Source organism: Pseudomonas sp. NFR09, from assembly GCF_900111535.1.
GTDB lineage: Bacteria > Pseudomonadota > Gammaproteobacteria > Pseudomonadales > Pseudomonadaceae > Aquipseudomonas > Aquipseudomonas extremorientalis.
Map to the genome: position 1 here is coordinate 1 of NZ_FOIH01000012.1, position 115,343 is coordinate 115,343.

Genomic DNA, 115,343 nt, shown 5'->3' on the forward strand with positions numbered 1-115,343 from the left:
AGGAACTGAGCCTCCAGCAGGACATTGACGCCATCGTCAGCTGCCAGGCCGACCCCAGTTCCTGCGCGGCAAGCTCCAAAGAAGTCGCCAACACCCTGGCGGACCTGAATGCCATCCGCGACATCGCCGACTACGCCTCGCCCGATGCACGGGAGGCGGTACAGAGCCTGATCAACGGCAATTACGAATTTCAGGAAATGCTGGCGACCGCCACGACCGAGCACTCGGTGGGCGCGATGGTCGAGTCGCTCAAGTCGAAGTGGGCACTGAGCGACGCCCAGGCGCAGGACATTGCGGACAACCTGAAGATCGCGCTGGCGGTTGGGGTGGGGACTGCGGCGGGGGTGGTGGCTTATAGGCGGGCTGTGGCGGGTGGGGCAAAAGACACTGCATCTGGCTTGGTTTCTGGAGAAACAAGTGTTGTAGGTAACGGAAAAGCTGCTGCCAACGACGCGAGCTACGATGGTGCAAAAGGTGTACTTCGAATAGATCCAAATGGAAAATTTACTCAGTCAGAGATAAATTCTGCATATTATATGGCGGCCCAAGGTAAAAAAGTTGAGTTGCGCAGCCCTGTTGGTACACGAGCAGGAGGAAATACTTCAGATCTTCTAGTTGATGGTGTTCGCTATGATGTATATACGCCTACAACAGGTAACGCGGACCGAATAATTTCTGCGATAGCGAAGAAAAATACACAGACTGAGGGGGTTGTTCTAGATTTATCGAAAAGCTCCGTTACCAGAGAGCAATTAGGAGATGTACTGCGTAGAGTTAACGGTTCAGGTGCAAAAAATATTAATGATGTCGTTATTATAGGAAAATAAAATGCCATCAGTTCTCTGCAAGTGTGGTAATAAGTTAAATTTTGGTGGGATACCTAATTCAATTGAATGGTTGATGATTTCAGATGATGGATTTGAAAAATTCCAAGGCTCCGTTGATGCGGAGTCTATTTATCGAGAAATGAATAGTGCACTTAAGTGTTCTTGTTGTGGGCGATTATTAGTGTTTTGGAACGGCTTTGATGTTTCCCCGATTTCATATATGCCGGAATAGTCATTTATTGCAAGTTAAGTTGGTGCAAAAGTAGCGCCTGTCTGGGATAGCGCTATATCTAAAGCTGACGGAGACTTCGGGTATCTCCCGCTTGTCCGGCAAAACTATGTTAAAGATATTAGAGGGTATTAGAGGTTGTTTGCCGTGAGTAGAAAATCTAGAATTACGCCGGTATCAACGGGCTATGAAGCGTGCGCCGAGTGCTTCGTTAGGCTAATGATTTATCCTGGCGATATTCATCCAAGCGAAATTTCCAATATCATGCATGTTCAACCAACACAAATTACTGTTGTAGGCGAAAAAGTAAAAAATAGTCGTGGAGTCACGCGAGAGGTGAAGAACTCTAGCTGGTTTTTATCTAGCGCGGGAAATGTGCAGTCTAAAGATCTTCGCGACCACATTGATTGGTTAGTCCGTGAGATCCAACCGCATCGTGAGTCTTTGGGTTTCGTGCAGCAGATTGATGGGGTGAAAATCACCCTGAAGTGTGTGTGGTTTTCTCTGCTGGGGCACAGCGGTCCAGTACTTTGGCCTGAGCAGATGAAAGCTTTAGCAGACTTGGATTTGGAAGTTTCTTTTGATGTTTACTTTGTCGAATAAGAAAAAAGGTAAGGGGGCGGAATCCAATTAATTGAATATGGTAGAAATACGCTGCCGGACGGAACAGTAAGCGTTCGGTTATCTTCTACTAAACTGACTCCCCGGCCTACCAATTCGGATGGGATTCCATAATGAAGGTAAATACGCTTGGGCAATTTGGCGGTTTGAGTCGATACGAGTTATGGGGATAAATGGGGTCTGATCCTGAGGAGTCCATGTTGTTACCAAGCCAGATGGAACGTTTGTGACTATCTTGAAAGATGGGGTGACTCAGAATTCATCTGTGAAAAGTGCTTTGAAGGGGGGAGTAGGTAATGAGTCTTTCATATCTTATGAATACTTGGTTAGTGAGGGCGTTAGGAAGTAAGCTGCTTTCAGTAAATGCATTGCTTCATGTGTTCGAGTCTTATAGAGGCTCGATTCCTCAAGAGGTTTCTTTTCGATTTGAAGATTTGGAGAGTGGGAGGTTATATTGCGGAAGTGATGGTGTGTCGCTATGTTTTTCTGAAACGCCTATTGCTGAATGCGATTTGGGTGAGTACGGAAAATTGATTGATTTTTGTGTTTCTAGTGGAAGTTATTTTTTTGATGTTGTCGGGCTTAGATTGCTTTCGGTCTCGGCTATAAAGTCCTCGGTAGAGCGTAAAGTGATAGGCGTATTATTGTTGTTTGAATATGACTCGTTTCTATCAATTTTGAATTTAGGGGATGAGCTCTTTTTTTGTGATAGGGTGCCAGATGAAATAATTGCCAGCGAAGGGTTGACGTTTGTTTTGTTGGGCGGAAAAGGGGGGGTGGAAAACGGGGTCAGACCTTGAGGGATCCAGCTCGTTGGTTATCAAGGCTCTGGAGCTGGGTGCCCAATTTATGAGTTAAGTATTAATGGGCAGCCGCAGCGAATTGCTGTGACTGTTGGCGACAACGGTTTTGTCGTCGGTGCAAATCCAAGGGGCAGCGTTAAATGAAAAATCTAAAGTTGATGGCGGATTATCAGTGTCATCCGCTTTGGAATATGTCCCCCCGATGAGTATGGGGACATAGCTCCTTGCGGGCTTCCTATTTCTGAAGAGCTTCAGCTGCGTCTATCAAAGTGGGCCGCTATATACGATGAAACCCTGAATGCTGATTACCCGCCAAACTCTGGGTTCAAGAGTGAGGAGTTAGAGCGCGAATTCAAGCGAGAAGGAGAGCGATTAGCTGAATGCTTGAGAAATGAGCTCGGTCCGGATTTTTCTATTCTCTTTAAGCTTTAGTTGGGGCAAAAGGTATAAGAAGGTAAAATAGGTTGTTTGCCGGATCGCTACGCAGCGGAAAGCGGGCGGCAGCGATTATGACTTTGATCCAGTCTGCGCGCATGAACGGACATGAGCCGTATGCTTAAATGAAGGACGTTTTGACTCGTCTGCCCACGCAGCGGACAGGGGACGCCACCAACTTGTTACCACATCGTTGGGCGCCTGTTTAATCAAAAACCACTCAAGGAGAAAGCTGTGGACTTACGGATTGAGATAAATGAGACGCCTCAAGAGGTCGATTACCAAGCGATTTTGGCACCGCTGCGCGAATTCAACCAAGCACAAACGGGGCTCATCGGAACTGAAAAACTTGCGATCTTGATCAAGGATGACGCAGGGGCTACGCAAGGTGGGCTATACGCAAAAATTTCTGGGCAGTGGTTATTTGTTGAGCTGCTGGTAGTCCCTGAAGTAGCCCGAGGGCAAGGGTTGGGCGCAAAGTTGATGGACAAGGTGGAAGCGCTGGCGCGTGAGAAAGGCTGCCAAGGTATCTGGCTGGACACATTCTCTTTTCAGGCTCCGGACTTTTACCGCCGGCTCGGCTTCAGCATATTTGGAGAACTCAAAGATTACCCGGTCGCTGGATACAATCGGTTTTTTATGCAGAAAAGATTTGATCTCGACGAGCATAACGCTAGTCATACTCAGCCTTGAGGCAATGACAGCAAAAACCTAAGCAAGGTGTGTTACCCGCGATCGATCGTCGCCATTCCTTTCCAGAAAAACACGCAGGACGTGGTGCATGCCTTGACCCGCAGTACCCTGGAAGAAGCGGTGCAACGCCGTTTGTTGTAATACGTGGTCAAGTCAGTTCAACCCGAACGTCGATCAGCCGTGACCGGCGTTCAGCTTCCTATCGAGCCGTAGGAATTGCTCCCTGCAATATGTAGGTCATTTCGTTTTATGCTTTTCCAGCCCTCCCGGACACCTGCTGTTTCATGCCTGCGCTGTTTTATAGTTCACGGAGCAATCCACCACGGCAGGGAGCCGCCCACCTCATGCATACCCGAAAAAAATCCCCCCGGCGCCACACCCCACCACAACCCCCGACCCTTCATTCCGGCCAGCGCCTGCGCATGGTGCTCAACACCTACGGCATTCCGCCCACGGCCTTTGCCGAATGGATGCACGTCAGCCCGCAGTGCCTCAACAATTGGTTTTCACGGGGGCTGCCAGTGGATCGCGTGGAAAAGCTGGCGACAACCTTGAGCGTCAGCAAAGTGTGGCTTGAGACCGGCGAGCGCGGATGATGACAGTGGTGGGGCGGTCAAAGGGCCGCCTCTATTTCAAGGGTCCCACCACCTGCCGGTATTTTTCCACCCCCTGCGGTGTCTGCCGCACCAGGCTGATCTCCAGTCCCAACGGGTCTTCGCGGCGATTGCCGCTCAGTTGCCGCCAGCCTTTGTCCGCTTCCCATACGCGTACCTGCAGGTCACTGACGCCGGTCAGTACCACCACGCCGTCCTTTGCCGCCGGCAGGGGGTAGCGGTCCCGTGCGGGGGCGGCGGCGCGGTAGAGTGCGTCGCCCTTGAGCCACCAACGTACCCGTTGCAGGCCGTCGCCTGCCATTGGGGCGCTGCGGATCACGTCGAGGCGAAAGCCCTTGCTGTCGGAGCTGCGCACGGTCACGGCGGCCAATCCCTCCGTTTGTGTGGCTTCAGGGGGCGTCAGTTCGACGCTGGCACGCAGGCTGATATCCCGTTGCATCTGGTTCAGCGCGCGCAGCAACACTTCGGTCTGTTCGGTGCTTGCCTGCAAATGCTGATCGGCGCGGGTGACGCTGTCCAGCCCGCGCCAGGCGATCAGGCTGACCACCGCCATGAGCATGATCGCCACCATCACTTCGATCAGGGTGAAGCCTTGCTGTGCCGGCTTCATGGTTGGCTGACCACGCGCATCAACCCGGCGGCGTCGCGTTGCAGGCTGAGGCTGTGTTGGCCGTCGGACAGCACCATGCGCAGCGGTGGGTTGATCCATTCAGCGTTGAGCACCAGGGTTTGCCGGGGCTCGAGACTGATCTGCATCGGCGTGCTTTCCCACAGGCGTGGGCGCAACGGGTCGTCGTTTTCAAAGGTATCGAGGCCCTGGCCGTCGTCCCACTGGCGGTTGAAGCGAAACCCCTTGGCATCCGCGCGCCAGGTGATGGGGCGGCCGTCGGCGTGGGCTTCGGCCTGGGCGACTTGCAGCAGTTGGCTCAGGCGTTCGGCGTCTTTGCGCAACAGGTGCAGCGGATCGGGCTTGATGGTGAGGCTGATGGCGGCGCTGGCGATGCCGATGATCACCAGCACCACCATCAGCTCGATCAGGGTGAAGCCTTGCTGTTTCATCGCGGGCTACCTGGAGAACTGGGGAGTGTGTGAAATAAAAGCGTGCGAATTGACCTGTAGGCTGGTGCGACGGACAAACAGGAGGTCCTCCCCATGACATTTGCCCCTCGTTTCACCCTGGCCCACGGGGTGCAGGCCCTGGGTGTGCTGGCCGCGCTGGCGGGCGTGGCGGTATGGACGCCGCTGCTGCTGACCACGGCAGAATCCCACACGCCGCAAGCCACGCCCCAGGCACTCGCGGCACGCAGCGATAACCCGGCGCTGCAATGGTTTTCCAATGCGCCGACAGCGCTGCAAGTCAAAGTCACTGGCGTGTTGGCAGGTGCCCGTGGTGCGGTGGCGATCCTGAGTCTCAACGATGGCCCGCCGCGCAGCTTTCTAGTGGGTGAACGCCTCAGCCCCGGTGTGCGGCTGACGGCCATTGAAGGCGACGGGGTGGAGATCGAGCGCGGCGGCGAGAAGCAGCGTGTCAACCTCGACAAGTTGCCGGCGGGGCCTGCGTTGCCGCTGCTCACTCGGCCATGACCTGGGTGTCCAGCCGCGCCAGGGGCGGCGCTTCGCGGCTGGCGTCGAGCACTTGCAGGTTGACCTGGAACAGACGGCCGTCGGCGTTGATGGTTTGTTCGCAGCGCAGTTTCAGGCGGCCTTGATCGCAGGTGAAGGTCTGCTTGCCGCTGCGCAGGTGGCCTTCCAGGCGCAGTTCGGCGAGGCGACTCTGCGCCGCCAGCAACGCGATGGATTTGTCCCGCAGCAGGCCGTTGCTCTGGGTCATCAACCCGGCCACGCGCACGGCGGCGGCCATGGCCACGGCGATGATCGCCAGCGCCACCAGCACTTCGATCAGGGTGAAACCTTGCTCCTTGCGACGGCCGTACATGGCGCTCTCAAAGCCGGGAAACAGGCCCGCAGACTAGCGCCGGCAGTTGACCGATTGGCGACTGAAACTCCCGAGGAATTTCAATACGACTGACATGTGTTCTTGCAACACTGCGCCACGAATTGCACTCAAGCCAAGGAATGTCGAGATGGATATCGCGCGCCTAACGTCCCCATTGCCAGGCCCTCACAGGCAGCGTGGCTTCACCTTGATCGAGATCATGGTGGTGGTGGTCATCCTCGGGATCCTCGCCGCAATGGTGGTGCCCAAGGTGCTTGACCGGCCTGACCAGGCGCGGGCCACGGCGGCCAGGCAGGACATCGGCGGGTTGATGCAGGCGCTGAAACTCTATCGCCTCGACCACGGCACTTACCCGAGCATGAACCAGGGCCTCAAGGTGTTGGTGGAACGCCCGGCCGACGCCAAGAACAGCAACTGGCGCGCCTACCTGGATCGCCTGCCCAACGACCCCTGGGGCCACCCGTATCACTACCTCAACCCGGGCGCCAATGGTGAGGTGGATGTGTTCTCCCTCGGCGCCGACGGCCAACCGGATGGCGATGGCGTGAATGCCGATATCGGCTCCTGGCAACTCTAAGGCCCGCCATGAAACGGTATTCGCCCCCAGTGGCGAAGCAGCGCGGCATGGCGATTATCAGCGCCTTGCTGATCGCAGCGGTGGTGGCGGTATTGGCCGGCGCCATGCTCACGCGCCAGACCGTATTTACCCGCAGCCTCGAAGCCGAGCAGTTGCGCATCCAGGGCCAATGGTTGTTGCAGGGCGGCCTGGAGCGCAGCCGGCAGATGCTCTGGGACGCCCGCCAGAAGGACGTGCTGACCCGTCTCGACCAACCCTGGGCGCGTGCCCAAGGGGGGGCCTTCGAGGGGCGGATCGAGGACGAACAGGGCAAGTTCAACCTGCGCAACCTGGTCAACCGCCAGCAGGTGGACACCGAGCAATTGCAGAGTTTTGAACGGTTGTGCCGCCTGATCGGCGTCGACCCGGCGGTAAGTCAACGCATCAGTCGGCGGGTGATTGCCTCTTATGAGCCGCCCGCCAGATCCCCGATGCTGCGCAGCCTGGATGAGCTGAGCGGGATCGAAGGCCTCGACCCTTTGGTGTTGCAGCGCATGCAGGCCTATATCAGCGTGTTGCCCGGCCCGACCTGGGTCAACGGCAACACCGCCAGCGCCGAAGTACTCAGTGCGGTGGTGCCTCAGCTCAGCCTGTCCCAGGCCCATGGATTGGTGGCCGAGCGTGACAGCGGGCAGTGGTTTATCAACCGGGGTGATTTCGTCAACCGCCTGCACTTGCCGCAAGTGGCGGTGGATTCGGTGCAGGTGGGCATCACCAGCGAGTGGTTCCGCGTGCGGGGCCAGGCGCGGCGCGAGCAGCGGCGGGTCAGCCTCGACGCCTTGTTGCACCGCCCCGAAGACCGGCAGCCCCGGGTGATCTGGGCGCGGGTGGGCGTATGAAACGCTTGCGCATTGGCTTGCCGCCACTGGATCAATTGAGCGCGCAGAGCCAGGTCCGGTTTGCCTGGGTGGAGCGTGGCGTGGTCATTGAAGAGGGCGACGCCAGCCTGGCGCAGTTGGGCCAGTCACGCCAGGCAGCGGACTGTTTCCTGCATCCGCGGGACAGCCTGCTGACCAGCCTGGAACTGCCGCCATTGCCGGCGGCGAAGACCGCCGCCGCCGTGGCCTGTGCCGCACAAGCGTTGATCCTCGGCCCGGTTGAACAGATGCAGGTGGCCCACGGCCCGCGTGAAAGCGATGGCCGCGTGCAGGTGGCCTGGGTGCCCAAGGCCGGGCTGGAGCGGTTGGCGCAGTTGCCGCTCAAGCTGCGCGGCCTGTACCCGGCACCCTATGCGTTGCCGGTGGGCGCCGCTGCGTTGGATGACGGCTACCTGCTGACCCGTGACAGCCTGCAACAAGGCACGGTGCACCCGCTGGGTTTGCAGGCGCTGGACCTGCCATTGGTGGCAGCGGCGCAGCGTTGGAGTGGGCCGCTGCCCACATGGGGGTTGCAGGGTCGCCTCACACAGCCCTCGACCGGCGGATGGGGCAGGGCACTGGCCTGCGTGGCGCTGGCCATCGCCATCTGGACCCTGGGCCTCAACCTGTATGCCGCGCGCCAGGTGGAGCAAGGCCAGCGACTCAAGGCACTGATGAGCCAGCAGGTGCGCCAGGCGTTTCCGGCGTTGCCGGTGGTGCTCAACCCCTTGCAACAGGCCCGCCAGCAATTGGCCGCACGCCAGACCGGCGCGGCCGCCGACCCGGGCCAACGCTTCCCCGGCCTGCTGCAACTGGTGGGCAGCAACCTGCCGTTCATGGTCGGCAGTGTCGACAACCTGACGTTTGAACAGGGACGCTTGCGTGTCGAGCTGCTCGCCGACAGCCGTCACCCGACCGCCGAAGGTGAATGGCAGGCGGCGTTGGCCCAGGCCGGTTTCACCGCCAGCCGCGATGGCCAGGCCTGGACCATTGCTCCCGCGCAAGCCGCAGAAAAAGCCGGAGCTGGCGATGAATAAAGTCCAGCGACTGCGCAGCCAGGCCCGGGTGTTCTGGAGCGGCCTGGCCCTGCACGAAAAGCGCATGCTCGGCGGCGCCGGCCTGGTCCTGGCCAGCCTGTTGACCTGGCTGGTGCTGGTGCAACCCGCGTTGAAGAAGATCGATTACTGGCAGACCGAAACCCCCAAGCTGCGCGCTCAGGCCGCCGCCTTGCAAGTGTTGTTGCAGGACGTCGCCGCGCCCAGTCCGGGCGACGAAGCCGCGCTGCGCCAGGCCCTGGACAGTGCCGGTCTGCAGGGGCATTACCAGTTGCAGGCGCTCGAACCCACTGGGTGGCGCCTGACCTTGGACAACGCCCCGGCCGATGCGGTGGTGGGCTGGCTGCTGGGCAATGCCCGTTCGTTTTCCCTGGAGGTGTCCGAGGCGCATTTGCAGCGCGTGCTCGATACCGTCGACAACTCGGCCGGCACTGTGTCCGGGACCGTTCGCATGGATCAGGCGCTTGGCGCTAAGGAAGCTTCATGAAGTGGTCAGTCCCCCCTTTCCGTATGGTCGCGCCGTTGCTGGTGCTGGCCCTGAGTGCGTGCAGCAACCAGGACGCGTCCAAGCCGCTGCTGGTGGACAGCGAACTCGGCCAGCCCCTGGCGGACACCCGTCGCAGTGGCGAGACCGTTCTCGACCGCCAGAGCCAACCCGCCCCCAAAGCGCCGGTACAGCACCGCGTCACCAACAGTGCTCGCGGCCATGCCCCGGCAACCGTCAACGCCCGCAACCCGCTGGGTGACCAACCGGTGCAGCTCAACTTTGTCGACGCCGACATCCAGGCCGTGGTGCGCGCACTCTCCCGCGCCACCGGCCAACAATTCCTGGTCGACCCGCGTGTGAAGGGCAACCTCACCCTGGTCAGCGAAGGCCAGGTGCCGGCGCATCAGGCCTACGACATGCTGCTGGCGGCGTTGCGCATGCAGGGCTTCAGCGTGGTCGATGTGGGCGGCGTCGCCCAGGTGGTGCCCGAGGCCGATGCCAAGCTGCTCGGCGGGCCGATCTACAGCGCCGGCAGCAGTGGCATGCAGACCCGCACCTTCCGTCTGCAATACGAAAACGCCGTCAACCTGATCCCGGTGCTGCGCCCCATCGTGTCGCCGAACAACCCGATCAATGCCTACCCCGGCAACAACAGCATCGTCATCACCGACTACGCGGAAAACCTGGCGCGGGTGGCGCAGATCATCAACGGTATCGACACCCCCAGCGCCATCGACACCGATGTGGTGATGGTGCAGAACGGCATCGCCGTGGACATCGCCGCCATGGTCTCCGAGCTGCTGGACACCCAGGGCGCCGACCAGACCCAGAAAATCAACGTGGTCGGCGACCCGCGCTCCAACTCGATCATCATCCGCTCCGGCAGCCCGGAGCGCACGGAACTGGCGCGCAACCTCATCTATAAACTCGACAACGCCCAGAGCAACCCCAGCAATATGCACGTGGTGTACCTGCGCAACGCCCAGGCGGGCAAGTTGGCCCAGTCACTGCGCGGCTTGCTCACCGGCGAGAGCGATTCCGGCGTGAGCGACGATGCCCGGGGCAAGCTCAGCGCCATGGGCGGCAATGGCAAGAACACCGCCCAAGGCGCGAGCAATGCGCAAAACAGCAGCGGCACGCCCACCGGCAGCGGCGTGCAGTCGGGTTATGGCCAGGCCACCGGCTCGACCACCGGCACCAACGGCACCCCCAAGGACCAGGACACCGCGTTCAGTGCCGGCGGCGTGACGATCCAGGCCGACGCCACCACCAACACCCTGCTGATCTCCGCGCCGGACCCGTTGTACCGCAACCTGCGCGAAGTCATCGACATGCTCGACCAGCGCCGTGCCCAGGTGGTGATCGAAAGCCTAATCGTGGAAGTCGGCGAGGACGATGCCACCGAGTTTGGCGTGCAGTGGCAGGCCGGCAACCTGGGGGGCAAGGGTGGGTTTGGTGGCGTGAACCTCGGCGGTAGCGGCGTGAATGGTAAGCCCAATAGCCCCACCAGTATTGATGTGCTGCCCAAGGGGCTGAATGTGGGGGTGGTCAACGGCACGGTTGATATTCCCGGCATCGGCAAGGTGCTCGACCTCAAGGTGTTGGCCCGTGCGTTGAAGAGCAAGGGCGGCACCAACATATTGTCCACGCCCAACCTGCTGACCCTGGACAACGAAGCGGCGAGCATTTTCGTGGGCCAGACCATTCCGTTTGTCACCGGCAGTTATGTGACCGGCGGCGGGGGCACCAGCAACAACCCGTTCCAGACCGTGCAGCGTGAAGAGGTGGGGCTCAAGTTGAACGTGCGGCCGCAGATTTCCGAAGGCGGCACCGTGAAGCTGGATATCTACCAGGAGGTCAGCACCGTGGATGCGCGGGCGTCGGTGGAGGCGGGTACGGTGACCAACAAGCGCGCGATCGATACCAGTATTTTGCTGGATGACGGGCAAATCATGGTGCTCGGTGGGTTGCTGCAGGATGGGTATAGCCAGAGCAATGATGCGGTGCCGTGGTTATCGGATATTCCGGGGTTGGGGGCGTTGTTTCGCAATGAGAAGCGCAGTGTGAACAAGACTAACCTGATGGTGTTTTTGCGGCCCTACATTATTCGGGACAGTGGGGCGGGGCGCAGTATTACGTTGAATCGGTATGAGTTTATGCGCAGGGCGCAAGGGGGGTTGCAGCCGGAGCACAGTTGGGCGATGCCGGATGTGCAGGCGCCGCAGTTGCCTTCTGTGGACAAGGCGATTCCTGGTTCTGGGGGGAGACGGTGATTGAGTACATATCCGTTGCTGCGGTAACGGCGGCTTATGGTTCCGCTCTTACAGCGGGTCACTTTTGGAAGGACCCAAAAGTAACCAAAAGGTCCTCGCCCCACCACTCGGCACCTCGCCCAGGCTCGGTGTGCCGTAACGAAGGCTTGAATCCGTGGGCCGCCGCAATGGGCCATCCATGGCCCAGTGCGGCTAACCCGGCGTCCTGCCGGGTTACCCACGGATTCAAGCCTGCGTTCGGCCAGCGTGGTTTTACGGGGCGCCGAAGAGCAAGATCAAGAGCGACTCGCTTCGCATCGTGGATACGTTTTTTGTTTTGTGTTGCCGCCCTACTGTGGCGAGCGGGCTTGCCCCGCGTTGGGCTGCGAAGCAGCCCTGAAACCAGTGAGCGCGCCGCGTTTATCCTGGTTTCCCGCGTCATCGTTAACGACCATCGCGGGCAAGCCCGGCTCCTACAGGGGAACGCGTTTACTTCAACGATTCGGTCGGCTACTAGGCCGCCGCGTTTGCTTTTGATGTTAGGCGGCCCCCCAAATCACTGTCGGATTACGGGCACACCGAGCCTGAGCGAGGTGCCGAGTGTTGGGGCAAGAGCGTTTTGCTTACTTTTGCGCTCTTCAAAAGTGAGCCGCCGTAAGGGCGGAACCATAAGCCGCCGTTACCCAAAAAACGGATATGTACACCTAAAAACAGGTCCAACCCAATGAGCCTATTGCCCTACGCCTGGGCCAAATCCCAACGCATCCTCCTGCGCCCCACCGAAGCAGGCCACCTGCTGACGGTCTGCCCCTCAACCCCCGGCTGGTCCATCAGCGAAGTCCACCGCCAATTCGGCCAAACCCACCTCGAACAGGTCCGCGACGACGAACTCGACGGCCTGCTCACCAGCGCGTACGCCGACACCGGCAGCGCCGCCGCCGTCGTCGGCGCCGCCGAAAACGAGGTCGACCTCGACCGCCTGATGCAAGACATGCCCGAAATCACCGACCTGCTGGACACCCAGGACGGCGCCCCGGTAATCCGCATGATCAACGCCTTGCTCACCCAGGCTGCCCGCGACGAAGCCAGCGACATCCACATCGAACCCTACGAAACCCATTCCGTGGTGCGCTACCGTGTCGACGGCACCCTGCGTGACGTGGTCTCGCCACGCAAGGCATTGCATGGCGCGCTGGTCTCGCGGATCAAGATCATGGCCCAACTCGATATCGCCGAAAAACGCCTGCCCCAGGACGGCCGTATCGCCCTGCGCGTGGCCGGGCGGCCCATCGATATTCGCGTGTCCACGGTGCCCACCGGCCATGGCGAAAGGGTGGTCATGCGCCTGCTGGACAAACAGGCCGGGCGCCTGCAGTTGGAAACCCTGGGCATGGAGCCGCAGCTGCTGGCGCGCCTGGATACGCTGATCCGCCAGCCCCACGGCATCGTGCTGGTCACCGGGCCCACCGGCAGTGGCAAGACCACCAGCCTGTACGCCGCCCTGGCGCGGCTGGATGCGAGCACCAGCAATATCCTCACCGTGGAAGACCCGGTGGAATACGACCTGCCGGGTATCAGCCAGATCCAGGTCAACGCCAAGATCGACATGACCTTCGGCCTGGCCCTGCGTGCGATCCTGCGCCAGGACCCGGACATCATCATGATCGGCGAAATCCGTGACCTGGAGACCGCACAAATCGCCGTGCAGGCTTCGCTCACCGGTCACCTGGTGCTGGCGACCCTGCACACCAACGATGCGGTGTCGGCGGTCAACCGCCTGATCGATATGGGGGTGGAGCCGTTCCTGCTGGCGTCGTCCCTGTTGGGGGTGTTGGCCCAGCGCCTGGTACGGCGCCTGTGCCCGCACTGCAAGCAGGAAGACCCCGCCGCGCCCGGCACCTGGCGCCCGGTCGGCTGCGCGCAATGCAACCAGGTCGGCTACAGCGGACGTACCGGGATCCATGAGTTGTTCTGTGTCGACGATGCGGTACGCAGCCTGATTCATGAGGGCGCCAACGAGCAGGACCTGCGCCTGGCCGCGCGCCGCGCCGGGATGTTGAGCATGCGTGAAGACGGTGAACGCTGGGTGCGCAGCGGTGCCACCGCCCCCGAAGAAATCCTGCGTGTGACACGGGACGCCTGATGAATCGCTATCGCTATGAAGCCGCCGATAGCAGCGGCAAAGTCGAGGCCGGGCATGTGGAGGCCGACAGCCAGAGCGCAGCCTTTGCCAACCTGCGCAGTCGCGGTTTGACCGCGTTGCTGGTGCAGATCGAAGGCAATCAGCAGGCCGCGACGGGCAGCAGCCTGTTCAGCGCCAAACTGTCGGACAACGACCTGGCCTGGGCCACGCGGCAACTGGCGAGCCTGCTGGGTGCGAGCCTGCCGTTGGAAGCCGCGCTGAGTGCCACGGTGGAGCAGGCCGAGAAAAAGCATATCGCCCAGACTCTGGCCGCCGTGCGCGCCGATGTGCGGGGCGGCATGCGCCTGGCGGATGCGTTGGCGGCGCGACCTCGGGATTTTCCGTCGATCTACCGCGCGCTGATTGCGGCGGGGGAGGAGTCCGGTGACCTGGCCCAGGTGATGGAGCGTTTGGCCGACTACATCGAGGAGCGCAACAACCTGCGTGGCAAGATCCTCACCGCGTTTATCTACCCCGGTGTGGTGGGGCTGGTGTCCATCGGCATTGTGATTTTCTTGCTGAGCTACGTGGTGCCCCAGGTGGTCAGCGCGTTCTCCCAGGCCCGCCAGGACCTGCCAGGGCTGACCCTGGCGATGCTCAACGCAAGTGACTTCATCCGCGCCTGGGGCTGGCTGTGTCTTGCCGGGATCGTCGGTGGTTTCTGGAGCTGGCGCCTGTACCTGCGCAATTCCGTGGCGCGCTTGAATTGGCACAGTCGCGTACTGCGTTTGCCGCTGATCGGGCGCTTCGTGCTGGGCCTGAACACGGCACGATTCGCCTCGACCCTGGCGATTCTCGGCGGTGCCGGGGTGCCGCTGTTGCGCGCCCTGGAAGCGGCACGGCAGACCTTGTCCAATGATCGCCTGAGTCAATGCGTCAACGACGCCACCGCCAAGGTGCGCGAGGGCGTCAACCTGGCCCCGGCGCTGGCGGTGGAAAAGGTCTTCCCGCCGGTGCTGATCCACTTGATCGCCAGCGGCGAGAAAACCGGCTCGCTGCCGCCCATGCTGGAGCGCGCGGCGCAGACACTGTCGCGGGATATCGAACGGCGTGCCATGGGCATGACCGCGTTGCTGGAGCCGCTGATGATCGTGGTGATGGGGGCCGTGGTGCTGGTGATCGTCATGGCGGTGTTGCTGCCGATCATCGAGATCAACCAACTGGTCACCTGACCGCACCTGCTCCCGTCCAACCTCGGGTTCCTCGTTCCGTCACATTCCGACAGCCCATGCCGCCTCCAGCCATACGCGCTGAAACCTGACTGTCACCTGCGCCCAAAGCGCTCGGAATCATGACTGGAACACCCGAGAATCTTTTTAAAAATCAAGGTGTTCCTCCCGAGGTTTTTTCCTATAAACGTCATCGGAAACTGCGAATTTCTGTCCCATGGTTTTAACCCCTGGCCACCCCCCTGAACACGGCTCGGGACCGAAGCCATGGCGTCATGCAAGAGCCCTCTACCCCAAACGTACAAACACGACGAAAGGAGATTCTTCATGTTTAAGCGCAACGTTCTCGCGGTATCCATGACCCTCGCTGCACTGTGCTCGGCCCAGGCTGCAATGGCTGACATCAACGGCGGCGGCGCAACCCTGCCACAAGCGCTGTACCAGACGTCTGGCGTGTTGACCGCAGGTTTTGCCCCGTACATCGGTGTGGGCAGCGGCAATGGCAAGGCAGCTTTCCTGACCAACGACTACACCAAGTTGAAGGCTGGCGTTTCCAACCTGAACGTGCACTGGGCGGGCAGCGATTCCAAGCTGAGCGCTACTGAACTGTCGACGTATGCGTCGGCCAAGCAACCTGCCTGGGGCAAGCTGATCCAAGTGCCATCGGTGGGTACTTCGGTTGCCATCCCGTTCAACAAAAGCGGGACTGCGGCCGTTGACTTGAGCATCAACGAGCTGTGCGGTGTGTTCTCCGGCCGTATCGCCGACTGGAGCGGTATCACAGGTTCGGGTCGCAGTGGCGCCATCAAAGTGGTTTACCGCAGCGAAAGCAGTGGCACCACCGAACTGTTCACGCGCTTCCTGAATGCCAAGTGCGCTGAAACCGGCACCTTCAATGTCACCACCACCTTCGGCACCAGCTACACCGGTGGTTTGCCTGCCGGCGCGGTTTCCGCAACTGGCAGCCAAGGCGTGATGACCACCCTGGCCGGTACCGACGGCGGTATCACCTATATGAGCCCTGACTTCGCCGCCCCGACCCTGGCCGGTCTGGATGACGCAACTAAAGTCGCTCGCGTGGGCAAGGACGTGGTCAACGGTGTGGCGGTCCAGGGTGTATCGCCGAAAGCGAGCAACGTATCCGCTGCCATCAATGCCGTGCCGTTGCCTGCTGTCGCTGACCGTGGCAACCCTGACGCTTGGGTTCCCGTGTTCGGCAAAGCCAACACCGCGGGTGTGGTGCCTTACCCAACGTCGGGCTACCCGATCCTGGGCTTCACCAACGTGATCTTCAGCCAGTGCTACGCCGATGCCACCCAGACCACCCAAGTGCGTGACTTCTTCACCAAGCACTACGGTTCGTCTGCCAACAACGACGCAGCGATCGAAGCCAACGCGTTCGTGCCACTGCCAAACAACTGGAAAATCGCTATTCGCGGTAGCTTCTTGACCGCCACCAATGCCCTGAGCATCGGCAACACCAACGTCTGCAACGGCATCGGTCGTCCGCTGTAACCCACGCTTTCAAAGACCCGCAACACCTGATCAGCAACGGCCTGCGCCGTTGCTGATTTTTGCGTTTGTGCTGTTCACCGCCGCGCCGACAGCGTCATGTGAACTTTGCATGACAGAAGTTCAGTCGTGTCCCTCGCCAACCGCCTAATCCTCATACGTGAGCCTGTCCTGCTCTCTGCGTAATAACAAAGAAGGAAGATTCCCGATGGTCCGCTGCAAATCACCGGTCAACCTGAAAGCCCCCGAGACCGTCCTGCGTCTCAAGCCTTTGGCCCATGCCATTGCCTTATTGATGGTGGCGGGTAACGCCCAGGCAGCCACGGCGTTCAGTTCCGGCTGGTTTGCCGACAAGGGCGCGTCCCAGGCGGCCACGGCAGCGCGTACCGGTGCCGGCCAGGTGCCGGGGATTCCTTCATTGAACCAGCAGGCGCGGGTCAAGCAGCAGTTGGCGCGCTCCATCAGTACCTTGAACACCAGTGTCGCGGCCATTGCGGCCCAGCAGGCCGCGCAAGCGGCAGGGCGCCAGGCGGCGTTCGGTCAGGTCTCGGCGATTCCCGATGGCCTGGGCAAGGGCGGCCTGCAGGTCGACAACAGCCTGACCCAGGGTTGGACCCACGCCAAGAACCCGACCCAGAGCCAGTCCGGCGGCAAGACCACGGTGACCATCGAGCAGACCGCCGACAAGGCGATCCTCAACTGGGAGACGTTCAACGTCGGGCGCAACACCACCGTGGACTTCCAGCAGCATGCCAGTTGGGCGGTGCTCAACCGCGTCAACGATCCCAATGCGCGCCCCAGTGAGATCCAGGGCCAGATCAACGGCGCCGGTACGGTGATGATCATGAACCGCAACGGCGTGGTGTTCGGCGGCACCAGCCAGGTCAACGTGCGCAACCTGGTGGCGGCCGCCGCGAACATCACCGACGAGCAGTTCACCCAACGCGGCCTCTACGTCGATGCCAACGGCACCCAGCCGACCTTGACCGATGCGGCAGGCAAGGTTCAGGTGCAGCGCGGTGCGTTGATCCAGACCCACAATCCGGCCACCTCCACCGACGCCGGCGGCTATGCCTTGCTGCTCGGTACCGAAGTGGAAAACGCCGGCACCGTCATCACCGCCAAGGGCCAGACCACCCTGGCCGCCGGCGACAGTTTCTACATCCGCAAGGGTGTCGGCACCACGGGCAACGACCGCTCCACCACGCGTGGCAATGAGGTGGCGACCAGCCTCAACCCTGGCAGCAGCGCAGGTAAAGTCACCAACAGCGGCCTGATCATGGCCTCCACCGGCGATATCACCCTCACCGGCCACCAGGTGCAGCAAAACGGCGTGGCGCTGGCCAGCACCTCGGTGGACACTCGCGGCACAATTCATCTGCTCAACGCTGCCAGCGACAGCACCGGTAACGTGACCCTGGGCGAGGGCAGCACCACCGCGATCTTGCTGGACGCCAGTGGCAGCACCGCCTTCAACAGCCAGAAAGACAACGGGCTGGTCAAACTCGACGGAACACCCGTCAACCTGATCACCGGTCGGTTCAACCACCTCAGCGCCGTGGCTGACCGTACCGACCAATCACGCGTCGAGATCGTCAGCGGTGGCTCCGTGGACTTCCAGAAGGGTTCGATCACCCTGGCCACCGGCGGCCAGGTGGCGGTCAGCGCTACCGGGCGCAGCCTGGTGCGCGATGGCGCGATGATCGACGTCTCAGGCGCGGTCGGCGTCAAGGTGTCGATGGCATCCAACACAATCAAGATCAACGTGCAGGGTAACGAGCAGCGCGATGCTCCGGTGAACCGTGACGGCGGGCAACTGATCAACAACGATGTGTGGGTCGACCTGCGCGAGCTGGTGTTTGTACCGGCAGGCACCAACGGTTACGCGACGGATCGCTGGTACACCGCCGGCGGCTTGCTGGAAGTGGGCGGTTACCTCGGTACTCAAGGACATTCGGTCGGCGAATGGATGGCCCAGGGCGGCACGGTGACCTTTACCGGCAAGGATGTGGTCACTCAGACGGGCGCGCAGATCAACCTGTCCGGCGGCACCGTGGACGTGCAGGCCGGTTACATCCAGCAGACCTGGCTCAAGGGGCCCAATGGCCGCTTGTATGAATTGTCCAAGGCGCCCGGCGACATTCTCTATTCGGGGTTCTACAAGGGCTATGAAGACACCAGCGCGCGCTGGGGCCAGACCGAGTATTACTACAACCCGCTGATCGCGCCGCAACGCCGCTACGAGGCCGGCTACACCGTAGGCCGCGACGCCGGCAAACTGGTGGTCGGCACCACCAGTGCGGTGTTGGAAGGTCAGTTGATCAGTGATGTGTTCCAGGGCGATCGGCAGACCCAGGCGCCCAACATCAACCTCGACGGCTACCAGCAATCCAAGAAGGCCATGGCCCAGCGGGCGCAGTTGATCATCGGCCAGTACATTCCGATCTACAACAAGACCACCGGCACGCTGCGCTATGCCCTGAGCGGCACCGCCGACCAGGTGCTGATCGATAGCAATACCCGGAAAATCGCCGATGGCCTGGACCTCACCACGGCGCTGCCAGCCGATCGCCAGGGCCAGATGGTGCTCGACAGCGACCCGCTCAACGGTTACCAACTGGGCGCGATCAAGGTGGGCGCCAAGCAGCAGATCACGGTGAATGGTGCGCTCAAGGTGGCAGACGGCGGCGACATCACCTTGTTCGGGCCGGGGGTCGATATCAACGCCAATCTCACCGCCCGGGGGGGCAGTATCAACGCGGGCAACATCCTCACTCAGGTCAACCTCAACGCGGGCAACACCGTCGGCGATGTGATCCTCGCGGGCAGCGGACGGGTCGATGTGGCGACAGGCGTCAAGCTGGACGCCGCCGGACGCTGGAACAACCTGGCGCTGGACCCGAGCCTTGGTGAAGGCGTGGCCTATGTGAACGGCGGCAAGGTGTCGCTGCGCAGCACCGGCAACCTGAACCTGGCGTCAGGCAGCGTGGTGGAGGCGTCTTCCGGCGCCACGCTCGGCGTGGATGGCAAGCTCATCGGCGGCAAGGGCGGTGACGTGACCTTGGGGGCACTGGGCAGCCTGGGGCTGGAGGGCGAGATTCGCGGTTATGGTGTCAATGGCGGCGGCACCCTGGCGTTGCAGGCCCGCAAGGTACAGATCGGCAACAGCACCGGGGCGCCTGACGCCGGCACCGTGCAACTGGCGCAAGACTTCTTCAACAAGGGCTTCTCGGCCTATGACATCACCGGCAACGAGGGCCTGCTGGTCACTGATGGCACCCAGGTGGATGTCACCACGCCGGTGTATCGCCTTGGCGAGCAGACGTCCGCTGCGCCAACGGGAGGCGACCCTGCCACGGTATTGGAGCGCTGGACCCCTGCGCTGTATCAGCAAGACGCTGCCAAAGGCGTGCTGACCCAGCGCCGTGGCGCCAGCCTGAGCCTGACTGCCGGTCGGCAGGAATCCACGGCGGCCGAACTGGCTACCACGGCCCTGACAGTGGGCCGGGGCGCGGTGATCAACGTCGACCCGGGCCAGAGCATCAACCTGCGCAGCGTCGGCCAGTTGACGGTCAACGGCACGCTCAATGCCTGGGGCGGCAGCGTCAATCTGGGAGGCCTGACCGCTGTCGGTTCCGAGGTGGCCAATGCCGCCGGGCATAACCGCTCGATCTGGGTCGGCGACCACGCGGTGATCGATGTGGCAGCCCGTGCGATCAGTGCCGCGGACAATCGCGGGCGCCTCTACGGCCAGGTCGGCCAGGGTGGCAGGATCAGCCTCGGCGGCGAAATTGACCTGGCCACCGGCATTGCCAAGGCCAGCGACCTGTTTGTGGTGGTGCGCGACGGCGCGCGCCTGGACGCTTCCGGTGCCCAGGCGATGCTCGACATTCCGGGCCAGGGCCGGGTGCAGGTGGCCAGCAATGGCGGCAGCATCAGCGTTGCGTCCAACAATGGCCTGTATCTGGATGGCAGCTTGGTCGCCCGGGCCGGCGGTGCCGCGGCGGCGGGCGGCAGTTTATCGCTGGCACTGGAAACGCCTTACTACCTCAAGGCGGCGGTCACCGACCCGATGCTCAAGGTGCGTGAACTGGTGCTCAGCCAGTCCCATCAAGCCAGCCCCCTCCCGGACACCCTCGAGTACGGCCATGGCCGCCTCGGTGTGGACCAGGTCACCACCGGCGGCTTTGATAACCTGGCCTTGCTCAGCAACGGCGTGTTGAGCTTCGACGGTGATGTGTCGCTGAACATGGGGCAAAGCCTGCGCCTGTACAGCGGCGCCATGGGCCTTGCCGAAAACGCCGCCGCCAACGCTCGCATCAACCTGTCTGCGCCTTATCTGCTGCTGGCCGGCATCCTTGCGCCGCTGGACCCCAGCAAGGACCAGTACCTGCATCCGGTGCTGGCGTCCAACCTGTCGCAACGTGCCAGCCAGGCGCTGTTCCAGGCCAGTGGCAATCTGATCGACGTGCGCGGCAATGTGCTGTTCGGCAACCAGAGTGACCTGACGCTGAGCGATGCCAGCAAGCAGAGCATCGATCGCCGTGGCTTCGATGATGTGCAGTTGAGCAGCCAGGGTGACCTGCGCTTCCTGGCCGGTGCCGGGGCGGACGTGATCGCGCAGGGCATCAGTACTCAGTTGATGACCAAAGGCGATATGACGCTGCGCGCCGCGCAGTTGTACCCGGCGACGGACGTTGGCGCACGGGTGCTGGCCGGTTTTATCGATGCCTTCTCTGGCTTCAAGTACGACCCGACCCGTACCTTGACGATCGCGCGCACGGGGACTGCTGATGCCGCCATGCCGTACTCGGCGTTTGGCCGCTTGCAACTGGGCGGCCCGACGATCAAGCAGGGCGGGGTGGTGCGTGCGCCCCTGGGCCTGATCGAAATCGGCAACCTCGGGGCCAGCCGCGTCGAGTTGCTGCCCGGCAGCCTGACCTCGGTGAGTGGCAAGGGATTGGTGTTGCCCTACGGCGGCACGGTAGACGGCCAGGTCTACAAATACAACGGCAAGACTGTGACGTTCCTTGGGCAGGGGGCGTTGCCTAACGCGAACGGCAGCCTGAATGTCGGGATGGTCCTGGGTGGCGAATCGGTGGTGGTGCAGCCTGACGCTACCGTGGACCTTTCCGGTGGCGGCGAGCTGCTTGGGGCCGGGTTTATTTCCGGGCGCGGCGGATCTACCGATGCGCGCTACAACCCCCTGGTGCAATTCGGGGCAACCGGCGGTTTTGTGTTGCCGGGGCTGGGCACCAACCCGGTCTACGCGATTGTGCCGGGCGCGCAACCGGGCTATGCCCCGGTGGGGCCGGAGGGCGGGGCGACCGACCCGTTGATTGGCCAGCAGATCACGATCGGTGCCGGTGTGCCGGGGCTGACAGCGGGCACCTACACCTTGATGCCGTCCACTTATGCCCTGATGCCGGGGGCCTTCCGCCTGGAAATCAACGGCTTGGCGGGGCTCGGCAGCGAAGGCACGACCCAGTTGCTGCGCAACGGCTCATGGTCCACTGCGGGGCGCTTGTCCATCGCCAATACCGGCATCGGCAACAGTACGGCGAGCCAGGTGATCCTCACCGCCGCCGACACCCTGCGCCGATATTCCCAATACAACGAGACCCGTTATGCGCAATTCGCCGTGGCCGACGCGGCCCGCCTCGGGGTGCCGCGTGCGCTGTTGCCGGTGGATGCCAAGACCCTGCAACTGAACCTCAGCCCGGGGGCGGGTGCCAATGCCTTTTCGTTCAAGGGTATCGGTCGCTTCGAGGCCGCCGACGGCGGTTACGGTGGCACCGTGGCGTTGACCAATGGCAACAGGAGCACGGGCAAGGACATTGAGATCGTCGCGGCAGGCAAGGGCGCAACCCCGGGTTTCAGCGGCATCAGCGTCGAGGCCGAGAGCCTCAACGCGCTCGGCGCGGCGCGTCTGTTGATCGGTGGCCTGACCGTGGTGACCTACGGTCAGGGCGGCAACTACATCAACCTGGCCAACGGAGCCTTGAGCAACATCAACCTGCGCGAAGGCGCGAACCTGGCGGCGCCGGAAGTGTTGCTGGTGTCCTCTACCGGCAAGATAACCGTCGAACAGGGGGCCTCGATCAACACCATCGGTCGCGGCAAGGCCAGTTATGACGCACGTGACGGCTTTGTGTACAGCATGCCCAATATGCTGGCGGTGTCCAACGGCCTGCTCAACGTGGTCGCAGCAACGCCGATGGCGGGTGTGACTAGCGGCGGGATCGAGCTGGGGGCTTGCACTGGCACGCTGTGCAGCGGCCAGACCGCTTTGTATTCCGAAGGCACACTCGTTGCCTTGACCGACAGCACCCTGCAGATGGGGGCGGACGTGCGTTATGGCACCCGTCACCTGAACCTGGGCGTATCCAGCATCAACGTCGGCAGCCCCGGAGCCTTGGCCGCCGCCGCTGCCGGCAATCGCCTGCCGGCGGGCATGACCCTCACCCAGCAAGTCCTGGAGCGCCTGCTGCGGGGGGACACCCAATTTGGCGCGCCGGCCCTGGAAACCCTGCAACTGTCGGCACGCGACAGCTTCAACTTCTATGGCACCACGACCCTGGACACTTATGACTCGGCGACCGGCAAGTCGATGCTGAGCAACCTGATGCTGTCCACGCCGGCTATTTATGGTGCGGGCGGCGCCAACGATGTAGCCACCATCCATACCGCCAACCTGATCTGGCAGGGGGCCGCGACACCGCCCGTGGCGGCAGTGACTGACGGTGCCGGCAGCGGCAGCGGGCGCCTGGATATCCATGCCGAGCGCATCGAGTTCGGCTATGGGGATTTTGCCCAGCCAAGCACCACCCAGTCCTTTGACCGCCTGGCCCTGGGCTTTGCCAACGTCAACCTGAACGCCAGCCAGCGCATCACCGCCAACCATAAGGGCAGCCTCTCGGTGTATCAGCGTCAGGGCGCCTATGACGCGATCAAGGGCTTTGCCTACAACGGCGGCAACCTGAATATCCTCACACCGTTGATGAGCGGTGAAGCCGGCTCAGTCAACCGGATCACAGCCGGTGGCGCGATTAATGTGCGCGCCTCGGCGGGTCCGGTGGGCGAGGCGAAGGGCATTGGCGGCGAGTTGTCTTTGCAGGGCGACAGCATCCGCCTGGCCAGCGCGGTGGTATTGCCCAGCGGCAAGCTCACCCTGGGCGCCCGTGGCGACGTGGTGTTGACTGATGCGGCATTGATCGATGTGGCCGGCCGGGCCATTGCTTTCAACGACCTGACTAAATACAGCGCTGGCGGCGAGGTCCTGCTGGAAAGCCGTGCGGGCAACGTGCTGCAGGCGGTCGGTTCGACCATCGACCTGTCGGCGCAGCACAACCAGGCGGGCCGGCTGCGGGTGGTGGCCGTAGAGGGCGCGGCGGGCACCGTCGACCTGGCGGGCAGGATCGTCGCTGGCAGCAGCGGCGACTACGATGCCGGCGGTACGCGGGTGCCTTACCTGGCGGGCGCGGTGGAGATCCAGGCCCAGCGGCTGGGCACAAGCGGCACATTGAATGAACAGTTCGCCGCCCTCAATCAACGCCTCAATCAAGGCCAGGTGTATGGCTCGCGCAGCTTTCAGCTCAAGCAAGGCGATCTGATCATCGGCAGCGATGTGAAGGCCAACAGCGTCAACGTTTCGCTAGACAATGGCAGCCTGCGCGTTACCGGCCTGGTAGACGCCAGCGGCGAGCGCGTCGGCAGCATCAACCTGGCCGCCAGGAACGGCCTGGTCCTGGACGGTACGGCGGTGCTCGATGCCCATGGCACGCAAGTGCGCGTGGACAGTTATGGCAAGGTCATCGACGCGCCGAACCGCGCCACCGTTGTGCTCGGCTCCGGCCAGGGCCAGTTGACCCTGGCCGATGGCGTGCGCATCGACCTGCGCCATGGCACGGGGGCAGGGGCCGGTAATGACGGACGCAGTCTCGGCACCCTGGAGCTCAACGCGCCCCGTCTGGGCGGCAATGACATTGCCATCGATGCCAGTGGGCGCCTGACCATCACCGGCGCACGTTCCATCGCGCTCAATGGCATGGTCACCTACGACGATGCCCCGACCAGGACCGATGCCACCCCGAACGGACGTCCGTACCAGGCGATCGACCAAGCCTACCTCGACGGCAAGCACGCACTGAGCACGGCGTTCATCAATGCTGCGCTCGGCAATACCAACCTGCTGCAGAACAAACTGGCAGGCCTGAATAACGCCACCTACGGCGATGTTTTCCACCTGCGGCCTGGTGTGGAGATTATCAGCAAGACGCCCGACGGCGACCTGGTGGTACAGGGCGACCTGGATTTGTCCGGCTATCGCTACGCCAGCCTCAAGTCGACCCAACCTACCGAGGCCGGCAGCCTGACCCTGCGCGCCGGTGGCGACTTGAATATCTACGGCAGCATCAACGACGGCTTTGCGCCGCCGCCGCAAACCGATGATGACAATGGCTGGGTCCTGCGTGCAGGTATCGACTACACCGGCGGCACGGTGGTGGTGCCGGGCAGTGGTGTGACCCTGGCGGATGGCACCCTGTTTCCAGGCGGCGTGACGCTCAATTTCGATGTGCCGACGCAGCCGCTGTTCCTGCCTGCTGGCACGCGGTTGCCCGTCGCGGCAACGCTCAGCCAGTCCTTGGTGCTGCCTGCCGGGACGGTGTTGGCCGCCGACGTGCGGGACGCATCGGGCAATGTGCTGTTCGCCGCGGGCACGCTGCTGGTTCAGAGCCAGACCCTCGCCGCCGGCAGCACGCTGGACGCCGGCACCTTGTTGGGCAGTGCGGCCAACGTCAACGGGCTGATCTGGCCCAAGGGAGTGCCTTTGGCTACCAGCCTCAAGCTGGCAGGCAGTAAAGTCTTGCCCCGTGGCGCGCTGTTGCCGTCGGGTACCGATGTCAAGTTGCCGGACGGTGCGGCGTCGGTACAGCTGCGTGTCGCCGATGCCGGTCGCCAGGGCAAGAACTGGGCGATTGCGCCGATGCTGGAGGAAGGCTCGCAAGCGTGGTCGATTCGGCTGGTGGCCGGCGCGGACACCGGCGCGGCGGACAGTCGCCTGCTGCAACCGCACCCGGTCACCGGCAACCTTCGGTTGGCCGACAGTCACTATGGGATGTACGGGCAGGGTGCGCTGGTCTGGACCGAGCAGGGCTCTTTGGATGTCTATGGCGACAACAGCATGGTGGGCAAGCCCATCGATGTGAATGATGGCTACGCCTACCCCGGCATTTGTGACGATATGCCGGAATACTGCTCGTCCGAGGGCGATGCCTACACCTTGCTGGCGGGCGGCAGTACGCGTTTCAGTGTCATCCGCACCGGCGCTGCGGACTTGGATTTGCTGGCAGCCGGCAACCTGAGCATGGAGTCGTTGTACGGTGTCTACACCGCCGGCAGCTCCTCCACGGGCACCTCGGCTGGCGACCCGTATAACCTCAAGCGTGCCCTTGGCGGCAATGGCAAGGTCCTGGGTAACGTCGGCGGTAACGAAAAGTGGGTCAACGGTGGCCCCGACAGCCTGTACCGCGCCTGGTACCCGGACACGGGCGGCAATGTGCTGGTCAAAGTGGGGGGCGACCTGACAGGCAATATCACCAGCCCTGCGCAGAATGGCGTTGCGCGTCCTGTGCCTGTCGACCTGGGGCTGGATTCAGCCAATGTCGGCAATTGGCTGTGGCGACAGGGTAATAACCTGGAGGGTAGCCAGGCACAAGCGACCGCCTGGTGGATCAATTTCGGTTCTTACGTCGCTAACGTGCGTTCGGACCAGATGGTCGGTTTTACCGGGTTCGGCACCCTGGGTGGCGGCAACCTCACGGTTGATGTGGGGGGCAATGCGGGAATCATCAGTGCGCTGTCGTCAACCGCCCAGAACGTCAGCCCACGCAGCCAAGGCCTCGTTCTGGCGGTCGGCGGTACAGGGCGGGTCGCGGCCGATGGCAGTGTGCAACTGAGCGGTGGTGGCGACTTGAACCTGCGGGTGGGCGATGCGCTGAACCCCGCCAGTCAGGTCACCGTCGATCACCTCAATGGCTCGTTGGTGAACCTGCGCGGCCACGTACAGGTGACGGGCGGCAGTCTGGGCAGCCTGACCTTGCGTTATGGCAACCAGTCCAGGGACCAGAGCCCCAGCGAAGTGCGCGCCTACGACCCGCTGCGCTCCACCTCGGCCATGGCGGCCGGCGGCTTGAGCCTGCTGCCAGGGGATTCGACCTTCAGCCTGGCTACCCGGGGCGACCTGGTCCTCCAGGATGTCGCCGATCCAGGCCGCGTACCGCAGATGAATGCCTTGGCCTACGCAAAGGAAGGCGTCAACGGGGTAAGACAGAGCTGGTTCAGCCTGTGGACCGACCGTACGGCAGTCGATCTGTTCTCCTCCGGCGGTAACCTCACACCACTGACCCAGACGCTGGAAACCGATATGGCGGCGGTCTACCCCGCCACATTGCGTGCGGTCGCCGCCAGCGGCAGCCTGTACTACGGCCGTGCGTCGACGAGTAACCCGAATGTGCCGCAGCCATTGCAGGCGCTGGTGCTGGCACCGTCGGCCAACGGTCAACTGGAATTGCTGGCGGGCGATTCGATCTACGGCGGCGACTTGACCATCAGCCGTTCCAGCGCAAGTCCGCAAAGCCTGGCGACGATCCAGCGTCCGGCGTTCCTGGGCTTCATCAACAGCTTGCCGGTCGCAGGCAGCGGCAATCTTTCCAGTGATGGCAACATCGCACGCCTGGGGCTTCACCCGCTGTTCGCGTTTGGCCCTGACACCGCGAGCATGGCATGGGGCGGCGCCTTGGAACCGGCGCGTTTCTATGCGCTCAGCGGTGACCTGCTGGGGGTCAACAGTGGACGGGCGCTCAGTCTCTATGGGGCAAACGATCCACGCTTCGGTCAGACCTACTACGAAGGTGCAGGCCCGGTCTGGATGCTCGCCGGGCGCGATATCGTCAGCAGCGGCACCCGCTTGAATGGTGCCCTTGGCGGGGACGTGAGCACCGGTGAATACACGTTCACCGGTAACCTGTTCGTGCACACGGGGGCGACTGATATCTCCATTGCCAGCGCCGGGCGCGACATCCTCTACAGCAGTTTCAATGTCGCGGGCCCCGGGACCCTTGAGCTGACGGCCGGGCGCACTATCCAGATGGACGATCAGGTGGGCGTGAACAGTCTGGGCGCCGTGGCGGCCGGCGACAACCGAGCGGGTGCCAGCATCGTCCTGCAAGCCGGTATCGGGCCCAAGGGGCCGGACTACCGTCGGTTTGTCGAGGCTTACTTGAACCCCGCCAACCTGGCGCTGCCGGGTGAGTCGATCCAGGGCAGCAAGGTCGCCAAGACCTACGAGAGAGAATTGCTCGCCTGGCTGGTCGAGCGCTTCGGGTTTACCGCAGACGCCGAACAGGCCCACACTTACTACGCGGCGCTCCCCGCCGAGCAACAACGGGTGTTCGCCCGCGACGTGTACTTCGCCGAGCTCAAGGCCGCCGGCCGTGAGTACAACACCGCTGGCAGCGTGCGCCAGGGCAGCTACCTGCGTGGCCGCGCGGCGATTGCGGCGCTGTTCCCGGACAAGGACGTGGCCGGCAACCCAATCACCTACAAAGGCGACATCACGATGTTCGGTGGCGCGGGTGTGCACACCAACTTCGGGGGTTCCATCCAGATGCTCACGCCGGGCGGCAGCCAGACCTTCGGTATCGAAGGCGCGGCGCCACCGTCGACGGCGGGGGTGATCACCCAGGGCGCGGGGGATATCCAGCTGTATTCCCTGGGCAGCATCCTGCTGGGCCAGAGCCGCATCATGACCACCTTCGGCGGCTCGATCATGGGCTGGACCAGCGAAGGCGACATCAACGCCGGGCGCGGTTCCAAGACCACCGTGGTGTACACGCCGCCCAAGCGTGTGTATGACAACTGGGGCAACGTCGGCCTGTCGCCGTCGGTGCCGAGTACCGGTGCGGGGATCGCCACGCTCAACCCGATCCCGGAAGTGCCGGCGGGGGACATCGACCTGATCGCACCGCTGGGCACCATCGATGCCGGCGAGGCGGGCATTCGTGTGTCCGGCAACGTCAACATTGCCGCCTTGCGCGTGGTGAACGCGGCGAATATCCAGAGCCAGGGCAAGTCGTCCGGGGTGCCGGTGTCTGCTGCGGTCAACACCAACGCCATGACGTCGGCCAGCGCGGCCGGTGCGGCGGCGTCCCAGGCCGCGCAAGACGCGGCGCGCAGCCAGCAGGCGGCCGCCAAACAGGGCAGGCCGTCGATCATGACCGTGGAAGTGTTGAGCCTGGGCACCGAACCGTTGCCGCAGGAGCCTGCGCCGGCGCAGAAAACCTCCGGCTACAACCCCAACAGCCCGGTGCAGGTGCTGGGCGCCGGGCCGCTGAGCGAACAGGCGCGAGCGCGGCTGACGGATGAGGAGCGCAAGCAGATCAGTTTGTAAGGCTTTGGAAGGGACCTCTCGATGTACCGTTCGGGGCGATCAATGATCGCCCCTTTTTTTGCGCCGGTTACGGGTTGTCCTTGAGGGTCTTGAACGACTCGATGCGTTTGATCAGCCGCGTATTTTTCGCCGAGTCGGCATTGCCGAACAGGAACGAGAAGTCCGACGCCAGCCCGGATTTGCCGGCAATCGCCGCGTACTGGTGGCAGTCATTGCAGTTGTCTGTCTGCACGTAGGTTTCCATCGTGGTGTTGGCGACCACGACACTCTGGTCGCTGACAAACGGCCCATAGGACAGCGGCACCTTCACGTTCGGCCCAGGGCCTGGATCGTTGGGGGCGTTGGGTGTCTTGGACCACAGCACGTTCACCAGTTTGTAGTACTGGAACACCGACTGGCCCTGGGTCTGCTGGGCGAAGGTCTGCTGCACCGCCGTGTTCAGCGCCTGCATGTCCTGGGGCGTGGCGTTGAGCCGGGTGGCCTGCACCGGCTGGTCCAGGGGCGTGCAGTCGGGCGGCGTGTGGGTGGCGTCGCACTGCACGCGGGCGACGTTTGGCGCGCAGGCATCGCCGGTGCACTCGGGGTTGTTGAAGCTGTAGCCCTGGGGTGGGACGGCGCCGCCATCGGGCACGTTGTCGATCTGCTCGAAGGTGGTCCAGATGAAGTTCGGCTGGGTCTGGGTCTTGTTGATGATATGCAGCCCTACCAGGCCTATCACTTCCTGGGTGCATTGCAGCGTGTCCGGGCGTTGCAGCCAGGCCACGGTGGTCAGGTAGCGCCCGTACAGGTCGGGCTTGTTGGTGAGCACGCGCCAGGCCGCCTTGAGTTCCAGGGCACCCAGTTCCTCCTGGGGCAGCGCCTTGGCCGGCAGCTCGCGCACCGGCTTGCCGGCCGGCAGTGACAGGCCGGCGGGGTGTCGGTTGTCGCTGTTTTGCGCCACGATCAGCTGGTTGGCGGCGTCGTACAAACCGTTGTCGACGATGTAGTCGAACTCGGCCTTGCCCACCTTGCGCTCGAAAAACACCAGGTTGCCCGACTGGTCCGTGAGCCAGCCGCCGGACGCTTCCATGATCGAATCCGGCAGGGTCACCTGGGTGCCGCTGGACAGGTGGAAGCGGTGCTTGCGGTTGATCGCGCTTTCCGAGGTGGCGGTGATGAATTTACGCGCCCCCGTGGCAAACGCCTTGAGGTTGCCGGTGGCGGTGCAATGGGACGGCACCAGGGTTTCCACGCCCCAGCCGGACGGCTTGGCCGCGCCGGGCAGGAAGATTTCGCTGGCATCCTTGTAGCTGGCCCACACCGGGGCATTGCTCATCGGTTGGCCGGGGGGGGGCGGCACGCCGAACTGGGCCGCGCTGCTTTGGGTGTCCGGCTCACCGGCCAGGCTTGGGTTGGCCGGCCAGCCGGGATTGACCGGCCAGTTCATGGCGATGAACAACTGCCAGCCGAAACAATTGAGAAAAGCCTGCTCGGTTCCGAAATTGTTCACCGGCAGGAAGCCGCCGCTGGTGGGATCGAACACCAGCTGGCTGACGCAGCTCTGGGCGTCCGAGGCGGCATTGGCCGGTGTGGGGGCCAGCAGTGGGAGAAGGGTGCAGGTGATTGCGCAGGCAATACGCAAGCGTGCCCGGCGCAGCGGGCGAAGCCATCCGTTCATGATCGCATTCCTTGCTCAAGACTCAAGGGGCGGCCGCCCAGGCCAGGCATGGGCGGCCGGGAGGCACTCAGGCGCTGGGCACCAGGGCCAGGCCGCTTTCCCAGGGGTGCTCGGAGGCACTCGGGTTGGCCGCTTCGCTGGGGTTCAGCGCACGCACACTGACCAGCCCCGGCGCCGCGTTGCTGCTGACGGTGATGGTCATGATGTAGCCCTGGGTGCCGCCGCCGTCGGTCTGGCCGGGAATCGCCGAGGCATCCGGCAGGAACTGCGTGACCTGGGCCGTGATGCCCGGGTTGGAGAACTGCACCCGTGCATCCGCCGCCGTGGTGTTCGGGTCGGCGCCTTGTACCACCAATACGAACTGGCCTGAGCTGCCGGGGGCAAAGCTGGCCGGCAAGTCGCTGGGGGATTGGCCGTAGAACAGGTCAATCGGCAGCAACTGCACGGGCCAGGGTTGCGCATCGGTGGTGTTGGCCGCCACGCAGGCACACTCCTTGGGCTGGGCCGTGAGCGGCGCAGGGGTCACGCTGAGGGCCACGTTCAGTTCGTTGGCGATCACCCACACGTAGTCGATCGGCGTGCCGTTGATGGTGATCTCATTGATCGAGAACCCCGCGCTGGCCGGCACCTCGAAGACCGCCTGGAGAATCTGGTCGGAGTTGTTCGGGCCGGTGCCGGCGGTGCCACGGGTAACGCGCCAGTAGCTGCTGACATCCTGGCCTTGCGGGCCTTTCCAGGTGCTGAAGGACTTGGGTTGCTGCAGGTACAGGCCGATAGGGTTGGTCAACGAGATCAGGTTGTTGACCGCCGCCTGGTTCGCGGAGAACCCGATATGCGGGTCGGAGTTGCGGTAGTTCTGCCCGTATTGCGCGCAGCAGATCAGGCTCTGCTGGTTCTGGCTGCTGGTGAGTGGCCGCAGGATGGTGGCCGCCGCCGCCAGGTAGATCTCGGCACTCAGGGTATTGGGGCCGGAAGTCAGGTGCATCGCGCCGCCCGACACGCCCGGTATGCGCACGGTGCCGCTATTCCATTTGTTCACGGTGTCGTAGGCGGGCTGGCCGGTGGTGGGGTCGAGTACCGGTTCGCCGGCCTTGCCGGTCGGGCCGTCGGCGGTGTAGCGCAGGTACAGGTCTTCGAGTTTCACCTGCGGGTCGACATACGCCTGGTACAGGCCCAGCACGGCACCCGGGTCGATGTTCCACATGGTCAGGAAATACGCCGGGTTCTCGCTGGTGAACATGATGCTGCGCATGTTGCCGTCGGGGTCGCGGGTGATCGACCATTCGCAGTATTCGTCCAGCCAGCCCCGTGGGCCCGAGGGCGAAAAGTCGGCGTAGGGGCCGTTCCAGTTGATGGATTTGCACAGCACGCTGGGGATCTGCAATTGGGTGGCCTTGGGGTCCGGGTACAGCGAATAGAGGGTGTCGTTGAGGGTGATCTGGCCGTGGTCGGTCAGTTGCATCACCTGGTCCAGGGTCATGGCCTTGCCGCCCAGTTGCGGGACCACGGCAGCGCCCTCGTTATAGAAAAACGTCCACAGCCGATTGGGGAAGGGCTGCCAGGTGATGGTCTTTGGCGTCAGCGTGCCGTAGCCGCTCTCCAGCGGGTTGTAATAGCCCGAGCGCGGTGCATCGTTGAGGTTAGACCAGGGGTTGCCGATGATCGACATCTGGGTCCAGCCGGTGACGTTGTTGTTCCAGTCGGTTTCGAACGTCGGCAGCTGGTCCTCCAGGCCCAGCTTGTTGTAGTCCTTGGGCGCTTGTTCGGCGGGGGAGGTGAATTGGGTGAAGGGTGTGCTCATGTCGGTTCTCCAGCATCAGTGTTGGTGGAGCAGCAACCGGCGCCCGGAGCGGGGCCGGCAGAGGTTTGGCGCGGGTCGTCCCACACCAGTTCGGCGATAAAGCCAGGCAGCGGCGCGTATGCATCGGCCGTCAATACCTGGCCACTATCGGAGTGGGTCACGACCAGCGATAACTGCGCTGTGTCGGTCGGTTTGAGCTTGAGTACCCGGGCATTGCGCGCAGCGTTCAGCGCCCGCGACACGCCCTGGGTGACGCAGCGGCCCTTGTCGTCGACCAGGCCCATGCCGATGCGGCTGAAGCGCCCGACGTAATGCGGGTTATCGGCGCGGGCGTGTTGCGCGGTGGCGTCGGGCTGGTTGAGGAAGACGTCGATCAGGTAGGTGTCGTGGGTGCAGCGCACATGGTCGAACACCACCCACGGACCGCTGCCTGCCGCCTGCGGCTGACGGCAGCACACAGCCTTGGCCGCGCCGAACTGCGGGGCGACTGGCGTGCCATAGTCGTAGCCGATGTGCCGGCTGTCCTGGGCCATGTCGCCGAGGGTGGTGTAGCGCCAGGCATCGGCGCTGGTGAAGGTCACGTCATCGGCCTGATGCCCGGCGAAGGGTTGCAAAAGGCATTGGGTGGTGTACTGCGCCGCCGGGTTGGCGCGGATCCAGACCTCCAGCATGCGGTCGATGTTGGCGTGATAGGAGCAGAATACCGGGTCGAAGGCGGTGTAGGCGTTGTCGGCCATGTCGCCGCCGATCCAGCCGTGATAGTTGTCGTGGGGCTGCTCGTAGAGTCCGTCGAAATTCAGCGCACGGTTGGGGTAGAGGTTGTCCGGTTGCGGCGGGTCGAAGGCCGTGATGTTGGCCCACGGATAGCCTGGCACACCCTGGGGCTGGCTGAAGGTGGTGAACGCCAGCGCATCGACCACCTGCTGCTGGAAGATCCGGCTCATGCCATACAGCTGGGTGCGCTCGAATCGAAAGGCCTCGCCCTGGGTGTAGAACAGCGGATTGCGCTGCACGTACAGGCAGTCGACACCCTCGACCGGCGCGGTGGCGCAGACCTTGGAGCAGCCATCCTTGGCCGCCGCATAACGCAACGGGTTACGCCGCACCTCACCGGTATGCGGGTGCACGTAGGTTTCATCGAGGAACGCCTGGGGCAAGCCGGCCTGGGGGCTGCCGTCGACACTGGCGTCTGCGGCCATCCAGTCCCAGTAGGGGATCGCGCAGTCGATCAGCGCTTCCAGGTACAGCAGGTAAGCGCGGTGCCACAGGGCGAAGGCTTCCTGGTAATGCAGGCACCAGTTGGTGTGGATGTAGGCATAGCGCTGCCAGGGCGAGCCGCTGTCGGGGTCGCCGATGTGCATTACGTCATCCAGCTTGGCGCGGTACAGGTTCAGTGCTTCGGGGCTCAGGGAGCGGATGTCCTGGCGCACACGCTTGACCGGGTGTGGCAATGCCGGTGGCGGAATGCGCTCGGCCAGGTCAAACGGCGAGATGCTGTCCAGGCGCCAACCCTGGTTGACCCAAAGGCGGAAGGTTTCCAGGGCATCCATCGGCCAGAACTGTTGCTGATCGGTGGTCAGCGGCATGTTGCGCGAGGCCAGGTGCTGGTAGATGGTTTGCGACCAGGTCTTGACCGAGGCCGGGTCTTCCAGGAACACCTCGTAGGCGTTCATGCAACCGACCCAGGTGGCGGCGACGGCGGCGCGCTGGGCGGCGGGTATCCAGTAGGGGGCGCTGAACAGCGCCTTGATATCACCGGTCCATGTCGGTTTCGCGACTATCATAAGATCCCTCTCATGCCGCCTTCAGGCCAGGTGTTGGCCGGGCTGCTAAGCTGGAACGATGTTAACTAGCCACTGCGCAGGATTTGTGCAAATTGGCCCGTCTTTGCGACGTATTCATTGCATTTTTTCAAGGACGATTCGGAACCTATGACAGACGCCATGGATTTGAAGATCCTGGGCAAGTTGCAGAAGGATTGCGACCAGAGCCTGGAGTTGTTGAGCGACAGCGTGGGGCTGTCTTCCACCAGTTGTTATCGGCGGATTCGCCGCATGGAGAGCGTGGGGATCATCAAGGCCAAGGTAGCGGTGCTGGATGAACGCAAATTGGGTATTCAGGTGACGGCGTTTTTCCTGATCAAGCTGGACAGGGATAGCCAGGATATTGACCGCAAGATGCAGCACATCCTTTCGACTCATCCGGAGATTCAGGATTGTTACCTGATGACGGGGGAGTTTGATTTTGTGATGGTGGCGAAGTTTCGGGATGCTGCGGAGTACACCGAGTATATCTATCGGTTTCTGGAGACTTATCGAGATATTCCGATTCGGACTTATTCTTCTACGTTGGTGGTTAGGACGGTTAAGAAGTCTTATGAGTTGCCGTTGCAGGGGGTTGGGTTTTGTTCTCGGAGTTGAGTACATATCCGTTTCTTCGGTAACGGCTACTTATGGTTCCGCTCTTACAGCGGCTCACTTTTGGAAAGGCCGGAAGCCGGCCCAGCCCAAAGTAAGCAAAAGGCCTTCGCCCCAACACTCGGCACCTCGCCTAGGTTCGGCCAGCGTGTTTGACGGGGCGATCCCAGATCAAAAGCAAGAGCGCGGCGGCCTTGGAGCCGACCGGATTGTATGGCCGGTACTCGGTCAAAGTGTGGGAGGGGGCTTGCCCCCGATGGCAGTGGGTCAGTCACTGATGAGTTGGCTGACACACCGCCATCGGGGGCAAGCCCCCTCCCACAGGTTGATCTTCATGTATCAGTTGAAGGGTGGTTTGCTCTGGCTCTGGCTTTTGATCTGCTTTTGATTTTGATCTTAGGCGGCCCCCCAAATCACTGTCGGATTACGGGCACACCGAGCCTAGGCGAGGTGCCGAGTGTTGGGGCAAGAGCGTTTTGCTTACTTTTGACTGGGCCGGCATTCCGGCTTTTCAAAAGTGAGCCGCCGTAAGGGCGGAACCAATAGCCGCCGTTACCCAAATAACGGATATAAACACCACCAAGAATTGCCCCCCACCCAATCCCAAATGAAGCTTTCATGACAAAAGTTCGGTAGCCCATGGCCACTCCCGTCTCCTCTGTGTAACGCGCTTGAGCCCACCAGAAAGGTGAGCTTTTCAGCCGCAAGCAGGATGCCAGGAGTGGGGCGATGGGAACTATGGAACGTTACTCGAAAGTGGGCATGCAGGAGCTCGACCAGCGCCTGTCGAAGATCGTCGAGGCGGCGCGCAAGAAGCCGGTGTCGGTCTATCGCTACGGCGCACCCTGGGTCTGGATCGTCTCCCAGGATGACTGGCAGGGCGCCCGCAAGGAAGTCTCAAGCTACATCCCGGCAGGCCATTCCCTGGTGTTGCTGCGCCCGCAGATCGACGAAGTGCTCGACCAGCACCGTGACTGGCTCACCGCCGAACCCGCGATGTCGATCCCGGCGCAGACCGTGCTGCAGATCCTGCTGCTGCAGCTGCTGTATTCGGTGCCCAGCGAGCAGCAACTGCATGAACAGCTGAACTACAACCTGCTGTTCCGCTGGTTCGTCGGCCTGGACCTCAACCAGAAGGTCTGGAGCGTTCATGTCCTGACTCGCGACATCGCCACGCTGCTGAACAACCCGCGTGCGGTGCAACTCATCCAGAAAATCATCGGTGACGTGTTTTGTGGCGCCTTGCTGCACATGCCGGAGTTCTCGTTGAACTTCGCTCTGTTGCACACCTGGCTGGCACGCCACGGCAACACCGCGATCACCAGCAATTGAGCAGGCCGTACGCCGGGCATTCGGCGACGGTGCAAACAATCAGACAGTCAGGGGGCGGTGTGGAGCATCTGTTCAAATTAACGCTGGCGCTGTGTTGCGTGACGCTGGGGAGCCTGGCGCAACCGGTGTTGGCCGAGGAAGAGGCGGCGGCGCGCAGGGTCGACGTCAATGAGTACTTCGTGCGCGGCAATACCGTGCTCGATGCGGCGACGATCGAGGAGGCGGTGTACCCGTTCCTGGGGCCGCAAAAGACCCTGGACGATATCGAGGGTGCCCGCGATGCATTGCAGAAGATCTACCAGGCGCGTGGCTACCAGTCGGTGTTTGTCGAGCTGCCGGAGCAGAAGGTCGATGACGGCATCGTCTACCTGCAAGTAAGCGAAACCAAGGTTGGCCGCGTACGGGTGGTCGGCGCCAAGCACTATTCACCGGTGGAAATCCGCGAGCAGGTGCCGGCCCTGGAGGAGGGCGCGGTACCGGACTTTGCCACGGTGCAAACCCAGTTGGCCGGCCTCAATCGCAGTGCCGGGCGCCAGGTCACGCCGCTGGTGCGCGAAGGCCAGCGCCCGGGCACGATGGATGTGGACCTGCAGGTGGAAGACCAGAACCCCTGGCACGCCACCCTCGGCCTGAACAACGACTACAGCGCCGACACCGAGAAGCTGCGTTCGGTCGCCACGCTGGGTTACGACAACCTCTGGCAGCTGGGCCACAGCATTTCCCTGACCTACTTCACCGCGCCCCAGGACACCGACAACGCCAAGGTCTGGTCCGGCTCCTACAGCGCGCCGTTGAATGAGCGCTGGACCTTGCAGTTCTCGGGTTACCAGTCCGACAGCAACATCGCCACCATCGGCGGCAGCAACGTGTTGGGCAAGGGCCATTCCTACGGTGTGTCGGCCATCTACAACCTGCCGGCGGCGGGTAATTGGGCCCATTCGTTCTCGTTCGGCGTGGACTTCAAGGACTTCGACGAGCAGATGAAATTCGGCTCCAGCAGCGACCAGGTGCCGCTCAAGTACGCACCGTTCACCTTGGGTTACAACGGCTTTCGCTACACCGAACAATCCCAGTTGGGCCTGGGCCTGAACCTGGTGGTGGGCACCCGCGCGTTCTTTGGCTACGGCAGCGATGCCGAAGAGTTCGACTACAAGCGCTACAAGGCCAGCGCCAGTTTCGCCGTGCTCAAGGGCGACCTGAATTACACCTACACCTTTGCCAACGATTGGCAGTCGGCAACCAAGGGTGGCTTCCAGCTCGCGTCGGGGCCGCTGGTTTCCAACGAGCAGTATTCCGCCGGCGGCGCCACCTCGGTGCGCGGTTACCTGGCGGCTGAGCGCACCGGGGATGAGGGCTACTTGCTCTCCCAGGAGCTGCGCACGCCGTCCCTGGCCAGGTTCCTCGGCAGTTATGTGCAGGAGTGGCGCTTTTATGCGTTCGCCGAAGGCGCGCGCATGCGCCTGCACGACCCGCTGCCCGAGCAAGAAGACGAATACAGCCTGGCCAGTGTCGGCCTGGGCACCCGCGCCAGTTTGAGCAAATGGTTGTCCGGCAGCCTGGATTGGGGCTACCCGCTGCTCGATGGACCGAACACCCAGAAACAGGACTCGCGACTGCACTTCAGTGTGCAGGCGACTTTCTGACTTTTTCTTCCGGAGACTTCACCCATGCAACGCCTATTCCTGAGCCTGTTGATCTGCCTGGGCTTCGCGCTCCCGGCCACCGCCCATGCCTGGTGGCAGGACGACTGGCACTACCGCAAACAGATTTCGGTAGACGCCACCGCCCAAGGCGCCGCGATCAGCCAGGCCCTGGGTCGCACTGCACTGCTGGTGCGCCTGCACACCGGCAACTTCACGTTTGACGGGGTCAAGGACGACGGTTCTGACCTGCGTTTTGTGAGTGCCGACGACAAGACCGTGTTCAACCACCAGATCGAAAGCTTCGACCCACTGATGGGCATGGCGCTGATCTGGGTCGATGTGCCCAAGGTCGAAGGCGGCCAGCGCCAGGACTTGTGGATGTACTACGGCAACCAGAAGGCCCCGGCCACGGCCAATGGGCAACTGACCTTCGACCCGAACTACACCGCGCTCTACCACTTTGACGGGGCCAATGGCACACCGGCCCGGGACACCACGGCCTACGCCAACACCGCGTTGAACGCCACCGGCGCGAGCATCGACGGCGTGATCGGCCGCGCCTTGCAGTTGAGCGGCCAAGCGTTGATGTTGCCGGCCAGCCCCTCGTTACAGCAGGCGGCGGGCGGCGCGTTCACGTTCAGCGCCTGGTTGCGCCTGGACCAGGCCAGCGGCGAGCAAGCGGTGCTGGCCCGTCGCGACGGCCGCCATAGTCTGTTACTGGGCCTGAACCAGGGCATGCCGTTCGTGGACGTCGACGGCCAGCGCGCCGTCTCCACTCAACCGCTGAACCCTGGTCAGTGGCAGCACCTGGCGTTCACCGCCGAGGGCGATAAGGTCACGCTGTACGTGAATGGCCGCGAAACCGCGACTCTGGCAGTGGCTCTGCCGGCGTTCAATTCTCAGACCGCCATTGGCGCCGACCTGCCGGAAGCCGGCAGCACCCACCTGCCATTCGCCGGTGCCATCGATGAGCTGCGCCTGTCCAAGGTGGCACGCCCGGCTGTGCTGTTGCTGGCCGATGCCAGCGCCCAGGGCGCCGAGTCGAAGCTGGTGGCCTACGGGGTGGATGAAGAACAATCCGGCTTCGGTTTCGGCAGCCTGGGCTTTTTGCTCAACGCCGTACCGGTGGATGCCTGGGTGATCATCCTGGTGCTGGTGGCGATGATGTTCCAGTCGTGGGTCATCATGCTGCGCAAGAACCGCCAGGTCAGCCGTGTAAGCAGTGCCAACGAGGTCTTCCGCGAGCACTTCGCGCAGATCGGCACCCGCCTGGAGATGTATGCCGACGACGCCCTGTTGGGTGAGCGCCTGACTCATTCTTCGCTGTGGCGCCTGTACCTGGTGGCGGTCAAGGAGATCCGCACCCGCCGTGCCCAGGGCGCGGACACTTCGTCGGTGTCGGCCGCCACCATCGAAGCCATCCGTTGCTCCATGGACGGCGTGCGCACCCGCGAGAACCAGGCCCTGAGTTCCAAGTTGTCGACCCTGTCCAACGCCATCGCCGGCGGCCCGTACATCGGCCTGCTCGGCACGGTGCTGGGGATCATGGTGGTGTTCCTCGGCACGGCGATGGCCGGTGACGTGAACATCAACGCGATCGCCCCTGGCATGGCGGCGGCGTTGCTGGCGACGGCCATGGGCCTGTTCGTGGCGATCCCCGCGCTGTTTGGCTACAACCGCCTGATCACGCGCAACAAGGAAGTCAGTGCGGACATGCGCGTGTTCGTCGACGAGTTCATCACTCGCCTGGCGGAGATGCACGGCGAGAGCCAGCACAGTGAAGCCGCGCACCGCCGCGAACATCACGCATCGGTTCCGGCCTGAGGAGAATCGCCATGGCTTCCGTAAATGCCTCCCACGACGATGACGATGACGCGGCCGTCGACAGCATCAACATCACGCCGCTGGTGGACGTGCTCATGGTGGTGCTGGTGATGTTTATCCTCACCGCTACCGCCCAGGTGTCCGGTATTCAGATTCACCTGCCCAAGGCCAGCGCCTCGGTGTCGTTGTCGCAGGCCAAGACCAAGGCCATCTCCGTGAATGACGGCGGCCAGGTGTTCCTCGACGCCTATCCGGTGACTCTCGGCGAGTTGGAAGAGCGCCTGCGCATCGAGAAAGCGCTGAACCCGGACTTCCCGGTGATTGTGCGCGGCGATGCGATGGTGCAGTACCAGAAAGTCATCGAAGTGCTCGACCTGCTGCGCCGGCTGGAGCTGTCCCAGGTGGGGTTGGTCACCGGCAAACCGAGCCAGGGCTGAGTCATGACTGCACAGATCCCGATCGCGCCACCGCCTGTGAAAAACACGCCGCCGTTGCGCCCGTTGAAGTGGGGCGCCGGCCTGTTGCTGGGCGCCGTCGCCGCCTGGTTCTTGTGGCAATGGGCCAACGACATGAGCGGCGTGCGCCGTGAAGCGCCGAAGGTGCCGACGATTATCCCGTTGCCGCCGCCACCACCGCCGCCGCCGGAAAAACCCAAGGAGCCCGAGCCCCAGGTCGAAGAAAAAGTCCCGGAACCGGTGCCGAGCCCCGAGCCCGAAGAGGTCAAGCCGGTCGAGGAAGCGCCGCCTTCGCCTGACGAGGATTTGGCCAACCCGATGCAGATCGATGGCGACGCCCAGTCCGGCAATGACGGTTTCAACATCGGTGCCGGCAAGGGCGGCGGTATGGCCGGCAGCGGTGGCGGCGGGCTGGGGACCGGCACCTACAAGCAGTACCTGGCCGGCACTTATCAACGGCTGATGCGCGAGGATCCTGAGCTGCGCAAGAAGGCCTTCTCGATACAGATAGACCTGTGGCTGGGCGCCGATGGCCAGGTCACCAAGGCGCTGGTGGCCAAGTCCAGCGGGGATGCCGAGACCGATGCGCAGATGCTCGCCTTGATCCAGGCGCCGCGTGCCACACAGAAACCACCGGCGTCGCTGACGCTGCCCATGCGCCTGTCCCTCAAGGGCCGGCGCCCGGATTGATTGAATCCTTTTTTCAACGGTTTTTACAGGAGTTGCGTACACATGATTTCCCCCGTGAATCGACTGACCCTGGCGGTCGGCATGGTCATCGCGACCCTGGTCGGCCAGGCGGCTGCAGCGCCGGTTGCGCCCTCGGAAAACGTCACCATCAACCTGATCCGCCTGCTGGTGCAGCAGGGCGTGCTGAGCCAGGACACCGCCAACGGGCTGATCGCCCAGGCCGAAAAAGAAGCCCGGCAGGCGCGCCAGGCCAATGCCGCGCCGGTGGTGGCCGCAGCCCCCGGCGATGTGCGGGTGCAATACGTGCCGCAGGCGGTGAAGGATCAGATTCGTGACCAGGTCAAGGCCGAGGTCATGGCCACCGCCAAGCAGGAAAACTGGGCGCAGCCCAATACTTTCCCGGACTGGATCTCGCGCATCAGCTTTGACGGGGATATCCGCCTGCGGGATGAGTCGCGCTACTTCTCGGGCAACAACAGCAACGAGATCGTCGACTACGCCAAGCTCAATGAAAGTGGCCCGTACGACACCAACAAAGACACCAACACCAAGCTGCCACCGCTGCTCAACACCACCAAGGACCGCGAAAACCTGTTCCGCCTGCGCGCTCGCCTGGGCATGAAAGCGGTACTGTCGCCGGACTGGACCGCTGGCATTCGGGTGGGCACCGGCTCCGACAACAACCCGGTGTCCACCACCCAAACCCTGGGCGGTGGCTTTGGCAAGAAGGACATCTGGCTCGACCAGGGTTACCTGAGCTGGAAGGCCAGCCCGGACGTGACCCTTACCGCCGGGCGTTTCGCCAACCCGTTCTATTCCACCGACATGATGTATTCGGGCGACCTGAACTTCGACGGTGTCGCCGCCAACTTCAATCACGCGCTGAACAGTGAGTGGGGCCTGTTCGGCACCCTGGGCGCGTTCCCGGTGGAGTACACCTCCGACTCGGCCAGCAGCAACGGTTTCGACAAGGAAGACAGCGATACCAAATGGCTGTTTGGCGGGCAGATCGGCGCCAACTGGAAGATCAACCGCGAAAACAGCCTCAAGGGCGCGTTGGCGTACTACCACTTCGACGATATCGAAGGGAAGCGCTCCGGCGCTTGCCAGCCCTGGTCCGGCCAGCCGGCCTGTGACAGCGACGGTTCACGCCTGGCCTTCATGCAAAAGGGCAACAGCGTTTTCCTGCTACGCGACATCACCCCCAACCCGGCGACGCCCGGCCTGACCCCGCAGCCGCAGTTCGTGGGCCTGGCGTCCAAGTTCGACGTGCTCGACCTCAACCTGGCCTGGGATGCCGAGCTGCCGAGCGACTTCAAACTGCGCACCCAGGGCAATTACATCCACAACCTGGCCTACGACAAGGGCGAAATGCTCAAGCGCAGCGAAGGCCAGATCGTCAACAACATCAACAGCAACGGTCAGTTTGAAAGTGGCGGCAATGCGTTGATGGTTTCGTTCACCCTCGGCAGCGCGCTGGAAATGCGCAAGCGTGGCGACTGGAACGTACTGGCCGGCTACAAGTACATCCAGCCTGACGCCTTGCCCGACGGCTTCAACGATTCGTCGTTCCACCTGGGCGGCACCAACGCCAAGGGCTACTTCATTGGCGCCAACTACGGCATCGAAAAGAACATCTACGCCAGTGCGCGTTGGTTGAGTGCGTCCGAAGTGTATGGCGCGCCGTTCGAGGTGGATGTGATGCAACTGGAACTCAACACGCGCTTTTGATGCGCAGGGAGATGCCACATGAACACGCGAATCTGCGGGTTGTTACTGCTGCTGGTCGCTACCGGCGCTACGGCTGAAGGCATGGAGGAACGCCTGCGCACGCAACTGCGCAGCACCACCCAGCAATTGCAGGCCTTGCAAAGCGAACAGGCCCAGGCCAGCGCCGCGCGCCTTGCCGCTGAAAACCAGGCCAGGCAAGCCCAGGCGCAAATCAAGCAACTGACGGCCGAGTTGGACAAGGCTCGCGGCGTGGCCGAGCAATTGGCCGGCCAGCAACAGAGCCTGCACAGCCAGGCGCAGGCCCAGATGGCGGCCAGCAATGAGCAGATCGGCAAGTTCAAGAAAGCCTATGACGAACTGCTGGTGCTGGCCAAGGGCAAAGAGACTGAGCGTGCGCGCTTGCAGGCACAACTGAGCGAACGTGACACACAAGTGCAGCAATGTTCAGTCAAGAATCAACAGATGTACGGCGTGGCCCAGCAGTTGCTCGCGGCCTACGAAAAAATCGACGTGGCCGAGGTGATGAGTATCCGCCAGCCGTTCGCCAGCAGCGTCCGGGTCAAGTTCGAGGAACTGGCCCAGGGCTTCGGCGACGATTTGTACAAGAGCCGTTTCGATGCGCCCCAGGCAACTGCCAATCATTGATAGACAAGGAAGAGATCTCCATGAGCGAATTGATCACCAGCGTCACCCCCCAGAGCCTCACCGAGTTGCTGCAGGAAGCTGGCTACCGGGTCAACCAGACTGAGCAAAATGGCATCGTGCAATTGCTCAGCGCCAGCCAGGGCATCGGCTTTGCGGTGCGCTTCGGCAACCCGGCGGCGGAGCAGGGCGGTTATGTGGATTTCACCTACAGCTGCGCACTGCGTATCCAGGGCGAGCTGCCCGAAGGCCTGGCCCAGGTGTGGAACGCTTCGCGGCGCTTTGCGCGTTTGTCCGTGCAGGGCGAATTCCTGTTGATGGAAATGGACGTGGTGGTAGCCGGTGTCGGCGCTACCCACCTACGCAGCCAGCTGGAACTGTGGGACCGTCTGTTGCAGGAATTTATTGTCTACCTGCGTGAATACAGCCAGCAGGCGGCGCAGTTGCAGGCTGAAGCCGAGGCGCCGGTATTGTGAAAAAACCAACCCTGATGGTCGGCGCGGGTGCCCTGGCCTTGCTGGTGGTGGCGGTTGGCTTGAGCCTGCGGCCGGGCAGCGACCCGGTGGCGGCGCAGCAACCGGCGCCGGTGAGCAACCCGGCAGCGAGCGGGCCGGCAGTGGCGCGCCTGGGCAATCAGCAGATTGACCTCATGGAACTGAAAACCGTGCTGGCCAGCCTGCCTGTCGAGTCCCGCGAGCAATTGCGCGGCAATCGTGGCGCGTTGGAAACCTGGATCCGTTCACGCCTGGCGCAAAAGGCGGTGCTCGAACAGGCTGACGCCCAGGGCTGGCGCCAGCGCCCGGACGTGGAGCAGCAAACCCGCGCCGCCGCCGAGCAGATTGTGTTTCGCGACTACATGTTGTCGGTCAGCCAGGTGCCGGCCGATTACCCCAGCGCCGCCGAATTGCAGCAGGCCTACGACAGCGGTAAATCGCAGTGGGTGACGCCGGCGTTGTATCGCGTGAGCCAGATTTTCCTCGCGGTGAATGACCCGCAAGCCGTCGACAGTGTGCGCCGCCAGGCCCAGGAACTGAGCCGTCGCGCCCAGGCGGCGCCGAATGAGTTCGCCGCCCTGGCCACGCAGTTTTCCCAGGACACCGACTCTGCTGCACGCGGTGGCGACTCGGGCATGCAGCCGTTGCAGCAACTGGTGCCGGAAGTGCGCAGTGCGGTGTCGCGCCTCAAGGTCGGTGCCGTGTCGGACGTGGTGCAGAGTGCGGCGGGGTTCCATGTGCTCAAGCTCACGGGCCAGCAACCGGCGCGCACCGCGACCCTCGACGAGCTGCGTGAACGCCTGACCCAGGCCCTGCGTGCACAACGCCAGGAACAGATCGCCAAGGCTTACCTCGAAGGCATGCTCAATACCGCCACCCTGAGTATCGACGGCGCCGAGTTGAACAAAGTGCTGGAGTAGTACGCGTCAACCCGCATTGGATGCACAGACTGACAAGACAGGGAGTCTCCCATGGCATTTCTAGAACCGTCTGCCCCTCAGGGGCCGTCCGCTTATCGTGCGCCAGCCGAAGGCCGCAGCAGTTGGCTGGCCCTGGCCCATGAGATCGACCCGGAAGTGGCGCGCTATTTCCTGGTAAGTGCACGCTGCGGCTGTTTCATGCAGGCGGCGCGCAGTTTGAATATCAAGGCCACGCTGTTGCGCAAGCGTCTGGCGCAGTTGGAGGAACACCTGCGGCATTCGCTGTTCAGCTACCAGGGCAATGGTTTGGTGCTCAGTCGAGATGGCCAGCAGCTGCAGGCGCAGCTGATTGCCCTGGCCCATGAACGACGCCTGCCAGTGACGGAGCAGCCGCTGATTCGGCTGGCCGTGGCCGAGCCGATCCTGCATGACATCCTTGGGCGCGATCTGATCGCGTTGCTGCGCCGCAATGCCAGCGTGCGCCTGGAGATCATCTCCATCGACAGTCAGTTGTCGTTGCAGGCGGTAGAGGTGGATGTGGTGCTGTGGCTGTCGGACGCCGACGGGCCGGTGCCGGGTCCGAGCTTTGCCACTGAGCCACCCCGAGCCTTGGCGCGCTTGCAGTATCTGCCGCATATCGCCAAGCGTTATTCGCGGTTGACCACGCGGCCGGACAGTGTGGAGGACCTCGACGATTACATGCTGGTGCAATGGCAGCCGGATGCGCAGGTGGGGGCTTTGCAGGCGTGGAACCAGGTTGTACAGGAGCGCCTGGCGGCAGTGGTGCAGGTGCATGCGTATTCGCTGATGCTGGAGATGATCCGTTGTGGCGCGTGCATTGGGTTGCTGCCGCAGTACATGAGCAGCTTTGACCGGGGGCTGGTGGCGTTGCCGGGGTTATTGGCCGAGAGCATGCAGCGCCAGGTGTGGTTGGCGGTGAATGCGCAGGTGCGGGATGAGGAGGCGGTGCGGATGATTGTGGAACTGATCGTTGGCACCTTTGAAGGTCGGCGGGAGTGGTTTGATTGACGGATTTCTCTTAGATCACCGAATTCCCCTGTGGTGAGCGGGGCAAGCCCGCTCGCCACAAAAAACAGTTATTTCAGTGTTGCAGCACGCCGCGAAAGGTCGCGCTCAGGGCACGCAGTGTCTCCCGTGAGCGCACATCGGTGATGCGGCTGTAAAGCACCACTTCACTCACCGGCAAGGGTGGCAGGCCGTATTGCTCGCTCACATCTACCGCGCCAGACGGCGCCACGCGGCGGGCGAGGGCGGCGACGCCCAATCCGGCGCTGACGGCAGCACCGACGGCCATGACGCCGCCGCCCACGAAGACTTCGGTCCAGTCGATGCGCGCCGCGTCCAGTGCGCGGGTCGCCAGGTGACGAACACCGCAGGGTGCGGTCATGGTCGCCATGCGCAGGGGCGTGCCTGGGGTGTGTTGCCAAGTGGGGGCGGCGAACCAGCCGAAGCGTTCCACTGCCAGCACTTCACCGTCCCGGCGGTCGCCCTCATTGCGCACGATCACGGCGTCCAACTCATTGCGATCAAAAGCGGCAACCAGTTCGCGGGAGGAGGCGATGCGCACTTCGAGGATCACCAGCGGGTCGTAGGCGGCCAGGCGGCTGAGCCAGGCCGGCAGGTCGGGGCCGGCCACGTGGTCGCTGATGCCGATGACCAGGCGCCGGGGCGTGTGAGTCGCCATGTCGCCCAAGGCGCGTTCATGGGCATTGAGCAGGGCGCGGGCGGCGATGATGAACTGTTCGCCTTGGGGCGACAGCCGTACATGGCGAGGCGTGCGCTCGAGCAGGCGGTAGCCGAGGCGCTCTTCCAGGCGTTTGAGCTTGAGGCTGATGGCCGCCTGGGAAGTGTCGAGGGCTTCGGCGGCGCGGGTGAAACTGGCGAAATCGGCCACCAGCACGAAGGCCTGGACGGTATCGATATCCAGTGGTCTGAGGGCGTCAGTCATATTCGATCCTTATCGCACATATATCGGCTGATATCTTGTTGAAATCATCGCCGCTGCGCAAGCTGAACGCTCATCTTGCACAGGAGTTCTCGCATGTTTGCCAAACAGTATTCACACCGCTTGCCAGCTGACTACGACATGGGCGTGATTCACCGGCGCGCGGCGCAATTGGGGCCGTTGTGGGATGACGCCGAGGGGTTGCTGTTCAAGGCGTTTATCGCCCGCGAGCAGGGGGGCAAAGTGTATTCGTCGGTGTACCTGTGGGCCGACCCGTTGCAGGCCGCTGACTTTTTATTGGGCGAGCGCTTCCAGAAGGTGCTCGACAGCTTTGGTCGCCCGCATATCGAGAGCTGGTTGCCGCTGGATGTACAACGTGGCCCGGCGCAGGGCGCAGTGAGTTTGTACCGCGAGGAATGGCCGCTGGAGGCGGGCGCGGACAGGGCGGTGGCCTTGGCCGAGGGAAAACGGCGCAATCGACAGGTGGCCGACAGCGCAGAGACCTTTGCGGTGTTCCTGGCGCTGGATGTGCAAGCGTGGCGCCTGGTGCGGGTCACCTTGTCGGCCAAGGCGCTGGACGCGCAGCACCCAGGGACGGGTTACCAGGTGCTCTATCTGGCACAAGGCGTTGCGCGACTGGGCTAACTGCGCCAGTCTTGGTGGCCTCATTCCCTGGGCCCAAGCACGCTGCGATGCAAGCCACACGTCTGACACTCATTTGCCATGCCCTCACGCCCCTGCAGAAACAGGGGCGTTTCTGCGATGACGAGCCGGTGGCGATGGATTGGCAGGGCGCGGCCGGCTCCCTCGCCGGGCGTTACAGGAAAACGCCGCGTTTATTCTGCGCTCCCGAGCTGCGTACTCGACAGACGGCTGGCTTGTTCGGCAATGACGCTGTGATCGAAGACGCCCTGCGCGATGCTGATTTCGGCCAGTGGAAAGGCCAGGCCATCAACCAGCTCAGTAGTGATGAGTTGAATAACTGGCTCACCGACAGCACCTTCGCGCCCCAGGGTGGAGAGTCAGTCGATGAAGTCTGTACACGTGTAGCGCAGTGGCTGAAAACCCTCGAAACCCAACCCGGCCATATCGTCGCCATCACCCACCCCTTTGTGATCCGCGCCGCGTTGTTGCAGGTGATGCAGTTCCCGCTGTCGATGTTCTACCGTATCGACGTCGAACCGTTGTCCGCCACCGAGCTACGCTTCAACAACGTCTGGCGCCTGCGCCTGGAAACTCACGCCTGAGCGCCTGAACATGGCAAAATCCACGCCCCGCACTGAGAGCAACCCATGAAACGCATCCTGATCATCGGCATTGGCGCCGGCAACCCTGACTACATCACGATGCAGGCCGTGAAGGCGCTCAACCGCACCGACGTGTTTTTCCTGATGGACAAGGGCCAGAGCAAAGACAAGTTGATCGACCTGCGTCGCGAGATCTGCGAGACCTACATCACCGAGCCGGGCTATCGCTTCGTTGAGGCCGAGTGCCCGGAGCGCGTGCGCGGCGATATCGACTACACCACCGCCGTGCAGGACCTGAACCGCGACAAGCAGCAGACCTTCGAACGCATGATCAACGAAGAAATGGCTGACGGTGAAGTAGGTGCTTTCCTGGCCTGGGGCGACCCGGCGTTATACGACAGTACCATCCGCATTTTGCAGGCGATTCTGGCCAGTGGCCGTTGCGCCTTTGAGTTCGAGGTGATCCCCGGTATCACCAGCGTGCAGGCGCTGGCCGCACAGCATAAAGTGGCGCTGAACCGTATTGGCAAGTCGGTCGAGATCACCACCGGGCGCCGTCTGGCGGCGGGGCAGGCGAGTGATGCGGACACCCTGGTGGTGATGCTCGACGCGGAAGACTCTTACCGCACCGTGGCCGATCAAGGCCTGGACATCTACTGGGGCGCCTACCTGGGCACGCCGGATGAAATCCTTATCAGCGGCAAGGTCAGTGAAGTGGCAGAAGAAATCGAACGGGTGCGCAAGGCGGCGCGCCTGGAAAATGGCTGGATCATGGACACTTATCTGCTGCGCAAACCCTGAGGTCACGTCCCATGCTCAAACTGTTTGCCCTGGCGCTGACCCTGGTGGTCGGCGTCGCTCATGCCGACGATACGCTGCATACCGACTTGCCGTTGTCGTACCTGGAACAGACCCAGGGCGATGCGCGCAACCAGCCGCTGGTGATTTTCCTGCACGGTTTCGGCAGTGACGAAGAGGATTTGTTCGGCATCAAGGACGCGTTGCCGTCCACCTGGACTTACCTGTCGGCCCGCGCGCCGATGCCGGTGGACCCCCACGGCTATCGCTGGTTTACCAAGACGCCCGGTGACGGCGAATACGATGGCGAGACCGCCGACCTGCAACGTAGCGCCCGGCTGATCGAAGACTTTGTCGGCAAAGCCACCGCCAAATACCACACCCAGCCGGATCGGGTGTTCCTGGTGGGCTTCAGTCAGGGCGCGATCATGTCTTACGAGGTGGGGTTGCGTCGGCCGGAACTGCTGCGTGGGATTGCAGCGTTGAGTGGCAGCGTGTTGCCGGTGCTCAAGGCTGAGCTGAAGCCGGATGCGTCACTGGGCAAGCTGGCGATTTTCATTGGCCACGGCACTTTGGACCAGGCGCTGCCTTATGCGTCGGCCACTCGGGCGAATGAGGTGTTGACGGGGTTGGGATTGAAGCCGGAGTTCCACGGGTATCCGGGCATGCCGCATACCATCAGTGAAACGGAAGTGCAGGACCTGAAAGCCTGGCTGGAAAAGAGCCTGAATTAAACGTGGTCGAGCACTGTGAGAGGGGCTTGCTCCCTCCCACATGTGGATCGGGTTGTTTGGAAGATTGTTATTTCCCGCCGGTAATCTGCCTCACCAGCGCAGCATGCCCCTTCGCATCATCCGCCCGCGAAATCGCCTGGATCACCAGCAGGTGATTGCCCGAACCGCCCAGGAACGTCGAATTCAGCGTCTTGCCGCCGCCCTGGGTGGCGGTGCTGTCCACCTGTCGCAGGCCCAGACCCTTGAAGGTCAGCTTCTTCTCGCTCTGCTTCTTGAAGTCCGGCAGGGCGGCGCTCTGGTCCTTGACGAAGCCGGCCACGGCGCCGTCCAGGAATTTCGCGTCGTTATCCCCAATAGTTACCCCATCGTTGCGCACGGTTTCGGCGACGATCACCACGCTTTTCGTGGTCTGGTTGGCGTACATCGTGCCTTGGGTATCGGCAGTGCCGTCCTCCGCCTTGCCAGCCGGCAGGGTGTCGGCGGCGTAGGCTTTGGGCAGGTTGAAGGTGAACTTGCCGCCCAAGGTGGAGATAGTTTGGGTGGTCGGCTTGGACGCGGCAAACACGCTGCCGGCGGTCAGCGCGAGGGCCAGCAGGACGGCGGTCTTGGTGAAAGTGGCCATGAAGCGCTCCAGGGGATGAACGAAATTGCGGCGTATTCTGTCAGAAAAATCGCTATCTCGTTCATTGGCAGCCTCACAGCTTGTCGGACTCTTCCTCAAGTCGATCCATCTCAAACAGCCGCGCCAGTTCTGCCCGTGCCTCCTGGGCGGTCTGCATCACCTTGGCCGCGTCGTCGTACACCGCGTGTTGCGCGGCCAGCACTTGCAGGTCGTGGTTCTTGAAGCGGGTGATACGTGCATCGGCCTGGGCCTGGCTCAAGCCGAGGCCCACCAGGGTGCGGCGGCTCATTTCCAGGCTGGAATAGAAGGTTTCACGAACCGGCGAGGCGTCCAGGTCGACCAGGCGGTGCACGTGCTGGCGGTTACGTGCACGGGCGATGATCTGCATGTGCGGGTAGAGGTTGCGCACCAACTCGGCGGTCTTGATATTGATCTCAGGGTCGTCCATGGCGATCACGAAGAACTCCGCCTGGTCGACCTTGGCCGCGTGCAGGATCTCGGGGCGTTGCGGGTCGCCGTAGAATACCGGCATGCCGCCGAAGCTGCGGGTCAGCTCAATGGTTTCCACCGAGGTGTCCAGGGCGATGAACGAGATGTTCTGTGCCCGCAGGATCCGCGCCACGATCTGGCCCATACGGCCCATGCCGGCGATCACCACGCGTGGCGCATCGCTTTCGATGGTGCGATATTCCTCGGGCACTTCCACCGGCTTGGCCTTGGGCTTGAACAGCTTCGGGCACACCAGCAGCAACAGCGGCGTCACCGCCATGGACAGGGTGATGGTCAATACCAGCACGTCGTAGAGGTGCGGTTCGAACAGGCCCTGGTCGCGGCCGATCTTGAACACCACGAAGGCAAATTCACCCCCGGCCGCCAGCACCACGCCCAGACGCAGGGCGCTTTCGCGATTGAGGTCACCCACCATGCGGCCCACGGCATACAGCAGCGGCAATTTCAGGCCTATCAACAGCAGCGTCAGGCCAATCACCACCAGCGGCGAGCTGAGCAACAGGCTGAGGTTGGCGCCCATGCCCACGCTGATGAAGAACAGCCCCAGCAGCAGGCCCTTGAATGGCTCGATCTGCGATTCCAGTTCGTGGCGGTACTCCGAGTCCGCCAGCAGCAGGCCGGCGAGGAAGGCGCCGAGGGCCATGGACACGCCCACCAATTCCATCAACCACGCCGTACCAATCACCACCAGCAGCGCGGTGGCGGTGGATACTTCACGCAGGCCGGTCTTGGCCACGATGCGAAACACCGGTCGCAACAGGTAGCGTCCGCCGATGATCACCACGGCGATGCTGCCGAGGATCTGCAGTACGTGTTGCAGGCCCTGGGCCTCGGTGGTCGGGTGATCGCTGCCGGCCAGCAGCGGCACCATGGCGATCAGCGGGATCGCGGCGATGTCCTGGAACAGCAGGATGGCAAAGGCCAGGCGACCGTGGGGCTGGTTCAGCTCCTTGCGCTCGGCCAGGCTTTGCAGGCCGAAGGCAGTAGACGACAGCGCCAGGCCCAGGCCCAGCACGATAGCGCTGTTCCACGACTGGCCAAAAAGCCACAACGCCACCACGCCCATTACCAGGCCGGTGAGCAGCACCTGCGCCAGGCCGACGCCGAACACCGCCTTGCGCATCACCCACAGACGCTTGGGTGACAGTTCCAGGCCGATGATGAACAGCAGCAACACCACACCCAGCTCGGAGAACTGCGCGACGCTTTGCGGGTTGCCGATCAGGCCGAGCACCGAGGGGCCGATGATCACACCGGCGAACAGATAGCCCAGCACCGCGCCCAGTTGCAGGCGTTTGGCCAGGGGCACGGTCAGCACGGCGGCGAGCAGGAACACCACGGCTGCTTGTAACAGGTTGCCTTCATGGGGCATTGGGAACTCCAGGATCTTCAAAACCAATCAACAGGCGGGTATTAGAGCGCTTTTTACATTTGGATAATTGTGTTTTTGCGGCGCAGGAGGGGGAACACGCAGTATTTTTCAAGGAGGGTCGTTACCATGGCTAACAAATTCGCTGAACTTCAAGCGGGCATGGCGCCGCAAGACCGTGCCGAAGCCAAGCTTCTGTTCCAGCAACATCTTCGGGAAATGCCGCTGCATGAGCTGCGCAAAGCCCGGCAGTTGAGCCAGCAGAGCCTGGCGAAGGCGTTGAATATCAACCAGGCGGCCGTCTCCAAGATGGAGCGCCGCACAGACATGTACATCAGCACGTTGCGCGACTACATCCGTGCGATGGGGGGCGAGCTGGAAATCATCGCAACCTTCCCCGATGGCCAGGTCAAGATCGATAATTTCGCTTAATGAAAGCATTGCAAAAGCCCGGCACGAGCAGGGCTTTGTGTTATCTGGTTATTAATCGCCTTGCATGACCGCAACTTGCCCGACCGGTGCGAGGTTCACTGGCCGGCGATACAACCCTACTGCCAACCGGGCGCCTTTTCCCCCAGCGGTACGGCGATGAGCCTCGTCCTTTGTTACTATCGCCGTCCCTTGTCGCCAGGAGTCACTGCCCCATGCAGCACCAGTGGGATGAAATGCACCGCACCCGCAAGCCCACCTTTGTACTGTGCGGCGAGCCTCAGGGCGACGTGCTCAATCTCTATGTTCACGGTTATTCGGCGTTCTTCAATCGGCAACAACTGGGTGGCTTCAAGGAGCAGTTGGCGAGTATCGAAGGTTCGACCAACCTGATGCTGTTCTGGCCGGCCGGGCATTTCCTGGAAAATCTGTTTGCACCCTTCAAGGAGGTGATCGGCGCAGTGCTGGGCGGCGGCAGCCTGGGCGCGGCGACCGTCGGGGTGGGCAAGGCGATTGCCTATTTTCTCGATCACTACAAAAGCGTCGAGGCGCGGGTGGACGAAGTCGCCAAAAGCCTGTTGCCGGAACTGGCCAACTACCTGCACGGTGAATCCCTTGATGTACGGCGTATCAACCTGATCGGCCATTCCCTGGGTGCGCGGATCCTGGTCAAGAGCTTGCTCGCCAGCCCCGAAACCGCCCGTGAGCTGCCGTTGGACAACCTGTTGTTGATGGGCGGGGCGATCTGCACGTCGAGCCCGTGGGACGTGGTGTCGGCGCCGCTCAAGGGGCGAGTGATCAACTGCCACTCCAGCAAGGACTGGGCCTTGGCCATAAAGCCGGACACCGAACGCTGTATCGGCCGTTATGCAATCCCGGTGACACCGGCGCTCAAGGCCAAGGTCACCAACGTGCACCTGGCGACTTTCGATCACGCCGCCTATTGGCCGCAGTTGCAGACGGTGGTGCAGTACACCGACCTGCTGCATGAACGGCGCGGCATGATCCGCTCTGACCAGCGCAGTGCTGAAGTACGTTTTGCCGAGGAGGACATCGATTTGTTCCCGGCGCTGGTGCAGGCCCGGCCGGAAGAGTTGAAGTTCCTCGCCGAATTGATGGCGCAAAAGCGCAGTGCATCGATAGACGCCACGGTGCGCGAGCCGCTCAAGTTGGCTGTTGAGCTGCAACGCATGGGCGGCGACAGCTTCATGAACCTGGCCCGTGGGCATGGCGTGGGTTACCGCCAGATCGCCGAAGATGTGGCGCAGCGGCTGGGGATCAAGTTCGACGAGCCGCTCGATACTGTCGCGCTGGCCGACCTCGAAGCCCGGGTTGCCGAGAAGCTTATCGAACGGTACAAGGACAAACTCAGCAACGCGGACCGCCAGGTATTCGACGCAGAACTCAAGGCTGCCGCGCAAAAGGAGCAGGGCTTGTTCAGCCGTTTTGACGTAGGCCGTTCGGCTGCCACCGCGTTGAGCGGCACGGCGTTGGCCGGGCTCACCGGTTTTATCCTGCGCCGTGGCGCGGCCACGGCAATCCCGGTGGTGGGCCAGGCGTTGGCGGCGGCGATGCTGGTGGTGAGCGGCATGCGAGCATTTTCCGGCCCGGCGTATTCGATCACCACGTTGGCCGTGCTGGTGATCGGCGTGATTCGCCAGCGCATGGAGCGTGAAGCGCTGAACCAGGAGATGGACCTGGTGGTGCAGGTGGTGGAGGCATTCGACCTGCCACGGGACACGGTGATGCGCACGGTCGTGTCCGACTGATAAGCTGCATCCTTGTCTTGTATGTTTGCCTGGGATACCGCGTGAAATTCAGCCTGCCGAAAATTGCTACCGCCCCGTTCTGCCCGCCGGAAGTGGCCGGCTCCGTCGCCGTTGACCCCAAGGCCTCGTTCTTCAAGCGCATGCTGATGTTCGCCGGCCCTGGCTTGCTGGTCTCCATCGGCTATATGGACCCGGGCAATTGGGCCACGGCCATCGAGGCCGGTTCGCGCTACGGCTACAGCCTGTTGTTCGTGGTGTTGCTGGCCAGCCTGGCCGGGATGGCGGTGCAGTGCCTGTGCTCGCGGCTGGGAATCGCCACCGGCAAAGACCTGGCGCAGCTGTGCCGTGAGCGCTACAGCAAGGGTTCCGCTCGTACCCAATGGGTGCTGGCGGAAATCTCCATCATTGCCACCGACCTTGCCGAAGTGTTGGGCTGTGCCCTGGCATTCCACTTGCTGCTGGGGGTATCGCTGACCACCGGCATTGTGATCACCGCCTTTGACACGCTGTTGGTCCTGGCCCTGCAAAACCGGGGTTTCAGGCGCCTGGAAGCGATCATGCTGGCGCTGGTGGCGACCATCGGCGTGTGTTTCTTTATCGAACTGGTGCTGATCAAGCCGTACTGGCCGGACGTGTTCGGTGGTTTCGCCCCGTCACTCTCGGCCATCAGCGACGCGGCGCCGCTGTATCTGGCCATAGGTATCCTCGGGGCCACCGTAATGCCCCATAACCTCTACCTGCACAGCTCCATCGTGCAAACCCGCCTGATCGGCAAGGACCTCGCCAGCAAAGTGGATGCGGTCAAGCTGGCGCGTATCGACACCATCGGTTCATTGGCCCTGGCGCTGCTGGTCAACGCCGCGATCCTGATTCTCGCCGCCGCCGCTTTCCACAAGACCGGCCACACTGAAGTGGTCGAAATCCAGGACGCCTACCACCTGCTCGACCCGCTGGTGGGCGGTGCCTTTGCCAGCATCTTGTTCGGTATTGCGCTGTTGGCGTCCGGGCAAAGCTCTACCTTTACCGGCACCATCGCTGGGCAGGTGATCATGGAGGGCTACCTCAACCTGCGCATCCCCTGCTGGCAACGTCGTCTTATCACCCGTGGGTTGGCGCTGATTCCGGCGTTTGTGGGGGTATGGCTGATGGGCGACGATGCCATCGGCAAATTGCTGATCCTCAGCCAGGTGGTCCTCAGTCTGCAGTTGCCGTTCGCGCTGTATCCGTTGATCCGCATGACCGGCGATAAACAGCTGATGGGGCCATTCGTGAATCGGCTACCAACGCGGTTGCTGGCGTGGTTTCTGTTTGCGCTGATCAGTGGGGCGAATGCCTGGTTGATTGGGCAGTGGGTGTTTGGTTGAGGTGGTGCTGTCGTCGAGATGAGTTAGACCAGGATCGCCAAGGACGTGTATTGGGCGATGCCTGGATCGGCCGTCAATAGCCTCATGGGTTCGCTCATGGCTGTCGCTACGATGAGCCGATCAAAAGGGTCCTTGTGATGGTGTTCGAGATCCTTGACCGCGATGGCATGTTCCGAGGTGACGGGCAGCTCGACAAATCCGCTTTCCAGGCAGTACTCACGGATTTCATCCAGATCGACAGCGAGTTTCCCCAGGCCGACCTTGATTGCCATCTCCCAGAATGTCGCAGCGCTGATGTAGACCTCTGCGGCATTCTCAATCAGCTTCCTGGCTTTGCCGGATAGCCTGGGGTCTTCCGTCAGGGTCCAAAGCAGAATGTGGGTGTCCAACAGCACTCTCATGCAGGCTTGCCTTCGAAGGCATCCAGCAGATCGTCAGGCAAAGGTGCGTCGAAGTCTTCGGGAATGATGAACCTGCCTTTCATGGCACCGATTCTGCGACCCTTGGATTTCCCCATGGGCACAAGCTGTGCCATCGCACGTCCATGTTTGGCTATGGTGATGACCTTGCCCGCAGCGGCCTCATCCACCAGTTTTGACAGATTGTTTTTCGCTTCGCCCAAAGGAACCGTGATCATGTGGTTATCCCCATATTTTGGCCAAATATAGCCAAAACTGGGTGCGCTATCAAAGACGGCCAGACCGCTGGCGGACGCGGCACGCTCAGATCGCGATGGTTTGTGATACGTGACTTTCATGGCAGTTCTCTAAAGGAAGATATCGCAAAAGTCTGCCGTATAAGGCTTGGCCAGAAGAATACTGGCCCGGAAAAACAGAATGGAACTACTTCCTCCTGTAAGAAAATTCCTGATGTGGCGATGTTTCTCCCGAGCCTCTTTGCTCACCGATCCCAATACGGCACCCCCCCAAAACACTCCACAAAATAATCAATCACCGTCCGCACCTTCAGCGACAAGCGCCGGCTGCCCGGCCACAGTGCCGCAATCTGCTGCGGTTCCAGGGTTGTCGCCACTTCATAGTCGGTCAGCACCGCCTGCAACGTGCCTGCGCGCAAGCCTTCGCCGATCAACCAGGAGGGGAACACCACCAGCCCCAGCCCTTGCTCGGCGGCGTGGGTCAAGGTGTCGGCATGGTTGCCGGTGATCGGGCCCTTGACGCTGTAGGGCGTCCAGTCGCCCTGGCCCTTGCGAAAGAACCAGCGCTGCTGGCCGGTGATGCCTTTGTAGGCCAGGCATTGATGGTTGCTCAGCTCGTCGGGGTGCTGCGGGGTGCCATGCCGGGCCAGGTAGGCGGGGCTGGCGGCGATGCGAAAGCGTTGGGGCGCGAAGATGCGGGCCTGCATGCTGGAATCGTTGAGCACGCCGATGCGGAACAGCAGGTCGGTACCGTCCTGCAGTGGGTCGACGTAGGTGTCGGTCTGCTGGATGTCCAGTTGCAGCTTCGGATAGCGTCGGCACAATTCGCCCAGCCACGGTGACAGGTGACGCTGGCCAAATACCATGGGTGCATTGATGCGCACCAGGCCGCTGGGCTCGCTTTCCTGTTCCTGCAACGCCTGGCCGGCGGCTTCCAGTTGTTCGAGCATCAACCGCGCATGCCGCCCCAGCAGCCGACCGGCTTCGGTGGGGCTGACCGCGCGGGTGTGACGGTACAGCAACTGTTGGCCAAGGGCCTGTTCCATCAGCTGTATCTGCCGGGAGATAGAGGAGGGTGCCAGGCCTTCGCGGCGAGCCACTTCGGAGAAGCTGCCCAGGTCCAGAACGGCCACGAACAGGCGCAGCGCCTTGAAACTCAATTCATTCAAGCCTTGCATCATGTCTCCAGGCTGTGCGTTTTGCGCAAAGGTGTTGTCGATATGCTCCCATTTATCGCACAGCACGGCCACCGGATAATGCGCGCCTTGTTTCCTTTCTTGAGCGCGGGTGATGTATGCAAGCAAGTTCCATCGAGGGTGTGGCGCAAGCCAGGCCGAAAAAAAACATCTTGAGGTTGCTGTTGCTGCCGCTGGTGATCCTGGCCGGCATGGGCCTGTCGGTAGAAGCCGGGTTGCTCGGCCCGCTGGGTGTGCAGGTCGGCCACTTGTGGGCGACCCTGAGCATTTTCGGGGTGGGCTCGGCGATCCTGTATCTGCTGCTGTTGTTCAGTGGCCCGCAAAAGGGCCCGGCGCTCTCCGAACTGCCGCGCTGGCAGCTGATCGGCGGTTTCCTGGGACCGATCTACGTGGTCGTGCTGACCCTGGCCACGCCGCACATCGGTATTGCGATGACCATGATCGCGATTTTGTCCGGGCAGGTCGGCAAGAGCGTGCTGATCGACCATTTCGGCTGGTTCGGCTCGGCGCGCAAGCGGGTCAATGGCGAACGCTGGATTGCTCTGGCGCTGATTGTGGTGGCACTTGTTCTGATTGCACGAGGTTAAGGCGATGAATCTGATTCTGTTACTGGTAGTGGTGGTCGCCGCAGGTGCGGTGTTGAGCGTGCAAGCGGCGATCAACGGTCGCCTGGGCCAGGCGGTGGGGGTGTTGCGTGGCAGCCTGGTGACCTTCTCGGTGGGGGCGATTGTCACCGCGTTAATGATTTTCTTCTTTGAACCCGTCCAGGCGGTGAGCCTGCTGGACGTGCCGAAATGGCAACTGACCGGTGCGTTGTTCGGTGTGGTGTACATGATGGTGATGGTCGGCGCGGTGCCGGTGGTCGGCACGGCCGTTGCCACCGTCGCGGTGATCGTCGGCCAATTGGGCATGGGCATGCTGATCGACAACTTCGGCTGGCTGGGCAACCCGGCCATCGAGCTGTCGAGCGGCCGCATCGTGGCGATGGCCTGCCTGGCGTTGGCGCTGGTGTTCATGTATCGCAGCAATACCCGCACCGACTGATGGCTTGAACCAACGAAGGCGGGCCGCAGTCACTGCTTAAGGTGTCGGCGTCCGCCGCACCGGGACGACCATGAAGAAGGAGTCTGACCATGCCAGATAAAACCTGTGCCTGCCCACACTGCAAATGCGTGCTGGGACCTGATGCGGTCATGAAGGACGGCAAGGGCTATTGCTGCCAGGGCTGTGCCGAGCACCATGCCCATGGTGAGCCGTGTGCGGCTGCGACGGGGTGTGAATGTGCCAAGTCTGCCAAAGGCTAGCGGTGTTTGAACCGGTGGGAGCATGCGTGCTCCCACACGGTTTGCGGGCCGCAAAAATCACTCGGATTGTCGTGCGGCGGTGATTACCATAGCGACTCTCCTTCGAATGATGTGCATCCCATGGCCCTGGCCGCGCCGCCTGACCTCAGTGATCCTGCCGTTCCCGTGCAACCGTTGGCGCGCACCTATCTGCGTGGGCTCTACATTGAGCCCCACAGCCACGACTGGGGCCAGTTGCTCTATGCCATGAGCGGCGTGATGTGGGTCGACACCCCGCAGGAAGCGCTGGTGGTGCCGCCACAGCGTGCCGTATGGCTGCCGCCCGGCGTGGAGCATGGTATCCGCGTGGTCTCGGACTTGCAGATGCGCAATATCTACCTGCGCCCGGCCCTGGCGGCAACGCTGGACAGCCAGGTGCAGGTGATCGAAGTCGGTGGGTTGTTGCGCGAGCTGATCGTCACGTTGGTGGACGAGGGCGACAACGGTGAGGTGGCTTACTACGACGCGCTGGTCAGCCTGGCCTTGCTGGAGCTGCAACGGGCGCGTCGCTCGCCGATTCGCATCGCCATGCCGGTGGAGGCCGACCGCCGGCTGATCAATGCCTGTCAGGCGGTCATGGCTGCGCCGTCCCTGGAGATCCCTTTCGAGCAGCATGCCGAAACCGCCGGCGCCAGCGTGCGCACCCTGGCGCGGCTGTTCCAGACCCACCTGGGCATGGGCTTTGCCGAATGGCGCCGCCAGGTGCAACTGGCCACGGCGGTGGCAGAGTTGATCCAGGGCCAGTCGGTCAGCGCCATCGCGCGTTCCCTGGGGTATTCGCCCAGCAGTTTTAGCGACATGTTCCGGCGTGAACTCGGTGTGGCGCCCTCGCAATACGTGGGCTGAGGGGTTGGCCGAAATCCTGAAGCACTTGGCCGATGCTTCAGGCTGGTGCTCTCTACACTGAGCGCATCCACCCATAAGGCGCTGCCCCATGAACTACCTCATTTCCCTGGCCATCGGCCTGTTTGTCGGCGTGATCTACGGCGCCCTCGACTTCCGCTCGCCCGCACCGCCGGCCATCGCCCTGATCGGCCTGATGGGCATGTTGCTGGGTGAAAAGCTCTGGCCCATGGGGCGGCAGCTGGTGGGCACCTGGTTCTCCTGATCTCTTTTTCTCTTCGATGGATATTGGCCATGAAAGCACTGCAATTTACTGCCACCGGCGACCTCAACAACCTGTGCTTTGTCGACGTCGCCACCCCGGTGCCGGCCGTGGGTGAAGTGCTGGTCCAGATCAAGGCTGCGGGCCTCAACCCCAGCGACGTCAAAAACGTGCTCGGTCGTTTTCCCTATACCACCTTGCCGCGCATCCCCGGCCGTGATTTCGCCGGGGTTGTGGTTGAAGGTCCGCAGGCGCTGGTCGGCCAGGAAGTGTGGGGCACCGGCCGTGACCTGGGCTTTTTTGCCGACGGCTCCCATGCCCAGTACCTCACCGTGTCGGCCAAGGGCGTGGCACATAAGCCTACCCACCTGAGTTTCGCCCAGGCCGCGAGCCTTGGTGTGCCGTACACCACCGCCTGGGATGCACTGGAGCGCAGTGGCGTGACCCAGGGCACACGCCTGCTGGTGATCGGCGCCAATGGCGCGGTGGGCAGTGCGACCCTGGCCCTGGCGAAGATCCGTGGCGCCCAGGTGCTGGCCGCCGTACGTCGCCCGGAACAGGTTGAAGTCTTGCAGGGCCAGGGCTTCGCCGCGATTGCCCTGGGCAAGCCGGAAGACCTGGGCGCGCACGTCAACGCCGTGTTCAAGGGCGGTGCGGATGTGATCTTCGACACCACCGGTTTCTGGCTGCCCGCCGCCGTGGCAGGCCTGGCACCGTTCGGCCGCATCGCCATTATCGCCGCACCGGTGGACGGCCATGTACAACTGCCGGCCCTGGCGTTGTACCGCAAGGGCGGTTCGGTGGTGGGGATCAATTCGTTGCTCTACAACTGCGAGCAGTGCGCGGTGATGCTGGAGCAGTTCGGGCGGTTCTTCGATGAAGGCTTGTTGCCGCTGCCCACCGGCCTGCGTGAAGTCGCGCTGGCCGATGGGGTGCAGTGCTTCGAAGAGGTGAACCAGGGCAGCGCAGACAAGCTCATCTTCCTGCCCTGATCCTGGCGGTCATGCCTCGGGAACACCTTTTTCCCAGGCCGACCAGTTGTTGAGGATCGCCTGTACCAGCGGGTTGCCCGTGCGGTACAGGTTCTCCAGCGCCGGGACAAAACCGCCCTGGTCCGCGTACTTCAACAGGTTATCCACTTCGCTGTAGCCCGGGTACGGCCGGTCGAAATCCGAACCGGCCCGCACCACCGCCAGGCGCTGGATGTCCACCAAACCTTCGCGGCTGGCGCGCAGCAGCGCTTCATAGGTGGAGTTGTCTTCCTGCTGCGTGGTGCAGTATTCGCCTTTGTTGTCGGTCAGCAGCTTGGTCCACACCTCGGCGCGCTCGCTCAAACGCGTGCCGGAGAACCAGGTGTTGCCCGCCAGGGTGTCGCAGCGCGTAACTTGTGGCGGCTGGTTGGCCGGCGCGGCCGGGTAGTGTTTGCGCCAGGCGCTGGATTCCTTGCTTTCCGTCAGCTCGACCTTCTGTGACAGGGCAAACGCCTTGGCCTGCAATTTGGGGTTCAGCTCAAACACTTCGGTCTTGTAGTCCAGCGGTGGTTTTTCGTTGGGGCCCTTTGTGTTGATGCCGAGATAGCCGGTCGGCCAATCCTTCGGCGCATCCCGTGAATCCAGCTCCCATTGGGTGCCGAATTCCACCAGGTAATGCGCCCACGCGGCGGTGCCGATCGTGCCGTGCTTGGGGCTGATACCGGCGATCCCGGCGATCAGGAAATAGCTTTGGCGCAGGTCGAATTTGGGCGACAGGGCCAATGCCAGGGTGGAAGCCGCGGCGTTGGTCTGGCCCATGCCGGTGACCAGCAGGCACACATCCCGGGTATTGCAGCGGATCACCGGATACTCGGCGGACAGGCCCGGTACGCGCACTTCCTGCTTGAGTTCCAGGCGGTCGATCCAGGTTTGCGCCTCGGGGGCGAACATGGTGATCAGCATCACCTTGGGCTTGATCGGCGTGGGTGCATCGGCCAGCACCACCTGGGGCAGAAAGGCCAGGCCAGCGGCCATTGAGAGACGGGTCAATGCGTTCATCTAAAGCTCCTTGATCAGAATTGATAGCCCACGCCGGCGTAGTAACCCCAACCGTCCGAGCGGGCGCGGAAATTGCCTTCGCCGAAATTCAACTCGCTGCCGTCTTCCCAGTTGCCGCCGTTATGAAAGTAACGGCCGACCAGGGTGAAGCGCAGATGGGTAAACGAATACAGCAGCACGTTGGTGGCCACCAGCGAGTTGGCGGTGCGTGCAGGGTTGTCCTTGTGCAGGTCCGAGCCAAAATCGTAGTTGGTAAAGCCGATGTAGGTCAGTGAAGCACCGTTATCGAATTTGCCGATCGGCACGATGTACTTCATTTGCGCACGGTAGCCGTCCCAGGAATATTCGTTGCTGGCGCCATAGTTTTCCCACTGGTAACGCCCGTAGAAGTTGGCCGACAGGTTGACCCGCGAGTGGGTGTCGATATCGGTGCCCAGGCCGCTGTACAGCGTATTGGCGCGGTTGGCCTTGTTGCTGCCGTGGTCGTAGATCCAGTCGAAGGCCACGTACCATTCCTTGAACGGCCCGATGGCCAGGCTGCGGCCCGCCAGGTAGTCGATGGAAATCCGCGGCTCATGCTCCATGAACACCGGCGAGCCATGGTCCCACACACCCTTGTCATTACTGTTACCGATGGTGAGGATCTTCGGCACGTCGATATAGCCGTACAACTCGAAAGGCCCCTTGCGGCCGAAGTATTCGTACTCCAGGTACACGTCATCCTGCGGCTTGGGGCCGAAGCTGATGTCTTTGCTGCCGATCAGCGTCAGGTCCTGGTTGAACCAATCCGACAGGTACACGCCTTTTTTCGCCGGGTTGGCTTCCGGGCTGAGGGTTTCGCCCTGTGCTGAGTCATCGACGGGTTTTTCCTGCGCCAAAAGGGGCGCGCTGAGTAGTCCCGTAACGGCGGTCAGTAGCAAGGAAACACCAAAGCAGGTAGGACGCCTTGAGGTGGAATGCATTGAAAATCCCTATTCGTACGCGGTTTGAACCCGATTCTTCGGGTAGAGGTGAACTTGGTCGCCAAGTTCGTACCGCAAACGTTTGCACAGGCTGTACCAACTTTGCTCAATCGATTGATCAGCTTGGAAAAAAACAGGATTAGTCGACCTTTTGGTCAGAATTGACCGGGTGTCATTTTTCGATGCGGTGGAACAGGTGCGTCGCGGTTTGCCGTCGATAGTCACTCGGCGTCTGGTTCATCTCGATGCGAAAGTGCCGGTTGAAATTCGACAGGTTGGCGTAGCCCACTTCAAAGCAGATGTCCGCCACCGACATATCGCTTTGCAGCAACAGCCGACAGGCGCGCTGCACCCGGAACTTGCGCATCAGGTCGATAAAGCCGTGGCCGGTGTTGCGCTTGAAGAAGCGCGAAAAGCCCGGTTCGCTCATCTCCAACTGTTGTGCGATCACCGACAGGCGCACGTCGCCGGTCAGCTCGCGCATCAAATAGTCGAATGCCTTGTTGATGCGTTCGGCGCTGCGTGCATCCAGGGTCGGCGCGTAGCAGGGGCTGGCCAGGGCCTTGGCCTGCTGGGGCGGGGCGTTTTTCAGGGTGTCGAGCAATTGCAGGAACAGGATCAAGCGTTGCAGGCCCTGGGCGTTGCCGATGGCTTCCATCAGGTGGGCGGCGTGCAGCGCCGTGTCCCCGGTGAACTCCAGGCCACGGCGAGCCTGTTCGAACAACGGCTGCAGGTCGCCCAGCTCCGGCAGGGTGTTGCGCAGGGCGAGGAGGGCGGCGCCGTCGAATTGCAGCACCACGTCGCGGCCGCTCAGGTATTCGCCGGGGGCCAGTTCGCCGATCCAGTCGTGGGGCAGGTCGGGGCCGATCAGTGCGACATGCCCGGCGCTGAATGCACCGATGTAGTCGCCCGCTACGAGTTTGCCGCTGCCTTGGCGGATCAGGTGGATTTCGAATTCGGGGTGGTGGTTCCAACGCGCCAGGTCGTAGGGGTAGTCGTGTTCGAACCAGCGGAAACAGTGGTCCGGCTCGGGCAGGATCACTTCCAGTTCGGCGGGGCGGTGCTCGAACAGTGTGGCACGGCTGATGGGCATGAGCGGACTTCTTGGGGTTCTTGTAATCGCTTCAAAATACGCGCCTCGGGCGTTCAGGCGCTACCCCCGCTTGCGTCCGGCACTGGTACTTTTTTAACTCGCACGCCCGGGTTAAAAAAGTACCAGTCGAGCATCCGCCAAGGGTTTGTGAGGGCCTGGCCAAGCTGCTGTAATCGGCGCTCAACAACAAAAACAACAGGTGGAAACCGCCATGTTCAAGCTCCCGCAAGTGTTGTTCCTGCTGTCCGGCCTGGCGCTGGCCATGCCCAGCCACGCTGCCGACACCGTCACCATCGCCACGGTCAACAACAGTGACATGATCCGCATGCAGCGCCTGTCCAAAGTGTTCGAAGCCCAGCACCCGGACATCACGCTCAACTGGGTGGTGCTGGAAGAAAACGTGCTGCGCCAGCGCCTCACCACCGACATCGCTACCCAGGGTGGGCAATTCGATGTGCTGACCATCGGCACCTACGAAACCCCGCTCTGGGGCGCCAAGCACTGGCTGGAACCCTTGGCCCAGCTGCCGGCCGATTACGATGTCGACGATATCTTCCCCTCGGTACGCCAGGGCCTGTCGGTCGACAACACCCTCTATGCCTTGCCGTTCTACGGCGAAAGCACTGTCACCTACTACCGCACCGACCTGTTCCAGCAGGCGGGCCTGAGCATGCCGGCGCACCCCACCTGGACCCAGCTCGGTGAGTTCGCTTCCAAGCTCACCGCCAAGGACAAGGGCCAATACGGCATGTGCCTGCGCGGCAAGGCCGGCTGGGGCGAGAACATCGCCTTGCTCAGCACCATGGCCAACGCCTTCGGCGCGCGCTGGTTCGACGAGCAGTGGAAGCCCGAGCTGACCAGCCCCGAGTGGACCGCGGCCGCCAACTTCTATGTCAACACCCTCAAACAGTACGGCCCGCCGGGCGTGTCCAGCAATGGCTTCAACGAAACCCTGGCGCTGTTCAATAGCGGCAAATGTGCAATCTGGGTCGATGCCAGCGTCGCCGGCTCCTTCACCACCGATAAAAGCCAGAGCAAAGTGGCCGACAGCGTAGGCTTTGCTGCCGCGCCCACCGAGGTCACCGATAAAGGTTCGTCCTGGCTCTACGCCTGGTCCCTGGCGATCCCGGCCACTTCCAAACACAAGGACGCCGCCAAGGCCTTTATCAGTTGGGCGACGTCCAAGGACTACATCCAACTGGTGGCCGACAAAGAAGGCATCACCAACGTGCCGCCAGGCACCCGCCAGTCCACCTACAACGAGGCGTATCTGCAGGCGGCCCCGTTTGCCCGGGTGACCCTGGAGATGATGAAACACGCCGACCCCGCGCATCCGTCCGTCAAGCCGGTGCCGTACGTGGGTATCCAGTACGTGACCATCCCCGAGTTCCAGGCCATCGGCACCTCGGTCGGCAAGCTGTTCTCGGCGGCTCTGACCGGTGGCATGTCGGTTGACCAGGCTTTGCTGCAAGCGCAGTCCACCACCGAGCGCGAGATGAAACGCGCCGGCTATCCGAAGTAACTTTTGACGGGACCTACTGATGAAACGACTGGAAGGTAAAAGCGCGCTGATCACCGGATCGGCGCGCGGTATCGGCCGCGCCTTCGCCCAGGCCTACATCGAAGAGGGCGCTACAGTCGCCATCGCCGATATCAACCTGCAACGGGCCCAGGCCACGGCTGCCGAGCTGGGCCCGCAGGCCTACGCCGTGGCCATGGACGTCACCGACCAGGCCTCTATCGACGGCGCGATTGCCGCCGTGGTGGCCCAGGCCGGCAAGCTGGATATCCTGGTCAACAACGCTGCGCTGTTCGACTTGGCACCCATCGTCGACATCACCCGCGACAGCTACGAGCGGCTGTTCTCGATCAACGTCGCCGGTACGCTGTTCACCCTGCAAGCCGCGGCGCGGCAGATGATCCGCCAGGGCCATGGCGGCAAGATCATCAACATGGCCAGCCAGGCCGGACGGCGCGGCGAGCCACTGGTGGCGATCTACTGCGCGACCAAGGCGGCGGTGATCAGTCTGACGCAATCGGCTGGGTTGAACCTGATCAGGCAGGGCATCAACGTCAATGCCATTGCGCCGGGTGTGGTGGACGGCGAGCACTGGGACGGGGTGGATGCGCTGTTTGCCAGGCATGAAGGGCTGGCTCCGGGAGAGAAGAAGAAGCGGGTAGGGGCCGAGGTACCCTTTGGACGGATGGGCACGGCGCAGGACCTGACCGGAATGGCGATCTTCCTGGCGTCAAAAGAGGCCGACTACGTGGTGGCGCAGACCTACAATGTCGATGGCGGCAACTGGATGAACTAGGGCCCAATGTGGGAGGGGCAAGCCCCCTCCCACAGTTGAGCCTCTTTGTTCGTTGATTCGGGGCTAGTCCGCAAAACTGCGGTCGAAGAAGTAAATCTCTCCAGGCTTCAGGTTCTCCACCGTCGCCTGGGGCCTGCCGCCTTCACCCTGCTTCTTGCGCCCGGTCTCGCGCAGATACCCTGCCTCCGTCAGCTTCAACAACCGCTGGCGAATACTGGTCTTCAACACCGGCCGCGCCAGCACCAGGGAGAAAATCGTGGTCGCGTCCGGTGCGCTGAATTCATTGCCCAGAAACATCAGCGGCAAGTTGCTGTACAACGACTTGGAAAACAAACGGTCCTGCACCGCTGCCACAATGCTGTTGTGATCGAACGGCAACTTGATGCCGCCACTCGCCACCGCTGTCAGCGAATACCAGCCCTGGTGCTCACCCAGCGTCACGTCCTCGTTCACGATCGCCAGGTAATAGGTGGACGACGACCAGCAGCGCGGATCGCGAAACGCATCCCCCACCGTCCCCACCTGTTCGCTCCAGGCCAGGTCCAGCCCGACCTTGTCACTCGCCCGCAAGCGCTCCACCGCAGCCTGGAGGCTCAGGTCCTGCACGCTGCCATTTACCACCACGCCCGGCAGCGCCCAGTGCCCGGCGAAGGGCTCGGCGTCGCGCTGGTTCAGCAGCAGTTTCAGCTCGCCAGAGATGCGGCAGTAAGACAGCACGCACAGGTCGACGGTATGGAGGTAGGCGCTACGAGGCATGTGATGTCCTTCTAAACAGCAGTGCGGCACAGTCTAACGGATCGAACAGATATGTCATGTACTGAGTCCAGGATAGATACACAAATGTTTGTTGCAATGAAAGTACATGACGTGTACTTTTGTTTCCAGGCCACAGGAGAACCACCATGACCCTCGCGACAACCGCCATTGCCTCATTCGACGTCGACGCCCAGAAGAGCTTCACGCCGCTGTGCCCCAACGAGTTGCCGGTGGCCGGCGGTGACCGGATCGGCGCCGAGCTCAACTACATGGCCAGCCTTGCCGGCCATCGTGTCGGCAGTAAGGACGCCCACACCCCGCACGCGCCCTGGGTGGTGGCGCAGCACAGCGACATGCTGCAACCCACCGGCCTGGCCCATGCCGATGTCACTTGGGTCAGCCACTGTGTACCCGGCACCGAGGGCTTCACCCTGCTGGATGAGTTGCCCACGCCTTATGACTACGACTACTTCATCTGGAAAGGCGTCGAACCCGACCTGCATCCCTACGGCGCCTGCTACCACGACCTGCACGACAAGCTGTCCACCGGCGTCATCGAGTATTTGAAAGCCCAAGGCGTGGTTCGCGTGATCGTCGGCGGCCTGGCCCTGGATTACTGCGTCAAGACCACCGCGTTGCAGTTGCTCAAGGCCGGCCTGGAAGTGGTGCTGCACTTGCCGGCGTGCCGAGGCATCAGCGAGGAGGGCGGTGTACAGGCGGTCAATGAGTTGCTCAAGGCCGGTGTCGCTATCAGCCGCACCCGCGAAGAACTGGCCGCAATGGCCACGCGTTAAGGAGAGACACCATGGAAAGTGCGTACGACTACGAATCCCCGGTGATCCAGGGGTTGCTCGACACCGATTACTACACCTTCACCATGATGCAGGCGGTGTTGCACCAGTACCCCAACGTTGATGTGGAGTACAACTTCATCGTCCGCTCCAGGGAAAAGCTCGGCCACCTGATTCCTGAAATCCGTGCCGAACTGGAGAAACTCGCCAGCCTGCGGATGCGCGAAGGCGAGTTGCGCTTCCTGTTCAACCCACGTTTTCGCGAATACCTCACCCCGGATTACGAGCGCTTCCTTGGCCTGTTCCGTTTCAACCTGCGCTACATCCACGTCAGTGAAGTCGACGGCCAACTCAATATCCGCGTGGTCGGGCCGATGCTGCACTGCATCATGTTCGAGCAACCGGTACTGGCGTTGGTCAGCGAGCTGCGCAACCGCGACAAATACCCCGATGTAACCCTTGAAGACGTCACCCGCAAGCTCTACCAGAAGTTCGACTGGCTGGAGAAAAACCTCAGCCGCGATGAACTGGCCGACCTGCGTGTATCGGACTTCTCCACTCGTCGGCGCCTGTCGTTCAAGGCCCAGCGTGAAGTGGTCGACATCATGCGCCGCGATTTCCCCGGCCAGTTCGTCGGCACCAGCAACGCGCACCTGGCCTACGAATTCGACCTGCCGCTGATCGGCACCATGGCACACCAATGGCTGATGGTGCACCAGCAACTGGGCCGGCTGCGCGAGAGCCAGAACGCCGCCCTGGAAAACTGGGTGCGCGAGTACCGTGGTCGCCTGGGGATCGCCCTGACTGACTGCATCAGCACCGACTTTTTCCTCAAGGACTTCGACCTGTACTTCGCCAAGCTCTACGACGGCCTGCGCCAGGACTCCGGCGACCCCATCGCCTGGGCCGACAAGGTGTTGGCCCGATACAAGCAACTGGGCATCGACCCGATGACCAAGGACCTGATGTTCTCCGATGGCCTGAACTTCGAAAAATGCCTGCCGATCCTGCGTCACGTGCGCGGCAAGGCCAGGTTCGGCTTCGGCATGGGCACCAGCCTGGCCTGCGATGTGGACGGCGTTGAGCCGCTGAGCATCGTGATGAAACTGGTGCGGGTGCACGGCGAGCCAGTGGTGAAGTTCTCCGATGACCCGATCAAGAACGTCTGCGAAGACGCCTCGTTTTTGCAGTACGCAGCACAAGTGTTCAACGTTGGTAGTGTGGAGGTGTGACATGCAAGAACGTATCGCACGGGAACTGAACATCAATCGCGCGTTGACCCAAGGCGGCGAGCCCGAGGAAATCCAACGGCGCATCGACTTCATCAAGACCACCTTGCGCCACTCGGGCTGCAAGGCCTTGGTATTGGGCATCAGTGGCGGCGTCGACTCCCTCACCGCCGGCCGCCTGTGCCAAATGGCGGCAGAGCAATTGCGCAGCGAGGGTTACGCCGCACGCTTCATCGCCATGCGCCTGCCCTACAAGACCCAGGCCGATGAACGCGACGCCCAGGCCTCCCTGGATTTCATCACTGCGGACCACATCGACACCCTCAACATCGCCGCCAGCGTCGACGGCCTGATGGCCAGCCTGACCGCCGCCGAAGCCAGCGCCGAGCATGTCGATTTCATCAAGGGCAACGTCAAGGCCCGCACGCGCATGATCGCGCAATACGCCGTGGCCAACCTGCACAATGGCCTGGTGGTGGGCACCGACCACGGCGCCGAAGCGCTGATGGGTTTTTTCACCAAGTTCGGCGACGGCGCCTGCGACCTGGCCCCGCTGTCCGGCCTGACCAAAACCCAAGTGCGCCTGCTCGCCACGGCCCTCGGCGCACCGGACAACCTGGTGCACAAACACCCGACGGCCGACCTGGAAGAGCTGGTACCGGGCAAGCTGGACGAGCACGCCTACGGTTGCACGTATGCAGAGATCGACGCCTACCTGATGGGCGAACCGGTGAGCGAGCGGGTGAGGACGATTGTCGAGGGCGCGTACAGCAAGACAGCACACAAACGCGCGCTGCCGATTGCGCCCCTTTGATTAACGCTCGATCGACCGACTCCACCGCGCGTTCCACTCCGGCCGCGCCTGGTTCACCTGGTCCCAGTCGATCGAAATTGCCGTCTGCAAGTAACCCTGCATCGCTTCCACCCGCGCACGGGTCTTGCCGGTGGTCGGCGTGGTCGGGTTCGACGGAATCTGGTCGCCTTCTTCCAGCGCCGGTACCTGGGCTTCGGCGGTCAGCAGGAAGGCCGCGAGTTTCTGCGCCAGTTCTGGCTGGTCATTGCGGGCGATCACGCATTCGGCCACGTTCAGCACCACGGCGCCTTCCTTGGGCTGCGCGTATTCCATGGGCACGCCGAGCAGTTTCTGGGTGGCGACCTGGGTTGGGGTCAAAGGAAAGATCGCGGCTTCGTCGGTCTGCACCATCTCGGAGATTTTTGCCGAGCTGGCGATGTATTCCAGCACATTGGGGCCTACGGTTTTTGGCCAGGCCTTGAAGCCGGGCTCCACGTTGGTTTCGTCGCCGCCCTGGATGCGGTTGAACATCAGGAAGCCGTGCAGGCCGAAGGTGGACGACGCCAGGGACTGGAACACCACTTTCTCCTTGAAGCGCGGGTCGGCCAGGTCCATCCACGAGGTGGGCGCGGCCCAGCCTTTTTCCTTGAACATCCTGGCGTTGTAGCCCAGGCCGGTCACGCCGAGGGTCACGGCCACGGCTTCGTCCTTGATCTTCGCCTTGGCCGGGATCTGTTCCAGGGTCGGGCTCGGCGCCAGTTTGTCGCACAGGCCCATGGAGATCGCGCGGTACATGATGCCGTCGTCGAGGAACATCACGTGCATCTGCGGGTTGTCTTTGTTGGCCTGGACCTTGGCGAGGATGTCCGACGAGGTGCCGGGCACGATCACCACCTTGACGTTATTGGCCTTTTCGAACGCAGGTAGCACCTTGTCGGCATACACCCGTTCCATGGTGCCGCCGTTCATGCCCAGGTACAGCGTGGGTGCGGCGTGCGCCGTTGAGGCGGCCAGGGCGAGGGACAAGCAGGACAGCGCAATACGTGGGTTCATGGATGTTTTTCCTCTCAGGCTTGGAAACGACGGATGGAAAACGCTTCGATGGGGTGGCGGCTGGCCCCGGCGCAGACGATCTCTGCCAGGGCTTCACCGACCGCGGGACCGAGCTGGAACCCGGCGCCGGCAAAGCCGAAACCGTGGAGCAAGCCCGGTTGGGTACTGCTGGGGCCGATCACCGGTTCGTGATCGGGGAGGTAACCTTCGGTGCCGCTCCAGGTGCGGATGGCCTGGGCACCTTTGAGAAAGGGGTAGAGTTCGCCGGCGTTGCGCAGGATCTCCAGCACCGCCGCCTGCCCTGGGCGCGCGGTCAACGGGCCCAGGGCAAAGCCGCGACCGCCGCCCAGGATGCAGTTGCCCCGGGCGGCCTGGCGCGCATAAATCCCGCCGCCTTCAACGCCGGTACTCACGTTCATCACCACCGGCAACGGCTCGGTGACCAGCATCGCCGGGTGCGCGGAGGTGATCGGCACCGCTTCGCCAAACTGCGCGGCGACGCTTCCGGCCCAGGCACCGGCGCAGTTGAGCAGCCACGCTGCCTGCAGATGCAGGCCGTTGGCGCAATGCACCTGGAACCGGCGGCTGTCATGCTCGATGCGGATCACCTCGGCTTGCTCGTACACGGCGGCGCCACAACGCTGCGCGGCACGGGCGAAGGCAGGAGATACCAGGCGCGGATTGGCATGCCCGTCTTCCGGGCACAGCGAGGCGCCCACGGCAATATCGCCGACCCAGGGGAAGCGTGCGCGCAACTCGGCGTAGTCCAGCAACTGCAGGCCCAGGCCAAAGCCGCGCGTCTGCTCGGCATACGCTTGCAACGCGGCGAAGTCGGCATGACTGCGCGCCAGCTTCAAATGCCCGGAGCGCACGTATTCGCCGTCGATGCCGATCAACCCCGGCAAGTCGGCCCACAGTTGATGGGCGCGCTGTGACAAGGGCAGTTGGTGCAGGGGCCGACCCTGGCGTCGCACGCCGCCATAGTTGACGCCACTGGAATGGGAACCGCAGAAATCCCGCTCCACCAGGGCCACGCGCTGGCCTTTCTGCGCGAGCATCAAGGCTGCCGAGGCGCCGACGATGCCGCCGCCGAGGACGATCACATCGATCATGGCTGCACCTCCACGCCAAACGGCAGCGGCTTGATCGGTGCCTGGCCGCGCAGGCGGCCCACCTGTTCAATCCCGCGACCGCTGCGCTCGGCGACGATTTCCGCCGCCGCCAGCCCACACATCCGGCCCTGGCAACGCCCCATGCCAACGCGACAGTGAGCTTTGACTCGGTTGAGCTCCCAGTGGCCCTCATCCACCACCGCGCGTATCTCGCCGACGCTGACTTCTTCGCAGCGGCACACCATCAACCCGTCCGGCGCTTGGGCCGCCCACTGCTCGGGGAAGGGAAACGCGGTTTCCAGCCCATGACGAAAACGCTGGATGCCCGCCAGTTGCTGCTCCAATACGGCGGGGCGGCGCTGATCAATCGCCACGCCCGAATCTTCCAGCACCGCCAGTGCCGCACGCTCACCGGCCATCTTCGCGGCGTCCGCGCCCATGATCCCTGCGCCGTCGCCGGCCAGGTACACACCGTTGACGCTGCTGCGCCCGGCGTTGTCCCGTTGCGGCAACCAGGCACGGTTCAAGGTGTTCCAGGCGAACTCACAGCCGAGCAAGTCCGCCAGTTGGGTTTCACTGCGCAGGGCATGAGCGAAAGCGACGGCATCGCACGCCAAAACATGGTCATCCCAGCGAATACCGCTGACTCGCTGTTCTCCGTCGATTTTCTGCAGCGTGGCACCCTGATGCACGGGAATCCCATGGGCCGTCAGCCAGGCGCGGTAATACATGCCCTTGGCCAGGGTCAGTGGTTGCCCGAGCAGCGCCGGCAACGCACGGCACTGCGCACTGAACGGCGCGCTGTCGAGTACCGCCACCACCTTGGCTCCGGCCTTGGCGTATTGGTAGGCGACCAGATACAGCAACGGCCCGCTGCCGCAGAACGCCACGCGTTCACCGATGGCGCAGCCCTGGTATTTCAAGGCGATCTGCGCCGCGCCCAGGCTGTACACGCCGGGCAAGGTCCAGCCCGGCACCGGCAGGATACGGTCGGTGGCGCCGGTTGCGACAATGATCCTGGCGTAGTCGACGCTCTCGGCACGGCCGTTGTCGAGCAGGTCCAGGCGACCGTCCTCGGCATTCCACACCAGGGTTTGCGGTCGATAGTCGATCAGCGGCGCCAGCTCATCCATCGTGCGGTGCGCGGCTTGCGCCTTGCTCGCTTCAAAGCCATAGATCTGCCTGGCGCTGCGCTGAAAGCCCAAGGGTTGCCGCCGATAGATCTGCCCGCCGCCGCGCAGGTTTTCATCGATCAGGCACGGTGTGACGCCATGGTCGAGCAGGGTGCGCGCCGCGCTGATCCCGGCCGGGCCTGCGCCCACAATCACCACCGGCTTCATGGCTGGCGCCCCGGGTCGCGGCTGATCGCCTGGCCTTCTTCCAGCAGCGTCGAGCAGGCGCGCACGCGGCGACCGTCTTCAAGGCGCACCCAGCAATCCTGGCAGGCGCCCATCAGGCAGAAACCGGCGCGGCGCTCGGCGCTGAAGTCACTGCCGCGCAGGTGCTCGGCGCAGGTCAGCATGGCGGTGAGCAGGGTATCGCCGAGCAAGCCGCTGGCGGGTTGGCCGTCCAGAGTGAAGGACAGGGCAGGGCGCGCGGTCTCGGCCAAGCGTTTGAACAGGGCCATCAATGTTTCCCCACCAGCACGCGGTCCAGGCCGTAGACCCGGTCCAGCAGAATCATGGTGGCCGCCGTCAGCGCAATCACCAGCGCCGACACCGCCGCCATCATCGGGTCGATGGACTCGGTGGCGTACACGTACATGCGCACCGGCAGGGTTTGCGTGGCTGGCGAGCTGACGAAGATCGACAACGTCACCTCATCGAAACTGTTGATGAACGCCAGCAACCAGCCGCCAGCGACACCGGGCAGAATCATCGGCAGGGTGATCTGGCGAAACAGCGTAAAGCGGCTGGCCCCGAGGGATTCGGCGGCCTGCTCGGCACTGCGATCAATACCGATGGCGGCCGCCAGCACCAGGCGCAGCACATACGGCGTGATGATCACCACGTGGGCCAGCATCAGCCAGGTAAAGCTGCCGTTGACCCCCATCAGCGCGAACAACCGCAGCATCGCCACCCCCAGCACCAGGTGCGGGATGATGATCGGCGACAAAAACAACGCACTGAAAAAATTACGCCCGGGAAACGAATACCGGCTGATCGCCAACGCTGCCGGCACCGCAATCAATGTGGCCAGGCTTGCCGCAGTGAAGGCCAGCACCAGGCTGTTATAGAACGCCTGGATAAAATCCGCACGCTCGAATACCGCACGAAACCAGCGCAGGGAGAAGCCCGAGGTGGGCAGGCTCAAGGTGTTTTCCGGGGTGAACGCCACCAGGCACACCACCACCAGCGGCGCCATCATGAACAGCACCACCAAGCCGTGGAAACCGAGGGCCAAAGGACCGTTTCTGGACATGCGCTTAAACCCCCAGGGACTTTTTATAGCGGCCTTCGACCATGCGGTTCCAGCTCAGCATGATCAGCAGATTGACCAACAGCAGCACCACCGCGATGGTCGCGCCCATGGGCCAGTTGAGTTCCGAGAGATATTGGTCGTACACCACGGTGGCGACCATTTTCAGGCGGCGCCCGCCAAGCAGGCCGGGGATCGCAAAGGAACTGGCGGCCAGGCCGAACACGATCAGCGTGCCGGACAGCACGCCAGGCATGACCTGCGGCAGCACGATCCTACGCATCACTGTGGCCTGGCTGGCCCCCAGCGATAACGCGGCCTGTTCAGCCGACGCGTCGAGTTTTTGCAGGGAGGTCCACACCGGGATGATCATGAACGGCAACATCACGTGCACCAGCGCGATGATCACCGCGAAGGGCGTGTACAGCAGCTTCACCGGGCGCCCGCCGAGCAGTTGGATCAGTTGATTCACCAAACCATCGGCGCCCAAGAGCAGGCTCCAGCCGAAGGCGCGCACCACCACCGAAATCAGCAATGGCGTGAGGATCAGTATCAGGAAGATCGAGCGCCACGGCGTACCCATGCGGCTGAGGATGTAGGCCTCGGGCACACCGATCACCACGCAAAGCAGGGTCACCAGCGCGCTGATCCAGAAGGTGCGCCAGAAGATCTCGTAGAAGTAGGAGTCGCTGAACAATGACAGGTAATGGGCCAAGGTCCATTCATCGGCCTTCACGCCCACCTGGTAGTCGAACACGTTGAACGACAGGACCAGGGTCAGACCCAGCGGTAAGATCAGCAGCCCGGCAAACAGCACCAGCGCCGGCAACGACAGCAGGTAACCACGACTCATGCATGCACCTCGTCGGCTGCCAGCACGCGCAGCAGGTCCGCATGCCAGTCCAGGCCCACCGCCGCGCCGCAGCCCAGCGGTGCGCTGCCATCGTTGCTGCGCACCACGGTGATTTCGCCGAGGTCGGTGTGGACGCGGTACAGCCATTGGCTGCCAAAGAAGTAACGATCGAGCACCTTGCCTTGCAGGCGACCGGCCCCCGCGTCCACCAGCGTGATCTTTTCCGGGCGCAGGCTCAGGACCAGCTCGCCGTCGCCGCCTTGATGCCGCACTTGCGGCGTTCCCAGTGGGTCGTAATCGCCGGCCAGCAGGTTGGCCTTGCCGACGAAGTCCGAGATGAAGCGCGTGCGCGGGTGTTCGTAGAGCTTGTACGGCGCGTCGATCTGGGTCACGCGCCCGGCCTGCATCACCACCACGCGGTCGCTGATGGACAGCGCTTCGGCCTGGTCATGGGTGACCATCAAGGTGGTGATGCCGACGGCGCACTGGATGCGGCGGATCTCGAACTGCATCTCTTCGCGCAGGTTGGCGTCGAGGTTGGACAGCGGCTCGTCGAGCAGCAACACCGGCGGCTCGATCACCAACGCACGCGCCAGGGCCACGCGTTGGCGCTGGCCGCCGGACAACTCCCGTGGGTAGCGCTCGGCGTGGGGGGCCAGGCGCACCAGTTCCAGCACGGTTTTCACCTTGCTGACGATCTCTGCGGCCGGCACTTTGCGCATCTTCAGGCCGAAGGCGACGTTGTCGCGCACGCTCATGTGGGGGAACAGCGCATAGCTCTGGAACACCACGCCCAGGCCACGGCTGGCCGGCTTGGCGTGGGTGATGTCGCGGCCGTCGAGCAGGATCTGCCCGCCGCTCACGTCGACGAAGCCGGCGATCATTTGCAGGGTGGTGGTCTTGCCGCAGCCCGAAGGGCCGAGCAGGGAAACGAACTCGCCTTTTTCCACCGCAAGGTCGGTGGCGACCACCGCGTCGACGGCGCCGTAGCGTTTGCTCAAGGCGTTGAGTTGGAGAAATGCCATGTCTGCGTTCCACCTTTTTTGAGTCGCGTCGAAACGCGCTTTTTTGTTTTGGGCAGATGCGAATGAGGTGTTGCCGGTGCGTTGGCGCTCGATCTTGAGTCGGCTGCCGGTTGTTGTTCATTTCGCCCCTGTGGACGCAGATTAGGACGAAGACTAGGATGGGCGGAAGAAGGAATTTCACTGAACGGACTATTATTTTCAGATTTATTCACTCACCGGAATTTATAAAGAGATTGAGTGTTATGGATTCCACTAATCGAAACGAAAGTAGCAAAGAAGTCGGGCCGGGCGGGGTGTCTCGTCTGTTCGCGCTATTGCGCACCTTGGGTAAAGTGCCGGAGGGCGGCGAACGCGTCACTCAACTTGCGCAACAGGTCGGCCTCTCGCAGCCCACTACCCACCGCCTGCTGCGCAGCCTGATGGACGAAGGCATGGTCGAACAGGACGCACGCAGCAAGCGCTATCGCCTGAGCCTGGAGTTCTTCGCCCTGGCGGCGAACGCGGGCAAGACCGGCAACCTGCGCGACCTGGTGCGCCCGAGCATGCTGCGCCTGAGTGCGTCATTGGGCGACTCGCTGTTCCTGCTGGCGCGCAGCGGTTTCGATGCGATCTGTCTGGACCGCAGCGAAGGCCCGTACCCGATCCGCACCTTCACCGGCGATATCGGCGGGCGCGTGGCATTGGGGGTGGGGCAGGGCAGTTTGGCGATCCTGGCCTTTCTGCCGGAGGAAGAGCGCGAAACCGTGATCCGCTACAACCTGCCACGGCTCAAGGACTTCCACCTGTATGACGAAGTGCTGTTGCGCTCGGAAGTGGAGAACGTGCGCAACCTGGGGTATGCGGCGCGCAATACCGGGGTGCTGGAAGGCATGGCCGGGTTGGCCGTGCCCATCCTCGATCGGGACGGGCACGCGGTGGCGGCGCTCAGTGTGGCGACCATCAGCGATCGCCTGGGGCCGAGCCGGTTGCCGATGGTGGTGGAGTTGCTCAAGCGCGAAGCGGCGGCGATCGGGCCCAGGATCAATCCGTTTGATCCGACGTTACGCAGGCCCTCACAAACCTTTGGTAGGTAGTTCAGATGGCGGTCAACACTACCGACCTGGCCGTCGTGTCGTACTGAACATACACATGGGTGCGAATTAGTTATCCAGCAGGTAAGTTTTTTTGTTCATGTTTAATGGAACTGTCCTTTTACATGTTGCCACAGATGGATGTTGACTTAATGCTAACTGGCGCGTTGGTCGGCTTATTCGCATCAACTATCTGAGGTATTGCAATGACTACTCTTTACGGTTCGTTCATACAAAGTCCCTGCCCTTACTCTAATCTGTTGGACAGGGGCGCCAGGTTTGGTAATGAGCCCGCAATGAGGACCTTACTGGGGACCTCTCAGCTGCCTCCCCCTTCCACAGTTGCACGGGCCTTTGTCGACGCCTTCCCTTATTTCCAGGGAGAATCTGGTTTTGTCACGAGGGCAACGCTTGAGCATGCTGCCAATCGTCTACCGACCGGGGATCCGTATCACGATCGAATGACACAGCTGGCAAGGGACGTTCTTAGCCGTCCAGGAATGTTTGAGTCACTCGATGGTATCAACCATGGCGGCCATGAAGATGGTCTGATCAGCCTGGGTGATGCGCAGGCGGTGGTCTTTGAGTACGAAGACCAGGAGGGAGCGTACATGCTGGGTGGACCGGATGCGTATAACGGTGGCATGCGAGTTGGGCCAGGAGGGAATTATGGTGGTATGCAAGGAGCGCCGGTGAATTATTACGGCGATATGCAGAGCCAGCAAGAGGGGTATTACGGTGGCATGCAGCGCAGTCGTTTTGAAAATGGATATGGCGCCAATGGGGCACGCAATTATTATCCGGCAGCGAGCGGCATGAGCCCGCAGAATGCTGAGGTCGCAAATAATTTCAAACAGGCCAAAGACTCAGATTTAACGACGGAGTTGGGTAATAACTTTGATTACTTCAAGCCAAACGAGCATGGCAAGATCACTCAGAAATCGCTTCGTGAAGTTGCAAATCGTCCTTTGACTGATAACCCTGTGGATGACCGAATGACCCTGTTGGCCAAGGAAATCATCAGTCGGCCGGGGCTCAATAGCAAACTGGATTCCGACCATGATGCTGACATTCCTGACGGGAAAATCGGGCGCGACACTATTGGAAGGGTAGCCACGCAGAATGCAGCGCCAAGCTATCAAAAAATGAGTGATGTTGAACTGCTTCAGGCCCTTGACGAAAAGTTCAAACAGTACTGGAGTGCGGATAACTACATCAGCTTCGATAGTTTAAAAAGTGCCGCTGCAGAGTCCCCGCCAACAGATCGGTCTCGGCTCGCAGCTGAACTTCTCCGGCGCCCGGGCCTGATGAAGGAGGTCGATATTGGCACTGATGGCAAAGGCGGTAGGGGCGCAGAAGATGAAAGGTTTAACTGGGTCAACGTCGACCACGTAATAAGAGAAAAACAAGCGCATTCGTCGCGTGGTTGATTGTGGGCCGCCACATTCCGTGACCAGTCGGGGCTGATCATTCTTTCCGGCTGTACCTGTCGCTCATACTCTTCGGCGGTGATCAGTCCCAACTGCACCGCCGTCTTTCGGGTGATTTGCGCCACACAGTCATAACCCAGCAGCGGATTCAGCACTGTCGCTATCAAATCATCCGCCAGTATCGTGATGAGGATGGCGGGCTGATTGCGGTGTCGGAAACGGTCTATTCAGCATGCCGTTTCACCTGACCCTGCAAATGAAGCGCGACAACCTCTGACCCATACGACAATAACCTTGCATCTGGTAAAACTTTGGCTAATATGATCCGGGTAAAACACATATCGCCCGGGTAATAAACATGCCTACACACCCCCTTCCTGCTTGCACAGCCTTTGTTCGCCACCAACGTGTGGCGGCAGGTTCCTATGCCGACGTCGCCACGACGCTCGCCGAGCTTGACCAGCCCGCGGGCAGCTTCCTGGTCTTCGACGATGCCACCGGCAACCAGGTCGACTTTCCCTGGCCTGAGGGCTATGCGCCCGAACCACCTGCCCAGGTCGACATGACTGACGAGCCTCCCGCTCCCCCCTCGGTCGGGCGCCCGAAGCTGGGGGTGGTCGCGCGGGAAGTCACGCTGTTGCCGCGTCATTGGGAATGGCTGGGCCAGCAACGCGGCGGTGCTTCGGCGGCGTTGCGCCGGCTGGTGGATGAAGCGCGCACTGCCCATGCTTCCCGTGACCGGATACGCCAGGCCAAGGAAGCCGGCTATCGGTTCATGAGCGCCATCGGCGGTGACCTGCCCGGCTTCGAAGACGCCTCGCGTGCGTTATTTGCCTTTGATGCGGCGGATTTTTCGAGCAAGATCGCGCACTGGCCGGTAGACGTGCAGGCCTACCTGGCCTGGCTGTCGCGCGACGCGTTCCCTGTCTGATAACAACTCCTGGATCCGAACCCTCATGGAAGTCACCCAGCAACGGCCGTTGTGGCAGATCTACCTGATCTTTCTGGCACCGATGGTGCTGTCCAACTTCCTGCAAAGCTTTTCCGGCACCCTCAACGGTATCTACGTCGGGCAGATGCTCGGCACCCAGGCGCTGGCGGCGGTATCTGGGATGTTTCCCATCGTGTTCTTTTTTATCGCCCTGGTGATCGGCCTGGGGGCGGGCGCCTCGGTACTGATCGGCCAGGCCTGGGGCGCGCAGGAAACCGCGCTGGTCAAGGTGATCACCGGCGCCACACTGACTCTGGGGGCGTTGGTGGGGGTGATCGCTGCGGTGCTCGGCAGCCTGTTTGCGCGCCCGGCCTTGCAGGCACTCGGCACGCCGGTCGATGTGCTCGACGACGCCGTGGGTTATGCACAGATGATGATGTTGATCATGCCGCTGCTGCTGGTCTTTATCCTCTACACCCAATTGCTGCGTGGTGTCAGCGACACGATCTCGCCGTTGCTCGCGCTGATGGTTTCGACCCTGGTGGGCCTGTTGCTGACACCGGCGCTGATCCGTGGCTGGATCGGCCTGCCGCCCTTGGGTATCCAGAGCGCGGTGTACGCCGGGTTGGTGGGTAACGCGGCAGCGATGCTGTTTCTGATAATGCGGCTGCGCCACAAGAACCATGTGATGGCGCCGGACCGTGAATTGTTGGCGGCCCTGCGCCTGGATCGGGTCATTCTCGGCAAAGTCCTGCGCATCGGCTTGCCTACGGGCTTGCAGATGGTGGTGTTGTCGCTGTCGGAATTGGTCATCCTCGCCCTGGTCAACGGCCATGGCTCCCAGGCCACCGCGGCCTATGGCGCGGTAACGCAGATCGTCAACTATGTGCAATTCCCGGCGCTGTCGATTGCCATCACCGCATCGATCCTTGGCGCCCAGGCGATTGGTGCCGGGCGCCTGGAGCGCATCGGGCCGATCCTGCGCACCGGTTTGCTGATCAACACCTGCCTCACCGGAGGGCTGATCGTGCTCGGCTACCTGTTGTCCCATTGGTTGCTCGGCTTGTTCATCACCGACGACGCGGCGCGGGTCAAGGCCGAGCACCTGCTGCACATCATGTTGTGGAGCATCCTGGTGTTTGGCTTCCAGGCGGTGGTGGGCGGAATCATGCGCGCAAGCGGCGTGGTGTTGATGCCGGTGGCGATCTCGATCTTCTGCGTGCTCTGCGTGGAAATGCCGATGGCGTACCTGCTCAACGCCCACTTCGGCCTGGAAGGGGTGTGGATGGCATTTCCGGTGACCTACCTGGCCATGCTGGCGTTGCAGACTGCGTATTATCGGCTGGTGTGGCGACACAAGCAGATCAAGCGGTTGGTGTGATAAAAGGTTGCGCACCTTAAGGACAGAAGGTTTCTGAGCCATGGCAAACCCTTACGCCGAATTGTTCCAGGTACCTGGCGCCCGGGCTTTTGTACTGGCGGGGATGCTGGCGCGCATGCCGGTCTCGATGACGGGGATCGGCTTGATCACCATGCTCTCGCAGGTGCACGGCGGTTACGGACTGGCGGGCTCGGTGGCGGCGGTATTTGCCCTGGCCACGGCGTTTTGCGCGCCGCAGGTATCCAGGCTGGTGGACCGCTACAGCCAAGGGCGGGTGTTGCCGGTTGCCGCGTTGATCGGCGGCGGGGCGTTGCTGATGTTGCTGCTGTGCACCCGCTTGCAGGCACCGAACTGGACGTTGTTCCTGTTCGCCGCCCTGGCCGGTTGCATGCCCAACATGTCGGCCATGGTGCGGGCGCGCTGGACCGAGTTGTACCGAGGCCAGCCCAAGTTGCAGACCGCATTTGCCCTGGAGTCGGTGCTGGATGAGGTGTGCTTCATCATCGGCCCGCCGATCTCGGTGGGTTTGTGCGTGGTGCTGTTCCCGGAAGCCGGGCCGCTGGTGGCTGCGTTGTTGCTGGCGGTGGGCGTCACCACCTTTGTGTTGCAGCGTGAGTCCGAGCCGCCGGTGCACGCGCATCACGGGCATCACGGTCGCTGGCTGATCGCCTCGCCCTCGGTGCTGATCCTGATGATTCTCCTGCTGGCCATGGGTGTGATCGTCGGCGTGGTAGATGTGGTCAGTGTCGCCTTTGCCCAGCATCAAGGCCAGCCGGCGGCTGCCAGTATCGTGCTGTCGGTGTACGCCATCGGTTCGTGCCTGGCGGGGCTGGCGTTCGGCACCCTTAAGCTCAAGGCGCCGTTGCCCCGGCAGTTCCTGTTGTGCGGCATCGCCACGGCGTTGACCACTTTGCCGTTGCTGCTGGTGACCAACATCGCAGGGCTGGCGGTGGCGGTCTTTGTCTCCGGGCTGTTCTTCGCCCCCACCCTGATTGTGTCCATGGCCCTGGTGGAACAGGTCGTGCCCGCCAGCCTACTGACCGAGGGCATGACCTGGCTGATCACCGGCCTCAGCATCGGCGTGGCCATAGGCGCGGCCAGCTCCGGGTGGATGATCGATCACTTTGGCGCCACCAGCGGGTTCTGGGTGGCGCTGGCGGCGGGGGCGGTCGTGTTGGGGGCTGCGGTGTCGGGGTATCGGCGGCTGGGATGATCAGTTGATCGCAGGGCAAGCGTCTGCGCTGTGATGCTGCAGAAACTCGTTCAACGCCTGGCGCGTCAGGTCGTTGAGCGTCACTTTCTTGCGCGTCGCCTCAAGGGCGGCAGCAAGATGCAGATCATGGCCGACCCGGACGTTGAAGGAACCTTTGCAAGGTTTCTCTGGTGCATGCCCCAGGGTCTTGCAGGTGGCGAGGTAATCATCCACCGCCTCCCGAAAGGCCTTATCCAGTTCGGCGACGGTTTTCCCTTCGTAGCTCACCAGCGCCTTGATGAACAAGACCTTGCCGAACAGGCAGTTGTCTTCGAGGCTGGCTTCGATGGAGCCGATGTAGCCGTTGTGTTTCAGTTGGTTGTTCACTGAATCAGCTCTCCTGATTTCAATTGTTCGATGATCTGGCGCCGAATGTAGTGTTTCAACTCGTTGCCAGGGTGAGGCTTGTGCAAGGTGATCATTGCACTGGGGTCGCCGATGTCGAATTTGACGCGGCTTCCAGCCCCTTCAATCTGCGTGTAGCCCAGTCGTCGCAGCAGCGTGACGAGCTCGGGCCAGGTAAATGTCATTTGCTCGTTGAGCAGTTTGGTCAGCAGCTTTTCATTTTTGGACACGGCGTTCCCTGCGTGTAACTAAATGTAGTTGCAAAAAGTAGTGTTCGTCAATGCTAGCTGCTGTTCGGGTGGTCTTCCCGAGATTGATGTAACCCTTGATGACACTGTGCGCCGCGCCTCCCATCCCCCGCTAATTTTTCCCTCTCCGGTTCGTTTTATAGGGACGACGTGCCTTTGTGCTTCCTGCCTACTGCTCCGGACTCCAAGAAATGAATGCTGAAGACTCCTTGAAACTTGCTCGCCGGTTTATCGGGTTGCCCCTGGAAAAACGCCAATTGTTCCTGCAGGCCCTGCAGAAAGAAGGCGTGGATTTTTCCCGGTTCCCCATTCCGGCGGGGGTGGAAGTGGAGGATCGCCAAGCGTTGTCCTACGCGCAGCAACGCATGTGGTTTCTTTGGCAATTGGACCCGGCCAGCGGCGCCTATAATCTGCCGGGAGCGGTACGGCTCAAGGGGGCGTTGAGCCTCGGCGCGTTGGAGCAGGCCTTTGCCAGCCTGGTCGCGCGCCACGAAACCCTGCGCACAGTATTCCAGCGCCAGGCGGACGAGCGCCTGATGCAGGTGCCGGCAGACACGTCGTTGACCGTCGAGCACCTGGACCTTAGCCACCTGGTCGCCGCCGAGCGCGAACAGGCCGTCAACGAGGCCGCGACCCGTCAATCGCTGCTGTCGTTCGACCTGGAAAACGGTCCGTTGCTGCGCGTGCAATTGCTCAAGCTCGACGCGCAGGAACACGTGCTGCTGTTGACCCTGCACCACATCGTCTCCGATGGCTGGTCGATGAATGTGCTGATCGACGAGTTCATCCGCTGCTACGACGCCCACGAGCGCAACGAAACCCCGCAACTGCCGGCCTTGCCGATCCAGTACAGCGACTACGCCCTGTGGCAGCGCCGCTGGCTGGAAGCGGGGGAGCAGACGCGCCAACTGGATTACTGGCAAGCACGCCTGGGTGATGAGCACCCGGTGCTGGAGCTGCCCACCGACCGCCCGCGTCCGGCGATGCCGAGCTACCAGGGCACACGCCACAATTTCGCGATTGAGCCTGCGCTGGCCATGCAGCTGCGCAGCTGCGCGCAAAAACACAACGTCACCCTGTTCATGCTGTTGCTCGGTGCTTTCAACGTGTTGCTGCATCGCTACACCGGGCAGGGCGATATCCGCGTCGGTGTGCCGATCGCCAACCGCAACCGCACTGAAGTCGAAGGGTTGATAGGCTTCTTCGTCAATACCCAGGTCTTGCGCACCGAGCTGACCGGGCAAACCCGCATCAATGAGCTGCTGCAAAGCATCAAGGAGCACGCCCTCGGTGCCCAGGCCCATCAGGAATTGCCCTTCGAACGCCTGGTGGAAGCCCTCAAGGTCGAGCGCAGCCTGAGCCACACGCCGCTGTTCCAGGTGATGTACAACCACCAGCCGGTAGTGGCCGACATTGCCAGCGTTAGCACCGCCTCCGGCCTGGAACTGGCCCTGGTGGAGTGGCAAGGCCGCACCACCCAGTTCGACCTGACCCTCGACACCTATGAAAAATCCGGCACCCTGCATGCCGCGTTGACCTACGCCAACGACCTGTTCGACGCGCCAACCATCGAGCGCATGGCCGGGCATTGGCTCAGCCTGTTGCAGGCCATGGTGGCCGACGATGAACAGCGCATCGGTGAATTGCCGATGTTGGCGGCGGATGAGCGGCAGGTGCTGGTCCACGCATGGAACCAGACCGCCGAGGCGTACCCGACCGAGCGCGGCATTCATCACCTGATCGAAGACCAGGCGCAGGCCACGCCGGATGCACCGGCGCTGGTGTTCGGTGCAACCACGCTGACCTACGCCCAGCTCGACACCCGCGCCAACCAGCTGGCCCACGCCTTGCGCGAGCAGGGCGTCGGCCCTGACGCGCTGGTGGGGATCTGCGTCGAGCGCTCCATCGAAATGGTGGTCGGCTTGCTCGCCATTCTCAAGGCCGGCGGCGCCTATGTCCCGCTGGACCCTGAATACCCCCGGGAACGCCTGGCCTACATGATCGAAGACAGCGGCATCCAGTTGCTGCTCAGCCAGCGCGACCTGTTGCCATTGCTGCCCACCGAGGGCATCCAGGTGATTGCCCTGGACCAGCCTGCGAGCTGGCTCGACGGTTACAGCCGTCAGTCGCCACGCGTCGACCTGCAGGCGCTGAACCTGGCCTACGTGATCTACACCTCCGGCTCAACGGGCAAGCCCAAGGGTGCCGGCAACAGCCACCGTGCGTTGGTCAACCGTTTGTGCTGGATGCAGCAGGCCTACGGCCTGGACGCCAGCGATGCGGTGCTGCAGAAAACCCCGTTCAGTTTCGACGTCTCGGTGTGGGAGTTCTTCTGGCCGCTGATGACCGGCGCCCGCCTGGTCGTCGCTGCGCCCGGTGAACACCGCGAACCGGCGCGGTTGATCGAGACCATCGGGCAACACCGCATCACCACCTTGCACTTCGTACCGTCGATGCTTCAGGCGTTTATCCATGAGCCGGGCGTGCAAGCCTGCAACACGCTGCGACGCATTGTCTGCAGCGGCGAAGCCTTGCCGCTGGATGCGCAGTTGCAAGTGTTCGCCAAGTTGCCACAGGCGGGCTTGTTCAACCTATACGGCCCGACCGAAGCCGCCATCGACGTGACCCACTGGACCTGCGTCGACGAAGGCGCCGACAGCGTGCCCATCGGTCGACCCATCGCCAACCTCGGTACGTACGTGCTCGATGCCCAACTGAACCCGGTGCCTGCGGGCGTCAGCGGTGAGCTGTACCTGGGCGGCGCCGGCCTGGCACGCAGTTACCACCGGCGCCCGGCACTGACCGCCGAACGTTTCGTGCCAAGCCCGTTCGGTGACGGTGTGCGTCTGTATCGCACTGGTGACCGCGTGCGCCAGCGTGCCGATGGGGTGATCGAATACCTGGGTCGCCTCGATCATCAGGTCAAGCTGCGTGGCCTGCGTATCGAGCTGGGCGAAATCGAAACGCGCCTGATGCAACACCCTTCGGTGCGCGAAGCCGTGGTGCTGGTGCAAGGCGGCAAGCAACTGGTGGCCTACCTGGTACTGGCCGACGAAACGCCTGCCGACCTCAAGGCCTGGCTGCTCGAAAGCCTCCCGGAATACATGGTGCCGACCCATCTGGTGCACCTGGCCAGGCTGCCGGTGACCGCCAACGGCAAGCTCGACCGCAAGGCCTTGCCATTGCCGGATGCTGCGCCCCAGCAGGCCTATGTAGCCCCGGAAAGCGACGTGCAAAAAGCCCTGGCAGCAATCTGGAGCGATGTGCTCGGTGTGGAACACGTCGGCCTGGAAGACAATTTCTTCGAACTGGGTGGCGATTCGATCATCTCCATCCAGGTAGTCAGCCGTGCGCGCCAGGCGGGCATTCGCCTGAGCCCGCGGGACCTGTTCCAGTACCAGAGCGTACGCAGCCTGGCGCTGGTGGCGACCTTCGAGCAGGCGACCCTCATCGACCAGGGGCCGGTCACCGGCGAGGTGTTCCTCACGCCAGTGCAACACAGCTTTTTCGAGCAGGCGATCCCGGCGCGCCAGCACTGGAACCAGTCGTTGCTGCTGACTCCGCGTGAGGCGCTGGAGCCCATGCGCCTTGAGGCCGCCTTGACCCGCTTGATCAACCATCACGACGCCTTGCGCCTGCGTTTTGTGCAACAGGCGGACGGTTGGCGCCAGGCCCACGCCGAGCCGGTTGCATCGGCTTCGTTATGGCAGTCCCAGGTCGCCGGCGAGGCTGAGTTGGCCGCACTGTGCGACGAGGCTCAACGCAGCCTTGATCTTGAACAGGGCCCGCTGCTGCGTGCGGTCCTGGCAATGATGGCCGACCGCACCCAGCGCCTGTTGCTGGTGGTGCATCACCTGGCAGTGGACGGCGTATCGTGGCGTATCCTGCTCGAAGACCTGCAACAGGCCTACGTCAACGCCGCATTGCCGGCCAAGACCAGCGCCTACCAGCAGTGGGCGCATCGGTTGCAGGCCCACGCGCAGACGCTGGACGCGCAACTGCGGTATTGGCAGGCACAGACCGCAAGCGCTGACCTGCCGTGCGACAACCCCCAGGGCGGCCTGCAAAATCGCCTGGGCAGTACACTCGAAATCCGCCTCAGCGCCGACCACACCCGCCAACTGCTGCAAGACGCTCCGGCGGCCTACCGCACCCAGGTCAACGACCTGCTGCTGACTGCGTTGGCGCGGGTCATCAGCCGCTGGAGCGAGCAACCTGCCGCACTTATCCAGCTGGAAGGCCATGGTCGCGAAGACCTGTTCGACACGCTCGACCTGAGCCGCACCGTGGGTTGGTTTACCAGCCTGTTCCCGGTGCGCCTGCAAGCCGAGGGTGAGCTGTCGGCTGCGATCAAGTCGGTGAAGGAGCAACTGCGTGCGGTGCCGCACAAAGGTATCGGCTATGGCCTGCTGCGCTACCTCGGCGCACCCGAGGCGCGTGAGGCCTTGTCCAAACAGGCCGTGCCGCGCATCACCTTCAACTACCTGGGGCAGTTCGACCGCCAATTCAACGAGGCGGCGCTGTTCGTTCCGGCTGACCAGGGCAGCGGACAGGCCCAGGACCCCGAGGCACCGCTGGCCAACTGGCTGACGGTGGAAGGGCAGGTGTACGGCGGTGAGCTGGCCCTGCGGTGGGGGTTCAGTCGTGAGATGTTCGAGGTGGCGACCGTCCAACGCCTGGCGGATGACTATGCCGCTGAACTCCAGGCCTTGATTGAACACTGCTGCGCCACGCCGGCGGGGCAGGTCACGCCTTCGGACTTCCCCCTGGCGCGCCTGACCCAGCAGCAACTGGACGCCTTGCCCATCGCCGGGCCGGCGATTGCCGATCTCTACCCGTTGTCGCCGATGCAGCAGGGTATGTTGTTCCATACCCTGTATGCGCCCGAGGCCGAGGCTTACATCAACCAGTTGCGCCTGGACATTGAAGGCCTGGACTTGCTCGCATTCGGCCGTGCCTGGCAAGCCGCGCTGGATCGCCATGACATCCTGCGCAGCAGCTTCCACTGGCTCGGCCTGGACAGTGCCCATCAAGTGATTCAGCGTCATGTCGATGTGCAGTTGCAAGTGATCGAAGATGTCGATGCTGATTTTGATGCATTCGCCGCTGCCGAACGCGAGAAGGGATTTGCGCTGAATGCTGCGCCGCTGTTTCGCCTGATGCTGGTGCGCGGTGCCGGCGGTGCCTGGCACCTGATCTTCACCAGCCACCACATCCTCATGGACGGCTGGAGTAACGCCCAGTTGCTCGGCGAAGTGATCGCCCATTACGCCGGGCAAAACGTGCCGGTGCCGCAGGGGCAGTTCCGCGATTACCTGGGCTGGCTGCAACAGCAAGCGTCGGGCGAGGCGTTCTGGAAGTCTGCGCTGGCGCCGCTGCAAGCGCCAACCCTGCTTGCGCAGGCGCTGCGTGTGCCGTTCGAAGGCAAGGGCATGGCTGACCATCAGGTCGTGCTGAGCGACGACTTCACGCGTGCCCTGGGCGAGTTTGCCCGCCACCACAAAGTCACCCTCAACACCTTGCTCCAAGGCGCATGGAGCGTGCTGCTGCAACGCTATACCGGGCAGGACTGCGTGGCCTTTGGTGCCACCGTCGCGGGACGCTCGGCACCATTGCCGGGGATCGAACAGCAGTTGGGCCTGTTCATCAACACGCTGCCGATCATCAATGCAGCATCGCCGGCCCAGCCGGTGGCCGACTGGCTGAGTGAGCTGCAAGCCCTCAACCTGAGCCTGCGCGACCATGAACATGTGCCGCTCTATGACATCCAGGGATGGGCAGGACAGCAGGGCAGCGCGCTGTTCGATACCTTGCTGGTGTTCGAAAACTTCCCGGTGGCCGAGGCCTTGAAGCAGGGCGCGCCTGCCGGCCTGGCGTTCGGCCGCCTGCATAACCACGAGCAGACCCATTATCCACTGACCCTGGGCATTGAGCTGGGCAGTTGCCTGCGCCTGGAGTTTGGTTATGACCAGGCGTGCTTCAGTGCTCGGCAGGTCGCTCAATTAAGCCGCAACCTGCACCACCTGCTGGTGCAGATGCTCGCGGATGCCCAGGCGCCCATTGGCAACCTGCTTCTGCTCGACCAAGCCGCACGGCGCGACATGCTTGCCCTCAGCCAGTCGCCCAGCCAGGCCCAGCGTCACCTGCGCGTGCACGAGCGTATAGCCGCCCAGGCCAGCGCCACACCCGACGCGATGGCCGTGCAGGCGGGTGAGGCACGCCTGAGCTACGCCCAGCTCAATGCTCGCGCCAACCGGCTTGCCCATCGCCTGCTGGAACTGGGCGTTGGCCCAGGCCAGCGCGTCGGCCTGGCGGCACGACGTGGTCCGCAGTTGATCGTCAGCCTGCTGGCGGTGCTCAAAAGTGGCGCCGCCTATGTGCCGCTGGACCCGAACTACCCCGCCGAACGCCTGGCCTACATGCTGACAGACAGCCGGCTCGACCTGCTGCTCAGCGAAACCGGGCTGCTGGCCGACCTGCCGTTGCCCCAAGGGCTGGCGCGCGAGAGTTTCACCGCGTCCGGCGAAGAACTGGCAGGCTACCCGTCGACCAATCCAACCAACCATGCCGCCGCTGCCGACCTGGCCTATGTGATCTACACCTCGGGCTCCACCGGGCTGCCCAAGGGTGTGGCCATCGACCATGCCGCCCTCGGCCAGTTCTGCGACAGCGCCGAGGCCTATAGCCGGTTGAGCGCGGCGGATCGCGTGCTGCAATTTGCCACGTTCAGCTTCGACGGCTTTGTCGAGCAATGCTACCCGCCGCTGTGTGTGGGCGCAGCGTTGGTCATGCGCGGCGATGAGCTATGGGATGCCGGGCAATTGGCGCGGGAAATCGTCGAGCAGGGCGTGACCCTCGCCGACCTGCCCGCCGCCTACTGGTATTTGCTCGCCAAGGAGTGCGCCCTCGACCAGCGCACCCTGGGCAACCTGCGTCAGGTGCATGTCGGCGGCGAGGCGATGTCGGTGGAAGGGCTGCGCGCTTGGTACGCCGCCGGGTTGGGTGACGTGCGTTTGGTCAACACCTACGGGCCCACCGAGGCCACCGTGGTGTCCAGCGTGCATGACTGCCAATTGGTGGATGCCAGCGATGCGTTTGGTGTGCCGATTGGTCGGGCCATCGACGGTCGCTCCTTGTATGTGCTGGACAGTGGTTTCGAATTATTGGCCACCGACGGCGTGGGCGAGCTGTGCATCGGCGCCGAACACGGTTTGGCCCAGCGTTACTTCGATCGCCCGGCGCTGACCGCCGAGCGCTTTTTGCCAAACCCGTTTTCCGCCGTGCCCGGCGCGCGGCTTTACCGCAGTGGCGACCTGGCACGCTATAACCAGGCGGGTGCGCTGGAGTATGTCGGGCGTATCGATCATCAAGTGAAGATCCGCGGGTTCCGCGTGGAAATGGGTGAGATCGAAGCCAGCCTGCAAGCCTTGCCGCAGCTGCGTGAAGCGGCCGTCATCGCACAATCGAGCCCGACGGGCACGCTATTGGTGGCATATGTGGTCGCCGCCAACGGGCAAAGCGTGGACACCCCGGCATTGGCGGCCACCTTGCGCCAGTCCTTGCCGGATTACATGGTGCCGGGGCACTGGGTTGTCCTCGACGCCTTGCCGTTGAACAACAATGGCAAGCTTGACCGTCGCGCACTGCCGGCACCGGACCTGAACCAGGCGCGCCAGGCTTACCGGGCGCCGCAAACCCCGCTGCAAACGCGTTTGGCCGCCATCTGGCAAGCGGTGTTGCAAGTGGATCAGGTGGGGCTCAATGACCACTTCTTCGAACGTGGCGGTCATTCGTTGCTGGCCACCCAAGTCATTTCGCGGGTGCGCCACGCACTGCAACTGGAAGTGCCGTTGCGGGCGCTGTTCGAACAACCGACGCTGGAAGCGTTCGCAGCCGCTTGCGCCGGGTTGCAGACCGCCAGGGAGCTGCCGCTGGTGGCTGTGACGCGGGACCAGCCGCTGGCGCTGTCGTTCGCCCAGGAGCGCCAATGGTTCCTCTGGCAACTGGACCCCACCAGCGCGGCTTACCACGTGCCGAGTGCAATGCATCTGCGCGGCCCCTTGGACGTCGCGGCGCTGGAGCGGGCGTTCCAGGCCCTGGTACAGCGCCATGAGCCGCTGCGCACCACCTTTGTAGAAGAGGACGAGCACACCTGGCAAGTGATTCATCCGCGCATGGCGATGCCGATCGAACACCAGCGGGTCGCGGCCTCGGTGATCGAACAAGCGGTGGCGCAGGAAATCCAGCGCCCGTTCGACCTGGTCAATGGCCCGCTGATGCGCGTCAACTTGCTGGAGGTCGAGGTCGAGCACCATGTGCTGGTGATCACCCAGCATCACATCATCTCCGACGGCTGGTCGATGCAAGTCATGGTCGACGAACTGGTGGCGCTCTATCAGGGCCAGTCCCCGTTGCCTGCGCCGCCGATCCAGTACGTCGACTATGCCCAGTGGCAACGTGACTGGATGGCGGCCGGTGAAAAACAGCGCCAACTCGACTACTGGCGCACCCGTCTGGGCACCGAGCATCCGGTGCTTGAGCTGCCGCTGGATTACCCGCGGCCGGCGCTGCAAAGCCATCGTGGCGCACGCCGCCAAGTCCAGCTCGACAACGCGCTGGTCACTGAGCTCAAGGCCCTGGCCCAGCGTCAGGAGGTGACTCTGTTTGTCGTGCTGCTGGCGTCGTTCCAGACCTTGCTGCATCGCTACAGCGGCCAGTCCCGGATCCGCGTCGGCGTACCGATCGCTAACCGTAATCGCCTGGAAACCGAGCGTCTGCTGGGCTTCTTCGTCAACACCCAGGTGCTGCAAGCCGACGTGCACGGGCAGATGGCCTTCGATCAATTGCTCGCCCAGGTCAAGCAGCACGCCCTGGACGCCCAGGCGCATCAGGACCTGCCGTTCGAACAACTGGTCGAAGCCCTGCAACCGGAGCGCAGCCTCAGCCATAACCCGCTGTTCCAGGTGATGTTCAACCACCAGGACAACCTGCGTGCAGCCCCGCTGCAGTTGCCGGGCCTGGACCTGCAAGCGGTGGATTGGGCCGGGCACAGCACCCAGTTCGATCTGAACCTGGAAACCGAAGAGTCCGCCGAAGGCCTGTGGGCGTCCCTGACCTACGCCACCGACCAGTTCGACGCCACGACCGTCGAGCGCCTGGCCGAGCACTGGCAGAACCTGCTGCGCGCCGTGGTGCACGATGCATCCCAGGCTGTGGATGAGCTGGCGATGCTCAGTGCGCCGCAATGGCAACAGATGGTCGAGGCCTGGAATGACACGTCGGTTGATTACCCCCGCGAGCGTTGCGTGCACCTACTGTTCGAGGCCCAGGCCCTGGCACACCCGGACGCGCTGGCGCTGCAGTTCAATGGCCAGGGTCTCAGCTACGGCGAACTCAACCGTCGCACCAACCGCCTGGCCCATCGCCTGATCGCGGCGGGCGTAGGGCCGGACGTACTGGTGGCGGTGCATGTCGAGCGTTCGCTGGACATGGTGATCGGCCTGTTGGCGACCCTCAAGGCGGGTGGTGCCTACGTGCCGCTCGACCCGCAATTCCCGGCGGACCGCCTGGCCTTCATGCTTGAAGACAGCCGTGCGCAAGTCTTGCTGACCCAGCCGCACTTGGACGGCAGCTTGGCGCACTCGCAGGGTGTGCAGGTGCTGATGGTCGAGGCGGATGACAATGCCGCCGAGCACAACCCCCAGGTCAACGTCACGCCGGAACACCTGGCCTACGTGATCTACACCTCCGGCTCCACCGGCAAGCCCAAGGGTGTGATGGTGCGCCACCAGGCGCTGTGCAGCTTCACCTGCGGCATGGCCGGCACCCTGGACATCGGCGCTGACGCCCGCGTGTTGTCGCTGACCACCTTCTCGTTCGATATCTTCGCCTTGGAGCTGTACGTGCCCCTGACGGTGGGTGCCACGGTACTGCTGAGCGGCCAGGAGCTGGCCCTCGACCCGGAAGCGATCATCGATCTGGTCCACAGCCAATCGGCCAACGTGCTGCAAGCCACACCGTCGACCTGGCGCATGCTGCTGGAAAGCCCGCGCGCCCAACGGCTGCGCGGTATCAAAAGCCTGTGCGGCGGCGAAGCACTGCCGTCGGACCTGGCCCAGCGCCTGCTCGACCTGCAAGGCCCGCTGTGGAACCTCTATGGCCCGACTGAAACCACTATCTGGTCCGCTGCCCATCGTCTGCACGAGGCCCAGCCTTTTGTCGGGCGGCCTATCGCCAATACCACGTTGTTCATCCTCAATGCCGGTTTGACGCCCAGCCCGGTGGGGGCCGCCGGTGAACTGCTGATCGGCGGCGTCGGCCTGGCTCGCGGTTACCACGAGCGCCCCGCGCTGACGGCCGAGCGCTTTGTGCCCAACCCGTATGGTGCGCCGGGAGAACGCCTGTACCGCACCGGCGACCTGGCCCGCTACCGTGCCGATGGCGTGGTGGAATACATCGGCCGGGTCGACCATCAGGTCAAGGTACGTGGGTTCCGCATCGAACTGGGTGAAATCGAAGCCTGCCTGCGCGAGCAGGCCGGTATACGCGAAGCCGTGGTCCTGGCCGACAACGACCGCTTGGTCGCCTACCTGGTCAGTTCCGCACCCGACACGCCAGAAGTCTACAAGGCGGCCCTGCGCGAGCGCCTGCCGGACTACATGGTGCCGGCGCACCTGGTGTTCCTCGATAGCCTGCCCCTGACCCCCAACGGCAAGCTCGACCGCAAGGCGTTGCCTGCGGTGGACGTGGCACGATTGAGCAAAGGCCATGTAGCGCCAGTGACACTGCGTGAACAGCAGGTCGCGGCGATCTGGGCCGAGGTGCTGGAGCTGCCGCAGGTCGGCCTTGACGATCACTTCTTCGAACTCGGCGGGCATTCGCTGCTGGCCACCCGTGTTGTCTCGCGGGTTCGCCAGGTGCTGGCGCTGGAAGTGGCGCTCAAGACTCTGTTCGAACACCCGCGGTTGGAGGATTTCGTTCAGGCGCTGGGCGAGGAGGGCGTGGTTGCGCCCGCGTTGCTCAAGGCTGACCGCAATCAACCGCTGCCGTTGTCCTATGCCCAGGAGCGGCAATGGTTCCTTTGGCAACTGGACCCGCAAAGCACGGCGTATCACATCCCCAGCGCATTACGTTTGAAAGGGCCGCTTGACCTGGCCGCGCTGCAATGCAGTTTCGACACCTTGCTGGCACGCCATGAAAGCCTGCGCACCTATGTGCGCCAGGACGCTGGCGGCGCAGTTCAGGTGATTGAAGACTCGGGCCTGATCGAGATCAGCCTGCTCGACACCGAAGAAGACAGCCTCAAGGCGCGGGTCGCAGAAGTGGTTGCGCAGCCATTCGACCTGCTGCGCGGGCCGCTGTTGCGGGCCAGGTTGCTGCGCCTGGCTGTTGATGAGCACGTACTGGTGCTGGTGCAGCACCACATCGTCTCCGATGGCTGGTCGATGCAACTGATGGTCGAGGAACTGGTGCAGCTGTACGCCGCCTTCAGCCAAGGCCACGTGCCAGACTTGCCAGCCTTGCCGATCCAGTACGCCGACTACGCCCTGTGGCAGCGCAACTGGATGGAGGCCGGCGAGAAGGCCCGCCAACTGGCGTACTGGCAGGCCCAGTTGGGTGGCATGCAGCCGGTGCTGGAGTTGCCTTTCGACTACCTGCGCCCCGCGGTACAAAGCCACCGTGGCGCCCGCCTGGGCATTGAGTTGCAACCGCAGCTTCTGGCCGGTTTGCGCCGCTTGGCGCAAGCCGCCGGTGTGACGTTGCCGGTGGTACTGCTGGCGTCCTACCAGGCGTTGCTGCACCGCTACAGTGGCCAGGAAGACGTGCGTGTCGGCGTGCCGATTGCCAACCGCAATCGCCTGGAAACCGAAGGGCTGATCGGCTTCTTCGTCAACACCCAGGTACTCAAGGCCGATATCCACGGGCAGATGAGCGTCGTGCAACTGCTGCAACAGGCACGCCAGCGTTCCCTGGAGGCCCAGGCCCACCAGGACCTGCCGTTCGAGCAACTGGTAGAAGCCCTGCAACCCGAGCGCAGCATGAGCCTGAGCCCGCTGTTCCAGGTGCTGTTCAACCATCGCGTGACCTCGGCCGCCAATCACTTGCAACGCCTCGCCGAACTGGATGTCGAGGTGCTGGGTTGGGATGAAGGTGTGGCGCAGTTCGACCTGGCGCTGGATGTGGAGGAAAGCCAGGCGACGCTGCGTGCGTCCCTGAGTTATGCCACTGATCTGTTTGCCCCAGCCACGATCGAGCGCATGGCCGGCCACTGGCAGAACCTGTTGCAGGCGATGGTCGCCGATCAACAGCAACCCATCAGCCAACTCAACCTGCTGGGCGAGGATGAGCAACAGCACATCCTGCAATTGTGGAACCAGACCGATGCCGGCTTCTCGGCCGAACGCCTGGTTCACCAGTTAGTGGCCGACCGCGCCCGGGAAAACCCGGATGCAGTCGCCGTGAAATTCGACGCACAAACCCTGAGCTATGGCGAACTGGACCGCCAGGCCAACCGCCTGGCCCATGCGCTGATCGCCCGTGGCGTCGGCCCGGAAGTGCGCGTGGCGATTGCCATGCCGCGCAGTGCCGAAATCATGGTGGCGTTCCTGGCGGTGATGAAGGCCGGTGGCGTCTATGTGCCGCTGGATATCGAATACCCGCGTGACCGCCTGCTGTACATGATGCAGGACAGCCGTGCCCAGTTGCTGCTGACTCATAGCAGTGCCTTGCAGCAACTACCGATTCCCGAGGGTCTGGACAGCCTGGCGATTGATCGCACCGAGGAATGGTCCGGTTACAGCGACACGGCGCCTGATGTGAAACTGGACGGCGACAACCTCGCGTACGTGATCTACACCTCCGGCTCCACCGGCCTGCCCAAGGGGGTGGCGGTGTCCCACGGTCCGCTGGTGGCGCATATCATTGCCACCGGCGAGCGTTATGAAACCTCGCCCGCCGACTGCGAACTGCACTTCATGTCGTTCGCCTTCGACGGCTCCCATGAAGGCTGGATGCACCCGCTGATCAACGGCGCCAGTGTGTTGATCCGCGATGACAGCCTGTGGCTGCCGGAATACACCTACCAGCAAATGCACCGCCACAACGTGACCATGGCGGTGTTCCCACCGGTGTACCTGCAACAGTTGGCCGAGCATGCCGAGCGTGACGGCAACCCGCCGAAGGTGCGGGTGTACTGCTTCGGTGGCGATGCCGTGGCGCAAGCCAGCTACGACCTGGCCTGGCGCGCACTCAAGCCGACCTATCTGTTCAACGGCTACGGCCCGACCGAAACCGTGGTCACGCCATTGCTGTGGAAAGCGCGCAAGGGCGACCCGTGCGGTGCCGTCTACGCTCCCATTGGCACGCTGCTGGGCAACCGCAGCGGCTACGTGCTGGATTCACAACTCAACCTGCAACCCATCGGCGTAGCCGGTGAGCTGTACCTGGGCGGCGAAGGCGTGGCCCGTGGGTATCTGGAGCGCCCGGCGCTGACTGCCGAACGCTTTGTGCCGGACCCGTTCGGCAAGCCCGGCAGCCGTGTGTATCGCAGTGGTGACCTAACCCGTGGCCGCCCGGATGGTGTGGTGGACTACCTCGGCCGTGTCGACCATCAGGTGAAAATCCGTGGTTTCCGTATCGAGCTGGGTGAAATCGAAGCGCGTCTGCGCGAACAGGACAACGTCGGTGAAACCGTGGTGGTCGCCCAGGAAGGCCCGACCGGCAAGCAGTTGGTGGCTTACGTAGTGCCCGCAGACGGCAGCCTGATCAACGAAACCGAGTTGCGCGACACCCTGCGCCGCGCCCTGAAAACCCACCTGCCGGACTACATGGTGCCGACACACTTCATGTTCCTGGCGCAAATGCCGCTGACCCCCAACGGCAAACTCGACCGCAAGGGCCTGCCCGAGCCGGATGCGAGCCTGCTGCAACAGGCCTATGTGGCCCCCGAAACCGAGCTGGAACGGCAGATCGCCGCGATCTGGGCCGATGTCCTGCGCCTGCCGCAAGTGGGCCTGAACGACAACTTCTTTGAAGTGGGCGGCCATTCCCTGCTGGCGATCCAGATCACCTCGCGGGTCCAGGCCGAACTGGGGCTGGAAGTGCCCTTGCTGGAAGTGTTCCAGACCGAAACCCTGCGTGCCTACGTGCAGGCCGCCGCCACCTTCCGCGCCGGCAGCGCGGAAGATTTTGATGATCTTCGTGACTTTTTGAGCGAACTAGAGGCGATTTGACCCATGCTTTCCAACCCTAATATCGATCTGGTTTCGCGCTTTCTTCGCCTGCCTCTGGAACAGCGCCAGCAGTTTTACCAGCGCCTGCAAAGCCGGGGCATGAGCTTCGCCCAGCTGCCGATTGCCTCGATCCGTGAGGACGGCCAGAGTCTGCCGTTGTCCTACGCCCAGGAGCGCCAGTGGTTTCTCTGGCAACTGGACCCGGACAGCGCTACTTATCATATTCCCGGCGCACTGCGTCTGCAGGGCCGACTGGACCTGGCGGCCCTGCAACGCGCGTTCGACAGCCTGCTGGCCCGCCATGAAAGCCTGCGCACACGCCTGGTACAGGACGGCGAGCGCCTGCTGCAAAACGTAGCGCCCGAGGCGCGCATCGAGATACACCAGGACGTTGCCGACGAACACCAACTGATCGCGCGCATCGAAGCCGAGATAGCCCGGCCTTTCGATTTGCAGGCGGGGCCGTTGTTGCGCGTGACCTTGCTGCAACTGGCCGAAGACGAGCATGTGCTGGTGATGGTGCAGCACCACATCATTTCCGATGGCTGGTCGATGCAGGTCATGGTCGAGGAACTGGTGCAGTTCTACGCCGCGCACAGCCAAGGCCAGGAGGTGCAATTGCCGGGCTTGCCGATCCACTATGCCGACTACGCGCTGTGGCAGCGCAGCTGGATGGAAGCCGGGGAGAAGGCTCGTCAATTGGCCTACTGGCAGGACCTGTTGGGCGGTGAGCAACCGGTGCTGGAGTTGCCCCTCGACTATTCGCGCCCGGCGCAGCAAAGCCATCGCGGCGCCAGCTTGCAGGTGCATCTGCCGGCGGACCTGGTGGCTGGTATCAAGCGCCTGGCCCAGCAAGAGGGCGTAACCCCGTTCATGCTGTTGCTGGCCTCGTTCCAGACCCTGCTGTTTCGCTACAGCGGCCAGTCGGACATCCGCATCGGCGTGCCGAATGCCAACCGCAACCGCGTGGAAACCGAGCGGCTGATCGGCTTTTTCGTCAACACCCAAGTACTCAAGGCCGACCTCGACGGGCAGATGAGCTTCGCCGAACTGCTGCAACAGGCCAAGCGCCGCGCCCTGGAAGCCCAGGCGCACCAGGACTTGCCGTTTGAACAATTGGTGGTGGCGCTGCAACCTGAACGCAGTCTGAGCCATAACCCGCTGTTCCAAGTGATGTTCAACCACCAGACCGACGCCCAGGGCGGGCGCGATGACCAGCCATTGCCTGGCCTGCGGGTGGCGGAGCTGAATTGGGAGAGCCGGACCACGCATTTCGACCTGAGCCTGGACACCCATGAGTCTGGCGAGGGCCTCTGGGCGGCGCTGACCTACGCCACCGACCTGTTCAAAAGCGCAACCATCGAACGCTTGGCGCAGCATTGGCAGAACCTGCTCCAGGCGGCAGTGAGTGCACCACGCAGCCTTCTTTGCACGCTGTCGATGCTCGATGCACCCGAACAACAGCGGATGCTCAAGGACTGGAATGCCCCCGTCACCGTCGCGGCGTCGCACGCCGTGCACCAGTTGTTCGAGGCCCAGGCCCGCGAACATCCGGCGCGCCAGGCGCTGGCCTTGGATGAGCAAACGCTCAGCTACGGTGAACTGAACCGCCAGGCCAATCGCCTGGCGCACTACCTGATCGCCCAGGGTGTAGGCCCGGAAGTGCTGGTTGGCATCGCGGTCGAGCGCTCCTTTGCCATGGTGGTCAGCCTGTTGGCGGTGCTCAAGGCGGGTGGCGCCTACGTGCCGCTTGACCCTGAATACCCGCGTGAACGCCTGGTGCATATGCTCGACGACAGTGGTGTGCGACTGGTGTTGACCCAATCCCACCTGCGCGACCGCTTGCCATTGCCGGCCGATCTGACGGCGCTGGACATCGACCTGGCCGACGCGCAGTTGGCGCAGTGTGCCGAGCACAACCCGCCTACCGCGTTCGAGCCCCGCAGCCTGGCGTATGTCATCTACACCTCCGGCTCCACCGGCAAGCCAAAAGGCGTTGCCATCAGCCATGCGGCATTGAGCGAATTCGCCGGTATCGCGGCCGAGTATTCGCGCCTGGTCGCGGACGACCGCGTACTGCAGTTCGCGACCCTGAACTTCGATGGTTTTGTCGAGCAGCTGTACCCGGCCCTGACCCTGGGCGCGACGGTCGTGTTGCGCGGGCCGCAGTTGTGGGACGGCGCTGACCTGTACAGGCAGATTATCGACCAAGGCATCACCCTGGCCGACTTGCCCACCGCCTATTGGAAACTGTTCCTGCAGGATTGTCTTGCAGCGGGGCCACGGCCCTATGGCGCATTGCGGCAGGTGCATATCGGCGGCGAAGCGATGCCGCTGGATGGCCCGGTGTCGTGGCAGCGCGCGGGGCTGGGGCATGTACGGCTGCTCAATACGTATGGGCCGACCGAGGCCACGGTGGTATCCAGCGTGCTCGATTGCAGCGACGACAACGCCGTGATTGGCGCCACTGCCAGCCCGATTGGCCGCGCGTTGCCGGGGCGCGGTCTGTATGTGTTGGACCGTGACCTTAACCTGTTGCCGGTTGGCGCCGTGGGTGAGCTGTACATTGCCAGTGCCAGTGGCTTGGCCCGTGATTACCTGCAACGCCCGAGCCTGACCGCCGAACGTTTTGTCGCCGACCCGTTCAGCACCCTGGGTGAGCGTCTTTACCGCACCGGTGACCTGGCGCGTTATCGCGCCGACGGGGTGATCGAATACGTCGGTCGCGTCGATCATCAGGTCAAAATCCGCGGTTTCCGAATCGAGTTGGGTGAGATCGAAGCGCTGCTGTTGGCCCAGGAGGCGGTGCGCGAAGCCTTCCTGCTGGCGGCCGACAACCAGTTGGTGGCTTACCTTGTGCCAGCCCAGCCGTTGTCCGCCGCCGAGCATGCGGCAGCGGGCGAAACGCTCAAGGCCACCTTGCGTGAGCAACTGCCCGATTACATGGTGCCTGCGCACTTGATCTTCCTCGACCGCATGCCGTTGAACCCCAACGGCAAGCTTGACCGCCAGGCGCTGCCCAAACCCGATGGCAGCGCGGTGCAACAGGCCTGGCAGGCACCGGTTACGCCACTGCAACAGCAGGTTGCGGCGATCTGGGCTGATATTCTTGGCGTCGAGCGTGTGGGCCTGACCCACCACTTCTTCGAACTGGGCGGGCATTCGCTGATGGCCATGCAAGTGGTCTCGCGCATTCGTCAGGCATTGAAGCTCGAAGTGCCGCTCAAATTGCTGTTCGAACAGCCGCGCCTGGAGGGGTTTGTCGCCGCACTGACCACCCAGGCCCCAGGCGCGCCGAACGCGCCCGCGCTGTTGCCGGTAGGGCGGGACCAGCCGTTGCCGCTGTCCTACGCCCAGGAGCGCCAATGGTTTTTATGGCAACTGGAGCCGCAAAGCGCCGCGTACCACATCCCCAGCGCCTTGCGTTTGAAAGGGCAGCTTGATCTGGTTGCACTGCAACGCAGTTTCGATACCTTGCTGGCCCGGCATGAAAGCCTGCGCACCCATTTGCGCCAGGAGCGCGACCGCACGGTTCAAATAATTTCACCGCAGGTGTCGTTGCCGATAGCGCACGCCGAGGTACAGGAAGCGCAGCTCAAGGCGCGGGTCGAGGCCGAAATAGCCCAACCCTTCAATCTGGAACAAGGGCCTTTGCTGCGGGTTTCGTTGCTGCGCATCGCCGCTGATGAACATGTATTGGTATTGGTGCAGCATCACATCGTGTCCGATGGCTGGTCGATGCAGCTGATGGTTGAAGAGCTGGTGCAACTGTATGCGGCCTACAGCCAGGGACAGGTGTTGCAATGGCCGGCGCTGCCGATTCAGTACGCCGACTACGCCGTATGGCAGCGCAACTGGATGGAGGCGGGCGAGAAGGCCCGTCAACTGGCGTATTGGCGCGACATGCTCGGCGGTGAGCAGAGCGTGTTGGCGTTGCCGTTCGACCACCCGCGTCCTGCTGTGCAAAGCCATCGTGGCGCGCGCCTGGCATTCGAACTGCCCGGCGCGTTGACCCAAGGCCTCAAGGCCCTGGCCAAGCAGCAGGACGTGACCTTGTTCATGCTGCTATTGGCCTCGTTCCAGACCTTGCTGCATCGCTACAGTGGCCAGGAAGAGATCCGTGTCGGGGTGCCGATCGCCAACCGCAATCGCAGCGAGACCGAGCGTCTGATCGGCTTCTTCGTCAACACCCAGGTGCTCAAGGCCGATCTCCACGGCCAGATGAGCGTCGAGCAACTGCTGCAACAGGCCCGGCAACGGGCGCTGGACGCCCAGGCTCACCAGGACCTGCCCTTCGAACAACTGGTGGAAGCGCTGCAACCCGAGCGCAGCCTGAGCCACAACCCGTTGTTCCAAGTGATGTTCAACCACCAGACCGACGTGGGCCAGGCTCAGGTTCAGCAGCAACTGCCGAATCTTTCGGTAGAAGGGCTGGAATGGGAAAGCAAGACGGCGCATTTCGACCTGGACCTGGATATCCAGGAATCCACCGAAGGTATCTGGGCCACGCTCGGCTATGCCCAGGACCTGTTTGAGGCCAGTACCGTGCAACGCATGGCGCGACACTGGCAGAACCTGTTGCAAGGCATGGTTGCCGACCCACGGCAGAATCTCAGCCAATTAAACCTGCTGGACAACGCCGAACGGCAACAGATTCTTCAACTGTGGAACCAGAGCGACGCCGGCTTCTCGGCCAAGCGCCTGGTCCACGAGTTGGTGGCCGACCGCGCCTGGGAAACCCCCGAGGCGGTGGCGGTGAAATTTGGCGAGCAGCAGCTGACTTACGGCGAGCTGGACCGCCAGTCCAACCGTCTGGCCCATGCGCTGATCGCCCGTGGCGTCGGCCCGGAAGTGCGCGTGGCGATTGCCATGCCGCGCAGTGCCGAGATCATGGTGGCGTTCCTCGCGGTGATGAAAGCCGGTGGCGTCTACGTGCCGCTGGACATCGAATACCCGCGTGATCGCCTGCTGTACATGATGCAGGACAGCCGTGCCCGGTTGCTGCTGACCCACAGCAGTGCCTTGCAGCAACTGCCGATCCCCGACGGCCTTGATTGCCTGGCGATTGATCTTACCGAGGAGTGGGCAGGCTTCAGCGACACGGCGCCGCAGGTGAAACTGGACGGCGACAACCTCGCCTACGTGATCTACACCTCCGGCTCCACCGGCATGCCCAAGGGGGTTGCTGTCTCTTACGGTCCACTGGTGGCGCATATCATCGCCACCGGCGAGCGTTATGAAACCTCGCCCGCCGATTGCGAACTGCACTTCATGTCGTTCGCCTTCGACGGGTCCCACGAAGGCTGGATGCACCCGCTGATCAACGGCGCGAGCGTGTTGATCCGCGATGACAGCCTGTGGCTGCCGGAGTACACCTACCAACAAATGCACCGTCACAACGTGACCATGGCGGTGTTCCCGCCGGTGTACCTGCAACAGTTGGCCGAGCATGCCGAGCGTGACGGCAACCCGCCGAAGGTGCGGGTGTACTGCTTCGGTGGCGATGCCGTTGCCCAGGCCAGCTATGACCTGGCGTGGCGCGCGCTCAAGCCGACTTATCTGTTCAACGGCTACGGCCCGACCGAAACCGTGGTCACGCCGTTGCTGTGGAAGGCCCGCCGTGGTGACCCGTGCGGTGCCGTCTACGCGCCGATCGGCACACTGCTGGGCAACCGCAGCGGCTACGTGCTGGACGCGCAACTTAACCTGCAACCCATCGGCGTAGCCGGTGAGTTGTACCTGGGCGGCGAGGGCGTGGCCCGGGGTTACCTGGAGCGCCCGGCCCTGACCGCCGAGCGCTTCGTACCGGACCCGTTCGGCAAGCCCGGCAGCCGTATGTATCGCAGCGGCGACCTGACCCGTGGCCGCCCGGATGGCGTGGTGGATTACCTCGGCCGCGTCGACCATCAGGTGAAAATCCGTGGCTTCCGTATCGAGCTGGGCGAGATCGAAGCGCGCCTGCGCGAGCAGGACAGCGTCGGCGAAACCGTGGTGGTGGCCCAGGAAGGGCCGAGCGGCAAGCAACTGGTCGCCTATGTGGTGCCGCTGGACCCCTTGCTCGTCGACGACGCAGTGGCGCAGTCGACCTGCCGCGAAGCCTTGCGCCGCGCCCTGAAAACCCGTTTGCCGGACTATATGGTACCCACGCACCTGATGTTCCTTGAGCGCATGCCGCTGACGCCGAACGGCAAGCTCGACCGCAAGGGCCTGCCGCGCCCGGATGTCAGCCAGATGCAGCAGGTGTACGTGGCGCCACAGAGTGAGCTGGAGCAGAAGATCGCGGCGATCTGGTCCGACGTGCTGCGTCTGCCACGTGTCGGTTTGCACGATAACTTCTTCGAGTTGGGCGGTGACTCGATCATCTCGATCCAAGTGGTCAGCCGTGCCCGCCAGGCCGGTGTGCGCTTCACGCCCAAGGATCTGTTCCAGCACCAGACGGTCCAGAGCCTGGCGGCCGTGGCCCGGGAAGGCGAGGGCGCGGTGGTGCTGGATCAGTCGGCATTGACCGGCGAGTTGTTGTTGCTGCCTGTCCAGCAGGCGTTTTTTGCCGATGACATTCCCCAGCGTCATCACTGGAACCAGTCGGTGGTGCTACAGCCACATCAGGCGTTGCAGGCGCCGCTGCTGGTGGCGGCGCTGCAGGCGTTGATCGTGCATCACGACGCCCTGCGCACCGGTTTCGTCCAGGGCGCGGCAGGCTGGAGCGCGGCGTATCGCGGGCCGCAGCAGCATCAGGCCGAGCAGGTCCTGTGGCAGACCACCTTGAATGCAGTCGAAGAGTTAGAGGCCCTGGGTGAGGAAGCCCAGCGCAGCCTCGACCTGAGCGAAGGGCCGCTGCTGCGAGCAGTGCTCGTCGACCTCGCCGACGGCTCCCAGCGCCTGCTGCTGGTGATTCATCACTTGGTGGTGGACGGTGTGTCCTGGCGCATCCTGCTGGAAGACCTGCAAACGGCTTACCGCCTGCTTGCCCAAGGTGCCACGGTCGTGTTGCCCGCCAAGACCAGCGCGACCCGTGCCTGGGCCGAGCGTCTGCAAACCTATGCACGCAGCGCCGCACTGGCGCAGGAACTGGCCTGGTGGCAGACGCAGTTGCAAGGCAGCCCTACCGGACTGCCGGGGGCCGATTCAAAGGCCAGCTTGAGCAACCGGCATGCGCTGAGCGTGACCACCCATCTGGATCAGGCCTTCACGCGGCGTCTGTTGCAGGACGCCCCCAGTGCTTACCGCACCCAGATCAATGACCTGTTGCTGACTGCACTGGCTCGCGTCGTTGTGCGCTGGACCGGTGACGCGTCGATGTTGATCCGCCTGGAAGGCCATGGCCGTGAAGACCTGTTCGACGAGATCGACCTGACCCGTACCGTCGGCTGGTTCACCAGCCTCTACCCGGTGAAGCTGGTGCCGACCGATTCGTTGGGCGGCTCCCTCAAGCAGATCAAGGAGCAGCTGCGCGCGATTCCCGACAAGGGCCTGGGCTTTGGTGCCCTGCGTTACCTGGGGAATGCCGAGGCTCAACAGGCCCTGAGTGAACTGCCGCGCCCACGCATCACCTTCAACTACCTGGGGCAATTCGATGGCAGTTTTGACGGCGGCGAACAAGAAGGCTTGTTCGTCCCCTCCGGTGATGGCAGTGGTTCCGAACAGAGTGCCGAGGCACCGCTGGGTAACTGGTTGGAAATCAACGGCCAGGTCTACGCCGGTGAATTGAAGTTGAACTGGAGCTTCAGCCAGCAGATGTTCGATGAAGCGACCGTACAACGCCTGGCGGATGACTACGCGACGGAACTCAAGGCGTTGATCGAGCACTGTGGTGTCAACCGGGGTGTCACGCCCTCGGACTTCCCGTTGGCGCGCTTGTCCCAGGCGCAACTGGACAGCTTGCCGGTGACGGTGGCTGATATCGAAGACGTTTACCCGCTGTCGCCGATGCAGCAAGGCATGTTGTTCCAATCGTTGTACGGCGAAGGCTCGGGTGACTACATCAACCAGATGCGCATTGATGTCGAGGGCCTGGATGTACCGCGCTTCCGCCAGGCCTGGCAGGCGGCGCTCGACAGCCATGAGATCCTGCGCAGCGGTTTTCTCTGGCAGACCGAGCTTGAGCAGCCGTTGCAGGTGGTCTACAAGCAGATGCAAATGCCGTTCGCCGAGCTGGACTGGCAAGATCGGCCCGGCAGCAGTGCGGCACTCGATAGCCTGGCCGAGTCGGCGCGGGCCCAGGGGTTCGTGCTGGAACAAGCGCCATTGCTGAGCCTGACGGTGGTCCGTACGGGGGCGTCCCGTTATCACTTGATCTACACCAACCACCACATCTTGATGGACGGCTGGAGTGGTTCGCAGTTGTTTGGCGAGGTGTTGCAGCATTACGCCGGTGAACCGCTACGTGCGCCCATCGGGCGTTACCGCGATTACATTGCCTGGCTGCAGGCACAGGACAAGTCGGTCAGCGAGGCATTCTGGAAAGAGCAACTGCTCAACCTGCAAGAACCAACCCGCCTGGCCCGTGGCCTACAGGCTGCGCACAGCGAGGCGCTGGCCGTCAACGGCGAGCATCGTCTGAACCTCGACGCCAGCCAGACCGCTCAGCTCAAGGCCTTCGCCCAGCGCAATAAAGTCACCCTCAATACGCTGGTGCAAAGCGCCTGGCTGCTGCTGTTGCAGCATCACACCGGGCAGTCCACCGTGGCGTTCGGCGCCACCGTGGCAGGCCGTCCGGCGCAATTGCGCGGTATCGAACAACAGGTCGGTCTGTTCATCAACACCTTGCCCGTCGTGGCCACGCCGGATGCACAGATGACGGTCAGCCAGTGGCTGCAGCAGATCCAGGCGCAAAACGTGCGCTTGCGTGAGCAGGAGCATACGCCGCTGTTCGAGATCCAGCGTTGGGCCGGGCTGGGTGGCGAGGCGCTGTTCGACAGCATTCTGGTGTTTGAGAACTACCCGGTGTCCGAAGCGCTGGAGCAGGGCGCACCTTCGGGGCTCACGTTTGGCGCCGTCCACAGCCTGGAGCAAACCCACTATCCGTTGACGGTCTTGCTGGGCATCGGTGACACCTTGGGCCTGGAGTTCAATTACGACCGCCAGGCATTCAGCGCGGCGCATATCGAACGGTTGGCCGAGCACTTCCAGCAGGTGTTGCAGGCATTGGCAGTGGACGGCGCCCAGCGTCTGGCAACGTTGCCTTCGCTGGCCCGTTCCGAGCGCGAAACGGTCCTGCATGCCTGGAATGACACGGCCACGGACTACCCGCTGCACCTTCCGGTGCATCAGTTGATCGAAGCCCAGGTGGTGCGCACGCCGGACGCACCAGCGCTGGTATTTGCCGGGCAGGTATTGAGTTACGCCGCGCTTAACCGCCGGGCAAACCGCCTGGCGCATCGCCTGATGGCGGCCGGCGTCGGGCCGGATGTCCTCGTGGGGCTGGCGGTTGAGCGTTCGATTGAAATGGTCGTTGGCCTGCTGGCGGTACTCAAGGCAGGTGGCGCTTATGTGCCGCTGGACCCGGAATACCCCCGCGATCGATTGGCCTACATGCTGCAAGACAGCGACGTGAAGCTGTTGTTGACCCAGGCGCATTTGCTGGAGCAACTGCCGATTCCAGCGGGCTTGCACAGCCTGGTGCTGGAGCAGGGCGATGAGGGGTTGCAGGCCTACGCCGAGCGGAATCCGCAGGTCGCCGTCGATGGCGAAAACCTTGCCTATGTGATCTACACCTCGGGCTCCACCGGCCAACCCAAAGGTGCGGGTAACCGCCATTCGGCGCTGACCAACCGGCTGTGCTGGATGCAGCAGGCGTATGGCCTGGACGGCAGTGATACGGTCTTGCAGAAGACGCCGTTCAGTTTCGACGTGTCGGTGTGGGAGTTCTTCTGGCCGCTGATGACCGGTGCGCGCCTGGTGGTGGCCGCGCCGGGCGACCATCGTGATCCGGCCAGGCTGGTGAGCCTGATCAACGCCGAGCAAGTCACTACGTTGCACTTTGTGCCATCCATGCTCCAGGCCTTCTTGCAGGATGCCGGCGTCGGCGCCTGTCACAGCCTGCAGCGCATTGTGTGCAGCGGTGAAGCGCTGCCGGTGGATGCTCAGCAACAGGTGTTCGCCAAACTGCCGCGTGCCGGGTTGTACAACCTGTATGGGCCGACCGAAGCGGCAATCGACGTGACGCACTGGACCTGCGTCGACGAAGGGGGTGACGCCGTGCCGATTGGTCGGCCGATCGCCAACCTGGGCTGCTACGTGTTGGACGGCAACTTGGAACCGGCACCCGTTGGCGTGTTGGGTGAACTCTATCTCGGCGGCGTCGGCCTGGCGCGCGGTTATCACCGTCGGCCGGCGCTGACCGCCGAACGCTTTGTGACCGATCCGTTCGGCAGTGGCACCCGTTTGTATCGCACCGGGGACCTGGCGCGTTATCGCGACGATGGGGTGATCGAGTACGCCGGGCGCATCGATCACCAGGTCAAGCTGCGTGGCTTGCGCATCGAATTGGGTGAAATCGAGGCCCGCCTGCTGGAGCACGCGTGTGTGCGTGAAGCGGCGGTGCTCGCCGTGGACGGCACGCATCTGGTGGGCTACCTGGTGCTGCAGGCGCCGAGCGAGGATTGGAAAGCACAGGTGGCGATGCACCTGGCGGCGCAGTTGCCGGACTACATGGTACCGGCGCAGTGGGTGGTGTTGACACAGATGCCGCTGAGCCCCAATGGCAAGCTGGATCGCAAGGCGTTGCCTAAACCGGAGGCGCAAGGCGCGGACGCTTATCAGGCCCCGCAAAGCGCCGTCGAGCAGCAAGTCGCGGCGATCTGGCGTGATGTCCTCGGTGTCGAGCGCGTAGGGCTGAACGACAACTTCTTCGAGTTGGGTGGTCACTCCTTGCTGGTGCTGATGCTCAAGGAGCGTATCCGTAAAGTCATCGGTGTCGGCTTGTCCGTCAGCCAGTTGATGCTTAACCCGACGGTACGCAGCCAGGTCAACTGCCTGAAGGGCGACGCGCGCAGCTCGTTGATCGTCAAGCTCAACAGCCAGACCGAAGGCACACCGTTGTTCATGTTCCACCCAAGCTTCGGTTCGGTGCATTGCTACACCGCGATTGCCCTCGCGCTCCGGGAGCTGCGTCCGGTGTTCGGGGTGATTTGCCGTGCATTGGCCGAGGACGGTGCAGTGGTGCCCGAATGGCAAGCCATGGTCGAGGATTACGCCGAGCAACTCCTGTTGGCCCAGCCCCAGGGCTCCTTCCGCCTGGCAGGCTGGTCGTTGGGTGGCAACCTGGCGATGGAAGTCGCCTACGTGCTGGAGCAAGCGGGACGCGACGTCGAGTTTGTCGGCTGGATCGACTCCGCGCCGCCGCAGTGGCTCAGGCCCTATTGGCAGGCGGTCGTCACCGAGGATGCCCGTGAAGTCTCGGCGAACGAGCGGCGTGCGGCGTTGTTGGGCGTGATGTTCCCGGCGTTTGCCGAGCGGATTCAGGCGGCCTGGCAGCAATGTCAGCGCGATGCCCAAGACGAAGCTGGGCAATGGCAAGGGTTTATCGCCTGGGCCGAGCAGACCCTGGGCGACACCTTTACCGGTATCAAGAACGAGTTGCTGCGTGGCAATGAGGCGCAGATTTCCTGGGAGGTCGACCGCGCGCTCAGTGAGCGTCTGTCGGCGGCGGACTTCAAGCCGATCAAGGCCCCGGTCAGTTGCTGGTGGGCGTCCATGAGCCGCGCCGGGCAGTTCAAGGAGCTGATCGAGCAGCACATGGCAAGCACCCTTGTTCAGGGGCGGATCGAGCGTTCAGTGGTGATCGAGACTGATCACGACGGGATCATCGACAGTGCCGAGTTCATTCGTAGCCTGGTGGCCGCCATGGAATAACACCTCAAGTGATGAACACTGAACCTGTGTCGAGGGGGCAAGCTCTCTCGCCACAGGGGACTCGCCACAGGGGAGGGCGGGGCACAAAAAAGCCCGATGAAAGCAGCGCTTCCATCGGGCTTTTGGTTGATCGCCGCCAGGGCGATCAAGGCATCACATCAGAAGTCCCAGCGGGTGCTGAACATCACGTTGCGCGGCTCGCCATAAGCGGCCGAGTTATAGAAGCCCACGTTGGTGTAGTAGGACTTGTCGAAGATGTTGTTGAAATTGACAGTCGCCGAGAGGTTCTTGGTGACCTGGTAGCGGGTCATCAAGTCCACCAGCCAATAGGACTCCTGGGTGATGTCCTGGTTGGTGTTGAGCTGCGAGTTGTAGATTTCATTCCAACCCTTGCTCTGCCAGCGCAGGCCGCCACCGATGGTGAACTTGTCGAGGTCGCCCTTGAGTTTGTAAGTGGTGTTCAGGTTGACCTGGTGCTCAGGTTCGAAGGTGGAGATCTTCTTGTCGTCTGCGTCCCGCACGATCTTGTGGGTGTAACCGCCTTGTACTTGCCAGCCGGGCGCCAGCTCACCTGAGATTTCTGCTTCGTAACCCTTGGTGACGGCCTTGGAGCTCTTGAACGCATAGTTTTGCGGGGAAGGAGTCTGGTTGTTATAGGCATCGTCCGGGATGGCACGGTTGTCTTCATGCACTTCGAAGTAGGCAATGCTGGTGTTCAAGCGACCGTCGAGAAACTCGCCCTTCAGGCCCAGCTCGTAGTTTTGGCCTTCGTCTGGTTCCAGCAACGTCTGGTTGCGGTCTTTGTACGTGCTTTCCTGGGGTTGGAAGATATCGGTGTAGCTGGTGTACACCGAGAGATTGTCGTTCAGGTCGTAGATCACGCCGGCATACGGCACGAACCGGCCGGTTTCCTTGTAGGAAGGGTTGATACCGGTGACGTGGTAGTTGGCGACGCGCCCACCGAGGATGACGTGCAGGTCATCCATCACGTTCAAGCGTGTGGTCACGTAGTAGCCGGTCTGGCGGATGGTATCGTCGATGTATTGCTGGACAGGGCCGTAGATCGGCTTGGCAATGTGGCCATTCCAGTTATAGAAATCGACTTTGTTGCCGCCTGGCCATTCCGGCGCCCAGTACCCCTTGCCTTGCCAGCGCGACGTGCCGATCGAGCCGCCCACCACCAGTTCATGTTCGCGGCCAAACAGGCTGAAAGGCCCGGTGGCGTAGAGGTCGGCGGAGGTGCTTTTGGTTTCGCCGGTGTATTTCTGACCGTTGACCTCGGCGGTGCCATCGGCTGCCGGCTGGACAAACTGGATCGAACCGAGGTCGGCATGGTAGCTGTTGATCTTGTGGTCGAGCTGGAATTTGGTGACCCAGCCGTCACCCATATCATGCTCAAGCATGGCAAAGGCGGTGCGGGTGTTCTGTTCCCAGGAGCTCCAGGTGGCGCCGTTGTTGTAGGAGCGTGGCATCTTGTTGATGCTGCCGTTGGAGTTGACCAACGGGAACGAACCGGACCAGCTGGAGCCTTTCGGAATATTGTCCTGATAGTCGAAGCCGACGGTCAACATGGTGTCGGGGGACAGGTCGAACTCGGTAATGCCGTAGTAGGTTTCGGTCTTGCGCGAGTAGTGGTCCATGAAGGATTTTTTGTCCTGGTACGCCGCCACTGCACGGCCCCGGACATTACCGCTGTCGGTTAACGGGCCGCTCACATCCACTTCGCTGCGATAGTTGTCCCAGGAGCCGGCGCCCAGTTGCACATGGCCCTTGAACTCCGACGTCGGCTTCTTGCGGATCAAGTTGATGGTCGCGCCCAGGGAGCCGGCGCCGTTGAGCAGGCCGGTGGCACCCTTGAGCACTTCGACGCGGTCATAGATCGCCATGTCGCTGAGGGTATTCCCGGCCGAGTAGCCGACGTTGCGCACGGTGGACGGAATACCGTCGTACTGGAAACTGTTGACCGAGAACCCACGCGAGTAATAGTTGGTACGGTCGGTGTCATAGGCCGATACGGTGATGCCAGGCGTGTGGCGCATCACGTCATCGACGTTGTTGAGGCCGAAGTCCTCGATATGTTGGCGGGTAATCACCGTGATCGACTGCGGGGTTTCCCGCGGGGTCAGGGTCAGCCGCGTGGCCGTGGCAATGGTGCCCGGCGTGTAGGAGCCGGAGCCCTCGGTGATGTTGCCCAGCACGTTGCCGGTCACTTGGGTCGGACTCAACTCCAGCCCGGCGGACGCGCCGGCGGCGGTAACGGTCAGCGCGTTGCCACTGAGGCTGTGAGTGGTCGAAGTGCCTGCCAGCAAGGTGTTGATCGCCAGCTGCGGATCCAGTTTACCTTTGATCGCCGTGCTGTTTTTTCCCGCCACGTCGGTCGGGCTGTACAGCACCTGCAGGTTGGCCTGGCGGCCGAATTCCTGCAGTGCACTCCCCAGTGCCTGTGCTGGAATATCCAACTCGATCTCCTGTGCCTGCACATAGCCGGCAACCGGCAGCGATACCGCCAGGGTAAGCGCGCTCGGCAGGAGGTTGATGTTCAGGGCCCTGGTTAGCGCTTTGCTCAGTGGGCTGAGACCGAGTCGTGCTGACATGGATGGTTTCTCTTCTATGTTTTAAGTGGGCAAATTCTGATATTTGTTGAGGTTAGTTCTCATTACCACTAGTGAGACGTTCCTACCTCGGAAAACCGGAAAAGAAAATTTCATGCAGGCTCCATTTCATGCACTACCTGGCCGGCGCGCAGCCGTACCAGCTGATCGGCGATGTGGAAATAGCGGTCGTCATGGCTGATCACGATGATGGTTTTGCCCAGGCGCTTGAGGTCCGGCAGCAGCTCGGTATAGAAAATCCGGCGGAAGGCCGGGTCCTGGTCGGCGGCCCATTCGTCGAACACCAGCACCGGGCGTTCTTCCAGCCAGGCGTTGACCAGTGCCAGGCGCTTGCGCTGGCCGGTGGACAGGTCGGTGGTGCTGAACACACCGTCCTTGACGCTGACCTTGTGCGCGATCTCCAGGCGTTCCAGGTATTTAGTGGCGCTGTCCAGTGACTGGGTGGCGCTGCCCTGGACCAGGTCGTCGAACAGGTAGTAGTCGGCGAATACCGTGGTGAACAATTGGCGATAGTCATCGCGCTCGGGGTCGGTCACGGCCTCGCCGTTGAGCAGGATTTCGCCGGACTGCGGCGGGTAGAGCCCCAGCAGCAATTTGATCAGCGTGGTCTTGCCACTGCCGTTTTCGCCGACGATAAATACGATGTCGCCTTGGGCAATGCTCAGGTTGATCAGCCCCAGGTGAAACGGCTCGCTGCCTTCCACGGCCGGAGGGCTGTAGCTTACGTTTCGCAGCTCAAGGCTGTTGACGATCGGTGTCGGCGCCTCGCTGTCATCCATCAGCAGGTGCGGTTCAGGAGAGGAGAAGCGCTCCGACAACTCGCTGATACGCCCGAAGGCAATCTTCGCCTTGCCCACCACGGGCAGGTAACCCAGCAGGTGTTCCAGCGGGCCTTTCATGTACAACAGCACCAGCACGAAACCGGTAATCACGGTCGGGTCCGGGTTCGGGTTATAGGCCTGCATCGCCAGGGCCAAGCCGATGACCACGAAGAACAGCATTGAGCCGAAGGTCTTGGCGAGGATGTAGATGTTGACCGAACGCACCTGAATATCGCTGATGCGGTCCGCCGTTTCCTGGATACGGTGGGTGTTCATGCGAAAGCGCCGTGGCCGATGCATGCGCAGTTCCTTGGCGCCGGACGCGATGGCGTTGTAATAACGCTGCAATTCGTCTTCATGGCTGCGTGCGAGGTCGAAGCCTTGGATACCTTTGCCGCCGGCGATGAACTGCACGGCGCTGCCAATCACGATGGCGACGACCATCATCAGGAACATCGGCACCGACAGGTACGCCAGGTAGCCCAGGCAGCCCAGCGTCACCGTGGCGGCAATGGCCAAGGGCGTGAACGCGAAGGAGAAGTCGCTGATGGTGTCGACATCGTGGGTAAGCACCGGGATCAGTCGGTGGGAGCGGTAGCGCTCGATTTGCCCGATGGGCGCCGACAGCACCTTTTCACCCAGCTCTTTGCGCAGGGCTGCAATGATCCGTTGGCCGACGTAGTTGGTGCCGATGTCGGAAATGATCGAGCTGACCAGCGCCAGCACGCACAAGGCTGCAAAAGTCAGGATCACGCCCTGGGTCATGCCTTGTGGCGAGTGCAGGGCATTATTGATCGTCGCCAGCAACAACGTGATGGCCAGGCCGCCGGCCATGCCCAGGGCGACGGAGACGGTCACGATGGTGCGAAAAGGCCTGAGCAATGCGAGCAAACCTTTGAAGGCGCCGCGCTTGGGGTCGGTCATAAATACTTCCCGGAAAGTGAACAAGAGGGGGCTGGGCACACAGACCCTTACCCATGACAAACGAAAGATTGGCGCGACTATTTAGCGCGGCGCGCCCGGCGGTGGCGCGCGGATGGATAAATTAGGCGGGGCCTGGTTCGTTCTTGTGGAGTAGCCGCACGCGTTTTGGCGCGTGCCTGATCTATCCAGCGAGAGCGAAACAATGACGAAAAGGAATCTGGTGTACGTGTGGTCACTGCGCAATGCCGCCGCCGACAAGGCCGGGCAGCCAGTGGCCTACAAGGACCACGAACGCTACATGATGTCGGTGCTGGAATCCCTGGCAGGGGCGCTGAACGACACGCCGCTGGGCGAGGCCTACAACCTGGTGGGCGTGGTGTACGACGATGACGAGCAGAATCCGCGTGACCAGCAACTCGTCCGCGACTACGGCTTTGCCTACCAGCCGGGCCGCCAATGGCTGTACCCGGCCGACCTGCGCGTGCAGGGGCGGCTGGTCAATGACCTGCTGCTGAGTGTGCCGTCCACCTACCGGCGCTTGCCACGGGGCAGCGCAGAACACATTGCCGGCAAGCAGGACTTCGAGCGTCGCCTGCACGACACGCTGGTGGAATTGAAGGCGGACATCGTGGTGCTCGACGGCCTGCTGGTGATCCTGGATGAACTGGTGCGCCCTGGCGCGCCGTTTGCCGGCCGCATCATGAACATCCATCCCGGCATTACCCGCATCGAATCGCCGTACGAGCGCCGTGGCGCCTATGCCACCTGGAACGCGCTGTACGGCGCACGGGGGCTGACGGTCACGGATTGGGCGACCAAGGCCACCACGCCATCCGAGCCGCTGTACCTCACCGGTGCCTCGTTCCACTACGTGGACAACGGCATAGATTCGGGTGAAGTGTTCCACGACGTGCTCAAGACCGAGATCGCGCCGGACGACACCATCCTTGAGTTGCGCTGGAACAACTTCAACAACAGCCTGTTCCCGGCGTTGCATGAAGGGTTGGCGTTGTTGGCGCAGAAGGCAACCTAAAGCAGGCACGGATAAACATGTGGGAGGGGGCTTGCCCCGATGGCGGTAGTGACTGATACACCGCCATCGGGGGCAAGCCCCCTCCCACAAATGGATTTCCAGTGCGGTTAGAGGTCGCGCACCACGCGAAACCCAATCCAATCCCCCCGCGTCTGCGGGTAGATGGTGTTGCGGTTGCCCGAGCGCGAAAACACCGGCGCCTCGCCCCAGTCATTGCCGCGAATCATGTAGCCCTCGCAGTTCGGCTCCATCCACGCACTGCCGTCGGTGGGCGCGCCGATGTAGTTGGGGTGTTCGCAGTCGGCCACGCGCTCGTAGACGTTGCCATGCATGTCGTACATGCCGAAGGCATTCGGCGGGTAGCTGCCCACCGGCGATGAATAGCTGTAGCCATCGGCCGGACCATAGGTGTTGGCGTGCTTGGCGATGCTGTAGCCCTTGCCCTCATCGAACGGGAAGGGGAACGGTCCGGTGGAGCCGGCGCGCGCGGCGTATTCACGTTGGGCTTCGCTGACCATGTGGTACTGCTGGCCGGTTTTCTTCGACAGCCAGGCCACGTACTGCTTGATATCGTCCATGTCCATGCACACTGCCGGCTGGCGCGGGCCCTGGGGGTAGCGCGGCTTGCTGGCGATGCATTCGCGGCCGGGGCGGGTATCGCCGTCGGCGATCTTCACGCCGGTCTGGCGGATATAGCTGTCCCACTCGCCGGCGGTGATGTGGAAGCGGCTCATGGCGAACGGCTTGGCGAAGGTCACCTCGTGCATCGGGCCTTCATCCGGCTCGCGACCGACTTCATCCTCGGGGGTGCCCATGGTAAAGGTGCCAGCCGGCAGCACCACCATCTCCGGGCAGTCCTTGCAGTCCTTGAACACTTTGCCAGGTTGCGGCGTGGCGGCCTGGGCCAGGTTGGGCAGCAAGGCGCCGCACAGGGCGGTGAGTGCCAGTGCCGTGAGGGGTTTGTTCATGGGGTCCTCTCATTCAAAGTGGAAAAACTGTGCGTTACACCCGTTGGCCCAGCAGCGTCATGAAGCGCTGGATCTCATCGGAGGAATTAAGCAGGCCGGGCGAGGTGCGGATCACCGGGCCGACATCACGGTCCACCGCGTCGATCACCACGCGGTTTTTCATCATGTAGTCGGCCACGGCATCGCTGTCCTGGCCCTTGACCCGGAAGAAGGTGAAGCCGGCCGACAGTTCGGGGCTGCGCGGGGTGACCAACTCGATACGCGGGTGCGCCAGCAGGTGGTCTTTCAGTTCACTGTTCAGGGCGTGGATGCGCGCCTGCACCTGCGCCTTGCCCAGTTGC

82 protein-coding genes and 1 pseudogene (1 of these 83 running past the window's edge) are annotated in these 115,343 nt (G+C 62.7%); 54 read left to right on the forward strand and 29 right to left on the reverse strand.

The window, feature by feature from the left end; all coding sequences use genetic code 11:
- From BMX59_RS30555 to BMX59_RS30300, 7 genes and pseudogenes are all read left to right on the forward strand, one after another.
- Nucleotides 1–827 (forward strand): CdiA C-terminal domain-containing protein (locus BMX59_RS30555; RefSeq protein ID WP_175486705.1); only part of this gene is annotated, 827 nt, incomplete at its 5' end.
- Between the two features lies 1 nt (nt 828).
- Complete coding sequence (locus tag BMX59_RS30295; protein ID WP_139212926.1) at nt 829–1,059, forward strand: hypothetical protein; 231 nt, start codon at nt 829–831, stop codon at nt 1,057–1,059.
- A 144-nt stretch (nt 1,060–1,203) separates the two neighbouring features.
- Nucleotides 1,204–1,659 carry a DUF4279 domain-containing protein gene (locus BMX59_RS24230; RefSeq protein ID WP_256572995.1) on the forward strand — a complete coding sequence of 152 codons (456 nt, stop codon included), beginning with the start codon at nt 1,204–1,206 and terminating at the stop codon, nt 1,657–1,659.
- Between the two features lie 314 nt (nt 1,660–1,973).
- Nucleotides 1,974–2,477 (forward strand): hypothetical protein, encoded by a 504-nt coding sequence (locus tag BMX59_RS24235; RefSeq protein WP_092245909.1) that lies wholly within the window; start codon nt 1,974–1,976, stop codon nt 2,475–2,477.
- 461 nt (nt 2,478–2,938) lie between these two features.
- Nucleotides 2,939–3,124: pseudogene (locus BMX59_RS24245) on the forward strand (transposase domain-containing protein); the annotation flags it as partial.
- 25 nt (nt 3,125–3,149) lie between these two features.
- On the forward strand, nt 3,150–3,608 hold the full coding sequence (locus BMX59_RS24250) for a GNAT family N-acetyltransferase (RefSeq protein ID WP_093126597.1): 459 nt from the start codon (nt 3,150–3,152) through the stop codon (nt 3,606–3,608).
- Between the two features lie 344 nt (nt 3,609–3,952).
- On the forward strand, nt 3,953–4,204 hold the full coding sequence (locus BMX59_RS30300; RefSeq protein ID WP_139212927.1) for a helix-turn-helix domain-containing protein: 252 nt from the start codon (nt 3,953–3,955) through the stop codon (nt 4,202–4,204).
- Nucleotides 4,205–4,235: 31 nt separating this feature from the next.
- On the opposite strand, the gene BMX59_RS24255 is transcribed toward BMX59_RS30300, so the two are convergent.
- Nucleotides 4,236–4,832, reverse strand: coding sequence for a type II secretion system protein GspJ (locus tag BMX59_RS24255; protein ID WP_092245900.1), 597 nt, complete (start codon nt 4,830–4,832; stop codon nt 4,236–4,238).
- A complete protein-coding gene (gene gspH / locus BMX59_RS24260) occupies nt 4,829–5,281 on the reverse strand; it encodes a type II secretion system minor pseudopilin GspH (RefSeq protein ID WP_093126600.1) in 453 nt (150 codons plus the stop codon). Before gspH ends, BMX59_RS24255 begins: the two co-directional genes overlap by 4 nt.
- Before the next feature lie 93 nt (nt 5,282–5,374).
- Here gspH and BMX59_RS24265 point away from each other — a divergent pair, with 93 nt between their 5' ends.
- Nucleotides 5,375–5,806, forward strand: a complete 432-nt coding sequence (locus BMX59_RS24265; RefSeq protein ID WP_093126603.1) for a type II secretion system protein N — start codon at nt 5,375–5,377, stop codon at nt 5,804–5,806.
- Here the strand turns inward: BMX59_RS24265 and gspI are convergent.
- Nucleotides 5,793–6,158: a type II secretion system minor pseudopilin GspI gene (gene gspI, locus BMX59_RS24270; protein ID WP_093126606.1), complete on the reverse strand. Its 366-nt coding sequence runs from the start codon at nt 6,156–6,158 to the stop codon at nt 5,793–5,795. The two genes, BMX59_RS24265 and gspI, sit on opposite strands and share 14 nt — an antisense overlap.
- A 148-nt stretch (nt 6,159–6,306) precedes the next feature.
- Between gspI and gspG the strand changes: the two genes are divergently transcribed.
- The 9 genes from gspG (at nt 6,307) to BMX59_RS24320 (ending at nt 28,760) form a co-directional block, all read left to right on the forward strand.
- Nucleotides 6,307–6,756, forward strand: coding sequence for a type II secretion system major pseudopilin GspG (gene gspG, locus BMX59_RS24275; protein ID WP_093126609.1), 450 nt, complete (start codon nt 6,307–6,309; stop codon nt 6,754–6,756).
- Between the two features lie 8 nt (nt 6,757–6,764).
- Nucleotides 6,765–7,634, forward strand: a complete 870-nt coding sequence (gene gspK, locus BMX59_RS24280; RefSeq protein ID WP_175486706.1) for a type II secretion system minor pseudopilin GspK — start codon at nt 6,765–6,767, stop codon at nt 7,632–7,634.
- Complete coding sequence (gspL, locus tag BMX59_RS24285) at nt 7,631–8,689, forward strand: type II secretion system protein GspL (RefSeq protein WP_093126615.1); 1,059 nt, start codon at nt 7,631–7,633, stop codon at nt 8,687–8,689. Before gspK ends, gspL begins: the two co-directional genes overlap by 4 nt.
- A complete protein-coding gene (gspM, locus tag BMX59_RS24290) occupies nt 8,682–9,194 on the forward strand; it encodes a type II secretion system protein GspM (RefSeq protein WP_093126618.1) in 513 nt (170 codons plus the stop codon). The genes gspL and gspM overlap by 8 nt, the downstream gene beginning before the upstream one ends.
- The gene (gene gspD / locus BMX59_RS24295; protein WP_093126621.1) at nt 9,191–11,467 is read left to right on the forward strand and encodes a type II secretion system secretin GspD; all 2,277 of its coding nucleotides are present in this window, start codon (nt 9,191–9,193) and stop codon (nt 11,465–11,467) included. The genes gspM and gspD overlap by 4 nt, the downstream gene beginning before the upstream one ends.
- A gap of 703 nt (nt 11,468–12,170) precedes the next feature.
- On the forward strand, nt 12,171–13,589 hold the full coding sequence (gene gspE, locus BMX59_RS24305) for a type II secretion system ATPase GspE (protein WP_093126624.1): 1,419 nt from the start codon (nt 12,171–12,173) through the stop codon (nt 13,587–13,589).
- On the forward strand, nt 13,589–14,800 hold the full coding sequence (gene gspF, locus BMX59_RS24310; RefSeq protein WP_093126628.1) for a type II secretion system inner membrane protein GspF: 1,212 nt from the start codon (nt 13,589–13,591) through the stop codon (nt 14,798–14,800). The genes gspE and gspF overlap by 1 nt, the downstream gene beginning before the upstream one ends.
- A 324-nt stretch (nt 14,801–15,124) precedes the next feature.
- A complete protein-coding gene (locus BMX59_RS24315) occupies nt 15,125–16,312 on the forward strand; it encodes a substrate-binding domain-containing protein (RefSeq protein WP_071491222.1) in 1,188 nt (395 codons plus the stop codon).
- A gap of 205 nt (nt 16,313–16,517) precedes the next feature.
- Complete coding sequence (locus BMX59_RS24320) at nt 16,518–28,760, forward strand: filamentous hemagglutinin family protein (RefSeq protein ID WP_093126631.1); 12,243 nt, start codon at nt 16,518–16,520, stop codon at nt 28,758–28,760.
- Between the two features lie 67 nt (nt 28,761–28,827).
- Here BMX59_RS24320 and BMX59_RS24325 read toward each other — a convergent pair whose 3' ends face one another.
- The 3 genes from BMX59_RS24325 to BMX59_RS24335 all read right to left on the reverse strand — a co-directional run bounded on the left by BMX59_RS24325 (nt 28,828) and on the right by BMX59_RS24335 (nt 34,002).
- Complete coding sequence (locus BMX59_RS24325) at nt 28,828–30,417, reverse strand: hypothetical protein (RefSeq protein ID WP_093126634.1); 1,590 nt, start codon at nt 30,415–30,417, stop codon at nt 28,828–28,830.
- A 67-nt stretch (nt 30,418–30,484) separates the two neighbouring features.
- On the reverse strand, nt 30,485–32,218 hold the full coding sequence (locus tag BMX59_RS24330) for a hypothetical protein (protein WP_092245876.1): 1,734 nt from the start codon (nt 32,216–32,218) through the stop codon (nt 30,485–30,487).
- Complete coding sequence (locus BMX59_RS24335; RefSeq protein WP_093126637.1) at nt 32,215–34,002, reverse strand: tyrosinase family protein; 1,788 nt, start codon at nt 34,000–34,002, stop codon at nt 32,215–32,217. The genes BMX59_RS24330 and BMX59_RS24335 overlap by 4 nt, the downstream gene beginning before the upstream one ends.
- A gap of 159 nt (nt 34,003–34,161) precedes the next feature.
- Here BMX59_RS24335 and BMX59_RS24340 point away from each other — a divergent pair, with 159 nt between their 5' ends.
- The 11 genes from BMX59_RS24340 to BMX59_RS24395 all read left to right on the forward strand — a co-directional run bounded on the left by BMX59_RS24340 (nt 34,162) and on the right by BMX59_RS24395 (nt 45,395).
- Nucleotides 34,162–34,638, forward strand: a complete 477-nt coding sequence (locus BMX59_RS24340) for an Lrp/AsnC family transcriptional regulator (protein ID WP_071491274.1) — start codon at nt 34,162–34,164, stop codon at nt 34,636–34,638.
- Between the two features lie 735 nt (nt 34,639–35,373).
- Entirely contained in the window at nt 35,374–35,967 is a 594-nt protein-coding gene (locus BMX59_RS24350) for a transposase (protein ID WP_071495338.1), read from the forward strand.
- A 59-nt stretch (nt 35,968–36,026) separates the two neighbouring features.
- Nucleotides 36,027–37,610, forward strand: a complete 1,584-nt coding sequence (locus BMX59_RS24355) for a ShlB/FhaC/HecB family hemolysin secretion/activation protein (RefSeq protein ID WP_093126643.1) — start codon at nt 36,027–36,029, stop codon at nt 37,608–37,610.
- 24 nt (nt 37,611–37,634) lie between these two features.
- A complete protein-coding gene (locus tag BMX59_RS24360; protein ID WP_093126646.1) occupies nt 37,635–39,434 on the forward strand; it encodes a DUF2341 domain-containing protein in 1,800 nt (599 codons plus the stop codon).
- 11 nt (nt 39,435–39,445) lie between these two features.
- Complete coding sequence (locus BMX59_RS24365) at nt 39,446–39,871, forward strand: ExbD/TolR family protein (protein WP_010564254.1); 426 nt, start codon at nt 39,446–39,448, stop codon at nt 39,869–39,871.
- A 3-nt stretch (nt 39,872–39,874) separates the two neighbouring features.
- Nucleotides 39,875–40,579, forward strand: a complete 705-nt coding sequence (locus tag BMX59_RS24370) for an energy transducer TonB family protein (RefSeq protein ID WP_092245862.1) — start codon at nt 39,875–39,877, stop codon at nt 40,577–40,579.
- Nucleotides 40,580–40,621: 42 nt separating this feature from the next.
- Nucleotides 40,622–42,310 (forward strand): putative porin, encoded by a 1,689-nt coding sequence (locus BMX59_RS24375; RefSeq protein WP_093126650.1) that lies wholly within the window; start codon nt 40,622–40,624, stop codon nt 42,308–42,310.
- 18 nt (nt 42,311–42,328) lie between these two features.
- On the forward strand, nt 42,329–42,955 hold the full coding sequence (locus BMX59_RS24380) for a DNA repair protein (RefSeq protein ID WP_093126655.1): 627 nt from the start codon (nt 42,329–42,331) through the stop codon (nt 42,953–42,955).
- Nucleotides 42,956–42,975: 20 nt separating this feature from the next.
- Nucleotides 42,976–43,428: a YbjN domain-containing protein gene (locus tag BMX59_RS24385; protein WP_175486707.1), complete on the forward strand. Its 453-nt coding sequence runs from the start codon at nt 42,976–42,978 to the stop codon at nt 43,426–43,428.
- Nucleotides 43,425–44,366: a peptidylprolyl isomerase gene (locus BMX59_RS24390; RefSeq protein ID WP_093126658.1), complete on the forward strand. Its 942-nt coding sequence runs from the start codon at nt 43,425–43,427 to the stop codon at nt 44,364–44,366. Before BMX59_RS24385 ends, BMX59_RS24390 begins: the two co-directional genes overlap by 4 nt.
- A 51-nt stretch (nt 44,367–44,417) precedes the next feature.
- Nucleotides 44,418–45,395 carry a LysR family transcriptional regulator gene (locus BMX59_RS24395; protein ID WP_093126662.1) on the forward strand — a complete coding sequence of 326 codons (978 nt, stop codon included), beginning with the start codon at nt 44,418–44,420 and terminating at the stop codon, nt 45,393–45,395.
- Nucleotides 45,396–45,468: 73 nt separating this feature from the next.
- Here the strand turns inward: BMX59_RS24395 and BMX59_RS24400 are convergent, their stop codons facing one another.
- A complete protein-coding gene (locus BMX59_RS24400) occupies nt 45,469–46,335 on the reverse strand; it encodes a LysR family transcriptional regulator (RefSeq protein WP_093126666.1) in 867 nt (288 codons plus the stop codon).
- A 93-nt stretch (nt 46,336–46,428) separates the two neighbouring features.
- Between BMX59_RS24400 and BMX59_RS24405 the strand changes: the two genes are divergently transcribed.
- From BMX59_RS24405 to BMX59_RS24420, 4 genes are read left to right on the forward strand one after another with little or no spacing between them, the layout of a single operon-like run.
- Nucleotides 46,429–46,977: a DUF4865 family protein gene (locus BMX59_RS24405; RefSeq protein ID WP_093126670.1), complete on the forward strand. Its 549-nt coding sequence runs from the start codon at nt 46,429–46,431 to the stop codon at nt 46,975–46,977.
- 47 nt (nt 46,978–47,024) lie between these two features.
- Nucleotides 47,025–47,579 carry a histidine phosphatase family protein gene (locus tag BMX59_RS24410; RefSeq protein ID WP_093126673.1) on the forward strand — a complete coding sequence of 185 codons (555 nt, stop codon included), beginning with the start codon at nt 47,025–47,027 and terminating at the stop codon, nt 47,577–47,579.
- A 45-nt stretch (nt 47,580–47,624) separates the two neighbouring features.
- On the forward strand, nt 47,625–48,380 hold the full coding sequence (cobF, locus tag BMX59_RS24415) for a precorrin-6A synthase (deacetylating) (protein ID WP_071491237.1): 756 nt from the start codon (nt 47,625–47,627) through the stop codon (nt 48,378–48,380).
- Nucleotides 48,381–48,391: 11 nt separating this feature from the next.
- Entirely contained in the window at nt 48,392–49,111 is a 720-nt protein-coding gene (locus BMX59_RS24420) for an alpha/beta hydrolase (RefSeq protein WP_071491238.1), read from the forward strand.
- A 67-nt stretch (nt 49,112–49,178) separates the two neighbouring features.
- Here BMX59_RS24420 and BMX59_RS24425 read toward each other — a convergent pair whose 3' ends face one another.
- Nucleotides 49,179–49,733 carry a DcrB/PsbP domain-containing protein gene (locus BMX59_RS24425; protein ID WP_092245839.1) on the reverse strand — a complete coding sequence of 185 codons (555 nt, stop codon included), beginning with the start codon at nt 49,731–49,733 and terminating at the stop codon, nt 49,179–49,181.
- A gap of 73 nt (nt 49,734–49,806) precedes the next feature.
- Nucleotides 49,807–51,615: a monovalent cation:proton antiporter-2 (CPA2) family protein gene (locus tag BMX59_RS24430; RefSeq protein WP_071491240.1), complete on the reverse strand. Its 1,809-nt coding sequence runs from the start codon at nt 51,613–51,615 to the stop codon at nt 49,807–49,809.
- 126 nt (nt 51,616–51,741) lie between these two features.
- Here BMX59_RS24430 and BMX59_RS24435 point away from each other — a divergent pair, with 126 nt between their 5' ends.
- From BMX59_RS24435 to BMX59_RS24445, 3 genes are all read left to right on the forward strand, one after another.
- Nucleotides 51,742–52,044, forward strand: coding sequence for an XRE family transcriptional regulator (locus BMX59_RS24435; protein ID WP_093126679.1), 303 nt, complete (start codon nt 51,742–51,744; stop codon nt 52,042–52,044).
- Between the two features lie 212 nt (nt 52,045–52,256).
- On the forward strand, nt 52,257–53,810 hold the full coding sequence (locus tag BMX59_RS24440; protein ID WP_093126682.1) for a DUF726 domain-containing protein: 1,554 nt from the start codon (nt 52,257–52,259) through the stop codon (nt 53,808–53,810).
- Between the two features lie 41 nt (nt 53,811–53,851).
- Complete coding sequence (locus BMX59_RS24445; protein WP_092245833.1) at nt 53,852–55,174, forward strand: Nramp family divalent metal transporter; 1,323 nt, start codon at nt 53,852–53,854, stop codon at nt 55,172–55,174.
- 23 nt (nt 55,175–55,197) lie between these two features.
- Here the strand turns inward: BMX59_RS24445 and BMX59_RS24450 are convergent, their stop codons facing one another.
- From BMX59_RS24450 to BMX59_RS24460, 3 genes are all read right to left on the reverse strand, one after another.
- Nucleotides 55,198–55,575 carry a type II toxin-antitoxin system VapC family toxin gene (locus tag BMX59_RS24450; RefSeq protein WP_092245829.1) on the reverse strand — a complete coding sequence of 126 codons (378 nt, stop codon included), beginning with the start codon at nt 55,573–55,575 and terminating at the stop codon, nt 55,198–55,200.
- Nucleotides 55,572–55,931 carry a type II toxin-antitoxin system Phd/YefM family antitoxin gene (locus BMX59_RS24455; RefSeq protein WP_235594949.1) on the reverse strand — a complete coding sequence of 120 codons (360 nt, stop codon included), beginning with the start codon at nt 55,929–55,931 and terminating at the stop codon, nt 55,572–55,574. Before BMX59_RS24455 ends, BMX59_RS24450 begins: the two co-directional genes overlap by 4 nt.
- Before the next feature lie 143 nt (nt 55,932–56,074).
- On the reverse strand, nt 56,075–57,007 hold the full coding sequence (locus BMX59_RS24460; protein WP_092246176.1) for a LysR family transcriptional regulator: 933 nt from the start codon (nt 57,005–57,007) through the stop codon (nt 56,075–56,077).
- 116 nt (nt 57,008–57,123) lie between these two features.
- On the opposite strand from BMX59_RS24460, the gene BMX59_RS24465 reads away from it, so the two are divergent.
- From BMX59_RS24465 to BMX59_RS24490, 6 genes are all read left to right on the forward strand, one after another.
- A complete protein-coding gene (locus BMX59_RS24465; protein WP_093126691.1) occupies nt 57,124–57,612 on the forward strand; it encodes a DMT family transporter in 489 nt (162 codons plus the stop codon).
- A gap of 4 nt (nt 57,613–57,616) precedes the next feature.
- Nucleotides 57,617–58,069: a DMT family transporter gene (locus BMX59_RS24470; protein WP_092245820.1), complete on the forward strand. Its 453-nt coding sequence runs from the start codon at nt 57,617–57,619 to the stop codon at nt 58,067–58,069.
- An 89-nt stretch (nt 58,070–58,158) separates the two neighbouring features.
- Nucleotides 58,159–58,329 (forward strand): metallothionein, encoded by a 171-nt coding sequence (locus BMX59_RS24475; protein WP_081049255.1) that lies wholly within the window; start codon nt 58,159–58,161, stop codon nt 58,327–58,329.
- Nucleotides 58,330–58,449: 120 nt separating this feature from the next.
- Nucleotides 58,450–59,214 carry an AraC family transcriptional regulator gene (locus tag BMX59_RS24480; protein WP_093126703.1) on the forward strand — a complete coding sequence of 255 codons (765 nt, stop codon included), beginning with the start codon at nt 58,450–58,452 and terminating at the stop codon, nt 59,212–59,214.
- A gap of 88 nt (nt 59,215–59,302) precedes the next feature.
- Nucleotides 59,303–59,476 (forward strand): DUF1427 family protein, encoded by a 174-nt coding sequence (locus tag BMX59_RS24485; RefSeq protein WP_076955279.1) that lies wholly within the window; start codon nt 59,303–59,305, stop codon nt 59,474–59,476.
- Between the two features lie 29 nt (nt 59,477–59,505).
- Nucleotides 59,506–60,465 carry a quinone oxidoreductase family protein gene (locus tag BMX59_RS24490; RefSeq protein ID WP_093126707.1) on the forward strand — a complete coding sequence of 320 codons (960 nt, stop codon included), beginning with the start codon at nt 59,506–59,508 and terminating at the stop codon, nt 60,463–60,465.
- A gap of 9 nt (nt 60,466–60,474) precedes the next feature.
- Here the strand turns inward: BMX59_RS24490 and BMX59_RS24495 are convergent, their stop codons facing one another.
- The 3 genes from BMX59_RS24495 to BMX59_RS24505 form a co-directional block, all read right to left on the reverse strand.
- Complete coding sequence (locus BMX59_RS24495) at nt 60,475–61,503, reverse strand: purine-nucleoside phosphorylase (protein ID WP_093126709.1); 1,029 nt, start codon at nt 61,501–61,503, stop codon at nt 60,475–60,477.
- Nucleotides 61,504–61,517: 14 nt separating this feature from the next.
- On the reverse strand, nt 61,518–62,465 hold the full coding sequence (locus BMX59_RS24500) for a nucleoside-specific channel-forming protein Tsx (RefSeq protein WP_092245807.1): 948 nt from the start codon (nt 62,463–62,465) through the stop codon (nt 61,518–61,520).
- Nucleotides 62,466–62,637: 172 nt separating this feature from the next.
- On the reverse strand, nt 62,638–63,558 hold the full coding sequence (locus tag BMX59_RS24505) for an AraC family transcriptional regulator (RefSeq protein WP_093126713.1): 921 nt from the start codon (nt 63,556–63,558) through the stop codon (nt 62,638–62,640).
- A 262-nt stretch (nt 63,559–63,820) separates the two neighbouring features.
- Here BMX59_RS24505 and BMX59_RS24510 point away from each other — a divergent pair, with 262 nt between their 5' ends.
- Both BMX59_RS24510 and BMX59_RS24515 read left to right on the forward strand, forming a co-directional pair.
- Nucleotides 63,821–65,080: an ABC transporter substrate-binding protein gene (locus tag BMX59_RS24510; protein WP_371914390.1), complete on the forward strand. Its 1,260-nt coding sequence runs from the start codon at nt 63,821–63,823 to the stop codon at nt 65,078–65,080.
- Nucleotides 65,081–65,099: 19 nt separating this feature from the next.
- Nucleotides 65,100–65,873, forward strand: coding sequence for an L-iditol 2-dehydrogenase (locus BMX59_RS24515; protein ID WP_092245798.1), 774 nt, complete (start codon nt 65,100–65,102; stop codon nt 65,871–65,873).
- A gap of 63 nt (nt 65,874–65,936) precedes the next feature.
- Here BMX59_RS24515 and BMX59_RS24520 read toward each other — a convergent pair whose 3' ends face one another.
- A complete protein-coding gene (locus BMX59_RS24520; RefSeq protein ID WP_093126718.1) occupies nt 65,937–66,629 on the reverse strand; it encodes an NUDIX hydrolase in 693 nt (230 codons plus the stop codon).
- Between the two features lie 146 nt (nt 66,630–66,775).
- Between BMX59_RS24520 and BMX59_RS24525 the strand changes: the two genes are divergently transcribed.
- The 3 genes from BMX59_RS24525 to nadE are packed head-to-tail and all read left to right on the forward strand — an operon-like array spanning nt 66,776 to nt 69,463.
- On the forward strand, nt 66,776–67,423 hold the full coding sequence (locus tag BMX59_RS24525) for a nicotinamidase (RefSeq protein ID WP_093126722.1): 648 nt from the start codon (nt 66,776–66,778) through the stop codon (nt 67,421–67,423).
- 11 nt (nt 67,424–67,434) lie between these two features.
- Nucleotides 67,435–68,652 (forward strand): nicotinate phosphoribosyltransferase, encoded by a 1,218-nt coding sequence (gene pncB / locus BMX59_RS24530; RefSeq protein ID WP_071491256.1) that lies wholly within the window; start codon nt 67,435–67,437, stop codon nt 68,650–68,652.
- A 1-nt stretch (nt 68,653) separates the two neighbouring features.
- Nucleotides 68,654–69,463 carry an ammonia-dependent NAD(+) synthetase gene (nadE, locus tag BMX59_RS24535; protein ID WP_071491257.1) on the forward strand — a complete coding sequence of 270 codons (810 nt, stop codon included), beginning with the start codon at nt 68,654–68,656 and terminating at the stop codon, nt 69,461–69,463.
- Here nadE and BMX59_RS24540 read toward each other — a convergent pair whose 3' ends face one another.
- The 7 genes from BMX59_RS24540 to BMX59_RS24570 are packed head-to-tail and all read right to left on the reverse strand — an operon-like array spanning nt 69,464 to nt 75,903.
- Nucleotides 69,464–70,495 (reverse strand): ABC transporter substrate-binding protein, encoded by a 1,032-nt coding sequence (locus BMX59_RS24540; RefSeq protein ID WP_093126725.1) that lies wholly within the window; start codon nt 70,493–70,495, stop codon nt 69,464–69,466.
- 14 nt (nt 70,496–70,509) lie between these two features.
- On the reverse strand, nt 70,510–71,607 hold the full coding sequence (locus BMX59_RS24545; protein ID WP_092245783.1) for an NAD(P)/FAD-dependent oxidoreductase: 1,098 nt from the start codon (nt 71,605–71,607) through the stop codon (nt 70,510–70,512).
- Nucleotides 71,604–72,947: an FAD/NAD(P)-dependent oxidoreductase gene (locus tag BMX59_RS24550; protein ID WP_093126728.1), complete on the reverse strand. Its 1,344-nt coding sequence runs from the start codon at nt 72,945–72,947 to the stop codon at nt 71,604–71,606. The genes BMX59_RS24545 and BMX59_RS24550 overlap by 4 nt, the downstream gene beginning before the upstream one ends.
- Nucleotides 72,944–73,234, reverse strand: a complete 291-nt coding sequence (locus BMX59_RS24555; RefSeq protein WP_093126731.1) for a (2Fe-2S)-binding protein — start codon at nt 73,232–73,234, stop codon at nt 72,944–72,946. The genes BMX59_RS24550 and BMX59_RS24555 overlap by 4 nt, the downstream gene beginning before the upstream one ends.
- Entirely contained in the window at nt 73,234–74,028 is a 795-nt protein-coding gene (locus BMX59_RS24560; protein ID WP_092245774.1) for an ABC transporter permease, read from the reverse strand. Before BMX59_RS24560 ends, BMX59_RS24555 begins: the two co-directional genes overlap by 1 nt.
- A gap of 4 nt (nt 74,029–74,032) precedes the next feature.
- A complete protein-coding gene (locus BMX59_RS24565) occupies nt 74,033–74,878 on the reverse strand; it encodes an ABC transporter permease (protein ID WP_093126735.1) in 846 nt (281 codons plus the stop codon).
- A complete protein-coding gene (locus BMX59_RS24570) occupies nt 74,875–75,903 on the reverse strand; it encodes an ABC transporter ATP-binding protein (protein ID WP_092245766.1) in 1,029 nt (342 codons plus the stop codon). The genes BMX59_RS24565 and BMX59_RS24570 overlap by 4 nt, the downstream gene beginning before the upstream one ends.
- A 242-nt stretch (nt 75,904–76,145) precedes the next feature.
- Here BMX59_RS24570 and BMX59_RS24575 point away from each other — a divergent pair, with 242 nt between their 5' ends.
- The 5 genes from BMX59_RS24575 (at nt 76,146) to BMX59_RS24605 (ending at nt 81,928) form a co-directional block, all read left to right on the forward strand.
- Nucleotides 76,146–76,976 carry an IclR family transcriptional regulator gene (locus BMX59_RS24575; RefSeq protein ID WP_093126738.1) on the forward strand — a complete coding sequence of 277 codons (831 nt, stop codon included), beginning with the start codon at nt 76,146–76,148 and terminating at the stop codon, nt 76,974–76,976.
- Nucleotides 76,977–77,269: 293 nt separating this feature from the next.
- Nucleotides 77,270–78,403: a hypothetical protein gene (locus tag BMX59_RS30560; protein ID WP_175486708.1), complete on the forward strand. Its 1,134-nt coding sequence runs from the start codon at nt 77,270–77,272 to the stop codon at nt 78,401–78,403.
- 358 nt (nt 78,404–78,761) lie between these two features.
- Nucleotides 78,762–79,334 carry a DUF2239 family protein gene (locus tag BMX59_RS24595; RefSeq protein ID WP_093126750.1) on the forward strand — a complete coding sequence of 191 codons (573 nt, stop codon included), beginning with the start codon at nt 78,762–78,764 and terminating at the stop codon, nt 79,332–79,334.
- 25 nt (nt 79,335–79,359) lie between these two features.
- Complete coding sequence (locus BMX59_RS24600; protein WP_093126753.1) at nt 79,360–80,715, forward strand: MATE family efflux transporter; 1,356 nt, start codon at nt 79,360–79,362, stop codon at nt 80,713–80,715.
- A 40-nt stretch (nt 80,716–80,755) separates the two neighbouring features.
- Nucleotides 80,756–81,928 carry an MFS transporter gene (locus BMX59_RS24605; protein ID WP_093126757.1) on the forward strand — a complete coding sequence of 391 codons (1,173 nt, stop codon included), beginning with the start codon at nt 80,756–80,758 and terminating at the stop codon, nt 81,926–81,928.
- On the opposite strand, the gene BMX59_RS24610 is transcribed toward BMX59_RS24605, so the two are convergent.
- Nucleotides 81,929–82,294 carry a type II toxin-antitoxin system HicB family antitoxin gene (locus BMX59_RS24610; RefSeq protein ID WP_093126761.1) on the reverse strand — a complete coding sequence of 122 codons (366 nt, stop codon included), beginning with the start codon at nt 82,292–82,294 and terminating at the stop codon, nt 81,929–81,931.
- Nucleotides 82,291–82,542, reverse strand: a complete 252-nt coding sequence (locus BMX59_RS24615) for a type II toxin-antitoxin system HicA family toxin (protein WP_058424734.1) — start codon at nt 82,540–82,542, stop codon at nt 82,291–82,293. Before BMX59_RS24615 ends, BMX59_RS24610 begins: the two co-directional genes overlap by 4 nt.
- Nucleotides 82,543–82,751: 209 nt before the next feature.
- Here BMX59_RS24615 and BMX59_RS24620 point away from each other — a divergent pair, with 209 nt between their 5' ends.
- On the forward strand, nt 82,752–96,791 hold the full coding sequence (locus BMX59_RS24620) for a non-ribosomal peptide synthase/polyketide synthase (RefSeq protein ID WP_093126765.1): 14,040 nt from the start codon (nt 82,752–82,754) through the stop codon (nt 96,789–96,791).
- 3 nt (nt 96,792–96,794) lie between these two features.
- Complete coding sequence (locus tag BMX59_RS24625) at nt 96,795–108,644, forward strand: non-ribosomal peptide synthetase (RefSeq protein WP_093126769.1); 11,850 nt, start codon at nt 96,795–96,797, stop codon at nt 108,642–108,644.
- A 158-nt stretch (nt 108,645–108,802) separates the two neighbouring features.
- Here the strand turns inward: BMX59_RS24625 and BMX59_RS24630 are convergent, their stop codons facing one another.
- Nucleotides 108,803–111,238 (reverse strand): TonB-dependent siderophore receptor, encoded by a 2,436-nt coding sequence (locus BMX59_RS24630; RefSeq protein ID WP_093126774.1) that lies wholly within the window; start codon nt 111,236–111,238, stop codon nt 108,803–108,805.
- Nucleotides 111,239–111,348: 110 nt separating this feature from the next.
- Nucleotides 111,349–113,001 (reverse strand): cyclic peptide export ABC transporter, encoded by a 1,653-nt coding sequence (locus BMX59_RS24635; protein WP_092245732.1) that lies wholly within the window; start codon nt 112,999–113,001, stop codon nt 111,349–111,351.
- A gap of 202 nt (nt 113,002–113,203) precedes the next feature.
- Between BMX59_RS24635 and BMX59_RS24640 the strand changes: the two genes are divergently transcribed.
- Nucleotides 113,204–114,034, forward strand: a complete 831-nt coding sequence (locus BMX59_RS24640) for a formyl transferase (RefSeq protein ID WP_058427531.1) — start codon at nt 113,204–113,206, stop codon at nt 114,032–114,034.
- A 107-nt stretch (nt 114,035–114,141) separates the two neighbouring features.
- Here BMX59_RS24640 and BMX59_RS24645 read toward each other — a convergent pair whose 3' ends face one another.
- Together BMX59_RS24645 and BMX59_RS24650 are read right to left on the reverse strand one after the other, a co-directional pair.
- On the reverse strand, nt 114,142–115,002 hold the full coding sequence (locus tag BMX59_RS24645) for a dihydropyoverdine dehydrogenase (protein WP_093126779.1): 861 nt from the start codon (nt 115,000–115,002) through the stop codon (nt 114,142–114,144).
- A gap of 34 nt (nt 115,003–115,036) precedes the next feature.
- A protein-coding gene (locus tag BMX59_RS24650; RefSeq protein WP_093126783.1) for a pyoverdine-tailoring periplasmic protein PvdN crosses the window boundary here: on the reverse strand, nt 115,037–115,343 show its 3' end. It continues 965 nt past the right edge of the window; the window shows 307 of its 1,272 coding nt (coding positions 966–1,272); its start codon lies off the right edge, out of view; its stop codon occupies nt 115,037–115,039.

Bases quoted from the DNA above. Each gene is read 5' to 3' on its own strand.
- BMX59_RS30295 (WP_139212926.1), top strand. From the start codon at position 829: ATGCCATCAGTTCTCTGCAAGTGTGGTAATAAGTTAAATTTTGGTGGG.
- BMX59_RS24235 (WP_092245909.1), top strand. From the start codon at position 1,974: ATGAGTCTTTCATATCTTATGAATACTTGGTTAGTGAGGGCGTTAGGA.
- BMX59_RS30300 (WP_139212927.1), top strand. From the start codon at position 3,953: ATGCATACCCGAAAAAAATCCCCCCGGCGCCACACCCCACCACAACCC.
- BMX59_RS24255 (WP_092245900.1), bottom strand. From the start codon at position 4,832: ATGAAGCCGGCACAGCAAGGCTTCACCCTGATCGAAGTGATGGTGGCG.
- gspH (WP_093126600.1), bottom strand. From the start codon at position 5,281: ATGAAACAGCAAGGCTTCACCCTGATCGAGCTGATGGTGGTGCTGGTG.
- BMX59_RS24265 (WP_093126603.1), top strand. From the start codon at position 5,375: ATGACATTTGCCCCTCGTTTCACCCTGGCCCACGGGGTGCAGGCCCTG.
- gspI (WP_093126606.1), bottom strand. From the start codon at position 6,158: ATGTACGGCCGTCGCAAGGAGCAAGGTTTCACCCTGATCGAAGTGCTG.
- gspG (WP_093126609.1), top strand. From the start codon at position 6,307: ATGGATATCGCGCGCCTAACGTCCCCATTGCCAGGCCCTCACAGGCAG.
- gspK (WP_175486706.1), top strand. From the start codon at position 6,765: ATGAAACGGTATTCGCCCCCAGTGGCGAAGCAGCGCGGCATGGCGATT.
- gspL (WP_093126615.1), top strand. From the start codon at position 7,631: ATGAAACGCTTGCGCATTGGCTTGCCGCCACTGGATCAATTGAGCGCG.
- gspM (WP_093126618.1), top strand. From the start codon at position 8,682: ATGAATAAAGTCCAGCGACTGCGCAGCCAGGCCCGGGTGTTCTGGAGC.
- gspD (WP_093126621.1), top strand. From the start codon at position 9,191: ATGAAGTGGTCAGTCCCCCCTTTCCGTATGGTCGCGCCGTTGCTGGTG.
- gspE (WP_093126624.1), top strand. From the start codon at position 12,171: ATGAGCCTATTGCCCTACGCCTGGGCCAAATCCCAACGCATCCTCCTG.
- gspF (WP_093126628.1), top strand. From the start codon at position 13,589: ATGAATCGCTATCGCTATGAAGCCGCCGATAGCAGCGGCAAAGTCGAG.
- BMX59_RS24315 (WP_071491222.1), top strand. From the start codon at position 15,125: ATGTTTAAGCGCAACGTTCTCGCGGTATCCATGACCCTCGCTGCACTG.
- BMX59_RS24320 (WP_093126631.1), top strand. From the start codon at position 16,518: ATGGTCCGCTGCAAATCACCGGTCAACCTGAAAGCCCCCGAGACCGTC.
- BMX59_RS24325 (WP_093126634.1), bottom strand. From the start codon at position 30,417: ATGAACGGATGGCTTCGCCCGCTGCGCCGGGCACGCTTGCGTATTGCC.
- BMX59_RS24330 (WP_092245876.1), bottom strand. From the start codon at position 32,218: ATGAGCACACCCTTCACCCAATTCACCTCCCCCGCCGAACAAGCGCCC.
- BMX59_RS24335 (WP_093126637.1), bottom strand. From the start codon at position 34,002: ATGATAGTCGCGAAACCGACATGGACCGGTGATATCAAGGCGCTGTTC.
- BMX59_RS24340 (WP_071491274.1), top strand. From the start codon at position 34,162: ATGGATTTGAAGATCCTGGGCAAGTTGCAGAAGGATTGCGACCAGAGC.
- BMX59_RS24350 (WP_071495338.1), top strand. From the start codon at position 35,374: ATGGAACGTTACTCGAAAGTGGGCATGCAGGAGCTCGACCAGCGCCTG.
- BMX59_RS24360 (WP_093126646.1), top strand. From the start codon at position 37,635: ATGCAACGCCTATTCCTGAGCCTGTTGATCTGCCTGGGCTTCGCGCTC.
- BMX59_RS24365 (WP_010564254.1), top strand. From the start codon at position 39,446: ATGGCTTCCGTAAATGCCTCCCACGACGATGACGATGACGCGGCCGTC.
- BMX59_RS24370 (WP_092245862.1), top strand. From the start codon at position 39,875: ATGACTGCACAGATCCCGATCGCGCCACCGCCTGTGAAAAACACGCCG.
- BMX59_RS24375 (WP_093126650.1), top strand. From the start codon at position 40,622: ATGATTTCCCCCGTGAATCGACTGACCCTGGCGGTCGGCATGGTCATC.
- BMX59_RS24380 (WP_093126655.1), top strand. From the start codon at position 42,329: ATGAACACGCGAATCTGCGGGTTGTTACTGCTGCTGGTCGCTACCGGC.
- BMX59_RS24385 (WP_175486707.1), top strand. From the start codon at position 42,976: ATGAGCGAATTGATCACCAGCGTCACCCCCCAGAGCCTCACCGAGTTG.
- BMX59_RS24395 (WP_093126662.1), top strand. From the start codon at position 44,418: ATGGCATTTCTAGAACCGTCTGCCCCTCAGGGGCCGTCCGCTTATCGT.
- BMX59_RS24400 (WP_093126666.1), bottom strand. From the start codon at position 46,335: ATGACTGACGCCCTCAGACCACTGGATATCGATACCGTCCAGGCCTTC.
- BMX59_RS24405 (WP_093126670.1), top strand. From the start codon at position 46,429: ATGTTTGCCAAACAGTATTCACACCGCTTGCCAGCTGACTACGACATG.
- BMX59_RS24410 (WP_093126673.1), top strand. From the start codon at position 47,025: ATGCAAGCCACACGTCTGACACTCATTTGCCATGCCCTCACGCCCCTG.
- cobF (WP_071491237.1), top strand. From the start codon at position 47,625: ATGAAACGCATCCTGATCATCGGCATTGGCGCCGGCAACCCTGACTAC.
- BMX59_RS24420 (WP_071491238.1), top strand. From the start codon at position 48,392: ATGCTCAAACTGTTTGCCCTGGCGCTGACCCTGGTGGTCGGCGTCGCT.
- BMX59_RS24425 (WP_092245839.1), bottom strand. From the start codon at position 49,733: ATGGCCACTTTCACCAAGACCGCCGTCCTGCTGGCCCTCGCGCTGACC.
- BMX59_RS24430 (WP_071491240.1), bottom strand. From the start codon at position 51,615: ATGCCCCATGAAGGCAACCTGTTACAAGCAGCCGTGGTGTTCCTGCTC.
- BMX59_RS24435 (WP_093126679.1), top strand. From the start codon at position 51,742: ATGGCTAACAAATTCGCTGAACTTCAAGCGGGCATGGCGCCGCAAGAC.
- BMX59_RS24440 (WP_093126682.1), top strand. From the start codon at position 52,257: ATGCAGCACCAGTGGGATGAAATGCACCGCACCCGCAAGCCCACCTTT.
- BMX59_RS24450 (WP_092245829.1), bottom strand. From the start codon at position 55,575: ATGAGAGTGCTGTTGGACACCCACATTCTGCTTTGGACCCTGACGGAA.
- BMX59_RS24455 (WP_235594949.1), bottom strand. From the start codon at position 55,931: ATGAAAGTCACGTATCACAAACCATCGCGATCTGAGCGTGCCGCGTCC.
- BMX59_RS24460 (WP_092246176.1), bottom strand. From the start codon at position 57,007: ATGCAAGGCTTGAATGAATTGAGTTTCAAGGCGCTGCGCCTGTTCGTG.
- BMX59_RS24465 (WP_093126691.1), top strand. From the start codon at position 57,124: ATGCAAGCAAGTTCCATCGAGGGTGTGGCGCAAGCCAGGCCGAAAAAA.
- BMX59_RS24470 (WP_092245820.1), top strand. From the start codon at position 57,617: ATGAATCTGATTCTGTTACTGGTAGTGGTGGTCGCCGCAGGTGCGGTG.
- BMX59_RS24475 (WP_081049255.1), top strand. From the start codon at position 58,159: ATGCCAGATAAAACCTGTGCCTGCCCACACTGCAAATGCGTGCTGGGA.
- BMX59_RS24480 (WP_093126703.1), top strand. From the start codon at position 58,450: ATGGCCCTGGCCGCGCCGCCTGACCTCAGTGATCCTGCCGTTCCCGTG.
- BMX59_RS24485 (WP_076955279.1), top strand. From the start codon at position 59,303: ATGAACTACCTCATTTCCCTGGCCATCGGCCTGTTTGTCGGCGTGATC.
- BMX59_RS24490 (WP_093126707.1), top strand. From the start codon at position 59,506: ATGAAAGCACTGCAATTTACTGCCACCGGCGACCTCAACAACCTGTGC.
- BMX59_RS24495 (WP_093126709.1), bottom strand. From the start codon at position 61,503: ATGAACGCATTGACCCGTCTCTCAATGGCCGCTGGCCTGGCCTTTCTG.
- BMX59_RS24500 (WP_092245807.1), bottom strand. From the start codon at position 62,465: ATGCATTCCACCTCAAGGCGTCCTACCTGCTTTGGTGTTTCCTTGCTA.
- BMX59_RS24505 (WP_093126713.1), bottom strand. From the start codon at position 63,558: ATGCCCATCAGCCGTGCCACACTGTTCGAGCACCGCCCCGCCGAACTG.
- BMX59_RS24510 (WP_371914390.1), top strand. From the start codon at position 63,821: ATGCCCAGCCACGCTGCCGACACCGTCACCATCGCCACGGTCAACAAC.
- BMX59_RS24515 (WP_092245798.1), top strand. From the start codon at position 65,100: ATGAAACGACTGGAAGGTAAAAGCGCGCTGATCACCGGATCGGCGCGC.
- BMX59_RS24520 (WP_093126718.1), bottom strand. From the start codon at position 66,629: ATGCCTCGTAGCGCCTACCTCCATACCGTCGACCTGTGCGTGCTGTCT.
- BMX59_RS24525 (WP_093126722.1), top strand. From the start codon at position 66,776: ATGACCCTCGCGACAACCGCCATTGCCTCATTCGACGTCGACGCCCAG.
- pncB (WP_071491256.1), top strand. From the start codon at position 67,435: ATGGAAAGTGCGTACGACTACGAATCCCCGGTGATCCAGGGGTTGCTC.
- nadE (WP_071491257.1), top strand. From the start codon at position 68,654: ATGCAAGAACGTATCGCACGGGAACTGAACATCAATCGCGCGTTGACC.
- BMX59_RS24540 (WP_093126725.1), bottom strand. From the start codon at position 70,495: ATGAACCCACGTATTGCGCTGTCCTGCTTGTCCCTCGCCCTGGCCGCC.
- BMX59_RS24545 (WP_092245783.1), bottom strand. From the start codon at position 71,607: ATGATCGATGTGATCGTCCTCGGCGGCGGCATCGTCGGCGCCTCGGCA.
- BMX59_RS24550 (WP_093126728.1), bottom strand. From the start codon at position 72,947: ATGAAGCCGGTGGTGATTGTGGGCGCAGGCCCGGCCGGGATCAGCGCG.
- BMX59_RS24555 (WP_093126731.1), bottom strand. From the start codon at position 73,234: ATGGCCCTGTTCAAACGCTTGGCCGAGACCGCGCGCCCTGCCCTGTCC.
- BMX59_RS24560 (WP_092245774.1), bottom strand. From the start codon at position 74,028: ATGTCCAGAAACGGTCCTTTGGCCCTCGGTTTCCACGGCTTGGTGGTG.
- BMX59_RS24565 (WP_093126735.1), bottom strand. From the start codon at position 74,878: ATGAGTCGTGGTTACCTGCTGTCGTTGCCGGCGCTGGTGCTGTTTGCC.
- BMX59_RS24570 (WP_092245766.1), bottom strand. From the start codon at position 75,903: ATGGCATTTCTCCAACTCAACGCCTTGAGCAAACGCTACGGCGCCGTC.
- BMX59_RS24575 (WP_093126738.1), top strand. From the start codon at position 76,146: ATGGATTCCACTAATCGAAACGAAAGTAGCAAAGAAGTCGGGCCGGGC.
- BMX59_RS30560 (WP_175486708.1), top strand. From the start codon at position 77,270: ATGAGGACCTTACTGGGGACCTCTCAGCTGCCTCCCCCTTCCACAGTT.
- BMX59_RS24595 (WP_093126750.1), top strand. From the start codon at position 78,762: ATGCCTACACACCCCCTTCCTGCTTGCACAGCCTTTGTTCGCCACCAA.
- BMX59_RS24600 (WP_093126753.1), top strand. From the start codon at position 79,360: ATGGAAGTCACCCAGCAACGGCCGTTGTGGCAGATCTACCTGATCTTT.
- BMX59_RS24605 (WP_093126757.1), top strand. From the start codon at position 80,756: ATGGCAAACCCTTACGCCGAATTGTTCCAGGTACCTGGCGCCCGGGCT.
- BMX59_RS24620 (WP_093126765.1), top strand. From the start codon at position 82,752: ATGAATGCTGAAGACTCCTTGAAACTTGCTCGCCGGTTTATCGGGTTG.
- BMX59_RS24625 (WP_093126769.1), top strand. From the start codon at position 96,795: ATGCTTTCCAACCCTAATATCGATCTGGTTTCGCGCTTTCTTCGCCTG.
- BMX59_RS24630 (WP_093126774.1), bottom strand. From the start codon at position 111,238: ATGTCAGCACGACTCGGTCTCAGCCCACTGAGCAAAGCGCTAACCAGG.
- BMX59_RS24635 (WP_092245732.1), bottom strand. From the start codon at position 113,001: ATGACCGACCCCAAGCGCGGCGCCTTCAAAGGTTTGCTCGCATTGCTC.
- BMX59_RS24640 (WP_058427531.1), top strand. From the start codon at position 113,204: ATGACGAAAAGGAATCTGGTGTACGTGTGGTCACTGCGCAATGCCGCC.
- BMX59_RS24645 (WP_093126779.1), bottom strand. From the start codon at position 115,002: ATGAACAAACCCCTCACGGCACTGGCACTCACCGCCCTGTGCGGCGCC.